This is a genomic window from Streptomyces sp. NPDC051907 (assembly GCF_040681075.1).
GTDB lineage: Bacteria > Actinomycetota > Actinomycetes > Streptomycetales > Streptomycetaceae > Streptomyces.
On record NZ_JBFAYB010000001.1, the window covers coordinates 1 to 115,343 of the forward strand.

Annotated in this window: 92 protein-coding genes, 1 pseudogene and 1 riboswitch (1 of these 94 running past the window's edge); of the genes and pseudogenes, 25 read left to right on the forward strand and 68 right to left on the reverse strand. The window is 71.3% G+C overall.

Annotation, left to right across the window (positions count from 1 at the left end):
* Window positions 1-269: 269 nt before the first annotated feature.
* From AB0M39_RS00005 to AB0M39_RS00045, 9 genes are all read right to left on the reverse strand, one after another.
* Entirely contained in the window at window positions 270-836 is a 567-nt protein-coding gene (locus AB0M39_RS00005) for a TetR/AcrR family transcriptional regulator (protein ID WP_365358791.1), read from the reverse strand.
* A gap of 49 nt (window positions 837-885) precedes the next feature.
* Window positions 886-1,419, reverse strand: coding sequence for a hypothetical protein (locus AB0M39_RS00010; RefSeq protein WP_365358350.1), 534 nt, complete (start codon window positions 1,417-1,419; stop codon window positions 886-888).
* Window positions 1,420-1,441: 22 nt separating this feature from the next.
* On the reverse strand, window positions 1,442-2,473 hold the full coding sequence (locus AB0M39_RS00015; RefSeq protein WP_365358352.1) for an agmatine deiminase family protein: 1,032 nt from the start codon (window positions 2,471-2,473) through the stop codon (window positions 1,442-1,444).
* Between the two features lie 8 nt (window positions 2,474-2,481).
* Window positions 2,482-4,164 (reverse strand): urease subunit alpha, encoded by a 1,683-nt coding sequence (locus AB0M39_RS00020; protein WP_365358354.1) that lies wholly within the window; start codon window positions 4,162-4,164, stop codon window positions 2,482-2,484.
* The gene (ureA, locus tag AB0M39_RS00025; protein WP_365358356.1) at window positions 4,164-4,874 is read right to left on the reverse strand and encodes an urease subunit gamma; all 711 of its coding nucleotides are present in this window, start codon (window positions 4,872-4,874) and stop codon (window positions 4,164-4,166) included. Before ureA ends, AB0M39_RS00020 begins: the two co-directional genes overlap by 1 nt.
* Window positions 4,875-5,342: 468 nt before the next feature.
* Window positions 5,343-6,431: a branched-chain amino acid aminotransferase gene (locus AB0M39_RS00030; RefSeq protein WP_365358358.1), complete on the reverse strand. Its 1,089-nt coding sequence runs from the start codon at window positions 6,429-6,431 to the stop codon at window positions 5,343-5,345.
* Between the two features lie 231 nt (window positions 6,432-6,662).
* Window positions 6,663-7,706, reverse strand: coding sequence for a 3-isopropylmalate dehydrogenase (locus AB0M39_RS00035; RefSeq protein ID WP_365358360.1), 1,044 nt, complete (start codon window positions 7,704-7,706; stop codon window positions 6,663-6,665).
* Between the two features lie 161 nt (window positions 7,707-7,867).
* A complete protein-coding gene (locus tag AB0M39_RS00040) occupies window positions 7,868-7,996 on the reverse strand; it encodes a hypothetical protein (RefSeq protein WP_365358362.1) in 129 nt (42 codons plus the stop codon).
* 226 nt (window positions 7,997-8,222) lie between these two features.
* Entirely contained in the window at window positions 8,223-8,765 is a 543-nt protein-coding gene (locus AB0M39_RS00045; RefSeq protein ID WP_365358364.1) for a GNAT family N-acetyltransferase, read from the reverse strand.
* Between the two features lie 159 nt (window positions 8,766-8,924).
* On the opposite strand from AB0M39_RS00045, the gene AB0M39_RS00050 reads away from it, so the two are divergent.
* The gene (locus AB0M39_RS00050) at window positions 8,925-9,383 is read left to right on the forward strand and encodes an SRPBCC family protein (RefSeq protein WP_365358366.1); all 459 of its coding nucleotides are present in this window, start codon (window positions 8,925-8,927) and stop codon (window positions 9,381-9,383) included.
* Window positions 9,380-9,811 carry a metalloregulator ArsR/SmtB family transcription factor gene (locus AB0M39_RS00055; protein WP_365358368.1) on the forward strand — a complete coding sequence of 144 codons (432 nt, stop codon included), beginning with the start codon at window positions 9,380-9,382 and terminating at the stop codon, window positions 9,809-9,811. Before AB0M39_RS00050 ends, AB0M39_RS00055 begins: the two co-directional genes overlap by 4 nt.
* On the opposite strand, the gene AB0M39_RS00060 is transcribed toward AB0M39_RS00055, so the two are convergent.
* Window positions 9,766-10,890 carry an alkene reductase gene (locus tag AB0M39_RS00060; RefSeq protein WP_365358370.1) on the reverse strand — a complete coding sequence of 375 codons (1,125 nt, stop codon included), beginning with the start codon at window positions 10,888-10,890 and terminating at the stop codon, window positions 9,766-9,768. The genes AB0M39_RS00055 and AB0M39_RS00060 overlap by 46 nt on opposite strands.
* Before the next feature lie 140 nt (window positions 10,891-11,030).
* Between AB0M39_RS00060 and AB0M39_RS00065 the strand changes: the two genes are divergently transcribed.
* Window positions 11,031-12,026 carry an alpha/beta hydrolase gene (locus tag AB0M39_RS00065; RefSeq protein ID WP_365358372.1) on the forward strand — a complete coding sequence of 332 codons (996 nt, stop codon included), beginning with the start codon at window positions 11,031-11,033 and terminating at the stop codon, window positions 12,024-12,026.
* On the opposite strand, the gene AB0M39_RS00070 is transcribed toward AB0M39_RS00065, so the two are convergent.
* The 3 genes from AB0M39_RS00070 to AB0M39_RS00080 form a co-directional block, all read right to left on the reverse strand.
* Window positions 12,010-12,249, reverse strand: a complete 240-nt coding sequence (locus AB0M39_RS00070) for a hypothetical protein (RefSeq protein WP_365358374.1) — start codon at window positions 12,247-12,249, stop codon at window positions 12,010-12,012. The genes AB0M39_RS00065 and AB0M39_RS00070 overlap by 17 nt on opposite strands.
* Before the next feature lie 113 nt (window positions 12,250-12,362).
* Window positions 12,363-13,994 carry an L-glutamate gamma-semialdehyde dehydrogenase gene (gene pruA / locus AB0M39_RS00075; protein ID WP_365358376.1) on the reverse strand — a complete coding sequence of 544 codons (1,632 nt, stop codon included), beginning with the start codon at window positions 13,992-13,994 and terminating at the stop codon, window positions 12,363-12,365.
* A gap of 114 nt (window positions 13,995-14,108) precedes the next feature.
* On the reverse strand, window positions 14,109-15,035 hold the full coding sequence (locus AB0M39_RS00080; RefSeq protein ID WP_365358793.1) for a proline dehydrogenase family protein: 927 nt from the start codon (window positions 15,033-15,035) through the stop codon (window positions 14,109-14,111).
* A 189-nt stretch (window positions 15,036-15,224) separates the two neighbouring features.
* Between AB0M39_RS00080 and AB0M39_RS00085 the strand changes: the two genes are divergently transcribed.
* On the forward strand, window positions 15,225-16,445 hold the full coding sequence (locus AB0M39_RS00085; RefSeq protein ID WP_365358378.1) for a helix-turn-helix domain-containing protein: 1,221 nt from the start codon (window positions 15,225-15,227) through the stop codon (window positions 16,443-16,445).
* A 150-nt stretch (window positions 16,446-16,595) separates the two neighbouring features.
* Here the strand turns inward: AB0M39_RS00085 and AB0M39_RS00090 are convergent, their stop codons facing one another.
* The 7 genes from AB0M39_RS00090 to AB0M39_RS00120 all read right to left on the reverse strand — a co-directional run bounded on the left by AB0M39_RS00090 (window position 16,596) and on the right by AB0M39_RS00120 (window position 27,535).
* On the reverse strand, window positions 16,596-17,174 hold the full coding sequence (locus AB0M39_RS00090; protein ID WP_365358380.1) for a TetR/AcrR family transcriptional regulator: 579 nt from the start codon (window positions 17,172-17,174) through the stop codon (window positions 16,596-16,598).
* Window positions 17,175-17,255: 81 nt separating this feature from the next.
* Window positions 17,256-18,848 (reverse strand): phosphoglycerate dehydrogenase, encoded by a 1,593-nt coding sequence (serA, locus tag AB0M39_RS00095; protein WP_365358382.1) that lies wholly within the window; start codon window positions 18,846-18,848, stop codon window positions 17,256-17,258.
* 243 nt (window positions 18,849-19,091) lie between these two features.
* The gene (ilvC, locus tag AB0M39_RS00100; RefSeq protein ID WP_365358384.1) at window positions 19,092-20,093 is read right to left on the reverse strand and encodes a ketol-acid reductoisomerase; all 1,002 of its coding nucleotides are present in this window, start codon (window positions 20,091-20,093) and stop codon (window positions 19,092-19,094) included.
* A gap of 146 nt (window positions 20,094-20,239) precedes the next feature.
* Window positions 20,240-20,764, reverse strand: a complete 525-nt coding sequence (gene ilvN, locus AB0M39_RS00105) for an acetolactate synthase small subunit (RefSeq protein WP_365358386.1) — start codon at window positions 20,762-20,764, stop codon at window positions 20,240-20,242.
* A 25-nt stretch (window positions 20,765-20,789) separates the two neighbouring features.
* The gene (locus AB0M39_RS00110; RefSeq protein ID WP_365358388.1) at window positions 20,790-22,649 is read right to left on the reverse strand and encodes an acetolactate synthase large subunit; all 1,860 of its coding nucleotides are present in this window, start codon (window positions 22,647-22,649) and stop codon (window positions 20,790-20,792) included.
* Between the two features lie 204 nt (window positions 22,650-22,853).
* A complete protein-coding gene (locus AB0M39_RS00115; RefSeq protein ID WP_365358390.1) occupies window positions 22,854-25,679 on the reverse strand; it encodes an EAL domain-containing protein in 2,826 nt (941 codons plus the stop codon).
* A gap of 893 nt (window positions 25,680-26,572) precedes the next feature.
* Entirely contained in the window at window positions 26,573-27,535 is a 963-nt protein-coding gene (locus AB0M39_RS00120) for a 2-hydroxyacid dehydrogenase (RefSeq protein WP_365358392.1), read from the reverse strand.
* A gap of 74 nt (window positions 27,536-27,609) precedes the next feature.
* On the opposite strand from AB0M39_RS00120, the gene AB0M39_RS00125 reads away from it, so the two are divergent.
* The 3 genes from AB0M39_RS00125 to AB0M39_RS00135 all read left to right on the forward strand — a co-directional run bounded on the left by AB0M39_RS00125 (window position 27,610) and on the right by AB0M39_RS00135 (window position 30,236).
* Complete coding sequence (locus AB0M39_RS00125; RefSeq protein WP_365358394.1) at window positions 27,610-28,608, forward strand: aldo/keto reductase; 999 nt, start codon at window positions 27,610-27,612, stop codon at window positions 28,606-28,608.
* Between the two features lie 273 nt (window positions 28,609-28,881).
* The gene (locus tag AB0M39_RS00130) at window positions 28,882-30,027 is read left to right on the forward strand and encodes a PQQ-dependent sugar dehydrogenase (RefSeq protein WP_365358396.1); all 1,146 of its coding nucleotides are present in this window, start codon (window positions 28,882-28,884) and stop codon (window positions 30,025-30,027) included.
* Window positions 30,028-30,041: 14 nt separating this feature from the next.
* Complete coding sequence (locus tag AB0M39_RS00135) at window positions 30,042-30,236, forward strand: DUF6191 domain-containing protein (protein ID WP_365358398.1); 195 nt, start codon at window positions 30,042-30,044, stop codon at window positions 30,234-30,236.
* Between the two features lie 517 nt (window positions 30,237-30,753).
* Here the strand turns inward: AB0M39_RS00135 and AB0M39_RS00140 are convergent.
* The 7 genes from AB0M39_RS00140 to AB0M39_RS00170 form a co-directional block, all read right to left on the reverse strand.
* Window positions 30,754-33,816, reverse strand: coding sequence for an AAA family ATPase (locus AB0M39_RS00140; protein ID WP_365358795.1), 3,063 nt, complete (start codon window positions 33,814-33,816; stop codon window positions 30,754-30,756).
* 68 nt (window positions 33,817-33,884) lie between these two features.
* Entirely contained in the window at window positions 33,885-34,061 is a 177-nt protein-coding gene (locus AB0M39_RS00145) for a hypothetical protein (RefSeq protein WP_365358400.1), read from the reverse strand.
* A gap of 184 nt (window positions 34,062-34,245) precedes the next feature.
* Complete coding sequence (locus AB0M39_RS00150; RefSeq protein WP_365358402.1) at window positions 34,246-35,010, reverse strand: GNAT family N-acetyltransferase; 765 nt, start codon at window positions 35,008-35,010, stop codon at window positions 34,246-34,248.
* Window positions 35,011-35,053: 43 nt separating this feature from the next.
* Window positions 35,054-35,713: a hypothetical protein gene (locus tag AB0M39_RS00155; protein WP_365358404.1), complete on the reverse strand. Its 660-nt coding sequence runs from the start codon at window positions 35,711-35,713 to the stop codon at window positions 35,054-35,056.
* A 58-nt stretch (window positions 35,714-35,771) separates the two neighbouring features.
* Window positions 35,772-36,338 (reverse strand): GNAT family protein, encoded by a 567-nt coding sequence (locus AB0M39_RS00160; RefSeq protein ID WP_365358406.1) that lies wholly within the window; start codon window positions 36,336-36,338, stop codon window positions 35,772-35,774.
* A gap of 18 nt (window positions 36,339-36,356) precedes the next feature.
* A complete protein-coding gene (locus AB0M39_RS00165; protein ID WP_365358408.1) occupies window positions 36,357-38,561 on the reverse strand; it encodes an MMPL family transporter in 2,205 nt (734 codons plus the stop codon).
* A 229-nt stretch (window positions 38,562-38,790) separates the two neighbouring features.
* On the reverse strand, window positions 38,791-40,890 hold the full coding sequence (locus AB0M39_RS00170) for a phosphocholine-specific phospholipase C (protein WP_365358410.1): 2,100 nt from the start codon (window positions 40,888-40,890) through the stop codon (window positions 38,791-38,793).
* A 338-nt stretch (window positions 40,891-41,228) separates the two neighbouring features.
* Between AB0M39_RS00170 and AB0M39_RS00175 the strand changes: the two genes are divergently transcribed.
* Window positions 41,229-42,164 carry a hypothetical protein gene (locus AB0M39_RS00175; protein ID WP_365358411.1) on the forward strand — a complete coding sequence of 312 codons (936 nt, stop codon included), beginning with the start codon at window positions 41,229-41,231 and terminating at the stop codon, window positions 42,162-42,164.
* A 335-nt stretch (window positions 42,165-42,499) separates the two neighbouring features.
* Here the strand turns inward: AB0M39_RS00175 and gatB are convergent, their stop codons facing one another.
* The 9 genes from gatB to AB0M39_RS00220 form a co-directional block, all read right to left on the reverse strand.
* Complete coding sequence (gene gatB / locus AB0M39_RS00180; protein ID WP_365358413.1) at window positions 42,500-44,008, reverse strand: Asp-tRNA(Asn)/Glu-tRNA(Gln) amidotransferase subunit GatB; 1,509 nt, start codon at window positions 44,006-44,008, stop codon at window positions 42,500-42,502.
* A gap of 16 nt (window positions 44,009-44,024) precedes the next feature.
* On the reverse strand, window positions 44,025-44,258 hold the full coding sequence (locus tag AB0M39_RS00185) for a hypothetical protein (RefSeq protein WP_365358415.1): 234 nt from the start codon (window positions 44,256-44,258) through the stop codon (window positions 44,025-44,027).
* Window positions 44,259-44,263: 5 nt separating this feature from the next.
* The gene (gatA, locus tag AB0M39_RS00190; RefSeq protein WP_365358417.1) at window positions 44,264-45,763 is read right to left on the reverse strand and encodes an Asp-tRNA(Asn)/Glu-tRNA(Gln) amidotransferase subunit GatA; all 1,500 of its coding nucleotides are present in this window, start codon (window positions 45,761-45,763) and stop codon (window positions 44,264-44,266) included.
* A 6-nt stretch (window positions 45,764-45,769) separates the two neighbouring features.
* Window positions 45,770-46,066 (reverse strand): Asp-tRNA(Asn)/Glu-tRNA(Gln) amidotransferase subunit GatC, encoded by a 297-nt coding sequence (gatC, locus tag AB0M39_RS00195; RefSeq protein WP_365358419.1) that lies wholly within the window; start codon window positions 46,064-46,066, stop codon window positions 45,770-45,772.
* A 549-nt stretch (window positions 46,067-46,615) separates the two neighbouring features.
* Entirely contained in the window at window positions 46,616-48,670 is a 2,055-nt protein-coding gene (locus AB0M39_RS00200) for a bifunctional diguanylate cyclase/phosphodiesterase (protein ID WP_365358421.1), read from the reverse strand.
* Window positions 48,671-49,049: 379 nt separating this feature from the next.
* Window positions 49,050-51,233 (reverse strand): NAD-dependent DNA ligase LigA, encoded by a 2,184-nt coding sequence (gene ligA, locus AB0M39_RS00205; RefSeq protein ID WP_365358423.1) that lies wholly within the window; start codon window positions 51,231-51,233, stop codon window positions 49,050-49,052.
* A 43-nt stretch (window positions 51,234-51,276) separates the two neighbouring features.
* The gene (locus AB0M39_RS00210) at window positions 51,277-52,272 is read right to left on the reverse strand and encodes a methionine synthase (protein ID WP_365358425.1); all 996 of its coding nucleotides are present in this window, start codon (window positions 52,270-52,272) and stop codon (window positions 51,277-51,279) included.
* A complete protein-coding gene (locus tag AB0M39_RS00215) occupies window positions 52,269-52,958 on the reverse strand; it encodes an SDR family oxidoreductase (protein WP_365358427.1) in 690 nt (229 codons plus the stop codon). The genes AB0M39_RS00210 and AB0M39_RS00215 overlap by 4 nt, the downstream gene beginning before the upstream one ends.
* A 16-nt stretch (window positions 52,959-52,974) precedes the next feature.
* A complete protein-coding gene (locus AB0M39_RS00220; RefSeq protein WP_365358429.1) occupies window positions 52,975-53,514 on the reverse strand; it encodes a TIGR00730 family Rossman fold protein in 540 nt (179 codons plus the stop codon).
* Window positions 53,515-53,658: 144 nt separating this feature from the next.
* Here AB0M39_RS00220 and AB0M39_RS00225 point away from each other — a divergent pair, with 144 nt between their 5' ends.
* Window positions 53,659-53,997, forward strand: a complete 339-nt coding sequence (locus AB0M39_RS00225) for a DUF427 domain-containing protein (RefSeq protein WP_365358431.1) — start codon at window positions 53,659-53,661, stop codon at window positions 53,995-53,997.
* Between the two features lie 96 nt (window positions 53,998-54,093).
* Window positions 54,094-54,900, forward strand: coding sequence for an alpha/beta hydrolase (locus AB0M39_RS00230; RefSeq protein ID WP_365358433.1), 807 nt, complete (start codon window positions 54,094-54,096; stop codon window positions 54,898-54,900).
* 146 nt (window positions 54,901-55,046) lie between these two features.
* On the opposite strand, the gene mnmA is transcribed toward AB0M39_RS00230, so the two are convergent.
* Window positions 55,047-56,171, reverse strand: coding sequence for a tRNA 2-thiouridine(34) synthase MnmA (gene mnmA / locus AB0M39_RS00235; RefSeq protein ID WP_365358435.1), 1,125 nt, complete (start codon window positions 56,169-56,171; stop codon window positions 55,047-55,049).
* Window positions 56,172-56,232: 61 nt separating this feature from the next.
* On the opposite strand from mnmA, the gene AB0M39_RS00240 reads away from it, so the two are divergent.
* Window positions 56,233-56,952, forward strand: a complete 720-nt coding sequence (locus AB0M39_RS00240; protein ID WP_365358437.1) for an N-acetylmuramoyl-L-alanine amidase — start codon at window positions 56,233-56,235, stop codon at window positions 56,950-56,952.
* Between the two features lie 139 nt (window positions 56,953-57,091).
* Here the strand turns inward: AB0M39_RS00240 and AB0M39_RS00245 are convergent, their stop codons facing one another.
* The 3 genes from AB0M39_RS00245 to AB0M39_RS00255 all read right to left on the reverse strand — a co-directional run bounded on the left by AB0M39_RS00245 (window position 57,092) and on the right by AB0M39_RS00255 (window position 58,955).
* The gene (locus AB0M39_RS00245) at window positions 57,092-58,255 is read right to left on the reverse strand and encodes a cysteine desulfurase family protein (RefSeq protein ID WP_365358439.1); all 1,164 of its coding nucleotides are present in this window, start codon (window positions 58,253-58,255) and stop codon (window positions 57,092-57,094) included.
* Window positions 58,256-58,368: 113 nt separating this feature from the next.
* Complete coding sequence (locus AB0M39_RS00250) at window positions 58,369-58,803, reverse strand: hypothetical protein (RefSeq protein ID WP_365358441.1); 435 nt, start codon at window positions 58,801-58,803, stop codon at window positions 58,369-58,371.
* Between the two features lie 8 nt (window positions 58,804-58,811).
* On the reverse strand, window positions 58,812-58,955 hold the full coding sequence (locus AB0M39_RS00255) for a hypothetical protein (protein ID WP_365358443.1): 144 nt from the start codon (window positions 58,953-58,955) through the stop codon (window positions 58,812-58,814).
* Window positions 58,956-59,058: 103 nt separating this feature from the next.
* Between AB0M39_RS00255 and AB0M39_RS00260 the strand changes: the two genes are divergently transcribed.
* A complete protein-coding gene (locus AB0M39_RS00260) occupies window positions 59,059-59,673 on the forward strand; it encodes a TetR family transcriptional regulator (RefSeq protein WP_365358445.1) in 615 nt (204 codons plus the stop codon).
* Window positions 59,674-60,154: 481 nt separating this feature from the next.
* Here AB0M39_RS00260 and AB0M39_RS00265 read toward each other — a convergent pair whose 3' ends face one another.
* The 10 genes from AB0M39_RS00265 to AB0M39_RS00310 all read right to left on the reverse strand — a co-directional run bounded on the left by AB0M39_RS00265 (window position 60,155) and on the right by AB0M39_RS00310 (window position 71,730).
* Complete coding sequence (locus AB0M39_RS00265; protein WP_365358447.1) at window positions 60,155-61,000, reverse strand: thioesterase family protein; 846 nt, start codon at window positions 60,998-61,000, stop codon at window positions 60,155-60,157.
* An 86-nt stretch (window positions 61,001-61,086) separates the two neighbouring features.
* A complete protein-coding gene (locus AB0M39_RS00270; RefSeq protein WP_365358449.1) occupies window positions 61,087-61,743 on the reverse strand; it encodes a trimeric intracellular cation channel family protein in 657 nt (218 codons plus the stop codon).
* A gap of 18 nt (window positions 61,744-61,761) precedes the next feature.
* On the reverse strand, window positions 61,762-63,057 hold the full coding sequence (locus tag AB0M39_RS00275; RefSeq protein WP_365358797.1) for a dipeptide ABC transporter ATP-binding protein: 1,296 nt from the start codon (window positions 63,055-63,057) through the stop codon (window positions 61,762-61,764).
* Between the two features lie 8 nt (window positions 63,058-63,065).
* Window positions 63,066-64,190: an ABC transporter ATP-binding protein gene (locus AB0M39_RS00280; RefSeq protein WP_365358450.1), complete on the reverse strand. Its 1,125-nt coding sequence runs from the start codon at window positions 64,188-64,190 to the stop codon at window positions 63,066-63,068.
* Entirely contained in the window at window positions 64,187-65,185 is a 999-nt protein-coding gene (locus tag AB0M39_RS00285) for an ABC transporter permease (protein WP_365358452.1), read from the reverse strand. The genes AB0M39_RS00280 and AB0M39_RS00285 overlap by 4 nt, the downstream gene beginning before the upstream one ends.
* Window positions 65,186-65,340: 155 nt before the next feature.
* Window positions 65,341-67,113 (reverse strand): ABC transporter substrate-binding protein, encoded by a 1,773-nt coding sequence (locus tag AB0M39_RS00290; RefSeq protein WP_365358454.1) that lies wholly within the window; start codon window positions 67,111-67,113, stop codon window positions 65,341-65,343.
* 131 nt (window positions 67,114-67,244) lie between these two features.
* Entirely contained in the window at window positions 67,245-68,249 is a 1,005-nt protein-coding gene (locus AB0M39_RS00295; protein ID WP_365358456.1) for an ABC transporter permease, read from the reverse strand.
* A gap of 639 nt (window positions 68,250-68,888) precedes the next feature.
* Window positions 68,889-69,683: an enhanced serine sensitivity protein SseB C-terminal domain-containing protein gene (locus tag AB0M39_RS00300; protein WP_365358458.1), complete on the reverse strand. Its 795-nt coding sequence runs from the start codon at window positions 69,681-69,683 to the stop codon at window positions 68,889-68,891.
* A 67-nt stretch (window positions 69,684-69,750) separates the two neighbouring features.
* Window positions 69,751-70,521, reverse strand: coding sequence for an enhanced serine sensitivity protein SseB (locus tag AB0M39_RS00305; RefSeq protein ID WP_365358460.1), 771 nt, complete (start codon window positions 70,519-70,521; stop codon window positions 69,751-69,753).
* A gap of 543 nt (window positions 70,522-71,064) precedes the next feature.
* Complete coding sequence (locus AB0M39_RS00310) at window positions 71,065-71,730, reverse strand: AAA family ATPase (RefSeq protein WP_365358462.1); 666 nt, start codon at window positions 71,728-71,730, stop codon at window positions 71,065-71,067.
* A 182-nt stretch (window positions 71,731-71,912) separates the two neighbouring features.
* Window positions 71,913-72,010, forward strand: a riboswitch (glycine riboswitch).
* Between the two features lie 150 nt (window positions 72,011-72,160).
* Here AB0M39_RS00310 and gcvT point away from each other — a divergent pair.
* The 4 genes from gcvT (at window position 72,161) to AB0M39_RS00330 (ending at window position 76,940) form a co-directional block, all read left to right on the forward strand.
* Window positions 72,161-73,276, forward strand: coding sequence for a glycine cleavage system aminomethyltransferase GcvT (gcvT, locus tag AB0M39_RS00315; RefSeq protein WP_365358464.1), 1,116 nt, complete (start codon window positions 72,161-72,163; stop codon window positions 73,274-73,276).
* Window positions 73,277-73,337: 61 nt separating this feature from the next.
* The gene (gene gcvH, locus AB0M39_RS00320; RefSeq protein ID WP_365358466.1) at window positions 73,338-73,715 is read left to right on the forward strand and encodes a glycine cleavage system protein GcvH; all 378 of its coding nucleotides are present in this window, start codon (window positions 73,338-73,340) and stop codon (window positions 73,713-73,715) included.
* Between the two features lie 12 nt (window positions 73,716-73,727).
* Window positions 73,728-74,987, forward strand: coding sequence for a serine hydroxymethyltransferase (glyA, locus tag AB0M39_RS00325; RefSeq protein ID WP_365358468.1), 1,260 nt, complete (start codon window positions 73,728-73,730; stop codon window positions 74,985-74,987).
* A gap of 570 nt (window positions 74,988-75,557) precedes the next feature.
* Complete coding sequence (locus tag AB0M39_RS00330; RefSeq protein WP_365358470.1) at window positions 75,558-76,940, forward strand: L-serine ammonia-lyase; 1,383 nt, start codon at window positions 75,558-75,560, stop codon at window positions 76,938-76,940.
* Here the strand turns inward: AB0M39_RS00330 and AB0M39_RS00335 are convergent.
* The gene (locus AB0M39_RS00335) at window positions 76,927-77,826 is read right to left on the reverse strand and encodes a CopD family protein (protein ID WP_365358799.1); all 900 of its coding nucleotides are present in this window, start codon (window positions 77,824-77,826) and stop codon (window positions 76,927-76,929) included. The two genes, AB0M39_RS00330 and AB0M39_RS00335, sit on opposite strands and share 14 nt — an antisense overlap.
* A 291-nt stretch (window positions 77,827-78,117) precedes the next feature.
* Here AB0M39_RS00335 and AB0M39_RS00340 point away from each other — a divergent pair, with 291 nt between their 5' ends.
* Window positions 78,118-78,501 (forward strand): STAS domain-containing protein, encoded by a 384-nt coding sequence (locus tag AB0M39_RS00340; protein ID WP_365358472.1) that lies wholly within the window; start codon window positions 78,118-78,120, stop codon window positions 78,499-78,501.
* 30 nt (window positions 78,502-78,531) lie between these two features.
* Here the strand turns inward: AB0M39_RS00340 and AB0M39_RS00345 are convergent, their stop codons facing one another.
* Together AB0M39_RS00345 and AB0M39_RS00350 are read right to left on the reverse strand one after the other, a co-directional pair.
* On the reverse strand, window positions 78,532-79,224 hold the full coding sequence (locus tag AB0M39_RS00345) for an ANTAR domain-containing protein (protein ID WP_365358474.1): 693 nt from the start codon (window positions 79,222-79,224) through the stop codon (window positions 78,532-78,534).
* Window positions 79,225-79,375: 151 nt separating this feature from the next.
* Window positions 79,376-79,591, reverse strand: coding sequence for an EF-hand domain-containing protein (locus AB0M39_RS00350; protein ID WP_365358476.1), 216 nt, complete (start codon window positions 79,589-79,591; stop codon window positions 79,376-79,378).
* Window positions 79,592-79,765: 174 nt separating this feature from the next.
* Here AB0M39_RS00350 and AB0M39_RS00355 point away from each other — a divergent pair, with 174 nt between their 5' ends.
* Window positions 79,766-80,407 carry a GNAT family N-acetyltransferase gene (locus tag AB0M39_RS00355; RefSeq protein ID WP_365358478.1) on the forward strand — a complete coding sequence of 214 codons (642 nt, stop codon included), beginning with the start codon at window positions 79,766-79,768 and terminating at the stop codon, window positions 80,405-80,407.
* Between the two features lie 68 nt (window positions 80,408-80,475).
* Here the strand turns inward: AB0M39_RS00355 and AB0M39_RS00360 are convergent, their stop codons facing one another.
* From AB0M39_RS00360 to AB0M39_RS00385, 6 genes are all read right to left on the reverse strand, one after another.
* Window positions 80,476-81,681: a YncE family protein gene (locus AB0M39_RS00360; RefSeq protein ID WP_365358801.1), complete on the reverse strand. Its 1,206-nt coding sequence runs from the start codon at window positions 81,679-81,681 to the stop codon at window positions 80,476-80,478.
* Entirely contained in the window at window positions 81,681-82,487 is an 807-nt protein-coding gene (locus tag AB0M39_RS00365; RefSeq protein ID WP_365358480.1) for a polysaccharide deacetylase family protein, read from the reverse strand. The genes AB0M39_RS00360 and AB0M39_RS00365 overlap by 1 nt, the downstream gene beginning before the upstream one ends.
* Before the next feature lie 402 nt (window positions 82,488-82,889).
* Entirely contained in the window at window positions 82,890-83,393 is a 504-nt protein-coding gene (locus AB0M39_RS00370; protein WP_365358482.1) for an ATP-binding protein, read from the reverse strand.
* Window positions 83,394-83,654: 261 nt separating this feature from the next.
* Complete coding sequence (locus AB0M39_RS00375; protein WP_365358484.1) at window positions 83,655-84,422, reverse strand: enoyl-CoA hydratase-related protein; 768 nt, start codon at window positions 84,420-84,422, stop codon at window positions 83,655-83,657.
* Window positions 84,423-84,543: 121 nt separating this feature from the next.
* On the reverse strand, window positions 84,544-85,800 hold the full coding sequence (locus AB0M39_RS00380) for an Ig-like domain-containing protein (RefSeq protein WP_365358486.1): 1,257 nt from the start codon (window positions 85,798-85,800) through the stop codon (window positions 84,544-84,546).
* Between the two features lie 350 nt (window positions 85,801-86,150).
* Window positions 86,151-87,374, reverse strand: a complete 1,224-nt coding sequence (locus AB0M39_RS00385; protein WP_365358488.1) for an Ig-like domain-containing protein — start codon at window positions 87,372-87,374, stop codon at window positions 86,151-86,153.
* A 285-nt stretch (window positions 87,375-87,659) separates the two neighbouring features.
* On the opposite strand from AB0M39_RS00385, the gene glgX reads away from it, so the two are divergent.
* On the forward strand, window positions 87,660-89,813 hold the full coding sequence (gene glgX, locus AB0M39_RS00390; protein ID WP_365358803.1) for a glycogen debranching protein GlgX: 2,154 nt from the start codon (window positions 87,660-87,662) through the stop codon (window positions 89,811-89,813).
* Window positions 89,814-89,890: 77 nt separating this feature from the next.
* On the opposite strand, the gene AB0M39_RS00395 is transcribed toward glgX, so the two are convergent.
* The 4 genes from AB0M39_RS00395 to AB0M39_RS00410 form a co-directional block, all read right to left on the reverse strand.
* Window positions 89,891-90,532 carry a response regulator transcription factor gene (locus AB0M39_RS00395; protein WP_365358490.1) on the reverse strand — a complete coding sequence of 214 codons (642 nt, stop codon included), beginning with the start codon at window positions 90,530-90,532 and terminating at the stop codon, window positions 89,891-89,893.
* The gene (locus AB0M39_RS00400; RefSeq protein ID WP_365358492.1) at window positions 90,525-91,796 is read right to left on the reverse strand and encodes a sensor histidine kinase; all 1,272 of its coding nucleotides are present in this window, start codon (window positions 91,794-91,796) and stop codon (window positions 90,525-90,527) included. The genes AB0M39_RS00395 and AB0M39_RS00400 overlap by 8 nt, the downstream gene beginning before the upstream one ends.
* A gap of 105 nt (window positions 91,797-91,901) precedes the next feature.
* Complete coding sequence (locus tag AB0M39_RS00405) at window positions 91,902-92,642, reverse strand: ABC transporter permease (RefSeq protein WP_365358494.1); 741 nt, start codon at window positions 92,640-92,642, stop codon at window positions 91,902-91,904.
* Entirely contained in the window at window positions 92,639-93,541 is a 903-nt protein-coding gene (locus AB0M39_RS00410; RefSeq protein ID WP_365358496.1) for an ABC transporter ATP-binding protein, read from the reverse strand. Before AB0M39_RS00410 ends, AB0M39_RS00405 begins: the two co-directional genes overlap by 4 nt.
* 172 nt (window positions 93,542-93,713) lie before the next feature.
* Between AB0M39_RS00410 and AB0M39_RS00415 the strand changes: the two genes are divergently transcribed.
* Both AB0M39_RS00415 and AB0M39_RS00420 read left to right on the forward strand, forming a co-directional pair.
* On the forward strand, window positions 93,714-95,552 hold the full coding sequence (locus tag AB0M39_RS00415) for an ABC transporter ATP-binding protein (RefSeq protein ID WP_365358498.1): 1,839 nt from the start codon (window positions 93,714-93,716) through the stop codon (window positions 95,550-95,552).
* A 71-nt stretch (window positions 95,553-95,623) separates the two neighbouring features.
* Entirely contained in the window at window positions 95,624-97,459 is a 1,836-nt protein-coding gene (locus AB0M39_RS00420) for an ABC transporter ATP-binding protein (protein WP_365358805.1), read from the forward strand.
* Here the strand turns inward: AB0M39_RS00420 and AB0M39_RS00425 are convergent.
* On the reverse strand, window positions 97,456-99,147 hold the full coding sequence (locus tag AB0M39_RS00425) for an alpha/beta fold hydrolase (RefSeq protein WP_365358500.1): 1,692 nt from the start codon (window positions 99,145-99,147) through the stop codon (window positions 97,456-97,458). The genes AB0M39_RS00420 and AB0M39_RS00425 overlap by 4 nt on opposite strands.
* 110 nt (window positions 99,148-99,257) lie before the next feature.
* Between AB0M39_RS00425 and AB0M39_RS00430 the strand changes: the two genes are divergently transcribed.
* The gene (locus AB0M39_RS00430; RefSeq protein WP_365358502.1) at window positions 99,258-100,196 is read left to right on the forward strand and encodes a MerR family transcriptional regulator; all 939 of its coding nucleotides are present in this window, start codon (window positions 99,258-99,260) and stop codon (window positions 100,194-100,196) included.
* A gap of 75 nt (window positions 100,197-100,271) precedes the next feature.
* Here the strand turns inward: AB0M39_RS00430 and AB0M39_RS00435 are convergent, their stop codons facing one another.
* The gene (locus AB0M39_RS00435; protein ID WP_365358807.1) at window positions 100,272-101,684 is read right to left on the reverse strand and encodes an MFS transporter; all 1,413 of its coding nucleotides are present in this window, start codon (window positions 101,682-101,684) and stop codon (window positions 100,272-100,274) included.
* Window positions 101,685-101,967: 283 nt separating this feature from the next.
* On the opposite strand from AB0M39_RS00435, the gene AB0M39_RS00440 reads away from it, so the two are divergent.
* The 3 genes from AB0M39_RS00440 to AB0M39_RS00450 all read left to right on the forward strand — a co-directional run bounded on the left by AB0M39_RS00440 (window position 101,968) and on the right by AB0M39_RS00450 (window position 105,886).
* The gene (locus AB0M39_RS00440; RefSeq protein ID WP_365358504.1) at window positions 101,968-102,882 is read left to right on the forward strand and encodes a TetR/AcrR family transcriptional regulator C-terminal domain-containing protein; all 915 of its coding nucleotides are present in this window, start codon (window positions 101,968-101,970) and stop codon (window positions 102,880-102,882) included.
* A 234-nt stretch (window positions 102,883-103,116) separates the two neighbouring features.
* Window positions 103,117-105,153 carry a M4 family metallopeptidase gene (locus AB0M39_RS00445; protein WP_365358506.1) on the forward strand — a complete coding sequence of 679 codons (2,037 nt, stop codon included), beginning with the start codon at window positions 103,117-103,119 and terminating at the stop codon, window positions 105,151-105,153.
* Between the two features lie 70 nt (window positions 105,154-105,223).
* The gene (locus AB0M39_RS00450; protein WP_365358508.1) at window positions 105,224-105,886 is read left to right on the forward strand and encodes a response regulator transcription factor; all 663 of its coding nucleotides are present in this window, start codon (window positions 105,224-105,226) and stop codon (window positions 105,884-105,886) included.
* 229 nt (window positions 105,887-106,115) lie between these two features.
* Here AB0M39_RS00450 and AB0M39_RS00455 read toward each other — a convergent pair whose 3' ends face one another.
* The 3 genes and pseudogenes from AB0M39_RS00455 to AB0M39_RS00465 all read right to left on the reverse strand — a co-directional run.
* Window positions 106,116-106,520, reverse strand: coding sequence for a hypothetical protein (locus AB0M39_RS00455; protein ID WP_365358510.1), 405 nt, complete (start codon window positions 106,518-106,520; stop codon window positions 106,116-106,118).
* A gap of 324 nt (window positions 106,521-106,844) precedes the next feature.
* Window positions 106,845-113,460, reverse strand: a pseudogene (locus tag AB0M39_RS00460) (polymorphic toxin-type HINT domain-containing protein); the annotation flags it as partial.
* A gap of 114 nt (window positions 113,461-113,574) precedes the next feature.
* Window positions 113,575-115,343 carry the 3' portion of a LamG domain-containing protein gene (locus AB0M39_RS00465; protein ID WP_365358512.1) on the reverse strand. It continues 1,915 nt past the right edge of the window, so only the last 1,769 of its 3,684 coding nucleotides appear in the window; its start codon lies beyond the right edge, outside the window; its stop codon occupies window positions 113,575-113,577.

The window sequence follows — 115,343 nt, forward strand, 5'->3', positions numbered from 1 at the left end:
AGCGGGTCTGTCTCGAAGCTGCCTGTGGTGTACGCGTCGTATCCGACGTACCCGGCGTGGGCGTGCTGGTCGTTCACCAACTTCTCTCTCGGCCCCGAACCCCGCGCCTCAATCGCCGGCGGGGCTGGATCTTCAGCCCGTCCGGCGATTGAGGACACGGCCGAAGGCCGTACGGGGTCTGGGGCAGCGCCCCAGGCCTCAGCCCCGGGGGCGGGCAATCTGAGCCCCGCCGGCGATTGAGGCGCGCGCCGCGGCGAGGGCGGGGCGCGTCAGCTTCGCGCAGCGGAGAGGAGAGACTCCGCCAGGAACTCCCGTACATGCACCAGCACCCTCCCCCGATCCGTCCCCGGTATCCCCACCGCCACGTGGACGCTGAAGCCGTCCAGCACCGCCCGCAGCCTCGTCGCGAAGCGGTCCGCGTCGACGGGGCGGAAGTCGCCGCGGGAGATGCCTTCCGCGAGGAGGGCGACCAGGTCGCGGTGCCAGGCGCCTTCGATTGCCGCTTGGCGGGCGCGGGCGTCGTCGGGGGCGGTCTGGGAGCGGTTCCAGACTTCGAGCCAGAGCGTCCAGTGGGGGTCGCGGGGGCCGTCGGGGACGTACAGCTCGACGTACGCGTCGAGACGTTCGGCTGCGGGGGCCTGGCGGGAGAGGAGTGCGCTGCGCTCCGCGCCGAGGCGGTTCTCGCTCCATTCGAGGGTCTGGAGCAGGAGTTCGTCCTTGGTACGGAAGTAATAGAGCAGATGCCCGCTGCTCATCCCCACCTCGCGGCCGAGCCCGGCCATGGTCAGTCCGTCGAGCCCCCGTTCGGCGATGGTGGCCATGGCCGCGGCGAGCAGGGACTCTCGGGGCGGGGCGATGTTGCGGCGGCGGGCGCCGGAGGAGCCTTTACTGGTCACTCGTACGTTCTACCGGATCCGTCCAGCCCCACTCGGCCATCCGGGCACGAAGGCCGCGTATCTGCTCTCCCGTCGGCTCGCCGAGCTCGTCGAAGTCGGCGATCGGGGCCTCGAAGGCCGCTTCGAGGACCACGTCGAGGTCCGCCGGCGGGACGGTCTCGCGCAGGAGCGCGACGAGCGCCGGCAGGCCGTCCTCGACGACGCCGTCCAGCCGGAGCTCGCGCAACCGGCGGATGAGCGCGACCAGTTCGGGCCGCAGCTCCATCCAGCCGCGCGAGGAGCGGATCTCCGCGTCGACGTGGTCCATGAACCAGCGGATCACGTCGTACGGGACAGCCCGGCGCCCGGCAGGCTCGTAGAAGGAGACGGTCGGCTCCCGCTCCGGGTCCTCGTCGGGCACGATCGCCAGGGCGAGCATGGTCTCCTTGGCCCCTTCGTACAGCTCGACGTACCAGGCGTCGTCCGGCACCGCGTACATGAGCAGGATCGCGTAGTCGCGGGTTTCATGGCTGATCAGGGGCATGACCGAACACTGTCACAAGCTGTCACACGGCGGACTGGCGGACCTTCGGCTGCTGCTGGGTGATGCAGTGGATGCCGCCGCCGCCCGCGAAGATCGCGCGGGCGTCGACCAGGGTGACCGTGCGGTCCGGGAAGAGGCGGCGGAAGATGCCCGCCGCCGTCTCGTCGTTGGGGTCGCCGAAGCCGCACAGGACGACACCGCCGTTGCAGAGATAGTGGTTGATGTACGAGTAGTCGACCCAGTCGCCGTCCTCGTCCTTGAGGACCGTCGGCGCCGGGATCTCGACGACCTCCAGCGCACGGCCCTTGGCGTCGGTCTCGGCGCTCAGGATCTCGACGTACGTCCGCGAGCGCTCGTAGTCCGGGTGGGCCGGGTCCTGCTGGCTGTGGACCACGACCGTGCCCGGCCGGGCGAACGCGGCGACGATGTCGACATGTCCCTGCGTGCCGTAGAGGCCGTAGTCGCCGGACAGGCCGTGCGGGAGCCAGATCGCCTTGACCGTGCCGAGCTTGGCGTGGATCTCGGCCTCGACCTGCTCGCGGGTCCACTGCGGGTTGCGGTCCGCGCCGAGCTGCACGGTGTCCGTCAGCAGGACCGTGCCCTCGCCGTCGACGTGGATCGCGCCGCCCTCGTTGACCAGTCGGCTGCTCAGCACCGGCGCGCCCGCGAGGGCGGCGACATGGCGGGCGACCTGGGAGTCGTGCTCCCAGCGCGCCCAGTCCTGGCCGCCCCAGCCGTTGAAGACCCAGTCCACGGCGGCGAGCCGGTCGCCGTCGACGACGAAGGTCGGGCCGATGTCCCGCATCCAGGCGTCGTCCAGATCCCGCTCGACGAGGTCGACGTCCGGTCCCAGCAGGGCCCGCGCGGACTCCCCCTGTCCGGGCCCGTGGACCACGGTCACCGGCTCGAAGCGGCGGACGGCGCGGGCGACGGCCGCCCACGCCTCGCGGGCCTCGGCGAGCTCCTCGGCGTCGGCGAAGGTGGGGTTGGGGCCCGGCCAGGCCATCCAGGTGCGCTCGTGGGGCGCCCACTCGGGCGGCATACGGAAGGTCATGTCGGTCCTCAGAGGAAGTAGAGGCGGTTGAGCGAGATGGACTCGGCCGGCTCGGAGCGGATCGGGTCGCCGTCGAGGCTGACCAGTCCGGTCCTGGCGTCGACGGCGACGTCTCCGATACGGGAGTTGAGCCGCAGGTCGCCGGGGCCGATGCCGCGCGTTCCCCGTACGGCAACCCGGCGCCGGCGCGTCGGCATCAGGTCGGAGCCGAGGTCGACGGCCGCCTGGGCGACGAACGCGACGGAGATCTCCGCCGGGGTCGCGCCGTGCGCGCCGAACTGCGGGCCGAGGACGAGCGGTTCGCAGGTGTCGGTGGCGGCGTTGGGGTCGCCGACGACTCCGTACGCCGGGAAGCCCGACTTCAGGACCAGCTGCGGCTTCGCCCCGAAGTACTGCGGGCTCCACAGCACGATGTCGGCGAGCTTGCCGACCTCGATGGAGCCGATCTCGTGGCTGAGGCCGTGGGCGATGGCGGGGTTGACGGTCAGCTTGGCGATGTAGCGCAGCACGCGCGCGTTGTCGTCGTGCGGGCCGTCGCCCTCCATGGGGCCGAGCTCGGCCTTCATCTTCCCGGCCATGGCGAAGGTGCGGCGCACGGTCTCGCCCGCGCGCCCCATCCCCTGCGCGTCGGACGAGGTGATGCCGATCGCGCCGAGGTCGTGCAGCACGTCCTCGGCGCCCATCGTCCCGGCCCTGATCCGGTCGCGAGCCATGGCCGCGTCGCCGGGCAGGTCGGTCTTGAGGTCGTGGACGGAGACGATCATGCCGTAGTGCTCGGCGACGGCGTCCCGGCCGAAGGGGAGGGTCGGGTTGGTGGAGGACCCGATGACGTTCGGGACGCCGGCCATCTTCAGCACGTTCGGCACGTGTCCGCCGCCGCAGCCCTCGATGTGGAAGGCGTGGATCGTCCGGCCGTCCAGCACGCTGAGGGTGTCCTCGACGGAGAGGCACTCGTTGAGGCCGTCGCTGTGCAGGGCGACCTGGACGTCGTGCTCCTCGGCGACGCGCAGGGCTGTGTCCAGGGCGCGGGTGTGGGCGCCCATGTCCTCGTGGACCTTGAAGCCGGAGGCGCCGCCCTCGGCGAGGGCCTCGACCAGGGGCGCGGGGTCGGAGGAGGAGCCGCGCGCGAGGAAGCCGATGTTGACGGGCCAGGCGTCGAACGCGTTGAACGCGTGGCGCAGCGCCCAGGGCGAGTTGACGCCGACGCCCCAGACCGGGCCGAACTCCTGGCCGATGACCGTGGTGACGCCGGAGGCGAGCGAGGCCTCCATGATGCGCGGCGACAGCAGGTGGACGTGGGTGTCGACGGCGCCGGCGGTCGCGATCATGCCCTCGCCGGAGACGATCGACGTGCCGGTGCCGACGACGACGTCCACGCCGTCGAGGGTGTCGGGGTTCCCGGCCCGGCCGATGGCGTGGATGCGGCCTTCGCGGATGCCGATGGAGACCTTGCGGATGCCCTGGACGGCGTCGACGACCAGCACATTGCTGATGACGACGTCGCAGGTCTCGCGTACGGCGGCGGCCTTGAGGTGCAGTCCGTCGCGGGCGGTCTTGCCGAAGCCGGCGAGGAACTCCTCGCCCGGCTGCTGGGCGTCGGACTCCACGCGCACGACGAGGCCGGTGTCGCCGAGGACGACGCGGTCGCCGGCGCGGGGGCCGTGGACGGAGGCGTACTCGTACGGGTCCATCAGCCGTCCTCCTTCGGGGGTTCGGCCGGGGCCGGTGTCCCCAGGTAGCCGCACGCCGCCGCGCGGCGCAGGGCCTCCTCCTTCGCGCCGGGGGCGTCGAGCGGGCCGTCGACCAGCCCGGCGAAGCCGATCGCGATCCGGCCGCCGCCGATGGGGACGAGCCCGACCTCGGCCTCGGCGCCCGGGTCGAAGCGGACGGAGGAGCCGGCGGGGACGCAGAGGCGCATGCCGTAGGCGGCGGCGCGGTCGAAGTCGAGGCGGGGGTTCGACTCGAAGAAGTGGAAGTGAGAGGTGACGCTGACGGGGACGGCGGCGGTGTTGCGCACGGTCAGCGTCAGGGCGGGGGCGGGGTCCTCGTCGGCGGGTCCGGGGCGCAGCGCGCCCGGGGCGTCCGCGCCCAGTCCGCCGCGGCCGATCGGCTCGGGGACGACGGCGAGGCGCGAGCCGTCCTCGAAGACGGCCTCCACATGGACCTCGGTGACCACGTCGGCGACGCCGGGCAGGACGTCGTCGGGGCCGAGGACGTCCTGGGCGGCGGCGACGGCCTCGCCCAGCCGCCGCCCGTCCCGCGCCGCCTCGCACACGGTGTCCGCGATGAGGGCGGTCGCCTCGGGAACGTTGAGCCTCAGCCCCCGGGCCCGGCGGGCCCGCGCCAGCTCGGCGGCGCTGAAGATCAGCAGGCGGTCGCGCTCGGTCGGGGTCAGTCGCACTTCACCACACCTCCTGTTTGAACGCCACTCTAATGGGTGGGGTGGGGAGATGGAAGCATTGGCTGTGCGGCGTGGCAGGGGTTGTATTGAGCGTCACTCAAATAGATCCAGCCCTGTGGGCGGGCCGACCTTCGTGCGGGACCACGCGTTTTCAGCCTCGCCGGCGTTTGAGGCGCGGGGTCCGGGGCGGAGCCCCGCGGGGGCGGGCCACCGTTCCAGCGGGACCTCCCGGGCGAGGTCCGTCCTCAAACGCCGGACGGGCTGGAGTGGCGGGCCTCCCCCAGGCGCGGGTCCGTCCTCAATCGCCGGACGGGCTGGAGTGGCGGGCCTCCCCCAGGCGCGGGTCCGTCCTCAATCGCCGGACGGGCTGAAAATGCCGCCCCCGCGCCTCGGAACGAACTGGACGGCCGGGCCAATCCAGCCCCGCCGGCGATTGAGGCGCGGGGGGACCCCAACGGGCTGGAAGGGCTATGCCAGGCGGTGGGTCCAGCCGTGGACGTCCTCCGACTTGCCCGTCTGGATGTCCAGCAACGCCGTCCTCAGCTTCAGCGTCACCTCACCCGGCTTCCCGTCCGACTGGTTCCACTCCCCCGACGCCGACTTGACCGTGCCCACCGGAGTGATCACCGCCGCCGTGCCGCAGGCGAAGACCTCGGTCAGGGAGCCGTTCTTCGCGTCCTCGCGCCACTGGTCGATCGAGACGCGGCCCTCCTCGGCGCTGTAGCCGAGGTCCTTCGCAAGGGTGAGGAGGGAGTCGCGGGTGATGCCCGCGAGGAGTGAGCCCGTCAGCTCAGGGGTGACGATGCGGTCCCCGTACACGAAGTACAGGTTCATGCCGCCGAGTTCCTCGACCCACTTGTGCTCGACCGCGTCGAGGTACGCGACCTGGTCGCAGCCCTTGGACGCCGCCTCCGCCTGCGCGAGGAGCGACGCCGCGTAGTTGCCGCCCGTCTTCGCGTCGCCCATACCGCCGGGGACCGCGCGCACGCGGTCCTCGGAGAGCCAGATGGAGACCGGCTTCACGCCGCCGGGGAAGTACGCCCCCGCCGGGGAGGCGATGACGATGAAGAGGTACTCGTTCGCCGGCCGCACCCCCAGACCGACCTCCGCCGCGATCATGAAGGGGCGCAGGTAGAGGGAGGACTCCCCGCCGTGCGCGGGAACCCAGCCCTCGTCCTGCTGGACGAGCGCGTCGCACGCGGCGATGAACGTCTCGACCGGCAGCTCGGGCATCGCCAGGCGCCGCGCCGAGGCCTGGAAGCGCCGGGCGTTCGCGTCGGGGCGGAAGGTCGCCACCGAGCCGTCGGGACGGCGGTACGCCTTGAGACCCTCGAAGATCTCCTGCGCGTAGTGCAGCGTCATATTGGCCGGGTCGATCGACAGCGGCGCGTACGGGACGAGCTCCGCGTCGTGCCAGCCGCGCCCCTCCGTCCACTTGATCGTCACCATGTGATCGGTGAAGTGGCGGCCGAATCCGGGGTTGGCCAGGATCGCCTCCCGCTCCGCGTCCGACAGCGGGTGCGAAGAAGGCTTGAGCTCGATCGTGGGCGTCGTCATGAGTGCAGTGTCCTTCACCGGTTGTTTGTGACGGACCGCGCTCACGCCGCTGCGACTGCTAGGACGTCCGAGCTTTCCCGCATGCCACGGCCCACGTTCGATTATCGCTCGCGCGGGACGGTGCAGAAAACGGGGTGAGTACGGTCCAGGGATGATGGTGGCGCCCGGGGCCGCACAGGAGAAGCCGCCGGGTGCGATACGCGACCCGGCGGCTGAAGTGGAACCGTCAGGTCAGTCGGCTACTCGTACCGCGAGCGCGTCGCCGATCTGGTCCGTCGTACGGACCGTCGAGCCGTCGCGCGCGGCGAGGTCGGCGGCGACCGCCTCCTCGATGCGGATCGCCTCGGCGTCGAAGCCGAGGTGGCGCAGCAGCAGGGCGACGGACAGGATCGTGGCGGTCGGGTCGGCCTTGCCCTGGCCCGCGATGTCGGGCGCGGAGCCGTGGACGGGCTCGAACATCGACGGGAACGCGCCCGTCGGGTTGATGTTGCCGGACGCCGCCAGGCCGATGCCGCCGGTCACGGCGGCGGCCAGGTCGGTCAGGATGTCGCCGAAGAGGTTGTCGGTGACGATGACGTCGAAGCGCTCGGGCTGGGTGACGAAGAAGATCGTCGCCGCGTCGACGTGCAGATAGTCGGTGGTGACCTCGGGGTACTCCTGGCCGACCTTGTCGAAGATGTTCTTCCACATGTGGCCGGCGTAGACGAGGACGTTGTTCTTGTGGACCAGCGTCAGCTTCTTGCGGGAGCGCGCGTTCGCCCGCTCGTACGCGTCGCGGACGACGCGCTCCACTCCGTACGCCGTGTTGAGGCTGACCTCGGTGGCGACCTCGGCGGGCGTGCCGGTGCGCAGGGAGCCGCCGTTGCCGGTGTACGGGCCCTCGGTGCCCTCGCGGACGACGACGAAGTCGATGTCGGGGCGGCCGGCCAGCGGGGTGGCGGTGTTCGGGAAGAGCTTCGACGGACGCAGATTGACGTAGTGGTCGAAGGCGAACCGCAGCTTGAGCAGCAGCCCGCGCTCCAGCACGCCGGAGGGCACGGAGGGGTCGCCGATCGCGCCGAGCAGGATCGCGTCGTGGTTCTTCAGGGAGTCGAGCTCCGCGTCCGGAAGGGTCTCTCCGGTGCGGTGCCAGCGCTGAGCGCCGAGGTCGTACTCCTTGGTCTCCAGCTTCACGTCCTGGGGGAGGACGGCCGCAAGGACCTTCAGGCCCTGGGCCACGACCTCCTGGCCGATGCCGTCACCGGGAATTACTGCGAGATTGATGCTGCGAGACATGTCGGCACCCTACTCTCCGTCCCATTGCATGACACGCGCCGTCCACCATTCGGACGACCGGCGGCGGGCCGGGGGCATGGCAGCGCGACCTGGCGACGGGAAGTCGGCGACGGGCGACGGGTCGGTGCGACCCGTCGCGGATCGACGTATTCGACGGGGACTCAGTGGCCGGTGGCTCCGCCGTTGTCCCTGCGGTCGAGGGCGCGCTGCAGAGCGGCCGCCGCGTTCTTGCGGTCGGACTCGCTGGTGCGGGGGGTGTGACGGACTCGGCGGGCGGTCACAGCGGTCATGATGATCGACTCCTTGAGATCAGAAGAGATTTCGAGGCGCCGGAAGGGGCGGGGAGCGGTGCCGCAGGGATTGCCTGCCGGGGGCACTGACTCACGACCGCCATTCGCTGGATCGAGCGAGACGTTCGGCTTCTACAAAGCTAGGACAGGTACGCGCTCCTGTCTCCACAATTACTCGGACTTCCTACTATCTGAGACGGCGAGGACGGAGGGAGTCCCGGCGCCGCTACAGCACGTCGCCGTCGCGCCAGTCGAAGAGCAGCGCTGCGGACGGGTCCGGAAGCCTGCGACCTGCGGCGGGCCGCAGATAGGTGGAGTCCTCCTCGTCCGGCAGGTGGACGGTCCCCTCGGGAGTCATGGCCTCGATCCGGCCGCGCCACAGCTGCCAGCCCCGCGCGGCGTACAGCTGCGCGCCCGCGTCCGACGCGGACAGCGCGCCGAGGTCGTACGCCCCGTCGATCACCCGCTCGAGCGCCTCCATCACCCGGTCGCCGAGACCGCGCCGGCGCAGATCGGAGCGGACCGCCACGCCCTCGACGTAGCCGGTGCGCAGCGAGCGGCCCGCGTGCGCCACCCGGCGCTGGATCACCGCGCCGTGGGCGACCGGAACCCCGTCCTCGTACAGCAGGGCGTGGACGCCGCCGAGGGTGTGGCCCCAGTCCTCGTCGCCGAAGTCGCCGTCGAAGGCGTCCGTCAAGAGGCTGCGGATGTCGGCGAGTTCGGCCTGGGTCAGCTCGAAGGTGTGGGCGAGGCGGGGCTGCTCGGTCATGCCCGCCATCCTGCGCGCTCGCGGGGCGTCTGTCCCGTGAATTTCGCCCACCCCGGGGCGCTTGCGCAACCTACTGGTTGCACTTCCCGAGGGAGACGTGCAACCATTGGGTAGCACATCAGACAGGGCAGGATGCAGAGCGAGCAGGAGGATGGAGCCATGACCAGCAAGGACCGGATCGAACGCGAGATCACCATCGCCGCACCCGTCGAGCGCGTGTGGGCGGTGCTCACCGAGCCCGAGCACGTCGGATCGTGGTTCGGGCAGGGCGAGCCGACCCCGGTCGACCTGCGGCCGGGCGGCACGATGCAGCTGGACCACGGGCAGTACGGACAGTTCCCGACGACCATCGTGAAGGTCGACCCGCCGCACTTCTTCTCCTACCGCTGGGCCAGCGCCTTCCCCGGCGAGCAGGCGGTCGAGGGCAACTCCACCCTCGTGGAGTTCACCCTCGCCGAGGAGGGCGACGGCACCCGGCTGCGCGTGGTGGAGACGGGCTTCGCCGGCCTGGCGATCCCTCAGGAGCGGATCGACACCGCCGGGTACGACAGCCACTCGAGCGGCTGGACCGAGCAGGCGCAGAACATCAAGCAGTACGCGGAGAAACTGGCGGCATGACGACGGAAGCAGGCCAGGACCGGGGGGCCGGCACGGACCAGGACGCCGTGACCGAGGTCCTGTCCGCGCTGGCGGACCCCACCCGCCGCCGGCTGCTCGACGCCCTCGCCGCGCACGGCGAGGCCACCGCCACCGTCCTGGCTACGGAGCTGCCGGTCAGCCGGCAGGCGATCGTCAAGCACCTCGCGGTCCTGACCCGGGCCGGCCTCGTCGTCGGCCACCGGGAGGGCCGCGAGGCGCGCTACCGGGTGCTGCCCGGCCGTCTGAACACGACGGCCCGCTGGATGGACCGGGTCGCCTCCGAGTGGGACGCCCGCCTGTCGGCGATCAAACGCCTGGCAGAGGCGGGGGCGGGGACGCAGACGGAGGCGGGGGCGGCCGGTCAGACGGACGCGGGCTCCAAGGCCGACGCGGACTCCGACGGGTAGGACCCGGACGCCGGCGGATAGTCGGAGTAGCCCTGCGCGCCATGGGTGTAGAGGTGCTTCTCGTCGAACGCGCTGAGTGGGGCGCCCGTTGCGAACCGGTCCACCAGATCGGGGTTGGCGAGGAAGGACCTGCCGTACGAGACGAGGTCGGCGACCCCGGAGGCGAGCACCGCCTCGCCCGCCTCGCGCGTGGTGGGGTCGCCGTTCTCTCCGACGTTGGCGACCAGGGGGCCGCGCCAGCGGGGGCGCAGATCGGCGAGCGCCGGATAGCGGTCGTTGTCGGTGAGGTGGAGATAGGCGAGCGGGGTCCCGTCGAGGGCGTCGAGGAGCGCGCGGTAGACGGGGGCGGGGTCGTGCTCGACCATGCCGAACTGCGGGTTGCCCGGCGAGAGCCGCAGCCCGGTCCGCTCGGGGCCGACGGCCTCGACGACCGCGGCGACGACCTCCAGCGCGAAGCGGATACGGCCCTCGACCGAGCCGCCGTACTCGTCGGTGCGGTGGTTGGTGTTGTCGGCGAGGAACTGGTGGATCAAGTAGCTGTTCGCGCCGTGCAGTTCGACGCCGTCGAAGCCCGCCTCGACGGCGTTGCGGGCCGCCTGGGCGTAGTCGGCGACGGCCTGCCGGATGTCCTGGACCGTCATCGCCAGCGGGACCACCGCGTCCGCCTTGCCTCCGTCCCGTATGTGCACCGGACTCGGCTCCGGCACGGCGGAGGGGCCGCGCGGCACGTCCCCGTCGATCCGGGAGAGCGGGTGGCCCTGACGGCCGCCGTGCATCAGCTGGGCGTAGATCCGCCCGCCGGCGGCGTGCACGGCCTCGGTGACGGCCCGCCAGCCCTCGATGTGGGCGGCGGTCTCCAGACCGGGGATGCGCCAGCCGCTCTGGCCGCGACTGCTGGGCCAGATGCCCTCGGTGACGATGAGTCCGGCGCCGGCGCGCTGGGCGTAGTAGTCGGCGACATGCGGCAGCGGGGTGCCGTCCTCGGCCGCGCGGTAGCGGGTCATGGGGGCCATGACCACGCGGTTCGGAAGGTCGAGGACGCTCAGGGAGTAGGGGCTGAGAAGTGTCGTCTCGGTCATGACGGGACCGTAAGACCTGACACCGGTGTCAGGTTCAACCGATCACCTTGGATTCTAACCCCCTAAAGCGTGTTGACAGGTTAACCAAGGCGTGGTTCGCTCCTACCTATAACCGGTCAGCCACACATTGGGGGTTAGTCATGGATGCGCTTCAGGTCGACCACCGCCAGATCCACCACCGCGAGATCCACCACCGCCAGGTCCACCACCGCACGGTCCTCGTCCGCGGGCACGAGATCTTCTACCGGGAGGCGGGCGCGCCCGACGCGCCCGTCCTTCTGCTGCTGCACGGCTTCCCGACGAGCTCGCGCATGTTCCGCGACCTGATCCCGCTGCTCGCCGACCGCTACCGGCTGATCGCCCCCGACCATCTCGGCTTCGGCCGCTCGGCGACCCCATCCGCCGACGACTTCCCGTACAGCTTCGCCGAACTGGCTTCTCTGACCAGCGAGTTCACCGAGCAGCTCGGCCTCACCCGCTTCGCCCTCTACATCCAGGACTACGGCGCCCCGATCGGCCTGCGCCTCGCCCTCGCCCACCCCGAGCGCATCACGGCCATCGTCACCCAGAACGGCAACGCCTACCGCGAGGGCCTCGGCGCCGACGCCTGGGCGCCCGTCCTCGCGATGATCGCGGACCGCACCCCGCTCACCGAGGCGCCCGTGCGCGCCATCAGCTCGCTGGAGGGGATCAGGTGGCAGTACGAGACGGGCGTCCCGGACGCGTACCGCTCGCTGCTCGACCCCGACGCCTGGACCCAGGACGCGGCCCTGATGGCGCGCGAGGGCATGGACCGCGTCCAGCTCGACCTGATCGGCGACTACGGCGCCAACATCGAGCTCTACCCGGCCTTCCACGAGTACTTCCGCGCCAGTCGGGTACCGCTCCTCGCGGTCTGGGGCGCCCACGACGAGATCTTCCTGCCCGCGGGCGCGGAGGCGTTCCGCCGCGACCTGCCGGACGCGCGCGTCCATCTTCTGCCGACGGGCCATTTCGCCCTGGAGACCCACGCGCCCCAGATCGCCGCGCTGATCGACGACTTCCTCGGGCAGACGCTCCCGGCGAGCGCGTATCCGGCGAGCGCGCTTCCGACAAGCGCGCTTCCGAAGAGCGCGAACGCTACGAGGACGCCTTGAGAGAAAGCTCCTTCGCCACCCGCGCGACCCAGTCGCCGAACTCCTGACGGTGGTGGACCTGTCCCCCGCACAAGGCGCTGACCTGTGCGTCGGTCAGCCGGTTGGGACCGTCCATCGTCAGCAGCGCGCTCATCTCCCGCAGCACGGAGGCGAGCCGCACAGCGTCGGTGTGCTCGATCGCGTCGGATCCGTGGCCGGCGCTCAAGGTGGTGGAACCTGGCATCGCGTCCTCCTTCCGACCGCCCCTTCCAGCAGCCTAGACCCGCTGAACGTGGACCGCCCCCGGCCGGCTGGGGGGCCGGGCGGGGGCGGGGTCTACGGGGTGCTCGGAGCAGGTCAGCCCATGTGCGGGTAGCCGTACTCCGTCGGCGCCACCAGCGTCTCCTTGATCGCGCGGGTCAGCGTCCAGCGCATCAGGTTCTGCGGGGCGCCCGCCTTGTCGTTGGTGCCGGAGGCGCGGCCGCCGCCGAAGGGCTGCTGGCCGACCACGGCGCCGGTCGACTTGTCGTTGATGTAGAAGTTGCCCGCCGCGTAGCGGAGCTTCTCCATCGCGTCGGCGGCGGCGGCGCGGTCGCCGGCGATGATCGAGCCGGTCAGCGCGTACGCCGACACCGACTCCATCTGCTCCAGCATCTCCTCGTACTTGTCGTCCTCGTAGACGTGCACGGCGAGGATCGGGCCGAAGTACTCGGTCGTGAAGACCTCGTTCTCGGCGTCGGAGCACTCGACGACGGTCGGGCGCACGAAGTAGCCGACCGAGTCGTCGCAGACGCCGCCCGCCACGATCGTGCAGCTCGGGTCCTGCTTCGCGCGGTCGATCGCGGCCTTGTTCTTGGCGAAGGCACGCTCGTCGATGACGGCGCCGACGAAGTTCGTCAGGTCGGTGACGTCGCCCATCTTGATGCCGTCGACCTCAGCCGCGAACTCCTCCTTGAAGCCCGAGTTCCAGATGGACGCCGGAACGTACGCACGCGAGGACGCGGAGCACTTCTGGCCCTGGAACTCGAAGGAGCCGCGGGTCAGCGCGGTCTTCAGGACGGCGCGGTCGGCGCTCGGGTGGGCGACGACGAAGTCCTTGCCGCCCGTCTCGCCGACGATGCGCGGGTAGGAGCGGTACTTCTCGATGTTGTTGCCGACCGTCTTCCACAGGTGCTGGAAGGTCTTGGTCGAGCCGGTGAAGTGGATGCCGGCGAGCATCGGGTGGTTCAGCGCCACCTCGGAGACGGCGATGCCGTCGCCCGTCACCAGGTTGATGACGCCCTTGGGCAGGCCCGCCTCCTCCAGCAGCTGCATGAGCAGCACGGCGGCGTGGGTCTGGGTGGGGGACGGCTTCCAGACCACCACGTTGCCCATGAGGGCGGGGGCGGTGGGCAGGTTGCCGGCGATGGCGGTGAAGTTGAACGGCGTGATCGCGTAGACGAAGCCCTCGAGCGGGCGGTGGTCCATGCGGTTCCACACGCCGGGCGAGTTGGCCGGGGGCTGCTCGGCCAGGATGTCGCGGGCGTACTTGACGTTGAAGCGCCAGAAGTCGACGAGCTCGCAGGGCGTGTCGATCTCCGCCTGCTGCGCGGTCTTCGACTGGCCGAGCATGGTGGAGGCGGCCAGCGTCTCGCGCCAAGGGCCGGCCAGCAGCTCGGCGGCGCGCAGGATGATCGCGGCGCGGTCGTCGAAGGACATCGCGCGCCACGCCGGGGCAGCGGCCAGGGCCGCGTCGACGGCGTCCTGGGCGTCCTGCTCCGTGGCGCCGGCGAAGGTGCCGATGACGGCGCCGTGGTTGTGCGGCTGGACGACGTCCACACGCTCGCCGCCGCCCATGCGCCGGACGCCGCCGATGGTCATCGGCAGCTCGATGGGGTTCTCGGCCAGCTCCTTGAGCTTCGCCTCGAGACGGGCGCGCTCGGGAGAGCCGGGGGCGTAGCCGTGCACCGGCTCGTTGACCGGGGCCGGGACCTGAGTGACAGCGTCCATGAGTTCCGTGACTCCTTGTGAGGGGGTGGGAGGGCTCAGCCCTGGGGCGAGTCTCTGGCGGGTGGGGGGGGTTCTGGCGGTCGGTGGGGTTCTGGCGGGTCGGGGGGCTGGCGGTCAGTTCTTCGTGATCATCGAGCGCACGAAGAACAGCAGGTTGGCCGGCTTCTCGGCGAGGCGGCGCATGAAGTAGCCGTACCAGTCGGTGCCGTACGCCGTGTAGACGCGCATGCGGTGGCCCTCGGCCGCGAGCCGGACGTGCTCGTCGCTGCGGATGCCGTACAGCATCTGGAACTCGTACTCATCCAGTTTGCGCCCGCTGCTGCGCGCGAGCTCCTGTGTGATGGCGATGAGTCGCGGGTCGTGGGACCCGATCATCGGGTAGCCCTCGCCCTCCATCAGGATCTTCAGGACGCGGACGTACGCCTTGTCGATCTCGGGCTTCTCCTGGATCGCGACGGCGGCCGGCTCCTTGTAGGCGCCCTTCACGATGCGGACGCGGCTGCCGTTCGCGGCGAGGCGCCGGGCGTCGTCCTCGGTGCGGTAGAGGTACGCCTGGATGACGCAGCCCGTCTCCGGGAAGTCCTTCCGCAGCTCCTCGTGGATGGCGAACATCGAGTCGAGGGTGGTGTGGTCCTCGGCGTCCAGGGTGACCGTGGTGCCGATGCGGGCCGCGGCCTCGACGACCGGGCGGACGTTGGCGAGCGCCAGCTCGTGGCCGCCCTCCAGGGCCTGGCCGAACATCGACAGCTTGACGGACATCTCGGCCTTGGTCCCGAGGCCGAGGCCCTCGAGGTGCTGGATCAGCTCCAGATAGGCGTCGCGGGCGGCCTCGGCCTGGGCGCGGGTGGTGATGTCCTCGCCCACCACGTCGAGGGTGACCTCGAGGCCCTTGCCGATGGTGTCCTTGACGATCGGGACGACCTGCTCGACCGTCTCGCCGGCGATGAACCGGCCGACGACCTGCTTGGTGCCCGGGGCCGCCGAGACGAAACGGCGCATCTTGTCGCTGCGCGACGCGGCGAGGATCACGGGACCCAGCACGGGCACCTCCACGGAGAGTACGGACAGGGCGAACCAGATCAGAGGGGAACAGAACACAACGGATCCGGAACGACACGAAGAACCACCGTGAAACCTAAGGATCACTCTCTTGGTCTGCCATCGACAGCTGTCACGCATCCGTGTCCCGGATCTCAGACATCTGTCTGAAGTGGGTGCGAGAATGTCCGGATGAAGGACGATTACCAAGAGCTCGTCGACGAGATCTCGGCGCTGCTGGCCGTCCCGGCGACGCTGGAGAACCGCGACTTCGGCCTGATCGCCTTCGGCGCGCACGACAGCGAGGACGACAGCGCGATGGACCCGGTCAGGACCCGCTCGATCCTGACCAGGAAGTCCTCGCCGGCGGTCCGCGCCTGGTTCGAGGGCTTCGGCATCGCCCGCGCCACCGGCCCGGTCCGCATCCCGGCCGCCCCGGACGCGGGGGTCTTCCGCGACCGGATCTGCCTTCCCGTACGGCACCGGGGCGTCGTGCTCGGCTACGTATGGCTGCTCGACGCGGCGCCGGGGCCGACGCCGGCCAAGCTGGCGGCGGCCATGGAGGTCACCGCGCGGATCGGCACGCTGCTGGCCGACGAGGAGCGGGCGGGCGCCGACCTGTCCCGCGAGTTCCGCGCGGTGCTCGCGGCGGAGAGCGGCTGGCAGTACGACATGGCGGAGGCGGCGCTGCGCACGGCGCTGGGCGGAGCGTCGGCGGACGGGCTGCACGCGGTGGTGTGCGTGACGCCGTGGCCGTCGGACGAGGCGCCGTCGGCCCGCTCGCTGCCGGGGACGGCGGCGCTGTGCACGGTGGAGACGGGGGCGGGGCCGGGTCCGACGGAGGGGCCGGGGCCAGGGCCGGGCGGCGAGGTCGCGCTGGCCGCGCTCGTACGGCTCCGGTCCGCCGACGCCCTCTCCCCCGCGCTCACGGCCGCCGACCGGCTGCTCGCGTCGGCGGAAGACGCCGCCGCCGGGGTCGCCGACCCGCGCCGAGGGCTGACCTCCCTCAACACCGCCTGGCAGGAGGCGTCCTCGGCCGCCCGCGCGGCCCGCGCCGAGCCCGCGCTCGGCCCGGTCGCCGAGTGGTCGGCCATCGGCCCGTACCGCCTGCTGACGGCGCTCCCCCCAACCCCGGCGCACGACCCCGTGGTACGCGCCCTCCTGGAGCCCTCGCACACCGAACTGGCTCGCACCGCCGAGGCCTACCTCGACTGCGCCGGCCAGGCGGGCCGCACGGCGGCGGCGCTGGGCATCCACCGCCAGACCCTCTACTACCGCCTCTCCCGCGTCGAGCAGCTCACAGGCCTCGACCTGACGAACGGCGAGGCCCGCCTGCTGCTCCACATGGCCTTGAAGGCCGCCCGCCTCCAAGACCGCGGGAACGAGCCGAACCCGCCGCGGCCACGGGCGTAAAGCAGCCAACCGACGAATCATCACATCGCGGGCCGGGCATGCTAGTTCACCATCGCAGGAGGATCGGCCGTGGTGTGCCGCTCGGCCGTCCTGGGCATCCAAGCGCGCGCCGCGGCCTTCCGGTTCGTTCGGCCGGGGTGAGGCCGCAGCTCAGCTCTTGTTCTCGAGGATCGCCCGCAGCCCGTCCGTGAGGTCCTTCGCCGAGGGGGCCGTCTCCGGGTCGACCATCCACTGGATCATCACGCCCGCCACCAGCGCCTGGTAGAAGAGGCCCGCCGCCCTCGCCTTCTCCGGGTCGGCCTCCGGGTCCATGCCGAGGAACGCCTCGGCCATGCCCGCGCGGCCCTCCTTCTGGGGCTCCTTGATGGCCTCGCGCAGCTGCTCGTCGTCGTCCAGCCGCGTCACGACCTCCAGTTGGAGCTTCCAGACCTGGCGGCTGGCGTCGAAGGCGGCGATGACCTGCTCCCAGGTCTGCTCGAACCGCTCCAGCGGATCCGCGGGCGCCTCCCCCGCGTCCTTCTTGCCCGCGGGGCCGACCGCGCTGCCCCATTCCTCGGTCACCGCCAGGAAGGCCTGGTTGAGCAGCGCCTCCTTGGAGCCGTAGTGGTAGCCGATGGAGGCGAGATTGGCGCCGGACGCGGCGACGATGTCCCGCGCGGTGGTACGGGCGTAGCCCTTGTCCAGCAGGCAGCGCTTCGCGCCTTCGAGCAGGTCCTCACGGTGTCCCATGACAGCAGCGTACCCGGTTTACAGACGCTTGTGTAAGACGCGCGTCTATAAACCGGGTACGTCGAGACGACCCTCGGTGGATCAGTCGGTGAGGTTGACCGTCCGCGCGGACCTCGCGCCGATCTCCGCCGAGATCTCCGCGAGCACGGGCACCGGGACGGTGTCGTCCACGGTCAGCACGACGAGCGCCTCGCCGCCCTCCTCGGCGCGCGAGACCTGCATGCCCGCGATGTTGAGCCCGGCCTCGCCGAGGATCCGGCCCACCGTGCCGACGACGCCGGGACGGTCCTCGTACCGCAGGACGACCATGTGGTCGGCGAGCGCCAGGTCGATGTCGTAGTCGCCGACCGCGACGATCTTCTGGAGGTGCTTCGGGCCGGCCAGCGTGCCGGAGACCGCGACCTCCTCGCCGCCCGAGAGCGTGCCGCGCACGGTGACGACGTTGCGGTGGTCCGGGGACTCCGAGCTGGTGGTCAGCCGCACCTCGACGCCGCGCTCCTGCGCGAACAGCGGGGCGTTGACGTACGACACGGTCTCGTCGACCACGTCCTCGAACACGCCCTTGAGCGCGGACAGCTCGAGCACCTTCACATCGTGCTGGGTGATCTCGCCGTACACCTCGACGTCGAGACGGACCGCGACCTCGCCCGCGAGCGCGGTGAAGATCCGGCCGAGCTTCTCGGCGAGCGGCAGACCGGGGCGCACGTCCTCGGCGATCACGCCGCCCTGGACGTTGACCGCGTCGGGCACCAGCTCGCCGGCGAGCGCGAGACGCACGGAGCGCGCGACGGAGATGCCGGCCTTCTCCTGCGCCTCGTCCGTGGACGCGCCCAGGTGCGGGGTGCAGACGACCTGGTCGAGCTCGAACAGCGGGGAGTCCGTGCAGGGCTCCTTCGCGTACACGTCGAGGCCGGCGCCGGCGACCCGGCCCTCCTTGAGCGCGGAGTACAGCGCCTCCTCGTCGACGATCCCGCCGCGCGCGGCGTTGACGATCCGCACCGCGGGCTTCACCTTGTGCAGCGCCTCGTCGCCGATCAGGCCGAGCGTCTCGGGGGTCTTGGGGAGGTGGACCGTGATGAAGTCGGAGACCTCCAGCAGCTCGTCGAGCGAGAGCAGCTTGACGCCCATCTGCGCGGCGCGCGCGGGCTGTACGTAGGGGTCGTAGGCGACGATCTTCATGCCGAACGCGGACATGCGCTGCGCGACCAGCACGCCGATACGGCCGAGGCCGACGACGCCCAGAATCTTCTCGCTCAGCTCCACGCCGGTGTACTTCGAGCGCTTCCACTCGCCGTTCTTCAGGGCGGTGTTGGCCTGCGGGATGTTCCGCGCGGTGGCGACCAGCAGACCGCAGGCGAGCTCGGCGGCGGTGACGATGTTGGACGTCGGCGCGTTGACGACCATCACGCCGGCCTTGGTGGCGGCGGAGACGTCCACATTGTCCAGGCCGACGCCGGCGCGGGCGACGACGCGCAGCTTCTTGGCGGCGGCGATGGCCTCCGCGTCGACCTTGGTCGCGGAGCGCACGAGAATCGCGTCGACGTCCGCGATGGCGGGGATCAGCTCGGCGCGGTCGGCGCCGTTGCAGTGCCGGATGTCGAAGTCCGGGCCCAGCGCGTCGACGGTGGCAGGCGACAGCTCTTCAGCGATGAGTACGACAGGTTTCGAGCTCACGTGAGTCCTCACTAGTCCAGTGCGGACGGCCGTCCCGACGGCCGCAGGCGGTGGAGGGGGCTAGCCGCGTGGAAGACGCACGACACTGTGGGCCTGACGCGTATGTATCGACGAGTGTAGTGGTGCCCCGGGGTGCGTCTTGCGCCTCGTTGGCAGGATCACTCTTCCGTGGCTGGACAGAGTGGAGAAGCGGTGGAGCGGGCGAGGGGGGACCGCTCCCGGGCCCCCCTCGCCGGCGGCGGCTCACGCCTCTTCGTTGTCCACCCAGCTCATGAGCTTGCGCAGCTCCTTGCCGGTGGTCTCCAGCAGGTGGTTCTCGTCCTGCGTCTTGTACTCGTTGTACTTCTTCAGACCGCCGTGGTACTCGTCCATCCAGTTCTTGGCGAACGTGCCGTCCTGGATCTCGGCGAGGACCTTCTTCATCTCGGCCTTGGTCTGGTCCGTGATGATGCGGGGGCCGGTGACGTAGTCGCCCCACTCGGCGGTCTCGGAGACCGACCAGCGCATCTTCTCCAGGCCGCCCTCGTACATCAGGTCCACGATCAGCTTCAGCTCGTGGAGGCACTCGAAGTACGCGATCTCCGGCTGGTAGCCGGCCTCGGTCAGGGTCTCGAAGCCCGCCTTGACCAGCGCCGCCGTGCCACCGCACAGAACGGCCTGCTCGCCGAAGAGGTCGGTCTCGGTCTCCTCGGTGAAGGTCGTCTTGATGACGCCCGCGCGGGTGCCGCCGATGGCCTTGGCGTACGAGAGCGCCAGCTCGAAGCCCTTGCCGGTGGCGTCCTGCTCGACGGCGGCGATGCAGGGAACGCCGCGGCCCTCCTCGTACTGACGGCGGACGAGGTGGCCCGGGCCCTTCGGGGCGACCATGGCGACGTCGACGCCGGCCGGCGGCTTGATGAAGCCGAACCGGATGTTCAGGCCGTGGCCGAAGAACAGCGCGTCGCCGTCCTTCAGGTTGCCCTTGATCGACTCCTCGTAGACCTGCGCCTGGATCGGGTCCGGCACCAGGATCATGATGACGTCGGCCTCGGCGGCGGCCTCGGCGGGAGTCACCACGCGCAGACCCTGCTCCTCGGCCTTGGCCTTGGACTTGGAGCCCTCGTGCAGACCGACGCGGACGTCGACACCCGAGTCACGGAGCGACAGCGCGTGGGCGTGGCCCTGGCTGCCGTAGCCGATGACCGCGACCTTGCGGTTCTGGATGATGGACAGGTCGGCGTCGTCGTCGTAGAACAGCTCGGCCACTGGGATATCTCCTTGGTGTGCACGTCTTGGAATGACGCTGTATGCATCCCACCGTACGGCGGGCGGGGGTGGGTGGGTCTGTCGGTCTCGCTATGCGGGCTGGACCGGCGCGCCGCGCGCGGCGCGCCGTCTCTGGCGCGCCGTCCTTATGCGCTGCGGTCCAGGGCCCGCAGGGAGCGGTCCGTGATGGAGCGGGCGCCGCGCCCTATGGCGATCGTGCCGGACTGCACGAGCTCCTTGATGCCGAACTGCTCCAGCATCTTGAGCATCGCCTCGAGCTTGTCACTCGAACCGGTGGCCTCGATCGTGACGGCGTCGGGCGAGACGTCGACGGTCTTGGCGCGGAACAGCTGGACGATCTCGACGATCTGGGAGCGGGTCTCGTTGTCGGCGCGGACCTTCACCAGCACGAGCTCGCGCTGGATCGCGGCGCCGGGCTCGAGCTCGACGATCTTCAGAACGTTGACCAGCTTGTTGAGCTGCTTGGTCACCTGCTCCAGGGGCAGGTCCTCGACATTGACCACGATCGTGATGCGGGAGATGTCGGGGTGCTCCGTGACGCCGACCGCGAGGGAGTCGATGTTGAAGCCGCGGCGGGAGAAGAGCGCGGCGATCCTCGCGAGGATGCCGGGCGTGTTCTCGACCAGGACGGAGAGCGTGTGCTTGGACATGTTCGTCATACCTCTTCTACGGCTCTCAGTCGTCTTCGTTGTCGCCGAAGTCGGGGCGGACGCCGCGCGCCGCCATGACCTCGTCGTTGGAGGTGCCCGCGGCGACCATCGGCCAGACCTGCGCGTCCTCGTGGACGATGAAGTCGATCACGACGGGGCGGTCGTTGATCGCGTTGGCCTCGGCGATGACCTTGTCCAGGTCGTCCGGGGACTCGCAGCGCATCGCGACGCAGCCCATCGCCTCGGAGAGCTTGACGAAGTCCGGGACGCGGGTGCCCGCGCTGGGCTCCTTGCCGGAGGCGTCCGGGCCGGAGTGCAGCACGGTGTTGGAGTAGCGCTGGTTGTAGAAGAGGGTCTGCCACTGGCGGACCATCCCGAGCGCGCCGTTGTTGATGATCGCGACCTTGATCGGGATGTTGTTCAGCGCGCAGGTGACCAGCTCCTGGTTGGTCATCTGGAAGCAGCCGTCGCCGTCGATCGCCCAGACCGTGCGGTCCGGCATGCCGGCCTTGGCGCCCATGGCGGCCGGGACCGCGTACCCCATCGTCCCGGCGCCGCCGGAGTTCAGCCAGGTGGCGGGACGCTCGTAGTCGATGAAGTGGGCGGCCCACATCTGGTGCTGGCCGACGCCCGCCGCGTAGATCGTGCCCTCGGGCGCGAGCTGGCCGATGCGCTGGATGACCTGCTGCGGGGAGAGGCTGCCGTCCTCCGGCTGGCTGTAGCCGAGGGGGTAGGTGTCCCGCCACCGGTCGAGGTCCTTCCACCAGGCGCTGTAGTCGCCGGTGTGGCCCTCGCTGTGCTCGGCCTGGACGGCCTGGACCAGATCGGCGATGACCTCGCGGGCGTCGCCGACGATCGGGACGTCGGCGGCGCGGTTCTTGCCGATCTCGGCCGGGTCGATGTCGGCGTGGACGATCTTGGCGTACGGAGCGAAGCTGTCCAGCTTGCCGGTGACGCGGTCGTCGAAGCGGGCTCCGAGGGCGACGATCAGGTCGGCCTTCTGCAGCGCGGTGACGGCGGTGACCGCACCGTGCATGCCCGGCATTCCCACGTGCAGCGGGTGGCTGTCGGGGAACGCGCCCAGCGCCATCAGGGTGGTGGTGACGGGGGCGTTGGTGAGTTCGGCGAGGACCTTCAGCTCGGCGGTGGCGCCGGCCTTCAGGACGCCGCCGCCGACGTACAGGACGGGCCGCTTGGCGTTGGTGATCAGCTTCGCGGCCTCGCGGATCTGCTTGGCGTGCGGCTTGGTCACCGGGCGGTAGCCGGGCAGGTCCTGCTGCGGCGGCCAGCTGAAGGTGGTCTGCGCCTGGAGCGCGTCCTTGGCGATGTCGACCAGGACCGGTCCCGGGCGCCCGGTCGAGGCGATGTGGAACGCCTCGGCGATGGTGCGCGGGATGTCGGCGGCCTTGGTGACCAGGAAGTTGTGCTTGGTGATCGGCATCGTGATGCCGCAGATGTCCGCCTCCTGGAAGGCGTCCGTGCCGATCGCCTTGGACGCGACCTGACCGGTGATCGCGACCAGCGGCACGGAGTCCATGTGCGCGTCGGCGATCGGGGTGACCAGGTTGGTCGCGCCGGGCCCCGAGGTGGCCATGCAGACGCCGACCTTGCCGGTGGCCTGGGCGTAGCCGGTGGCGGCGTGGCCGGCCCCCTGCTCATGGCGGACCAGAACGTGACGGACCTTGGTGGAGTCCATCATCGGGTCGTACGCGGGGAGGATGGCGCCTCCCGGAATGCCGAATACCGTCTCGGCCCCGACTTCCTCGAGCGAGCGAATGAGGGACTGCGCACCCGTGACGTGCTCAACGGTGGCGGGGGTCGATCCGCCGTTACGGGCCCGCGGCTGCGGATGGTGGGCCCCGGTGGCCTGCTCGGTCATCGGCATTCTCTTCTCGAAGCTGAGGGTTTTTGCGAGGGTTTGGGACGATCCAGTGCAACAAAAAACCCCTCGTGCCGTGAGGCAAGCGAGGGGAGCGCGTCGGGAGGTGTCTGCAGGGCCTTCAAACGGCCCTGCTCAGCCGACGCGCTTTTCAAGTACGAGAATTCGGGTGCGCATGGCAATGACCCTCCCCCTCGTGCGCTATCACTGTCAAGTGGGTGGGACGCGCGTCTCATTATTTGAGCCATTGTGGGCAGGGAACGCGCCACCGGTCAGCACGGGCAGAGCGACCCCGCCGGGCACCGGGAACTCCTCGCGCACGAGGGCGCGCCGCAGCCGGTACTCGTCCAGCGGCCCCGAGAACGCCATGCCCTGGCCGTGCGTGCACCCCATGGCGCGCAGGGCCAGCACCTGCTCGGGCAGGTCCACTCCGTCGGCCACGGACTGCATGCCCAGGTCGCAGGCGATCCGCAGCAGTCCCGCGGTGATCTTGTGCAGTCTCGCCGACTCTACGACGCCCTCGACCAGACCTCTGTCCAGTTTCAGTACGTCCACCGGAAGGCGGCGCAGCGCGTTGATCGCGGCGTACCCGCTGCCGAAGCCGTCCAGGGCGATGTGCACGCCGAGTCTGCGCAGCGCGACCAGCCGCTGCTCCAGCTCGTCGAAGGAGATCCGCGGATCGCTGTCGGCGAGCTCGATCACCAGCGCCCCGGAGGCCAGCCCGTGCCGGGTCAGCAGGGCCTCGACGGAGCCCAGCGGCAGGGACTCGTCGAGCAGCCGACGGGCCGAGATGCGCACCGACACGGGCACCCGGTGGCCGGCCCTGCCGCGGTCGGCGGCCTGCTCCACGGCCTCTTCGAGCATCCAGCGCCCGAGCTCGGCGGTGCGGTCGCTGTCCTCGGCGACCCGCAGGAACTCGGCCGGGGTGAACAGGATGCCCTGCGCGGAGCGCCAGCGGGCCTGCGCGGCGACGGAGGCGATCCGGCCGGTGGCGAGGCTCACCACGGGCTGGTGGAGCAGCGCGAACTCGCCTTCGTGCAGGGCGCTGCGCAGCCGCGCGGCCAGTTCCGTGCGCCGGACGACCTCGGCCTGCATCTGCGGGGCGTACAGCTCGACGCGGTCCTTGCCCGCGGCCTTGGCGCGGTACATGGCGAGGTCGGCGTTGCGCATGAGGTCGGTGGGGCTGATCGCGGGCTCGGCGAAGGCGACGCCGATGGAGGCGGCCACACGGACGTCGTTCCCGTCGATCCGGTAGGGCTGGGAGAGGGTCAGGCGCAGCCGGTCGGCGATCTCCTGGACCTGGTACTCGCGGGCGGACCGGTCGCGGGAGCCGTCGCCGACGATGAGGGCGGAGAACTCGTCGCCGCCGAGGCGGGCGGCGGTGTCCCCGGCCCGTACGGAGTCCTGGAGGCGGCGGGCCGCCTGGATCAGCAGCTCGTCGCCGGCCTGGTGGCCGAGCCGGTCGTTGACCCCCTTGAAGCCGTCGAGGTCGATGAAGAGCACGGCGGTGCCGGAGTCGCCCGCGCGGCGGCCGGTGAGGGCCTGGCGGACGCGCTCGGTGAACAGGGCGCGGTTGGGCAGGTCGGTGAGCGGGTCGTGCTCGGCGTTGTGCTGGAGCTGCGCCTGGAGGCGCACCCGTTCGGTGACGTCCCTGCTGTTGAAGATCAGGCCGCCCTGGTGGCGGTTGACGGTGGACTCGACGTTGAGCCAGTCGCCCGTGCCCGACTTGAAGCGGCACTCGATCCTGGTCGTGGGCTCGTCGGCGGGAGGAGCGGCCAGAAACCGGCGCACCTCGTGCACCACGCGCCCCAGGTCCTCCGGGTGGATGAGCGAGGCCAGCTCGGAGCCGATCAGCTCGTCGGCGTCGCGTCCATAGACGCCGGTCGCGGCGGGGCTGACATAGCGCAGCACTCCGGTGGGCGCGGCGATCATGATGACGTCGCTGGAGCCCTGGACGAGCGAGCGGAAGTGGTTCTCCTTCTGCGCCAGCTCATGGGTGAGGGCGATGTTGTCGAGGAGCATGATGCCCTGCCGTACGACCAGGGCGAGCACGACCGTGCAGCCGGTGAGGACGACGACGCGGTCGACGCGGCGGCCCTCGATGACGTTGTAGAGGATCCCGAGGGTGCAGACGGCGGCGGCGAGGTACGGCGTGAGGGCGGCCAGCGAGCCCGCGACGGGGCGGCTGGGGTGACGCGGTCCGCGCGGCGGCCGCGCGGCCTCCTGTGTGCGGCGCGCGCCCCAGGGCGCGTACGCGAGCAGCAGCGACCCGGCGAACCAGCCGGCGTCCAGGAGCTGGCCCGAGCGGTAGTTCTCGCGCAGCAGCGGCGAGGTGAACAGGGCGTCGCAGAGCACGGTCAGGGCGAGCGCGGCGATGGCGGTGTTGATCGCGGAGCGATTGGCGGCCGAGCGCCGGAAGTGCAGCGCGAGAACCATGCTGACGAGAACGATGTCAAGCAGCGGATAGGCGAGGGAGAGGGCCGCGGGGGCCACGCTCTCGCCCTGGACCCGCGCGGTGTGCGCGAGCGCCAGGCTCCAGGACAGCGTCAGCAGCGACCCGCCGATCAGCCAGGCGTCCAGGGCGAGGCAGACCCAGCCCGCCCTGGTGACGGGCCGCTTGGCGAGGACCAGCAGGCCGACGATGGCCGGCGGCGCGAAGCAGAGGAAGAACAGGTCGGCGACGGACGGGCTGGGCACTTCGCGGTCCAGCACGACCTCGTACCACCCCCAGACCGCGTTCCCGCCGGCGGCCATGGCCGAGGAGAGCGCGAACAGCAGCCACGCCGGCCGGAAACGGCTCTCTCTGGCGCGGGCGTAGACGAAGCAGGAGCCGGCGGCGACCAGAGCGGCGGCGCTCAGGCCGAAGTCGCCCATGATCAGGGCGAGTCCGCGCGAGCCCCAGCCGAACGCGGCGCCCACGCCATAGCCGGCGCAGAGGAAGGCGAGGACGAGCTGCGGCATGATGCTCGATCCGCCGCCTGCCTTGTCGCCGCCGGAGACGGTACGCCGGGCCATGAGAACCCCCGGGGCGCTCACCGGGCCGCCCCGTCGCACACTGCGCCCGGCGGGACGGCGGAAGGCCGGGGGCCGGGGGGCGGGAGGATGCCCGTGGGCGGGAGGACGGCCATGGGCGGGATGGTGGACGCCGGGAGGGTGGACGCTAGGAGGGTGGCGTACGGGGTGGTCGGCGCCGGGACGGTCGAGGTCAGGGCGGTCGGCACCGGGAGGGTGAGCCCCGGGACGGTCGGTGCCGGGACGGTTGACGTCAGGGCGGTCGGTGCCAGGACGGTGGCGTACGGGATCGTCGGCACCGGGAGGGTGAGCCCCAGGACGGTCGGTGCCGGGACGGTCGGCGTCGGGAGGGTCGAGAGCGGGACGAGCGGCCCTCGGAGAGGCCGTGCGTCCGCGGTCGTCCGGCGAGCGGCCCTCGGCGCCGTTGCCGACCCCGTGGGCTTCGTCGACGTCGTCGACCCTCTCGACTTCCTCTTCCTCAGGTCGGTCCGCGCGGTCGCATCCGTCGGCGCGGTCGCATCCACCGGCAGCGCTGTCGACGCAGTCGACGCGGTCGGCCGAGAATGCTCCGCGGCCGCCGCCGCGAGAGCGGGCGTCCGCAGGACCGCCGTCGGATCGGGTCTGCGCTGCGGAGCGCGCGCGGGTCGCTGTCGGCGGCCCCGCAGCGTCGGATCGTTGGTCCATTGGCCGTGCATCGCCCGTCGCCCCCCTCGAAGTCTGATCGGCAGTCAGGTCGCGTGCCGGCACCGCCCCTTGTCTCGGTGCAGCCCCCAGGTCGGGACGATACACCAGTCTCGTCACTCAGGGACATAGTTCCTCTACTCTCTGTGACGATCAGTGGCATCGTCGGCACGCGGCGCATTCGGGTGACTTCATAGAGTGCCGGAAGCGCGCCGGAGCGTGCGGAAGCGGCCGCGCTACCCGGTCGTCAGCACCACGTTGCGCACCGGCTCCCCCGCCGCGAACCGGGTCAGCTGACCGGCCAGCAGCCGCTTGGCGCGCGGCATGAACGCCGAGGTCGAGCCGCCCACATGGGGGCTGATGAGGACGCCGGGCGCATGCCATAGCGGATGCCCCGGGGGCAGCGGCTCCGGGTCGGTGACGTCCAGGGCCGCCGTGATCCTTCCGCTCTCCACCTCCGCGAGCAGGGCCTTCGTGTCGACGACTGGGCCGCGCGCGACGTTCACGAGCAGCGCCCCGTCCCTCATCCGCGCCAGGAAACTGGCGTTGACCAGGCCTTTCGTCTGCTCGGTGAGCGGCGTGGAGACGATCACGACGTCCGCTTCGGGGAGCAGGGCGGGCAAATCGGTGAGTGCGCGCACTTCGCCGCGCGCCGTTGCGCGTCCGGAGCGCGCGACGCGCGCCACTCGCGCGCACTCGAAGGGCGCGAGCCGGTCCTCGATGGCCGCGCCGATCGATCCGTAGCCGACGATGAGCACCGACTTGTCGGCGAGCGCCGGGTAGAAGCCCCCTCGCCACTCCTCCTTGTCCTGGCCGCGCACGAAGCCGGGGATTCCGCGCAGGGAGGCGAGGATCAGGGCGAGCGTCAGCTCCGCTGTGGACGCCTCGTGCACCCCCCTGGCGTTGCAAAGCTGTACGCCGGGGCGGAGCGAGCCGAGCCCCGGCTGGACGTGGTCGATCCCGGCGGAGAGGGTCTGCACGACGCACACCGAGGTCATGGCGGCCAGCGGAGGCACGACGATCCCGCTGGGCTTCATGTAGGGGACCGCGTAGAAGACGCAGTCGGCGGGGTCGCCGGGGTAGTCCGGACCGCCGTTCCAGTACAGGTAGTTGAGACCCTTCCGGGAGCCCGTCGCCGAGGGGTCGGGGAGGCCGTCGATCTCGTCTGCCGCGATGGGGAGCCATACATCGTCTGTCATGGTCAGGAGGCTATGCGAAGGGTTCCGGTCCGCATTGGCTAGTTTGGGGAGCGGCCAAGGGAGGGGTACGGCAGTTGGAGCGCAGGACTATCGGTGCGGCGGCCCTCGAAGTGGGCGCCGTCGGGCTCGGCTGTATGCCGATGAGCTGGGCCTACACCGGCTCGCAGCAGCGCGGCGACCGATCGCTGCGCACGGTGCACGCCGCGCTCGACGCCGGTTCCAGCCTGCTGGACACGGCCGACATGTACGGCCCCTTCACCAATGAGCTGCTGGTCGGCCGGGTGCTCAAGGAGCGGCGACGGGACGCCTTCGTGTCGACGAAGGTCGGGTTGCTGGTGGGCGACCAGCACGTGGTGGCCAATGGGCGGCCCGGCTATGTGAGGCGGGCGTGCGACGCCTCGCTGCGCCGGCTGGGGACCGATGTGATCGACCTCTATCAGCTGCACCGGGCCGATCCGGAGATCCCGGTCGAGGAGACCTGGGGCGCGATGGCGGAGCTGGTGAGCGCGGGGAAGGTACGGGCGCTCGGGATGTGCGCGGTGGGGGCGCGGGCCTCGCGCCGGGGCGGGTCGCATCTGCATGACGGAACGATTCGCCAGCTGGAGCGGGTGCAGCAGGTCTTCCCGGTGAGCGCGGTACAGGCGGAGCTGTCGGTGTGGTCGCCGGACGCGCTGGAGCGGCTGCTGCCGTGGTGCGAGGCGCGGGGCGTGGGCTTTCTGGCGGCGATGCCGCTGGGGAACGGCTTTCTGACCGGCACGCTCAAGCCAGGCCAGGGCTTCGAGCCGGACGACGTACGGGCCAGGCACCCCCGTTTCACGGCGGAGATGATGGCGTCGAACCAGCCGGTGGTGGCGGGGCTGCGACGGGTCGCGGAGCGGCACGGTCCGGGTACGACTCCGGCGCAGGTGGCGCTGGCCTGGGTGCTGGGGCAGGGGCGCAAGGTGGTGCCGGTGCCGGGCGCGAAGCGGGCGGAGTGGGCGGTGCAGAACGCGGGCGCGGCGGAGCTGGAGCTGACGGACGACGACCGGGCTGAGCTGGCGGGACTGCCGCCGGCGCGGGGATCCTGGGACTGAAGGGGGCGGTGGGGCGGGGTCCCCGGCGGCTCGGCTCCGGGCTGGTCGGCTGCTCGACTCCCTGCCCGCTGGGCTCCGGGCTGGTCGGCTCCCGGCTCCCTGCCCGCTCGGCTCCCGGGCCGCCCGGCTCGCGTGGGAGGTTCGGCGCCATCGCCTCGGATTCGTCTTCGAAGATCGGGAACCTGTGGGGCGGCTGCGGTGTAAGAACAGTAGTCAGGCAGCTCGCATGGGCAAGCCGCCGTCGAAGGGATCAGAACTGTGCAACGTCCTGCTGTGACGGCCGTGTTGGCCGCTGCCGTGCTGCTGCTCGCGTCCGGGTGCTCGTCCGGCGACACGAAGGATCCGGTGGGCCAGAAGACCACCACCGCGCCGGCCGCCTCCCCCGACGCTCCGGAGAGCTCGCCAAGCCCGAAGGGGCCGCCGGCGAAGGGCTCCGTGAAGGTGGCGTCGACGCTGACCGAGGACCTCAAGTCGCCATGGGGGCTGGCGCCGCTGCCCGAGGGGGATCTGCTGGTCGGCTCGCGCGACGAGGGCACGATCAGCCGGATCGACGGGGAGAGCGGAAAGCAGACGGTGATCGGCTCGGTGCCGGGCGTCTCGCCGGCGGGCGAGGGCGGTCTGCTGGGCCTGGCCGTGTCGCCGTCGTTCGCCTCGGACCACCAGGTGTACGCGTACTTCACGACGGAGTCGGACAACCGCATCGCCCGCATGCTGTACGACGAGGCGAAGCCCGCAGGCCAGCAACTGGGCGCGCCGGACACGATCTTGAGAGGCATCCCCAAGGGCGTCGTCCACAACGGCGGGCGGATCGCGTTCGGCCCGGACAAGATGCTGTACGCGGGCACGGGCGAGACCGGCGAGACGGGGCTCGCGCAGGACAAGGAGTCGCTGGGCGGCAAGATCCTGCGGATGACGCCGGACGGCCAGCCGGTCCACGGCAATCCGGAGGCCGACTCGGTGGTCTATTCGTACGGCCACCGCAATGTGCAGGGGATCGCCTGGGACTCCGAGAAGCGCCTGTGGGCAGCGGAGTTCGGGCAGAACACCTGGGACGAGCTGAATCTCATCGAGCCCGGCAAGAACTACGGCTGGCCGGAGGTGGAGGGCAAGGGAGGCAAGGCGGGCTTCGTCGACCCGGTGGCGGTGTGGAAGACCAGCGAGGCATCCCCCAGCGGCATCGCGTACGCGCAGGGCTCGATCTGGATGGCGGCGCTCCAGGGCAAGCGGCTCTGGCGGATCCCGTTGGCGGGGACGGAACTCTCCGCGGAGCCACAGGCGTTCCTGGAGGAGGAGCACGGCCGCCTGCGCACGGTCCAGTCGGCGGGCGGCGACAAGCTCTGGCTCGTCACCAGCGAGACGGACACCCGGGGCACGCCCGAGCCGGGAGACGACAAGATCCTCCGCTTGGAGGTGAAGTAAGGGGTGGACAGCTTGTGTTGAACCTCATGGATGAGCTCTTCGCACCGGCCCGCAAGCACGAGGAGGACGAACGCAACCGTCTGGCGCTGACGAGGGTGGACATAGGCGACAGCGACCCGAGCCGAGGCCCGATAGACCTCGCCTCGGGGAAGGTGACCGTTCGCGCCGGCGGGTCGGAGCGAGACGACACGGGCTCGTCGGACGCCTGAGGCGCTGCTGGGGGCGGTGCCGGGGCGAGCGGGGCCCCGGGCCGAGGGCCGTGAGCTTGGGCCGCCTGGGAAGCGGCCGCCCTGCGAGCGCTCGCGCCCGCGTGCGGCCCGGTCCGGCGTCCAGCCGAGGCCGGGGTCCGGGCCGGAGGCCGGGGCTGGGCGGAGAGCCAGGGGCTGGGCTGCAGGTTCGGGGGCTGGGTCCGGACCCTGCGCTGGGGTCCGCGCCGAGGGCCGAGAGCTGGGCTGCGGGTTCGGGGACTGGGTCCTGGCCATGTGCTGCGGTCCAGGGCCGGGGCTAGGGTCCGGGCCGTGAGCTTGGGCCGCCTGGCAGGCGGCCACCCTGCGAGCGTTCGCGCCCTCGTGCGGCCCGGTACCGCGTCCGGGCCGGGGGCTGGGCTGCGGGTCCGGGGGCTGGGGTCCCTGCCCTGCGCCGGGGTCCGGGCGCAGGGCCGCGGGCTGGGCGCAGGGCCGCGGGCTGGGCAGCGCGCCCGGGGCGCCCCGACGCGCCTCCCCCGCTCTACGCCGAGCTCGCCTGCGGAGGGAACATCCGCAGGCGGTGGGCCAGTGCGGCCGCCTCGCCGCGGGTGGCTACGGAGAGCTTGGACAGGATGTTGGAGACGTGGACGCTCGCCGTCTTCGGGGAGATGTAGAGCTCCTCGGCGATCTGGCGGTTGCTGCGGCCCGCGGCGACCAGGCGCAGGACGTCCTGTTCACGGCGGGTCAGGCCGAGGACCGGTGCCGGGGCGGTCGCTGCGGGGGCGGGGGCGTCCGTCAGGGCGATGCGGGCGCGCTGGGCCAGCAGCGCGACGTCCTCGGCCAGGGGCCGCGCGCCCAGGCGCTCGGCCGTGGCCTGGGCCTGGCGCAGCAGGTCGGTGGCCTGCGCGCGGGTCCCGTCGACCGCCGACGACGACTGGAGCAGGGCCTGCGCCCACCGGAAGCGGACGTTCGCCAGGTCGTAGGGACGCCCCACCAGCTCGAACGCGGCCGCCGCCTCCGCCCAGTCGGACGCCGTGTCCTCGCCCTCGGCGCGGCGCAGCTCCGCACGGACCCACTGCTCGTGGGCCGTCCACACCGGCACCGCGGTGACCAGGCCCCTGGCCGCCTTGCGGATACGGTCCAGCGCCTGGGCGCGGCCCTCCTCCGCGGCGGGCAGGCCGCGGGTGTCCGCCTCGAGCGTGGCGGCCGCGCGCAGGAGCGGCCACGCGTACCGCTGGGTGCCCGGCGGGAAGCCCGCCTTCGCGGCGCGCTCGAACTCCTCCCGGGCGTCGGCGATCCGCCCCTGTGCCGCGGCCACCCGCAGCGCCAGGGTGTTCAGCGGCAGGGACGACTGCGGCATCGGGTCGTGCGGGCCGAAGTGGGCGACCGCGGCCTCCAGGCACTCCGCCGCCTTCGCCGCGTCGCCCCTGGCCAGCGCCAGCCAGGCCGTCCAGGTCGCCGCGTACCCGCGCGGCTTCGGGCTCAGGGCGATCCGCAGCCCCCGCTCCGCCTTCTGGGCTGCCTCGTCCCAGCGCCCGAGCGAGGCGAGCGACTCCGCGAGATTGGTGCAGACCCAGGCCTCGTTGTCCAACAGGCCGTACTCACGGGAGAGTCTGACACCCTCCTCGGAGACGTCGACCGCCTCCTGGGAGCGCCCCGCGCCCTCCAGCACAGAGGGCAGGTTCACATGGACGAGCGCCACCTGGCTGGTGAGCTCGAGGGCGCCGGCCCGGTCGTTGACGGCGCGCATCTCCGCGAGCCCGCCCTCGACGTCGCCCGCGTCGACCATGAGGCTGCCGAGCGTGAGCCGGGCGCGCAGTTCGGTGGCCTCCTCGCCGACCATGCGCGCGTACTCGATCGCGCGCTCGGCCGTCGCCAGGCTCTCCGGCCCGGGGTCGTGCAGAGTCCCCCATGAGGCCGCCTCCGCCAGCACCTCCGCGTGCACGGCGGACGGCGGCAGTCCGCGTACGAGCTCCTGCGCCTTGCCCAGCTCGGCCCAGCCGTCGCCGCGGCCCAGCTGCGAGACCAGCCGCGAGCGCTGCACCGAGAACCAGGCCGCGCGCAGATTGTCGTCGTCGCCCTCGGCCAGCCGCTGGGCCCGCCTGGCTATCTTCAGCGCGCGCTCCCGCTCCCCGCTGAGCCGTCCCGCGACGCACGCCTCCGCCATGAGGTCGAGGAAGCACAGCGGAGCGCTGGCCTCGTCGCAGCCGCACGGCGGGTAGATCTCCGCGTGGTCGGCGGGCCGCAGCTCGTCGCGGAGCCCGTCGGGGACGCTGTCCCAGAGCTCCATCGCCCGTTCCAGGAGGATCAGTTGCTCGGCGTAGGCATGCCGGCGCCGGGCCTCGACCGAGGCGCTGAGCACGGCGGGGAGCGCCTTGGCCGGGTCGTGGGCGTGGTACCAGTACGTGGCGAGCCGCATCGCGCGCTCGTCCTGCCGTACGAGTGAGGGGTCCGCTTCCAGGACCTCGGCGAAACGGCGGTTGAGCCGGGAGCGCTCGCCGGGCAGCAGGTCGTCGCTGACGGCCTCGCGGGCGAGCGAGTGGCGGAAGCGGTAGCCGTCGCCGTCCGGGGTGGCCAGCAGGATGTTCGCGCCGACGGCCGAGCGCAGCGCCTCGATGAGGTCGTCCTCGGACAGCTGGGCGACGGCGTGCAGCAGCCCGTACTCCACGGTCGAGCCGCCCTCCGCGACGATCCGCGCGACCCGCTGTGCGTCCTCGGGCAGCGCCTCGACGCGGACGAGCAGGATGTCGCGGAGCGAGTCGGGCAGGCCGTTGGGGCAGCACTCGTCGATGCTGGCGGCGAGCTCCTCGACGAAGAAGGCGTTGCCGTCGGAGCGCTCGAAGACCCGGTCCACCAGGGCCGGTTCGGGCTCGGCGGCGAGGATGCCGGCCATCTGGCGCTGGACCTCGCCGCGGTTGAAGCGGGTCAGCTCGACGCGCTGGACCGTGCGCATCCGGTCGAGCTCGGCGAGGAAGGGCCGCAGCGGGTGGCGCCGGTGGACGTCGTCGGAGCGGTAGGTGGCGATCAGCAGGAGCCGGCCGCGGCGCAGGGTGCGGAAGAGGTAGCCGAGCAGATGGCGGGTGGAGGCGTCCGCCCAGTGCAGGTCCTCCAGGACCACGACGATGGTGCGGTCGGCGGCGATCCGCTCCAGCAGCCGGGCGGTGAGCTCGAAGAGACGGGCCATGCTCTCCTCGTCGTGCCGGCCGTGCTCGCCGCGCGAGGTCTCCCCCAGCTCGGGCAACAGCCGTGCCAGCTCGTCCTCCTGGCCCGCCGCCGCGGCGGCGAGCTCCTTGGGGAGCCGCCGGTGCAGGGCGCGCAGAGCCGTGGAGAAAGGCGCGAACGGCAGTCCGTCCGCGCCTATCTCCACACAGCCGCCGACCGCGACGACGGCCTCATGGCGGCACGCCTCGGCGAGCAGCTCCTCGACGAGCCGGGTCTTGCCCACCCCGGCCTCGCCGCCGACGAGCAGCGCCTGCGGCTCGCCCGCGGGGCCGCTGTCGATCGTGCCGGCGGCGCGGGCGAGCGCTTCGGTGAGCTGGGCCAGTTCGCCGGCTCGGCCGACGAACACCGGGCTGACGGTCCTAGTCTCCACGCTGCCGAGCATCGCACAGGCATCCGGCGATACGGCACTCATGATCGGAATGACGGTCATCACGCCGGCTCCTGCGCCGGTTACGCGGCGCGGGTGAAGCGGTGGGCCGGGTCCGAACTCACCCGGCCCTCCCTTGTGTTCTTGGCAGTCCGTCTGGCCGCCCGGCGGGCCTGGCGGAGCTGGTGGGCCAGGCGCTGGTCCTCGGCCTCCTTGATGAGGTCGGCCCGGCGCATCTGCTGGATCTCGTACTCGAACATGTCGTGCTCCCTTGGTGCGAGGTTCTTCGCCGCATCGCTCTCTGCGATGCCTCAACTCTCGCTTCCCAGGGGGGTCCGCCACATCGGGAGAGTGACGCATGTTCGCCGGGACGGGGGGCCTTAGACGCACACGGGGCGCCTAGGGCTGCGGCCTAAGGCGCCCCTAGGGCGCGGCTTGGAGCGCCTAGGGCTCGTAGACGTACGGCGTCGTCGTGCTCAGCGGGGCGAAGCCGAGCCGCTGGAGGATCGGCCTGCTCTGGTCCGAGGCGTCGACCTGGAGGTAGCGGACGCCCTGTTCGGCGGCGATGCGGGCTCTATGGGCGACCAGCGCTCTATAGACGCCTCGGCCGCGCCACGCCTCGACGGTGCCGCCGCCCCACAGGCTCGCGAAGTCCGCTCCGGGGTACAGCTCGATGCGGGCCGAGGACACCGGCGTCGAGCCCGCCGTGGCGACGACGACCTCAAGGAGGTGCGGAGTCCTCTCCAGCTGGGCGACCAGCTGCTCCCTGAGCCGGGCGCTGCTCGCGCCGAACGCGTCCTGATGCACCTCGGCCATCAGGTCCAGGCCCGCCGCGTCGGTCGCCGTGCGCAGCTCGACGCCCTGAGGCAGCTCGACGTCGGTGGGCAGCGAGGCGACCTCGGCGACCATCAGGGTCTCCATGGGCTCCGGGACGAAGCCCGCGGCGCTCAGCCGGGCGCCGAGGTCGTCGGGGCGGTCGTAGGAGTACAGCTTCCACTCGAACGCGCGGCCGAGGCCGGCGAAGTACCGCACCTGCTCGGCGATCGCCTCGTCGGCCGTGGCCGGGTCCAGGTCGGACCAGAGGATGCCGCTCCAGTCGCCTCCGACGCCGACCTGCCGTACGACGTCGCCGACTCGTTCGACCCCCTCGGGCCGGGTGCTCCGGCGCATCTGCCGATCGAAGAGGGCGCGTGCTTCGTCATGATCCATGCGCCCATGGGACATCGGCCGCGGCGCCGGCCGCCACCGGGTTTCAGGGGCCGGTGGGAGCGCCGGCGCTGGGCACGTCGAGGAAGAGGTCGAAGTACATGCCGGTGGAGACGATCAGGCCCAGGACGCCGAGGACGACTCCGGCCACGGCGAAGGCCCTGACCCAGCCGGCCCGCTGGGGCCAGGCGAGCACGAGCACGCCGACGATCAGGGCGAGGAGCGCGAAGATCCCGTTGACCAGGGCGGTGGTGTGCCAGGCGTCGCTGTAGATGGCGGCGATCTGCTCGGCGGGGTTGCCGCCCTGCGAGGTCTCGATCTGGCCGACCAGGGTCTGCCGCTCGGCGGCGATCCTGCCGACCCAGCTGCCGCTGAGGGCGATGACGCCGAGCGCGGCGGACACGATGCCGCTCGCGGCGGCGCCGATGCCGGCGGCGCGCTTCGACGGACCGAGGTCATCCCCCGTGTCGTCCTGCGCGCCGCCCTCGGCGCGGTGCGGCTGCTCTATGGCGTCGTCGGCCGCTATAGCGTCCTCCGCCTCGGCGGCGGGCGCCCCGGCGGGCTTCGCCGTGTCCACCGGCGTCGTGGCCTTCGTGGTCGCTGTGGCCTGTGCCGGCTGCTCTGCGGTCTTGCCCTTTGCTGCTCCGGCCGCGGTGCCGGCCGCGTCGGTCGTGTCTGTGGTCTCGTCGGTCTCGCTGCGGTTCATGAACCGCACGCTAGGCCGCCTGTCTGAGAGTCCCCTTAACGCGCTTGCCCGAAGCCCGCTAGCGGGTCTGGGCCGAGCGCGCCGCCCGCCACTCCGAGGCCAGCACCGACCAGATCTCCGAGTCGTGCCGCTTGCCGCGGTAGGGGTAGCTCTCCCGCAGGACCCCGTCCCGCGTCATCCCGAGCCGCTCGGCGACCTTGATGCTCGCCGTGTTGCCCGAGGACGCCACCCACTCGATCCGGTGCATCCCGCGCTCTTCGACCGCCCAGTCGATCAGCACCCGGGCGGCGCGCGTGACCAGGCCCCTGCCCGCCGCGGACGGCTCCAGCCAGCAGCCGACCTCGCAGGACTCCCGTACGGCGTCGAAGACCCGGAAGAGCACCCCGCCGACCAGCTTGCCGTCCAGCCAGATGCCGTAGATCCGGCCGGCGTCCGCCGCCTGCTTGTCGGCGTACGACTGCAGGAAGGCGCGCGCCGAGTCGACGTCGACGGCCAACGCGGCCAGCGGGATGTACTGGCCGATGAACTCCCGCCCGCGGTCCATGTGGGCCAGGTACTCCTCGGCCTGCCAGGGCTCCAGCGGACGCAGCTGCGCCCCGTCGTCGCCCAGCGATATCGCGAACACTCTTGGTCCTCCCCGTGCTTACGGCACGAGCTGCCCGTTCTCGCTCGCGCGCTGCCCAGGGATCTTCGCATGCGGGCCGCGGTCGGGCGGCTCGATGCTGATGCGCGGCAGCCGGCGGTCCAGCCAGCCGGGCAGCCACCAGTTCGCGCCGCCGAGCATGTGCATGAGCGCGGGCACCAGGAGCGTGCGCAGCACGAACGCGTCCAGCGCGACCGCCGCGGCCAGGGCGATGCCGAACATCGCGATGACGCGGTCGCCGCTGAGGACGAAGGCGAGGAACACCGAGATCATGATCACAGCAGCGGAGTTGATCACTCGGCTGGTCTCGGCGAGGCCCACGCGCACGGCCCGCCGGTTGTCGCGGGTCTCCAGCCACTCCTCGTACATCCGGCTCACCAGGAACACCTGGTAGTCCATAGAGAGCCCGAAGAGCACGGAGACCATGATGACCGGCAGGAACGGCTCGATCGGCCCGGCCCGGCCCAGTCCCAGCAGCTCGCTGCCCCAGCCCCACTGGAAGATCGCCACGACGATCCCGAAGGACGAGGCGACGGCGGCGACGTTCATGGCCGCCGCCTTGAGCGGGATCCCGATCGAGCGGAAGGCGAACAGCAGGAGCAGACAGCCGAGCGCGATGACGACGCCGACGAAGAGCGGCAGCTTGCCGACGATGATCTCGGCGAAGTCGTCGTAGCCGGCGGTCACGCCGCCGACCTGGACGTCCAGGGAGGTGCCGTCCTCGGCGGCCGGCAGGACGTCCTGCCTCAGCCGGTCGACGAGGTCGCTGGTGGACTGCGACTGGGGCGCGGACCGAGGCACGACGACGAGCGCCGCCGTGTCGCCGCTGCTGTTGTACGCGACCGGGCCGACGGACGCGACGCCCTCCGCGCCCCTGAGGGCGCCCGGCAGCTTCTCCAGGGCGAGGCGCTCGTCGGCGCCGTCGAGGTGGGCGACGAGGGTCAGCGGCCCGTTGACGCCCGGTCCGAAGCCCTCGGCGAGCAGGTCGTACGCCTGGCGGGTGGTGGCGGAGGCGGGGCCGTTGCCCTGGTCGGAAGTGCCGAGGTGGAGCGAGAACGTGGGAAGGGCCAGCACCAGCATGACCGCGGCGGCGACGCCGCCCAGCAGCTTGGGGCGCCGCTCCACGAACGCGGACCAGCGGGCGGCGAAGCCGGTCGGCAGCTCGGGCTGCGGACCGTGCTCGGCCAGGCGCCGGCGCTCGCGCCGGCTGAGCGCCTTCATGCCGATGAAGGACAGCAGGGCGGGCAGCAGGGTCACCGAGGCGGCGACGGTGAGGACGACGGTGAGCGAGGCAGCTATGGCGACGCCGTTGAGGAAGCTCAGGCGCAGGATGAGCATGCCGAGCAGCGCGATGCAGACGGTCGCGCCCGCGAAGACGACGGCGCGGCCGGTGGTGGCGACGGCGTTGCGGGCCGCCTCGCCCACGGGCAGGCCGCGTTTGAGGCCCTTGCGGTGTCTGGTGACGATGAACAGGGCGTAGTCGATCCCGACGCCGAGCCCGATGAGCAGGCCGAGCATCGGCGCGAAGTCGGCGACGGTCATCACATGGCCGAGCAGCACGATGCCCGCGTAGGCGGTCCCGACGGACACCAGGGCGGTGGCGATGGGGAGCAGGCTGGCGGCGAGCGATCCGAAGGCGAGGAAGAGCACGACGGCGGCGACGGCCACTCCGACGATCTCGGCCGTATGTCCGCCGGGCGCCTCGGTGAGCGCTATAGCGCTTCCGCCGAGCGCCACCTGGACGCCTTCGTCCTCGGCGGCGAGCGCTCTGTCGACGACGGCGTCGATCTGCGCGGTGGGTATGTCCTCGGCCTGCTCGTCGAAGGTGACGCCGGCGTAGGCGGTGCGTCCGTCGGCGCTGATCTGCGCGCCGCCCTCGCTTGTGTACGGGCCGACGACGGCGGCTATCCCGTCGAGCCGAGCGACGTCCTCGAGCATCTGGGACATGCGCTGCTCGACGCCGGCGGCGCGGACGCTGCCCCGGTCGGTGTGCCAGACGATCGTGTCGGCGTCGCCGGCCTTGCCGTGGAAGCCCTCCTCGATGAGGGCCGCGGCCCGGCCGGACTCGGCGCCCGGCACCTCGTAGTCGTTCGAGTACGCGGATCCCGCCGTCCCCGCGGCCGCCGCGACCCCTGCGAACGCCAGCAGCCACAGCAGTACGGCGACGAGCCGGTGCTGGACGCACCACCGGGCGATAGCTGCCAACGGATCGCTCCCTGGGGGTTCGTGGATCTTTGATCGGGAACGGCCCGCAAAGAACGAAGTCCTAACAAAGAGCAACTCTGACAGCCAATAGTGATCCTTTGCCCCTTTCGTGGCCATACTCACAGAGGTGCGGGGGCCCTGGACCAGCGGTCCCGGGCCCCCGCGCACGACCTTGCTCGTTCGCCCCGGGCGCGCGCCGCGCTATGGCGGGCGCCGAGCGCCGCCCGGCTCAGCCCGAGACGCTCGCGCGCCCGTTCTCGATGTGGCCCATCAGGCGGCGGCGGAACCCCGCTCCGGCGTCGCCCTCGGCGCTCACCTCGACGTCGTACCAGCCGTGCGCGTCCGCGGCCGAGTGGACGACGGTGCGGCTGCGGCCCGGCTTGACGGTGATCGTGCGGGTCCAGTCGCCGAGATCGGCCTCGTCGACGTAGCCGAGGGGGCGGACGGTGAAGACGATCGCCTCGTCGCCGTCGTTGCGCAGGATCAGATGCAGATCACGGTCGTGGTGGTCGATGGACGAGGAGAGCTGGGCGCCGCCGGTCACGCGCCCGGCGAACTCGCGGCGGAAGCCGTTCGGCCCGGTGACCGTGAAGCGGTAGGCGTCCTTGGTAAGGGGCACCGACCACTGCGCCCTGCCCCTTACGTCCTTGTGCTGCGGAACGGGGAACTCGCCCGCGTACGGATAGAGCGCGAAGTGCGCGCTCGCCTTTCCGCTGTTGCTCAGCGCCAGCCGGAAGACCCCGTCCACGACCTTGCCGTGCGCGTCCGGCTGGTACGGCAGCGGACGCGCGGGACGGACGCCCTCCTCCTGCACGGGCATCTGCTGCACGGCCGGCGGAACGGGCCGCCAGCGCCCGGTGAAGGGCGGAGCCTGTCCCGGCTGCCGCACGTCCGGCTGTGGCCGGCCGCGCCGGAAGTCGAAGGCGGAGGTGAGATCGCCGACGACGGCGCGCCGCCAGGGCGTGATGTTCGGCTCCGCGACGCCCGTCCACTTCTCCAGCAGCCGTATCACCGAGGTGTGGTCGAAGACCTCGGAGCAGACATAGCCGCCGACCGACCAGGGGGAGATCACCAGCATCGGGACCCGCACGCCGAGCCCGACGGGCAGGCCCTGCCACCGCTCGTCCTCGTTCTCGGCGGGCGGCACGGGCGGCGGGACATGGTCGAAGAAGCCGTCGTTCTCGTCGTAGTTGATCAGCACGACGGTGTGCCGCCATACCTCCGGATGCGAGCCGAGCGCGTCGAGCACCTGGTAGACGAGGGACGCGGACGCTATGGGCGACGAGGAGCCGGGGTGCTCGGAGTCCAGCGCGGACGGCACCAGGTAGGAGACCTCGGGCAGCTCGCCCGCGGCGACGTCGGCCCGGAACCGCTCGGCGAGGCTGCCGGTCTCCCCGCGCCGCAGCCCCCGCTCGAAGAGGGACCGCTCCGCCGCCGTGAGGGTGGCGACGCCCTCCTCCAGGGCGGCGAGCAGCCTCGCGCGCTCGGCGGCGTCCTGGCTCTCGCGCACCTTCGCGTAGAACGCCTCCATGAAGGTGTGGCCGCCGGTCTTGGCGAGGGCCTTGCGCGCGATCTTCTTGAAGGCGGTGAAGAACTCGATGTTGTTGTCGGTGAAGTTCTCCCACTCCTGGTACGTCTTCCAGCTGCGGCCGGCCGCTTCCAGCCGCTCCGCGTAGGTGGGCCACGGGTAGCCGGGATGGACGCCCTCGGCGTACGCGGCGTTGGTCACCGCCCGGGAGCCGTCGGCCTCGTACCCGGTCCAGCCGCTCCATAGGTGGTTGCGGTTGGGGCTGGTGGAGGTGTGGGTCGAGGAGTGGTAGGCGTCGCAGATGGTGAAGGTGTCGGCGAGCTCGTAGTGCAGGGGCAGGTCGCGCCGGTCGTAGTACGCCATGGTGGCGGCGGTCTTCGCGGAGACCCAGCCGTCCATCCAGCCGTCGTGCCAGGCCTTGGCGCCACCGCTCCAGGAGTGGTCGAGGTCGCCGATGTACTGCAGGTCCTTCTTCTGCGCCTCGGCGGCCTCGCGCACAGGGAAGGGCAGCACCGTGCGCTCCGGTCCCGGCTGCTCGAAGACCGTGGCGCCGGAGGGCAGTTCGACGGCGTTGCGGTCGCCGAAGCCGCGCACTCCGCGCAGGGCGCCGAAGTAGTGGTCGAAGGACCGGTTCTCCTGCATCAGGACGACCACGTGCCTGACCGCGTGCAGTCCGCCGCGCGGCGGCTCGGCGGCCAGCGCGGCCCGCAGTGAGGGCGGCAGCAGCGAGCCGGCCGACGCCGCGCCGACGGCGCCCCCGCCGAGTGCGAGCAGCCGCCTCCGTGAGATGTCCGTGGTCACGTCGTCCTCCCGATTCCCTTGTTACGGCCGGGAACGTAATCGCGCCGGATGACAGAGGGAAGGCCCATGAACGGCGTGACGGTGAACGTCCAACAGCCCGTGCGAAGAGTCCAACTCAGGCCGCCTACGGACTCGATCGTTCCGCCGAGACGGCGGGTGTCCAGAATGTGGACCTCTTGTTTCAGCCGCTCCGGCGGGCCGCCGCGCCCCGATACGGCCTGATCGTCCTGCGCACGGGCAGGCAAGCGGGCGGCGCCGGGCCGCCCGGCGTCGAGATTGCGTCTTGGTCCCCCATTACTCGGCGTCAGTTGTCAGTGACTGCTGGCACGATGACGGATATGGACTACAGGGGGACAGACCACACGGGGACCTACTATCCATCGGCGACCGGGTACGAGCCGGTCCTCACGCCAGGCGAGGCGGCGGAGTTCGCGCGCTCGCTCCACGACGCACCGGACCGGCACTTCGGCCAGGATCCGGTCCCGGTGCTCTTGTACGAACCGGGGGCCTCGCTGCGGGAGCGGCGCGAGGCGTTCCAGGAGGTGTACGACACGGTCGTGGCCCGGATCGGAGAGCCGACGCTGTACGGCGGCTCGGCGGAGGGCCCGAACGTCCGCTGGCGCGACGGCGACAGGGTCGTGCTGCTCGCGGGGAACCGGACCCGGGCGCAGCTCTCGGTCCACGGCACGGACGCGCTGGAGAGCGAGGAGCGCAGGACGTTCGAGTGGGGCGGCCCCTGTTCGGCGGACGAGCCGCACGACTTCGAGTATCTGCCGTACACCTGGCAGCTGGACCGCAGCGGCCCGGGCGAGCGCCCCACGGAGCGCCCCGGCGCGCGCATGGCCTCGGGTCTCGAGCACTTCGAGAGCGCGCTGGAGCTGCTGCTCGCCGCCTGGGTGGAGCAGCTTCCGGTGCAGGTCGGCACGGACTGGGCCAGCTTCTGCCTGACCAGCGGAGTGGACCGGGGGCGCCAGCTGCTCGTGTCGTACAGCCTGGCGGACGGCCTGCACGCCTCGATCGACGACCGCGACGGCGAGGACAGCCCGGAGCGGGCGCATCAGATGGTGGCGCGCGGCTGGCAGTCGCGCGATCGGGGCTGGTGGCAGACGGACATCGAGGACCCGGACCGCGCGTCCGCGGCGGCGGTGGCCCGCCTGGCGCTCACGGAGCTGCGCGCCCGCGGCACCCGGGAGCCGGAGGAGCTGCGCGCGCGGGACGCCAGCTGCAAGGACCGCGGCGAGCTGTGGCTTCCGGGCCTGGGCATACGTCACTGAGGCCGGCTTGGCGGTACGGGGGAGACGAGGGGCGACCCCGCCCTCGCGCGCGCCGGCGAAGGGGAGCGCCCCGACGCCTGACCGGACCCGTGCGCGGACGCGGATCCGTAGACGCGGTCCCCTGCGCAAACACGGACCCGCAGACACAGGCCGGCAGACGCAGACCCGTGTGCAGACGCGGACCCGCGGACACAGACCCGCGGACACAGACCGGTAGACGCCAGACCCGTAGACACGGCCCCGTAGACGCCGACCGGTAGGCACCGCCCGTAGACGCGGAAAGAGGCGACCCGCACCCGAGGTGCGAGCCGCCCCTGTGCGCGGCGGAGCCGGTGTCAGCCCTCGACGCCCAGCTTCTCCAGGATCAGTTCCTTCACACGGGCCGCGTCCGCCTGGCCGCGGGTGGTCTTCATGACTGCTCCGACCAGTGCGCCGACCGCCGCGACCTTGCCGCCGCGGATCTTGTCGGCGATGGCCGCGTTGCCCGCGATGGCCTCGTCGACGGCCGCGCCGAGCGCGCCCTCGTCCGAGACGACCTTCAGACCGCGCTTGTCGACGACCGCGTCCGGGTCGCCCTCGCCGGTGAGCACGCCCTCGATGACCTGGCGGGCCAGCTTGTCGTTGAGGTCGCCGGAGGACACCATCGCGGCCACCCGGGCCACCTGGGCCGGGGTGATCGGCAGCGACGACAGCTCGACGCCGTCCTCGTTGGAGCGGCGGGCCAGCTCGCCCATCCACCACTTGCGCGCCGCGGACGCGTCCGCGCCCGCCTCGATGGTGGCGACGATCAGGTCGACCGCGCCCGCGTTGAGGATCGACTGCATGTCGTGCTCGGAGACGCCCCACTCCTCGCGCAGCCGGTTACGTCGTACGCGCGGCAGCTCGGGCAGACCCGCGCGCAGCTCCTCGACCCACTCACGGGACGGGGCCACGGGCACCAGGTCGGGCTCGGGGAAGTACCGGTAGTCCTCGGCCTCCTCCTTGACCCGGCCCGACGTCGTGGAGCCGTCGTCCTCGTGGAAGTGACGGGTCTCCTGGATGATCGTGCCGCCCGAGGAGAGCACCGCGGCGTGCCGCTGGACCTCGTAGCGGGCGGCCCTCTCCACGCTCCGCAGCGAGTTGACGTTCTTCGTCTCCGAGCGCGTGCCGAACTTCTCGACCCCGTGGGGCCGCAGCGAGAGGTTCACATCGCACCGCATCTGGCCCTGCTCCATGCGGGCCTCGGAGACGCCGAGCGCCTTGATGAGCTCGCGCAGCTCGGCGACGTACGCCTTGGCGACCTCGGGGGCGCGCTCGCCCGCTCCCTCGATCGGCTTGGTGACGATCTCGATCAGCGGGATGCCGGCGCGGTTGTAGTCGAGCAGGGAGTGGGACGCGCCGTGGATACGGCCGGTGGCGCCGCCGACGTGCGTCGACTTGCCGGTGTCCTCCTCCATGTGGGCGCGCTCGATCTCCACGCGGAAGACCTCGCCGTCCTCCAGCTGGACGTCCAGATAGCCGTTGAAGGCGATCGGCTCGTCGTACTGCGAGGTCTGGAAGTTCTTCGGCATGTCCGGATAGAAGTAGTTCTTCCGGGCGAAACGGCACCACTCGGCGATCTCGCAGTGCAGCGCGAGACCGATCTTGACGGCGGACTCGACGCCGATCGCGTTGACGACCGGCAGGGAGCCGGGCATGCCGAGGCAGATCGGGCAGGTCTGCGAGTTGGGCTCGGCGCCCAGCTCGGTCGAGCAGCCGCAGAACATCTTGGTCTTGGTGCCGAGTTCGACGTGGACCTCGAGGCCCATGACGGGGTCATAGGCGGCGAGGGCGTCCTCGTACGACACCAGTTCAGTGACGGTCACGGTGAAACTTTCCCTCTCAGCCCAGCAGAACGTCGTCGTCGCCGAGCCGCTTCAGCTCGCGATAGAGGATGGCCAGGCCCGTGACGATGGCGGCCGCGGAGACGGCGGCGTCGACCAGCCGCAGCATGTCCCCGTCGTTGCGGGCGAGCTTCGCCTGCTTGGCGACGCTGATCGCGCCGAACGCGGTGCTGCCGAGCGACACGTACAGCCCAGTCTTGGACTTCTTGAAGTTCTTGGCTTTCTTGGCCATGGCACTCACAGCGACGGAGCCTCCTCAAGCAGCGGGTGACCCCACTTTTCCACGAAGGCGGCCTCGACGGCAGCGCCGACCTTGTACAGCCGGTCGTCCTTCATGGCGGGGGCGATGATCTGCAGTCCGACCGGCAGGCCGTCCTCCGGCGCGAGACCACAGGGCAGCGACATGGCGGCGTTGCCGGCCAGGTTGGTCGGGATGGTGCACAGGTCGGCGAGGTACATCGCCATCGGGTCGTCGGCGCGCTCGCCGATCGGGAAGGCGGTGGTGGGCGTGGTCGGCGAGACGATCACGTCGACCTGCTCGAAGGCCTTCTCGAAGTCCCGGGTGATGAGCGTGCGGACCTTCTGCGCGGAGCCGTAGTACGCGTCGTAGTAGCCGGAGCTGAGCGCGTACGTGCCGAGCATGATGCGGCGCTTGACCTCGTCGCCGAAGCCGGCCTCGCGGGTCAGCGCGGTGACGTCCTCGGCGGACTTCGTGCCGTCGTCGCCGACCCGCAGGCCATAGCGCATGGCGTCGAAGCGGGCCAGGTTGGAGGAGCACTCGGACGGCGCGATCAGGTAGTACGCCGACAGGGCCAGGTCGAACGACGGGCAGTCCAGCTCGACGATCGTCGCGCCGAGCGACTTCAGCAGCTCGACCGACTCGTTGAAGCGCTGGACGACGCCGGCCTGGTAGCCCTCGCCGGAGAACTGCTTGACGACGCCGACGCGCATGCCCTCGACGCTGCCGTTGCGGGCGGCGTCGACGACCGGCGGGACCGGGGCGTCGATGGAGGTCGAGTCGAGCGGGTCGTGCCCGGCGATGATCTCGTGGAGCAGCGCCGCGTCCAGGACCGTGCGGGCGCAGGGGCCGCCCTGGTCGAGGGACGACGAGAAGGCGACCATGCCGTAGCGGGAGACGCCGCCGTAGGTGGGCTTCACGCCGACCGTGCCGGTGACGGCGGCGGGCTGGCGGATGGAGCCGCCGGTGTCCGTGCCGATGGCGAGCGGGGCCTCGTACGAGGCGAGGGCCGCGCTGGAGCCGCCGCCGGAGCCGCCGGGGATCCGGGTCAGGTCCCAGGGGTTGCCGGTGGGGCCGTACGCGCTGTTCTCGGTGGAGGACCCCATGGCGAACTCGTCCATGTTGGTCTTGCCGAGGATGACGACGTCGGCTGCCTTGAGGCGCTTGGTCAGCGTCGCGTCGTACGGCGGGATCCAGCCCTCGAGGATCTTGGAGCCGACCGTGGTCGGAATGCCCTCGGTGGTGAAGATGTCCTTCAGCGCGAGCGGGACGCCGGCCAGCGGGCCGAGCTTCTCGCCCGCGGCGCGCTTGGCGTCCACGGCGCGAGCCTGGGCCAGCGCGCCCTCGCGGTCGACGTGCAGGAAGGCGTGCACCTTCTCGTCGACGGCGTCGATGCGGGCCAGGTGGGCCTCGGTGACCTGGACGGCCGTGAGGTCGCCGGCGGCGATCTTCTCGGCGATCTGGGCGGCGGTGAGCTTGATGATGTTGCTGTCCGTCATGGTGGGTTAGTCCTCCCCCAGGATCTGTGGCACCTTGAAACGCTGCTGCTCCTGGGCCGGGGCGCCGGAGAGCGCCTGCTCGGGGGTGAGCGACGGACGGACCTCGTCCGCGCGCATGACATTGGTCAGCGGCAGCGGGTGGGAGGTCGGGGGTACGTCTTGGTCGGCGACCTCGGATACGCGGGCGACCGCGCCGATGATGTCGTCGAGCTGAACGGCGAAGTGGTCGAGCTCTTCGGCCTTCAGCTCCAGACGCGCCAGCCGGGCGAGGTGGGCGACCTCCTCGCGCGTAATGCCAGGCATGCAGCGATCCTCAGGGGTGAGTGCGTGTGGTTTGGGGCCAATCCTATGGGGCGGGGGCGGGTGGCCACGAAACGGTTTGGCGGGGCGGGGGGTCCTCAGGTGCCGGACGGGCTGTTTTCCGCGGGGCGGGGCGGTTTCCTGGCGGGGAGGCGCGGCCAGACCAGCCTGGGACTCCGGTGTCCTCAAACGCCGGACGGGCTGAGTTTCCCCGGACGGGAGGTGCGTCCAGACAGCCTGGGGCTCCGGCGTCCTCAAACGCCGGACGGGCTGAGTTTCCCCGGGCGGGCTAGGAGTCCCCGGGCGGGGCGGATGCCCGGGGGCAGGCGCTGCCGAGACAGGCGGGGACTCCAGCGTCCTCAAGCGCCGGACGGGCTGGGATTCCCCGGACGGGCTGGGTTGCCCCGGACGGGCTGGGTTTGCCCGGACGGGGCGGTTGCCCGGGGGCGGGTGCCGCCGAGACAGGCGGGGACTCCAGCGTCCTCAAACGCCGGACGGGCTGGGTTGCCCCGGGCGGGCTGGGTGGCCCGGGTGGGCGGGCTGGAAGCGTCGTTAGGGGACTACCTGGGTGGAGGGCTCGTCCGCGTCTGTGGGGGATGCGGGGAGTTCCGCGGGGCGGTGCCAGCCGTGTTCGCCCCTGGCGCGCAGCCAGGCCGTCGTCTCCTGGGGTGGCATCGCCGCCGCGACCAGCCAGCCCTGGACCGCGTCGCAGCCCAGGTCGCGCAGCCGTTCCCAGGTCTCGTCGTCCTCGACTCCCTCGGCGACCACCAGCAGGCCCAGGGAGTGGGCGAGGTCGACGGTGCAGCGGACGATCTCCGCGTCCTCGTTGTCGACGGCGAGGCGTGCCACGAACGAGCGGTCGATCTTGAGCTCGCTCACCGGGAGCCTGCGCAGGTGGACGAGGGAGGAGTAGCCGGTGCCGAAGTCGTCCAGGGACATCTTGACGCCGTGGTCCGTCAGCCCGGCCAGGGTGTCCGCGGCGCGCTGCGGGTCCTCCAGCAGGACGTGCTCCGTTATCTCCAGCTGGAGCGCGCCCGGGGGCACCCCGTGGCGGGCGAGGCGGGCGGCGACGGAGCCGGCGAAGCCGGGGGTGTGGACGTCGCGCGGGGAGACGTTGACCGCGACGGGGACCTCCAGTCCCTGCGCGCGCCAGACGGCGACCTGGGCGAGGGCGGTGTCGAGGACGTACTCCGTCAGGTGCGGCATCAGCCCGGAGGACTCGGCGATCGCGATGAACTCGTCCGGAGGGACCCGGCCCCGGTCGGGGTGGACCCAGCGCACCAGGGCCTCGAGGCCGGCGACATGGCCGTCGAAGCGGACCTTGGGCTGGTAGTGGAGCTCGACCTCGCCGGCGTCGAGCGCCCGGCGCAGATCGCCCAGCAGGCCGAGGCGGTCGGGGGTGTTGCTGTCGCGCTTGGACTCGTACACCTCGACGCCCGTACGGTCCCGCTTGGCCTGGTACATCGCCACGTCCGCGCGGCGCAGCAGGCCCTCCGCGTCGAGCGCGTGGTCGGGGAAGACGGCGACGCCCGCGCTCGCCTCCAGGACGAGGGTGAGGCCGTCGAGGTCGAGCGGCGAGGACAGCTCGGCGACCAGATGGCGGGCGACGCGCTGGGCGCTGGTGGTGGAGTCGGCGGTCGGGAGCAGCACGGCGAACTCGTCGCCGCCCAGCCGCGCGGCCTCCGCCCCGCGCGGCAGCGCCAGCCGGAGCCGGTCGGCTATCTGCAGCAGCAGCCGGTCTCCCGCCAGGTGGCCGAGGGTGTCGTTGACCGAGCGGAAGCGGTCCAGGTCGATCAGTACGAGAGCGGATCGGGCGCCGCTGCCCTCGGCGTCCTCCAGGGCGGACCAGGTCCGCTCCAGCAGCCACTGGCGGTTGGGCAGTCCGGTCAGCGGGTCTCGCAGCTGCTCCTCGGCTCGGGCGCGGGCGATCCACAGCGTGGAGTCGAGGGCGATCAGCGGCACGGAGAACAGCGGCAGCAGCAGGGGCATGGCGACGGCGACGACGCAGATCAGCGGGGCGATGCCGAGCAGGGCGACCGCGACGAGGCCCTGCCGCAGCAGGGCCGTACGGGCGGCTGTGGGCAGTCCGCCGCCCTGTGGGGCCAGGACGTGCCAGAGCAGCAGCCGGGTGACGCTCAGATAGGCGGTGGCCGCCACCGCCACTTCCGGTGCGGCGGCGATCCCCCAGTCGAGCGGTTCCCAGGGCTGTTCGACGGAGGGGTTGACGCCGAACACGGCGAGGACGAGCGCGGCGGCGCCGATGCCGAGGATGTCGACGGAGCCGTGCACGACGCCTTGTCGCCAGCGGTGTCTGCGGGCCGCGCCGACCAGGACGACGACGGCCAGGCTGACCAGTCCGGCGGGCACCCAGCCGAACAGCAGGAGCACGGCGAGGGTGAGGGCGGCGCCGGAGCCGGTGCCGCCCCACCAGCGGTCGCGGCCGAGCGCGACCAGATGCCCGACGATGATCCCGGTGAGGACGGCCAGCGACCAGCCGACGGTCGAGGTGGGGAAGAGCGCGTGGCCCTCCCGCACGGTGCGGAAGATCCCGGTCGCCAGGACGGCGGCCGCGCCGACCACGACGGCGACGGGCAGTTGCGAGGTCATGCCCGCAAGGGCCGCGACTCCACCCGGCCGTGAGACCGGGGCGGCGCTCTCGGTCGGTTTCATTCCCGTCCCTCTCACAGCCGGCGGTGCCGTTGGCTCGCGATGGCTCCCGTTGTCATGCCACCACGACTGAATTCCCACCACGCAGCCGTGCACGACAAGCGCACGTCTCAACAGTAGGCCGCAGGAGGCTCGGACGGGCAGCGCTCTACAGCTCTTGCCCGAATGCGACCCGGCCACCCTTATCCATCTGGTATGCGCTGAACGGGTGACCTGTACTGGGTGTTCCGCGGCGGTTCCGGCCGTCTGATTCCGGCCCGTACGCGCCCCCTTAGAGCCCCACGCGAGCCCCTCCCGAGCCCCGCGCAAGCCCCCTCCGTCACGCCTCTGCAGGCACAGCGGCCTCACGGGCCGCCTCCGGTCCCTGTTCGAGGAGCACCGTGAAGCCGTCCTCGTCCAACACGGGCACTTTCAGCTGCATGGCCTTGTCGTACTTGGAACCGGGGTTGTCGCCGACCACGACGAAGGCCGTCTTCTTGGAAACGGAACCGGCCACTTTCGCTCCGAGGCTCTGGAGGGCCTCTTTTGCGCCATCCCTGGTGTGGTTCTCCAGGGTGCCGGTGACGACGACGGTGAGTCCCGCCAGCGGTCGGGGCCCTTCGTCCTCCCCCGCGCCCTCCTCCTCCAGCCGGACGCCCGCCTCCCGCCACTTGCGGACGATCTCGCGGTGCCAGTCCTCCTCGAACCACTGCTTGACGGAGGCCGCGATGGTGTCGGCGACTCCGTCGACCGCCGCCAGCTCCTCCTGGCTCGCCTGCTCGATGCGGTCGATCGACCGGAACTCACGGGCCAGGGCGGCCGCGGCGACCGGGCCGACGTGGCGGATGGAGAGGCCGTTGAGGAACCGGGCGAGCGGGCGCTCCTTGGCCGCCGCGATGTTCTCCAGCATCGCCAGGGCGTTCTTCCTCGGCTCGCCCTTCTGGTTGGCGAAGACGGTGACGACCTTCTCCTCGCCGGTCTTGGGGTCGCGCTTGGGCAGCCCGCTGTCCGGGTCGAGGACGTACGCCTTGATGGGCAGCAGCTGCTCGATGGTGAGGTCGAACAGGTCGCCCTCGTCCTTGAGGGCCGGCTCGGCCGGCTCCAGCGGTCTGGTCAGGGCGGCCGCGGCCACCTCGCCGAAGTTCTCGATGTCCAGGCACTCGCGGCCGGCGAGATAGGAGACCCGCTCGCGCAACTGGGCGGGGCAGGACCGGGCGTTGGGACAGCGGAGGTCGATGTCGCCCTCCTTCATGGCCCGCAGCGCCGTCCCGCAGTCGGGGCACTCGGCCGGCATGACGAACTCGCGCTCGCTGCCGTCCCGCAGGTCCACCACCGGGCCGAGGATCTCCGGGATGACGTCGCCCGCCTTGCGGATCACCACGGTGTCGCCGATGAGCACGCCCTTGGCCTTGACGACCTCCTGGTTGTGCAGGGTGGCGAACTCGACCTCGGAGCCGGCCACCGTCACCGGCTCCACCTGGGCGTACGGAGTGACCCGGCCGGTCCGCCCGACGCCCACCCGGATCTCGATCAGCTTGGTGTTGACCTCCTCCGGCGGGTACTTCCAGGCGATGGCCCAGCGCGGCGCCCGCGCGGTGGAGCCGAGCCGCCCCTGGAGCGGGATCTCGTCCAGCTTGACGACGACCCCGTCGATCTCGTGCTCCACGGAGTGGCGGTTCTCGCCGAAGTACGCGATGAACTCCCGTACGTCGTCGAGGGAGTCGACCACCTTGTTGTGCCCGGCGGTGGGCATGCCCCATTCGCGCAGCAGGTCGTACGCGTGCGACAGACGGTCGATGTCGAAGCCCTCGCGCGCGCCGATGCCGTGCACGACCATGCGCAGCGGGCGGGTCGCCGTGACCTTCGGGTCCTTCTGGCGCAGCGAGCCCGCCGCCGCGTTGCGCGGGTTGGCGAAGGGCTTGTCGCCGGCCGCCACCAGGCGGGCGTTGAGGTCCTGGAACTTCTCCATCGGGAAGTAGACCTCGCCGCGGATCTCGACGAGGGGCGGGACGCGGTCGCCCTTCAGCCGGTGGGGGACGTCGGCGATGGTGCGGACATTGGGGGTGATGTCCTCGCCGGTGCGCCCGTCGCCGCGGGTGGCGGCCCGCGTCAGCCGTCCGTGCTCGTACGTCAGGTTGACGGCGAGGCCGTCGACCTTCAGCTCGCACAGCAGGTGGTAGTCCCCGGTGTTGACCTCGCGGGCGACGCGCTCCGCCCAGCCGGCCAGCTCGGCGTCGTCGAAGGCGTTGTCCAGCGAGAGCATGCGCTCGCGGTGCTCGACGGCCGTGAACTCCGTCTCGTACTGCCCGGCGACCTTCTGGGTCGGGGAGTCGGGCGTGCGCAGCTCCGGATGCTGCTCCTCCAGGGCCTCCAGGGAGCGCAGCAGCTTGTCGAACTCGCCGTCGCTGACGACCGGCTGGTCCCTCACGTAGTACCGGAAGCGGTGCTCCTCGACCTGCTCGGCCAGCTGGGCATGCTTCTCCCGAGCCTCGGCGGGCACTGCCCCGTGCTGTTCGACAGCCACCGTCTCATCCTCCCGTTACCTGGGCCCTGGACACCCCGGGCCGCTACTCAGGGTTGTCAGCGAGCGATCTCGCCGCCTTGACGCAGTGGGCGAGAGCCGCCCGGGCATACGCGGGCGAAGCACCCGCGAGACCGCACGACGGGGTGATCGCCACGGACTCGCTGAGAGTCCCCGGATTCAGCCCCAGCCTGCGCCACAGCGTCCTGACACCCATGACGCTACCGGCAGGGTCTGACAATGCGGCGTCAGTGGACGGCACGACGCCCGCGAACAGCTGCGTACCCCCTTCCACCGCCTCGCCGATCGACTCCTCGTCACGTTCGGTGAGCAGAGAGAAATCGAACGAGACGCCTGCCGCGCCGGCCCGGCGCAGCAGCGCGAACGGCACGTCCGGCGCGCAGGAGTGCACGACGACGGGCCCCTCGGCGACGCCGACGACGTCCCGCAGCGTGGACTCGACGATCTGGCGGTCCACCGCGCGGTGGGTGCGGTACCCGCTGGCGGTCCTGATCTGTCCGCGCAGCACGGCGGTCAGCGACGGCTCGTCCAGCTGGAGGACCACCTGCGCGCCGGGCGCCCGGCGGCGCACCTCCGCCAGATGCGTGCGCAGCCCCTCCGCGAGCGAGCCCGCCAGGTCGCGCACGGCGCCGGGGTCGCCGAGCGCCGCCTCGCCGTTGCGCAGCTCCAGCGCGGCGGCGAGCGTCCAGGGCCCCACCGCCTGCACCTTCAGCGGCCCCTCGAACCCCTGGGTGAACTCCTCCAGCGCGTCCAGGTCCTCGCCGAGCCAGGAGCGGGCGCGCCGGGTGTCGCGTCCCGGCCGGTCGCTGACCCGCCAGCCGCTGGGCTCCACATGGCCGTACAACTCGACGAGCAGGCCGATGGTCCGCCCGATCATGTCGGCGCCGGGTCCGCGCGCCGGCAGCTCGGGCAGGTGCGGAAACTCCTCGAACGCCCCCACGGCCGTCTTGGCGGCCTCGCGCGCGTCGCCGCCGGGCATCGAGCCGACGCCGGTGGCGGGTCCCCACTGCACGGCGCTCACCGGCCCGGCCGCACCGTCAGGTCGTTGATCTCCGCGTCGCGCGGCAGATCGATCGCCGTGACGATCGCCGTCGCGACCGACTCCGGGCTGATCCAGCGGGAGGCGTCGTACTCCTTGCCCTCCTGCGAGTGCACCTTGGCCTGCATGGGGCTGGCGGTGCGGCCCGGGTAGACGGAGGTCACGCGGACGCCGTTGCCGTGCTCCTCGTTGCGCAGGGAATCGGCGAGCGCCTTCAGGCCGTGCTTGGAGGCGGCGTACGCGCCCCACTCGGCGTGGGCGTTGAGCCCCGCGCCCGAGTTGACGAAGAGCACATGGCCCTTGGCGGCGCGGAGTTGGGGCAGGAACAGCCGGGTGAGCTCGGCCGGGGAGATCAGGTTGGCGTTGAGCTGCTGGTGCCAGGTCTTGGGGCGCAGCTCGGCGATCGGACCGAGGTCGACGACGCCCGCGATGTGCAGCAGCGAGTCGAGCCGGTCGGGCATCGGCTGCATGCCCAGGGACCGGGAGATGCGGTCGGGGTCGGCGAGGTCGGCGACGAGCGTGCGCGCGCCTTCGTAGTGGGTGGCGAGCTCCTTGGCGCGTCCGGCGTCGCGCGCCAGGAGGATCAGCTCGTCGCCTCGCTCGTGCAGCCGGCGGGTCACGGCCGCGCCGATGCCGGAGCCCGCCCCGGTGATCAGGTGTGTTGCCATACGGGACATGCTCGCATTACTGCACGCCTGCGGACTCCTCCAGGTAGGCGAGAGCACCGACGCCGTCCTCGGCGAAGAAGACCAGCTCCGTCAGGGGCAGCGGCAGGAAGCCCTCCTCGTCCATCCGCCGGAACTGCTCCTTCAGCCCGTCGTAGAAGCCCGCGGTGTTCAGCAGGACGACCGGCTTGGCGTGCTTGCCGTGCTTCTTCAGCTCCAGGATCTCGGTGGCCTCGTCCAGCGTTCCCGCGCCGCCGACCATGATCACGATCGCGTCGGACTTGGCGAGCAGCAGCGCCTTGCGCTCGGCGAGGTCCTCGGCGATCACCAGCTCGTCGGCGTCGGCGCGGGCGGTCGCCGCGAGGAACTCCACGGAGACGCCGACCAGCCGCCCGCCGGCGCTCCGCACGCCGTCCGCGACGACCTTCATCAGCCCGCTCTCGGACCCGCCCCACACCAGGGTGTGCCCGCCCTTGCCTATGAGCTCGGCGAACTCACGGGCCGGGCCGGTATAGCGCTCGTCGAGGTCGGCGGCGGAGAGGAAGACGCAGATGTTCATGGAGCCAACCGTACGGGCCGGCTCTGACAGCCCCCGCGGACGGCCTCGGGGCGCCGCGGAGAACGCACTCCCTCGGGGCGCCGGGAACGCGCGGCCCTCGGGGCGCCGGGAAGAAACGCGCGCCCTCCTAGCGCTGCAACCGCCATGACACAGACGCGCAGAGGACACCTCATCACCGTCGAGCAGGTCGCGGACCATGTACGCGTCGTGCACGACGGCCAGCTGATCGCGGAGAGCCGGCGGCCGCTGCTGCTGCGCGAGACGGGCCTGCCGGTCCGCTACTACCTCCCGCCCGAGGACGTGCGCACCGATGTGCTCACCGCCTCCCCCACCCGGACGCACTGCCCCTTCAAGGGCGAGGCCGCCTACTGGTCGCGGCCAGGGGCGCCCGATCTGGCGTGGGCGTACCTCGAGCCGATCGACGAAGTCGCCGCGATCAAGGGCCACTTCTGCTTCTACGACACCGAGGTCGTCCAGGACTGACGAGAGGAGCGTCGGGGAGCCTTCGGGAGAGTTGCCTTCGGGAGAATCCTCCCCGTCCGCCGATGAGTTCCGCTCCGCGCTCCGGTCACGACTTCTATGGACGACACCAACAAGACGCCCAGCAGGGCGAAATCGGCGGACGGCACGCTCATAGCGTACGAACAGCGGGGCGAGGGACCGCCGGTGGTGCTGGTCGGCGGCGCGCTGTGCACGGCGGCGTCGGACGCGCCGCTGGCCTCCCTCCTGGCGTCGCGGTTCTCCGTGTTCACCTATGACCGGCGCGGACGGGGCGCGAGCGGCGACACCGCTCCGTACGCCGTCGAGCGCGAGGTCGAGGATCTCGCGGCCGTCATCGCGCAGGCAGGCGGCGAGGCGTCCGTGCACGGCATGTCCTCGGGCGGGGCGCTGGCGCTGCGAGCGGCCTGCGACGGGCTGCCGATCGAGCGGCTGTCCGTCTACGAGCCGCCGTTCGAGACGAGTCCGGCGGTTCCGGCGGCCGACGGCGAGTGGGCCGCGTACGGCGTCCGGCTGCGCGAGCTGGTGGCCGAGGGACGGCTCGCCGACGCGCTCGCGCTGTTCCTTCGGACCGCCGGGATGCCCGCGCAGACGCTCGCCGAGATGCGCCTCGCGCCGATGTGGTCCGACCTGGAAGCGGTGGCGCACACCCTCGTCTACGACCGCGAGGTGCTGGGCGACGGTCGGGCGCCGCTGGAGCGGCTGCGCTCGGTCGACCAGCGGGTGATGGTCGTGGACGGCGGCGCGAGCCCCGGCTGGCTGCGGGAGACGGCGCGCACGGTGTCCGACTCCCTGCCGCGCGGCCGCCACTGCACGCTGACGGGCCAGACGCACGAGGTGGCGCCGCATGTGCTGGCGCCGGTGCTGGAGGAGTTCCTCGCCGGCTAGCGGCCGCCCCGGAGGCCGCAGGCAAGGAGCCCAGGGCAAAGGACCCACAGGGCACGGCGACGGACGCTCTCAGACGGACAGGGACGGACAGCGGGAACAGGCAGCGGGACAGGCAGCAGGGACAGACTCCCGGGACAGACCGCTGGTCAGGCGACCGACGCGGCTGCCCGCTCCGTCGTCGCGATCGTCGCCGAGCCCACCACGCGCGTGCCGTCGTACAGCACGATCGCCTGGCCGGGCGCCACGCCCCGCACCGGCTCGGCGAAGGAGACCCGGAGCTCGTCGTCGACCAGCTCCGCGGTCACCGGCGTCTCGCCGCCGTGCGCGCGCAGCTGCGCGGTGTACGTCCCCTGGCCCGCCGGCGCCGTCCCGCACCAGCGGGGCTTGATCGCACTCAGCCCGGTGACGTCGAGAGCCTCGACCGGGCCGACCGTCACCGTGTTGTTCACCGGCGAGATGTCCAGGACGTACCGCGGCTTCCCGTCGGGGGCGGGGTGGCCGATCCGCAGGCCCTTGCGCTGGCCGATCGTGAAGCCGAAGGCGCCCTCGTGGGTGCCCACCTTCGCGCCCGCCTCGTCGACGATGTCGCCCTCTGCCTTGCCGAGGCGGTTCGCGAGGAAGCCCTGGGTGTCGCCGTCCGCGATGAAGCAGATGTCATGGCTGTCGGGCTTCTTCGCCACGGCCAGACCGCGGCGCTCGGCCTCGGCGCGGATCTCGTCCTTGGTGGTGAGGGTGTCGCCGAGCGGGAACATGGCGTGGGCCAGCTGGCGCTCGTCGAGGACCCCGAGGACGTACGACTGGTCCTTGGCCATGTCGGAGGCGCGGTGCAGCTCGCGCGTGCCGTCCTCGTTGAGCACGACGGTCGCGTAGTGGCCGGTGCACACGGCGTCGAAGCCGAGCGCCAGCGCCTTGTCGAGCAGCGCGGCGAACTTGATCTTCTCGTTGCAGCGCAGGCACGGGTTGGGGGTGCGGCCGGCCTCGTACTCCGCGATGAAGTCCTCCACGACGTCCTCGCGGAAGCGCTCGGCGAGGTCCCAGACGTAGAAGGGGATGCCGATGACGTCCGCGGCTCGGCGGGCGTCGCGGGAGTCCTCGATGGTGCAGCAGCCGCGCGCGCCCGTGCGGAAGGACTGCGGGTTGGCGGAGAGCGCCAGGTGCACGCCGGTGACGTCGTGCCCGGCCTCGGCGGCGCGGGCGGCGGCGACGGCGGAGTCGACACCGCCCGACATGGCGGCGAGGACGCGGAGGGGGCGCTGGGAAGTCTGAGTCATAGCCATACCAGGGTAAGGGGCTCGGGGAACCTAAAGCTCGCGAGTAGGCGTTGTTGATCGCATGGGGAGCGAATCGAAGAGCGGCGCCGGGGGCGACGGGGCCCAGGGCGGCCAGCAGGCGGGGCCGGGCGGGCGGGGCGGCAGGCGCGGCGTGAGCCGTCGTGCCGTGCTGATCGGGGGCGGGGCCGCGCTGGTGGGCGGCGGCGTGCTCTGGCGGGACGACCTGCGCCGGCTGTGGTGGCGGCTGCCGGGGATGGCCAAGCCGCGCAAGGAGGGCGAGCTCGACCACGTGGGCGCGGAGTGGACGGCGGCCTCCCGGGCGAACTGGCGGCTCGCGGACCGCCCGGACGACTACCGCATCGACCGGGTGGTCATCCATGTCGTCCAGGGCAGCTATCCCACCGCGCTGAGGGTCTTCAAGAACCCGGGGCACGGGGCGGCGACGCACTATGTCGTCCGCAAGGACGGGCACGTGGCGCAGATGGTCCGCGAGCTGGACGTTGCCTTCCACTCCGGGAACCGCTCGTACAACGAACGCAGCGTCGGCATCGAGCACGAGGGGTTCGTGGACCGGCCGACCGACTTCACGGACGCGATGTACAGCTCGTCGGCGAAGCTGACGGCCGGGATCTGCGCGCGGTACGAGATACCGGTGGACCGGGAGCACATCATCGGGCACGTGGAGGTGCCGGGCACCGACCATACGGACCCGGGGCCGCACTGGGACTGGAACCGCTATATGGCGCTGGTCGCGAAGGCGAGGGAGAGGGCGGGGGGCTAAGGCCCCGGTCGGCCGGGGCGGACGGCTTGTCGCGGGTCGCACGTGGCCGGGTCGCCGGTCGCACGTCGCCGGCCGCCTGTCGCCGGTGTGGCCTCGGCGGGCGGCAGCCGCTCCTTCGCGCCCTGTCCGCTGGGTGAGACTAGGTGAGACCGGCTGTCCGCGCCCGCTCCACGGCCGGGCCGATCGCCTCGGCGACCGCGTCCACGTCCGCCTTGGTGGAGGTGTGGCCCAGGCTGAAGCGCAGCGTCCCGCGCGCCAGGTCCGGGTCCGCGCCGGCTGCCAGGAGTACGTGGCTGGGCTGGGCGACTCCGGCGGTGCAGGCCGAGCCGGTCGAGCACTGGATGCCCTGCGCGTCCAGGAGCAGCAGAAGGGAGTCGCCCTCGCAGCCGGGGAAGCTGAAGTGGGCGTTGGCGGGCAGCCGGCCGACCGGGTCGCCGCCGAGGATCGCGTCCGGGACGGCGCTCCGCACGGCGCGTACGAGGTCGTCGCGGAGGGAGCCGATTTCCCGGGCGAAGTCCGCGCGGCGCTCGGCGGCGATGCGGCCGGCTGCGGCGAAGGAGGCGATGGCGGGCGCGTCGAGGGTGCCGGAGCGCACGTGGCGCTCCTGGCCGCCGCCGTGCAGCACGGGGACGGGGCTGTACTCCCGGCCCAGGAGCAGTGCGCCGATGCCGTACGGACCGCCTATCTTGTGGCCCGAGACGGTCATGGCGGCGAGGCCGGACGCGGCGAAGTCGACGTCGAGCTGGCCGAAGGCCTGCACCGCGTCGGCGTGCAGCGGGACGTCGAACTCCTTCGCCACGGCGGAGAGTTCGGCGACGGGCATGACGGTGCCGATCTCGTTGTTGGCCCACATCACGGTGGCCAGCGCGACGTCGTCGGGGTTGCGCTCGACGGCCTCGCGCAGGGCGTCGGGGTGCACGCGTCCATAGGCGTCGACCGGCAGGAACTCGATGGTCGCGCCCTCGTGCTCACCGAGCCAGTCCACGGCGTCGAGGACGGCGTGGTGCTCGACGGGACTGGCGAGGACGCGGGTTCGGGCCGGGTCGGCGGCGCGTCTCGACCAGTACAGACCCTTGACGGCGAGGTTGTCGGCCTCGGTGCCGCCGGAGGTGAAGACGACCTCGCTCGGCCGTGCGCCGAGGGCGTCGGCCAGCGTCTCGCGGGCCTCCTCGACGGCGCGGCGGGCCCGGCGGCCGGCGGCGTGCAGCGCGGAGGCGTTGCCGGTGACGGTGAGCTGGGCGGTCATCGCCTCGACCGCCTCCGGCAGCATCGGAGTGGTCGCGGCGTGGTCGAGGTAAGCCATGGTGGCCACGATTCTACGAGGCGTGGCGGGGGCGCGGACGCGGCGCAGGGGTGCACGGCCGTGCGGGGGCGCATTCCCTGGCGCGTTCCGCGCTGGTCCGGACCGCGCTCTCGTCAGCCGCCGAAGCCCCAGACGACGTTTCCGTTGACGGTGACGAGCACGGCGAGCACCGCCAGATCAGCGAGGCCGAGGGCCAGGCCGAGCCAGGCGCGGAAGCGGCGTGCGGTGCCGCGCCACAGGGCGAGGGCGGCGAGTACGACCGCGATCGGGCCGAGCACGATGTTCATGACGAGCAGTCCGACGAGCCCGAGGACGAAGGCGGCGACGGCCATGCCGTCGGCGTCGTTCCGCCCGCGCGGGGCCGCTGCGGGCGCGGCGCCTGCCGAGGACTGCCCGGAGGAGGACTGGCTGGAAGGAGTGAGCCGGCCGGACGAGGCGCCGTCGGAGGCGGCGCGCTCGGATGCGGCGCGCTCGGACGGGTTGTTCGCTTCGGTGGCGCGGTCGCCGACGACTCGGTCGACGACGGCGCGGACAGAGGTGAGTTGCATGGTTGCGTTCAGCTCCTTCGCTCGCGCACGGCGAAGACGAGCAGCCATACGCCGATGAGGGCGGCGGCCACGACGGACACGGGCAAGGGGAGTTGAGTTACGGCGCCCAGCATGATCCCCAGAAGAAGGAGCACTGCGACGAGGGCGATCATCGTCTTCCTCTCGAATGTTGGGTGAACACTTGTGAGTACATCTGTTCACTGACTGACGAGTCTACTCTTCCTTTTCTGGGAGAACGGTTGTTTACTGAATGGCATGAGTCACACCGTCGGGATCCGTCAGGCCCAGAAACAGAAGACCCGCCAGGCCCTCATGGACGCGGCGCTCGCCCTGCTCGAGGAGCAGAGCCTGAGCAGCCTCGGCTTGCGCGAGGTGACGCGGGCGGTGGGCGTGGCCCCGACGGCGTTCTACCGGCACTTCCGGGACACGGCGGATCTCGGGGTGGCGCTCGTCGAGGAGGCGCTCGGCAGCCTCCACGCGCTGATCCGCGAGGCGCTCGCGGAGACCGGCGACGACGTGCGGATCGAGCGGACGGTCGCGCTCATCGCCGACCTGGTGCGCACCTCCCCGGCGCACGTCCGCTTCGTCGCGCGCGAGCAGCACGGCGGCGTCCAGCCGGTGCGGGAGGCGATACGCGCGCAACTGCGGCTGTTCGGGGACGAGGTGGCGGCGGCGTTCGCGGGCGAGCCGGAGACGCGGGGGTGGAGCGAGGAGGATCTGCGGATGCTGGCCGGGGTGTACGTCGACCACATGGTGATGACGGCGTCGGCGTTCCTGGAGGCGGGGCCCGAGGGGGAGGAGAGGGTCAGCTCGGTGGCCCGGCGTCAGCTGCGGCTGGTGAGTTTGGGGCGGCGTCACTGGCTGGACTGAGGTTGCGGCGGATGGCCCGGGGACCCCGGGCGGAGGCCCGTCCTCAAACGCCGGACCGGCTGGAACAGACCCCCGGGCCCAGGGCCGTCCTCAAACGCCGGACCGGCTGAAGCGGGTTCACGCGGATAGCCCGGGGACCCCCGGCCAAGGTGCGTCCTCAAACGCCGGACCGGCTGAAACGGGTTCACGCGGATAGCCCGGGCACCCCGGGCCGAGGTGCGTCCTCAAACGCCGGACCGGCTGGAACAGGCACCCCGGGCCCAGGGCCGTCCTCAGACGCCGGCACCCGCCGAAGTGCGCCCGCGCGGATAGCCCGGGGACCCCCCGCCGAGGTGCGTCCTCAAACGCCGGACCGGCTGGAACAGGCACCCCCGGGCGGAGAGCCGTCCTCAAACGCCGGACCGGCTGGAACAGGGACCCCCCGCCGAGGCCCGTCCTCAAACGCCGGACCGGCTGACGCACGCCCCCCCAACCAAGGGCCTCAGCCCTTTGACGTCTTCGCGAGTTGGCGGGACTGGGCCACCAGGCGGTTGGAGGAGTCCCAGACTTCTGCGTCCTCCTCCAGGAAGCCGCCCGCCAGGTTGCGGGTGGTGATGGAGACGCGGAGGGGGCCCGGGGCCGGGCGGCAGCGGATGTGGGTGGTCAGTTCGACCGTCGGGGTCCAGCCCTGCAGGCCCATCTCGAACGCCGTGGGGGGCAGCGCGTCCACCGTCAGGAGCAGCGAGAGCGGGTCCGCGTCCCGGCCGTCCGCCAGGCCGAACCATGCGCGCATCTCGCCCTTGCCCGACGGCGCGCCGAGCGCCCAGCCGATCGTCGCCGGGTCGAGCTTGATCATCAGGCGCTCGGTGATCGCCGAGCTCCCCGGGATGGGGGTCGGGCTGTCGGAGGGGCCGAGGCAGTGCTCGATGGGCGGGATGGCCGGGGGCTGAGCCGTCGTGCGGACCTCGTCCGGCAGTGCGTCCAGGTCTCCGTAGGTGGCCAGCACGCGGATGCGCTCGACCTCGGCACCGTCCTCGCCGTACTGGAACAGCGACGCCTGCCCGGTCGAGAGGGTCCGCCCGGTGCGGACGACCTCGGTCCGGATCACCGCGGGGCCCGGCTGCGACGCGGTGAGGTAGTGGGCCGAGACCGTGAAGGGGTCCGGGTGCGGCAGGGCCTCGCCGAGCGCCCGGCCGAGCAGCGCCAGCAGATAGCCGCCGTTGACGGCCTGGATGATCGTCCAGCCCGCGGAGAGCTCCGCGTCGTAGACGCCCGGTTCGCGCAAGGTGACAGCGGTGTCCCGGTCGAACTCGCTGTCCCCGATCAATGCCTGTGTCGCCTGTGCCATAGCGGCACGGTACAACAGGAAACTACTAAGCGGTAGCTTTTTCTGAGCGGTCGCAAGCACCCCGCAGCGCCCCGCCAGCACTCACCTCACTCCTCGACCGCCGACGACCGCCGGTTCCAGGCCCTCGGCGCCCGCCAGTGGTACTTCATCGCGAGCAGCCTCAGTGCGAACGCCGTCACCACCGCCAGCACGCTCGTCACCGCGTTCAGCACGTCGAAGCGGATGCACAGCACGATCATCGTCGCGCCGACGATCGCCGGCACCGCGTACAGATCCCGGTCCCAGCGCAGCAGCGACGGAACCTCGTTCGCCAGCACGTCGCGCAGCACACCGCCGCCGACCGCCGTGGCCAGGCCCAGCACGGCCGAGGCGGTGAGGCCGAGGCCGTACTCGTACGCCTTCATCGTGCCCGTCACACAGAACAGCCCGAGCCCGGCGGCGTCGAAGACGTTGACGCCGGCCTGGATGCGCTCGACCTGCGGATGCAGGAAGAACACCAGGCCGGCCGCCACCAGCGGCATCGTGAAGTACCCGAGGTCGGTGAAGGCCGCGGGCGGCACGGCGCCGATGATCAGGTCACGGAGAAGCCCTCCGCCCAGCGCGGTGACCTCTGCGAGCACCGCGATGCCGAACACGTCGAAGTTCTTGCGTACGGCGAGCAGTGCGCCGGAGATCGCGAAGACGAAGATCCCGACGAGGTCGAGCGCATGCTGGACGGAGGGCGTGAACAGTTCTTGGAGCACCGCACGATTGTGCCGTCTCTACTCCTTGACGACGTCCTTCGAGGTCGGGTCGGCATCCTTCGCGTCGGATGCCCCGGTTTCGGCAGACGCCTCGGTTTCGGCGGACACCTCGGTTTCGGCGGACACCTCGGCATCGGACGACGCCTCGACGCCCTCCGCGCCCTTCTCAGCCGCCGTGCCCTCCGCAGCCTCCTCGGCCGCCGCGACCTCGCTCGCCGGCGCCACCGAGACGATCTCGATCGCCTCCCTCGCCGACGCCAGCACCGGCCCCTCCCCCGGCGCCTGGTCCGCCGCGTTCTCCGGGTGGTGGCAGGCCACCTGCTGGCCCGGCTTGAGCGCGATCAGCGGCGGCTCCTGCGTCTTGCAGATCTCCGTCGCCTTCCAGCACCGGGTGTGGAAGCGGCAGCCCGCCGGCGGCGCGATCGGCGAGGGCACGTCTCCCTTGAGGAGGATCCGCTCACTCTTCACGCCCCGACGCCGCGGGTCCGGCACCGGGACGGCCGACATCAGCGCCTTCGTGTACGGGTGCATCGGCGCCTCGTACAGCGACTTGCGGTCCGCCAGCTCCACGATCTTGCCGAGGTACATGACCGCGATCCGGTCCGACACATGCCGGATGACCGACAGGTCGTGCGCGACGATCACATAGGTGAGGCCCAGCTCGGACTGGAGGTCGTCCAGCAGGTTCACGACCTGCGCCTGGATGGAGACGTCCAGCGCCGACACCGGCTCGTCCGCCACGACCAGCTTCGGCTTGAGCGCGAGAGCGCGCGCGATGCCGATGCGCTGGCGCTGGCCGCCGGAGAATTCGTGCGGATAGCGGTTGTAGTGCTCGGGGTTGAGGCCCACCAGCTCGAGCAGCCGCTGGACCTCCTTCTTGACCCCGCCCTCGGGCTTGACGCCCTGGAGCTTGAACGGCGCGGAGACGATCGTGCCGATCGTGTGCCGCGGGTTCAGCGAGGAGTACGGGTCCTGGAAGATCATCTGGACGTCTCGCCGCAGCGGGCGCATCTTGGCGACGCCCAGGTGCGTGATGTCATGACCCTGGAACTCGATCTTCCCGGCGGTCGGCTCGAGCAGCCGCGTGATCAGCCGGCCCATCGTCGACTTGCCGCAGCCCGACTCGCCGACCACGCCCAGGGTCTCGCCGGGACGGACGTCGAAGGTCAGCCCGTCGACCGCCTGGACGGCCCCGGCCTGCCGCTGGAGCAGCCCCTTGCGGATGGGGAAGTGCTTGACCAGGCCCTCGACCTTCAGCAGCGCCTCGGGCTCGGCCGCCGACGTGCCGACGGCCGGCTGCTGGGGGATCTTCACGTTTTCGCTCACAGCTTGGGCGCAATCTCTTCGGTCCAGATCCGCGTCCGCTCGTCCTGCGACATATGGCAGGCGGAGAAGTGCCGGCTGCCGACCTGGCGGAGCTCGGGGCGCACGGTGCGCGTCAGGTTGTCCTTGGGCACGTCGGCATACGGGCAACGCGGGTTGAAGGCACAGCCGTCGGGGATGTTGATCAGGCTGGGCGGCGAGCCCTTGACCGGGATGAGGCGCTCGGTCTGGTCCCGGTCGATGCGGGGCATCGAGCCCAGCAGGCCCCAGGTGTAGGGGTGCTGCGGCTCGTAGAAGACCTGCTCGGCCGGACCGCGCTCCACGCACCGGCCGCCGTACATCACCAGGATGTCGTCGGCCAGCTCGGCGACGACGCCGAGGTCGTGGGTGATGACGATGACCGCGGAGCCGAACTCCTTCTGCAGATCCCGGATCAGGTCGAGGATCTGCGCCTGGACCGTGACGTCCAGCGCGGTCGTCGGCTCGTCGGCGATCAGCAGCTCGGGGTTGTTGACCAGCGACATGGCGATCATCGCGCGCTGGCGCATACCGCCGGAGAACTCGTGCGGGTAGTTGTCCACCCGCTTGTCCGGCTGCGGGATGCCCACCCGGTCGAGCATCTCGACGGCCCGCTTGCGCGCGACCTTCTTGTCGACGTCGTGGTGGACCTGGTACGCCTCGGTGATCTGGCGGCCGATCGTGTAGTACGGGTGCAGCGCGGAGAGCGGATCCTGGAAGATCATCGCCATGTTGCGGCCGCGCAGATCGCGCACCTCGTCCTGGTCAGCGCCGAGCAGCTCCTTGCCGTCCAGCCAGACCTCGCCGGAGATCCGCGCCTTGCGCCGGCCGTACTGGCCCGCGGTGTGCAGTCCCATGATGCCGAGCGAGGTGACGGACTTCCCGGAGCCGGACTCGCCGACGATGCCGAGGGTCTTGCCCTTCTCCAGCTGGAAGCTGAGTCCGTCGACGGACTTGACCAGGCCGTCGTCGGTGGGGAAGTGGATCTTGAGGTCGCGTACTTCAAGGAACGCGGTGGGGGCGGGCGAGCCGACCGCGGCCGGCTCCCCCAGTGCGGTGCCGGTCACGGCGAGATCCTCGGTGCTGGGCTTGTCGAGAGGGGTCATCCGATCCTCACTCGCGGGTCGATGACGGCGTACAGCAGGTCGACCAGCAGGCTCGCGACAGAGATGAACAGTGCCGCGAACAGGGTGACGCCGAGGATCAGCGGAAGGTCCTTGGAGTTGATCGAGTCGATCGCGAGCCGGCCGAGGCCCGGCAGGTTGTACGTGGACTCGGTGAGCACCGCTCCGCCCAGCAGCGCGCCCAGGTCCAGACCAAGCAGGGTCAGCACCGGAGTCCAGGTCGAGCGCATCGCGTGCCGCCCGATGACGACCCGCTCCGTCAGCCCCTTGGCGCGGGCCGTGCGGATGTAGTCCTCGCCCATGATCTCCAGCATGGTGGCCCGGGTGAGGCGGGCGTACATCGCCGCGTACAGGAACGCGAGGGTGATCCACGGCAGGATCAGCGTCTGGAACCACTGCGCCGGGTCCTCGCCGAGCGGCGCGAACTCACCGCTGACCCAGCCCAGCTGGTAGCTGAAGACGGCGAGCGAGAGCAGACCGGTGAAGTAGATGGGGAGCGAGACGCCGGCCAGCGCGACGGTCATCGCGGCCCGGTCCCACAGGGTGCCCCGGCGCAGCGCGGAGACGACTCCGGCGGCGACGCCGCCGACGACCCAGAGCAGGACGGCGCCGGCCGCGAGGGACATGGTGACCGGGATCGCCTCGGTCAGCTGCGGCCACACCTCCTGCTCGGTGCGGAAGGAGTAGCCGAAGCAGGGGGCCGGACAGTGCGTGACATCCGTGCCGTTGGCGTAGTCCCTACCGACGAACAGGGCCTGGACGAAGTGCCAGAACTGCACCAGCACAGGGTCGGAGAGGCCCAGCTTCTGCCGGATTCCCTCGATGGAGGCGGGGTCGGTCTGCTTGCCGGCGAAGAGATACGCCGGGTCGGAGCCGGCCCACTTCGGGAGCACGAAGAAGATGACGAAGGTCGTCAGAGTGACGACCATCAGCATCATGGCGACGGCGAACAAGCGCCGGATGACGTAAGCAAGCACTGTGCGCGGCCCGGCGGCGGCCCGGAGATCCCGGATTACGGGTTCCCCGGACCGCCGCCCGAGGCCATCACCTGCCCTTCGGGACTGGCGGGTTGGGCGATGGTGGGTGGTGACTCGTCACGAGGGACGGATGTTCGCGGTGGAGCGAACGGCTTCTACTTGACGACGCCCAGGGAGACGTAGTCGTAGCGGCCGTTGTACGCCGCGGTGGAGTAGGCGTTCGTCAGCCGCGAGCTGCGCCAGGTGAAGTTCTTCTCGTAGATGAACGGCATCTGGACGGCGAGGTCCGCGACCGCGTGGTTCATCTCCTTGTAGATCTCGGCGGCCTTCGCCGGGTCGGTCTCCTTCAGAGCGTCGTCGAAGAGCTTGTTGATCTTCGGGTCGTTCGTCTCGGAGACGTTGTAGTTGCCGTTGGCGACGATGAAGCGGCCGTCGACCAGCGGCTGGGAGAAGCCCTGGCCGGTCGGGAAGTCCGGGCCCCAGCCGGTCATGACCAGACCGAGACCGCGCTTCTTCACCACGGCCGGCGAGCCGGTGATGCTGGAGGACTCGGCGCCGTCGATCGGGTCGACCTCGGCCTTGATGCCGACGGCCTGCAGGGACTGCTGCAGCGCCTCGGCGGTCTGGACCTCGCCCGGGTTGTTGGTGCGCGCGCTGATGTTGGTGCTGAAGCCCTCGGGCTTGCCGCACTTCTTCAGGGCTTCCTTGGCCTTGGCGACGTCCGGCTTGCCCTCACGGGCGAGGATGCCGTACGGGTCGTAGTCGTCCGAGCCCTTGATGGACTTGGGCAGCATGTTCGTGGCGATCTCGCCGCCGGCGGTCGGGCCGCCGCGGACCGTCTGCATCGACTTGTAGTCGGCCGCGTAGATCACGGCCTTGCGGCACTCGACGTTGTCGAACGGCGGGACCTTGGTGGCGATGTCGACGTACCGGATGAAGCTGGTCTCGATGTTGTCGACGTTGCCCTTGTGCTGCTTGAGCGCAGAGGTACGGCCCGACTGGGACATGCCGGTGGCGTTCAGGTCGAGGTCGTACTCGCCCTTGATGAGCAGCTGGTCGATCGCCTCGATGTTGGAGTTGATCGTGACCGTGATCTTGTCCGGCAGCGCGGCGCGGATCGGGTCGGAGGCCTTCTGCCACTTGTCGTTGCGGACGAGGACGGCGCCCTTCTTCGGGGTGTACGACTCGAACTTGTACGGGCCCGAGGAGAACGGCTTCAGCTGGTACTTCGCCGCGGTGTCCTTCTCCTTCTTCACCGGGGAGCCGGCCGGCATCGCGAGCATCTGCTCGAAGTCGCCGTTCGGGGTCGCCAGGTTGAAGACGATGGTCTTGTCGTTCGGCGTCTCGATCGCCTTCAGGCCGAGCTTGTCGGCGGAGGTGTCCTTGTAGGGACCCTTGTACTCGTTCTTGGGGTCGAGGACCTGGCGCAGGTAGGCCGGGCCGCCGGTGATGACGTCCGTGGCCCAGATGCGCTCGATGCCGTACTTGATGTCCTTGGAGGTGATCGGCGTGCCGTCCTCCCAGGTGATCCCGTCGCGCAGCTCGTAGGTGTAGGTCTTGCCGTCGTTGGAGACGACGCCCTTCGCCTTGGCGAGGTCGGGGACGAGCTCGGCGCCGCCCTGGCCCGGCTTGGGCGCGTAGGAGACCAGCTGGCGCGCGTAGAACCGGGAGAAGTCCCAGGCCATGCCGTAGTACTGGCGCTGCGGGTCGGTGGAGTCGAAGTCCTGCTTGCCGATGAACTTCAGCGTGCCGCCCGTCTTGGTGGACGCGTTGGCGACGCCCTTGACTCCGGCGTTGTAGCCGGCGGCCTTGCCGTCGCCGTTGTTCTTGGAACCGCCGCCACCGCACGCCGCGGTGGTCGTGAGCGCGGCCACGACCAGCGCCGCACCGGCGATCTGCCTGCTCCTCGACGAACGTAGGGGTTTCATTGTTGCTGCAACCTCCGGAGTAGCGCGGTTCTTGGCAGGGCGCCGGGGAACCATCGGGGAGCCGCCTGACCGAAGTGGCAGGGGCGCGTTCAGTTGTCTGCGGCCGGACGGCGCCGCTGGGGGTGACGCCGTCAACGGGTTCCCTTGGGGTCGAGCGCATCGCGCACACCGTCGCCGAAGAGGTTGAAGGCCAGTACCGTCACGAAGATCGCCAGGCCCGGGACGACCATGAAGGTCGGGTCGGACTGATAGGTGTCCACCGCCGTGTCGAGCATCTGACCCCACGAGGCGGTCGGCGGCTTCACACCCGCCCCGAGGAAGCTGAGCGCGGCCTCGGTGAGGATGTTGGTGGGGATCATCAGGGTCGTGTAGACGGTGATCGGCGCGGCCAGGTTGGGCAGCAGCTCCTTGAAGAGCACGTACCGCTGGCCGGCGCCGAGGCTGCGGGCGGCCTCGACGTACTCCTTCTCGCGCAGCGAGAGCGTCTGGCCTCGGACGATGCGACCCACATACGGCCAGCCGAAGAAGCCGATGACCGCGACCAGGACCGCGATGCGGACATTTGATCCGGTCAGTCCCAACAGCTCGTTGGGGAGCACCGACACCAGGGAGATGATGAAGAGCAGCTGCGGGAAGGCGAGCAGCATGTCCATCACTCGGCTGATGATCGAGTCCACCCAGCCGCCGAAGTAGCCGGCGACGATGCCGAAGACCGTGCCGAGCAGCACGGCCACCAGCGCCGCGAGGAACGCCACGAGCAGCGAGATCCGGGCGCCGTAGACGACGCGGCTGAACACGTCGCGGCCGTTGCCGGGCTCGACGCCGAGGAGGAACTCGGAGCTGATGCCGCCGAACGCCTCCTTCGGGGTGCCGAACAGCGGGTCGATCTCGTCCTGGTGGAACTCGTTGGGCGGGTGGCCGAGGAGGCTCACGATGAGCGGCGCGAAGATCGCCACGAGGATGAGGAAGATGACGACGACGCCGCCGGCGAGCGCGAGCTTGTCCCGCTTGAGGCGAGTCCAGGCGATCTGCCGCAGCGACCGCCCCTCGACGGACTTCTTGACTACGTCCGCCGCGACCTCGCCGGCTGCGGTCTTCTCCGCGTCCGCGCTCGTGTCGTGCATTGGTGCCGTCATCGTGGTGGGAACCCCTCTCGGCCGGAGGTGACCGGCCCGTACCCGCCGCTGTAGCGGCTTGGTTCACAACAGGTGGTGCACGTGGAGCTTTCGGTACGAGACGTACGTGTTAAGCGCGCCGTACACGGGGGCGAATCTCCCCTTGCTGCGGGAGTCTTCAATGGCGCTGCGATCAGCCGCCAGACCCGGCGGGGAATGGTTGCTCAAACGTGATGCGTGGTGAGGGGTTCCGTTATACGGACGCAACCGGTGGCTGAGCGGAACGCCATCTACCGTGTATGGGACGAAAGTTGACCGACGTATCGCCATGCGGACAACGGGGGTCTAACGGCGTAATGGGAGGTTACTGGTCTATACGAGGGGGGTGGGCGGGGCGAGTGCTGTCTCCCCGGTACGGCCTCCGGCCGTGTCCTCAATCGCCGGACGGGCTGGATTCTCCACCCCACCCGGCGATTTGAGGCGCATGTTCAGTCCCTGGGGGTCCCCCCGGACGACACCAAGCCCCGCCGGTGTTTCAGGCGCACACTCAGCCCCGTGGGGGTCCCCCCGGACGGAGTCTGGGGGAGATTGAGGCGCGGGGTCCGGGGCAGCGCCCCGCAAGGGCCCGCACCGCGTCAACTGGCCCCGCAAGCAACCCGACTAGCGACCCTGCGGCGGCGGGAACCCGTAGCCCCCGCCCCCCGGCGCCCCCTGCGCCCCATGCGAGTCCCGGTCGTAGAACGGCCTCGCGTTCGCCCGCAGCCACATCGTCACCGGGTCGTACTCGTCCGACATCGCCACCGTCGACACCGGCAGCCCGTCCGGCACCGCCGTGATCGACTGCTGCATCATCGCGCGCGCCGCGTCGACCGACGGCCGGCCCGTGTCGTACAGATCCAGCCCGATCGCCAGATACGGCGCCCCCAGCGCCGGCTGCACCCACGCGCGCCGCAGGGAGCGGATCGCCGAGGTCCGGTGGGCGTTCTGGGAGAGCAGGGCGTAGAAGTGCGGGATCTCGACGGCCGGTTCGGACAGCCGCAGCGGGCCCGCCGGCATCCGGTCGAGGCCCGTCGCGATGCGGCGCAGGTCGAGCCAGGGGATGCCCACGCCGCCTCCCGGCGCATGGGGGTTGAGCCAGATGCCCCAGCGGTCCGGATAGAGCGTCCGTGCGATGTCGAGTCCGCTGACCACCTCGTGCGCCCGGTTCCAGCCGGAGACGGAGAGCTCCTGGGCGGAGGTGACGCAGGGCGCGTAGCCGACCCCGTCGACCTCCATGTTTCCGTACTGCGCGTCGGGCGAGCCCGCCTGGCCGTGCCAGAGCAGCATCCAGACCTGGCCGCTCGACGGGTCGGCGATGGCGTGCAGGAGTGCCTCGTACGCGTCATAGCGTCCGGGAGTCACCTGGCGCAGCATGTGTTCGACCTGCCCGGCCGCCGCGGTGCCTGACGCGCTCACCCTGGGTCCCGCCCCTCTTCGATCGACTGCTCCAGCTTAGACGGCAGTCCTGACACCGACTTGACGACTACGCGGGCTGTCGCTGATAGAAGGGCCGGACCCGCTCAAGCATCCACTCTCCGACGGGGTCCTGCGCGACGTCCAGAAGGACGAGATTCACGGGCCAGCCCACCTGTACGCGGCCCAGCGCCCGGCCGAGCGCGTCCATGGGCGCGTTGCGGTCCGCGGCCTCCCAGGAGGACAGCTGGACGCCGATGAACAGGGTCGGGGCGTCGCCCTCGATCGAGGCCAGCGCCCGCCGGGCGCTCAGCACCACGCCCGACGCCGCGAACTCGTCGGCCGCCGCCGCGAGGAAGTCGACGGGCTCCTGCTGCCAGTCCGGCTCGAAGAGCCGCACCCGGCCGCCGCTCGCGGGCCCGTCCAGGGGGGTGCGCCCGACCCGGCACAGCTCCGCCACCGCGGGCGGCGGCAGCGGCACGCCCACGGCGCCGCCGGGGTTGACCGCGATGCCGAGCTGCGGCGGCAGTCCCCGCGCGAACTCGCGCGCAGGCGCGACGGTGAAGGACATATGGCTGCCGACGCACTGGAGGAACTGCTGCTCGGAGCTGTAGACCGGTACGTACGCCGCTCCCTCGAGCTCCATGGTCGGCAGGTCCAGATCGCGGCTGTCGGGCGAGCCGCCGTTGGGCAGAGGCACCCATACATGGCTGCGCCCGAGTACCTCGATCAGCCGTCCGCCGGCCGCGGGGCTGCCGACCGAGGCGGCCATGGTCTCTTCGAGCTCGTTCCCAGGCCAGCCGCCATAGGGATGCGGATGGGCTTGCTCCGGTGTGTGCATGTGCGGTCCTTCTCCCCCGGCCTTCCATGGATCGGCGCCACCGGCACTGGCGCCATCCGACCCTAGCGCCGTACGAACGCCGGGCGACGGCAGGCCCGCCCATAGGACGGCTCAGAGGCAGCTCCAGGCCGTCGGGAGAGGATCTCCAGGCCGACGCGTAAGCCGCTCCATGCCAGCTCAGGGCTCTGCCCAGCGGCGCCTCAGCCGCTCAGGCGCCGTAAAGCCGCCGTAGCCGCTCAGGGCTTGCCAGCACCACCCTCGGCGCCGCAAAGCCGCCATAGCCGCTCGGGGCTCCTCGGCACTGTCCCCAGCACCGCAAAGCCGCTATAGCCGCTCTGTGCCTCTCAGCACCACCCTCGGCACCTCATAGCCGCCATAGCCGCTCGGGACTCCTCAGCACTGTCCCCAGCACCGCATCGCCGCCATAGCCACTCGGGGCATCTCAGCACTGCCCGTGGCGCCCCACAACCGCCACAGCCGCCCGGAACTCCTCCGCACCGCCCCCGGCGCCCCAGCCCCAGGCGCCCCGCCCCCAGGCCGTTCCTACGGCGCGTCGAAGCCGATTCGTCCCAGCGTCGCCGCCGCGTCCCGGTCCAGCAGCACCGCCGAGGCGCACCCCTGCGGGAGCCTGCCCCGCTCGGCGTCGGAGATCAGCCGGCCGACCGCGCGGCGGTGCCGGGCGAAGGCGTAGCCGGAGACGCCCCGGCCGCGCTCCCGCTGGCCCGCGCGGGCCACGGCCGGCGACACGTCCAGCAGCACCAGATGCAGCGCGCTCCCCCGCCTGCGCGCCTCGCGCGCGAGCCAGCGGCGCACCCAGGTCTGCGTCCCGCAGTCGTGGACGACGACGCTCTCGCCCGACCGCAGCGCCCGCCGCAGCCCGGCGTAGTGCGCGATCCGCACGAGCGGGCGGTAGACGGCGTACGGCAGCATGCGGGGCATCCGGGCGTCCCACCGGTCCCGGGCGTCCTGGGAGTCGATGCCCAGGCCGCGGGCGGCGCGCCGGATCAGCGTCGACTTCCCGCTGCCGGGCAGGCCGGAGACGACCACCACGTCGCCCGGCGCGAAGTCCAGGGCGCGCGGGCTGCGCCCGACGCGGTCCCGCAGGTCGCGCAGGACCGGCGCAGCCGTTCCGAGCAGTCGGGCGGGCATACCCGGCCGAGCGGGCACCCCCGCGGTCGTCGCATAAGCCTCGGGCCCCTGCAACGTCATCAGCCTCCCCCAAGTTCGGGTCACCCCACCCTTGCCCATGAAGTGTAAAGAAACGGTAATGCGACACAACCGTTTTGCCGTCGGTCGCCCACTTCGCCGCCCCGCGATCACATTCCGGGCCGGACACCCCACTACCCCGGGATGCGTGCAATGATGTGCGCGCCAACTGCATACAGGCCGCTTGAATCCGCGCGGGAGAGTCCTGGCCACTGTGTGTGCCGGGCGCCGAAGGAGCAAGTTCCTCCCTTGAATCTCTCAGGCCCCGTACCGCGTGCGATGAGGCAGATCTGAAAAGCGAGCCGCCGTCGAGCGGCTCCACCCAAGGTGCAAGTCACGACCACCGGTACGCGTGGTCGGGACGAACCTCTCAGGTTCCGATGACAGATGGGGAGGATCGTCCTCGCCTGGCCATGCCCTGGGAGCCACATCTATGAGCACTGCCCCCCGTCTGACCGCCCTCGACGCCCTGCACCGCTCGCTGGGCGCGACCATGACCGACTTCGCGGGCTGGGACATGCCGCTTCGGTACGCCAGCGAGCGCGACGAGCACAACGCCGTCCGCACCAAGGCCGGCCTCTTCGACCTCTCGCACATGGGCGAGATCACCGTCACCGGCCCGCAGGCCGTCGCCCTGCTGGACTACGCGCTGGTCGGCAACATCAGCACGGTCGGCACGGGCCGCGCGCGCTACACGCACATCTGTCAGGAGGACGGCGGGATCGTCGACGACCTGATCGTCTACCGCCTGGGCGAGACCGAATACATGGTCGTCGCCAACGCGGGCAACGCGCAGATCGTGCTGGACGCTCTCACCGCCCGCGCCGCCGGCTTCGACGCCGAGGTCCGCGACGACCGGGACGCGTACGCCCTGATCGCCGTCCAGGGGCCCGAGTCCCCCGGCATCCTGAAGTCGCTGACGGACGCCGACCTGGACAATCTGAAGTACTACGCGGGCCTGCCGGGCACGGTCGCCGGGGTTCCCGCCCTGATCGCCCGCACCGGCTACACCGGCGAGGACGGCTTCGAGCTCTTCGTCGAGCCGCAGCACGCCGAGAAGCTGTGGCAGGCGCTGACCGAGGCCGGCGCGCCGGCCGGGCTGATCCCCTGCGGCCTCTCCTGCCGCGACACGCTGCGCCTGGAGGCCGGCATGCCGCTGTACGGGCATGAGCTGACCACCTCGCTGACCCCGTTCGACGCGGGGCTCGGCCGGGTCGTGAAGTTCGAGAAGGAGGGCGACTTCGTGGGGCGCACGGCGCTCGAGGCCGCCGCCGAGCGCGCCGAGTCGAACCCGCCGCGCAAGCTGGTCGGCCTGATCGCCGAGGGCCGCAGGGTGCCGCGCGCCGGCATGTCCGTCGTCGTGGGCGGCGAGGTCGTCGGCGAGGTCACCTCCGGCGCGCCGTCGCCGACGCTCGGCAAGCCGATCGCCATGGCGTACGTGGACGCCGCGCACGCGGCCCCCGGCAGCGCGGGCGTCGGCGTCGACGTCCGCGGCGCGCACGAGCCGTACGAGGTCGTGGCGCTGCCGTTCTACAAGCGCCAGAAGTGACGCGCTCCACACTCCCCAGCCCGTTCACCAGCACTCCCCCGCGTACAGGAGAATTCAGCTCATGAGCAACCCCCAGCAGCTGCGCTACAGCAAGGAGCACGAGTGGCTGTCGACCGCCGAGGACGGCGTGTCGACGGTCGGCATCACGGAGCACGCGGCCAACGCGCTCGGCGACGTGGTGTACGTCCAGCTCCCGGAGGTCGGCGCCACGGTGACCGCGGGCGAGACCTGCGGTGAGCTGGAGTCGACCAAGTCGGTCAGCGACCTCTACTCGCCGGTCTCCGGCGAGGTCGTCGAAGCCAACCAGCACGTCGTGGAGGACCCGTCGCTGGTGAACTCCGCGCCCTTCGAGGGCGGCTGGCTCTTCAAGGTGCGCGTCACGGACGAGCCGGGCGACCTGCTCTCCGCGAACGAGTACACCGAGTTCTCCGGCGCCTAAGGACGGATGGCCATGTCTCTTCTCAACACCTCTCTCCACGAGCTGGACCCGGACGTCGCCGCTGCTGTCGACGCCGAGCTCCACCGTCAGCAGTCCACCCTCGAGATGATCGCGTCGGAGAACTTCGCTCCGGTCGCGGTCATGGAGGCCCAGGGCTCGGTCCTCACCAACAAGTACGCCGAGGGCTACCCCGGCCGCCGCTACTACGGCGGCTGCGAGCACGTCGACGTCGTCGAGCAGATCGCGATCGACCGGATCAAGGCGCTGTTCGGCGCCGAGGCCGCGAACGTGCAGCCCCACTCGGGCGCGCAGGCCAACGCGGCCGCGATGTTCGCGCTGCTCAAGCCCGGCGACACGATCATGGGCCTGAACCTCGCGCACGGCGGGCACCTGACCCACGGCATGAAGATCAACTTCTCCGGCAAGCTCTACAACGTCGTCCCCTACCACGTCGACGACGCCACCGGCCAGGTCGACATGGCCGAGGTCGAGCGGCTCGCCAAGGAGTCCAAGCCGAAGCTGATCGTCGCCGGCTGGTCCGCCTACCCCCGCCAGCTGGACTTCGCCGCGTTCCGCCGGATCGCCGACGAGGTCGGCGCGTACCTGATGGTCGACATGGCGCACTTCGCCGGCCTGGTCGCCGCGGGCCTGCACCCCAACCCGGTGCCGCACGCCCACGTCGTGACCACCACCACGCACAAGACCCTCGGCGGTCCGCGCGGCGGCGTGATCCTCTCGACGCAGGAGCTCGCCAAGAAGATCAACTCCGCGGTCTTCCCCGGCCAGCAGGGCGGCCCCCTCGAGCACGTCATCGCGGCCAAGGCGGTCTCCTTCAAGGTCGCGGCCTCCGAGGACTTCAAGGAGCGCCAGCAGCGCACCCTGGACGGCGCGCGCATCCTGGCCGAGCGCCTGGTGCAGGCCGACGTCGGCGAGCACGGCGTCTCGGTCCTGTCCGGCGGCACGGACGTGCACCTGGTCCTGGTGGACCTGCGCAACTCCGAGCTGGACGGCCAGCAGGCCGAGGACCGCCTCCACGAGCTCGGCATCACGGTCAACCGCAACGCCATCCCCAACGACCCGCGGCCGCCGATGGTGACCTCGGGCCTGCGGATCGGCACCCCGGCGCTGGCCACCCGCGGCTTCCAGGACGAGGACTTCCGCGAGGTCGCGGACATCATCGCCGAGGCGCTGAAGCCGTCCTACGACGCCGATTCGCTGAAGGCGCGCGTGAGCGCCCTGGCCGCGAAGCACCCGCTGTACCCGACGCTCTGACACTCGGGTCCACGGCACAGGACGGGCCCGCACCCCGCACGACCGGGTGCGGGCCCGTCCCATGCGGGAGGTCTGCGGTGCGCGGGAACGGGTAGCAGCCTCACGAGGCGAAACGATTCTGTGCAGCGTGCGCCATACTGGCCGACGCGCACCGCGCCGGGAGGCCGGCCGCCTCACGGGCGGAGCCCCGGCTCCGGCCGGGCACCGCGTCCCGCTCCCCGGCGGGCGCACAGAGCCCGATCCGCCGTCCATCGGATCCGTCGTCCGCGAGGGTCCGTCGTCCATACGATCCGCCGTCCACACGGTCCGTCGTCCGCGAGGGTCCGCCGATCGCAGGTCCGGGCACGCTCGGGGGCCTCGCCCCCATCCGTCCGCCCGGGAGCGGCGCAGGCCGTGTGCCGCGCGTGTGAGACACGCCACCCGGCCCTCGCGACTGTTCCCCGCCTGCAATCTCCAGGAGCCGATGCCGTCACTCGATCGAGTTACGCTCGTCTTCTACAAATACTCCTTAACTTCGCAAAAAGTCTCTTCCGCACCGCCCACCACGAGCAGACAAGGGAGTCCGCCACCGTGGCCATCTCCGTCTTCGACCTCTTCTCCATCGGCATCGGCCCGTCGTCCTCCCACACCGTCGGCCCGATGCGCGCCGCCCGGATGTTCGTCGGCCGGCTCAAGAAGGACGGACTCCTCGCCCAGACCGCCTCCGTGCGCGCCGAGCTGTTCGGCTCGCTGGGGGCCACCGGGCACGGCCACGGCACGCCCAAGGCCGTGCTGCTGGGCCTGGAGGGCCACTCCCCCCGCACCGTCGACGTCGAGGGCGCCGACGACCAGGTGGAGCGCATCCGGCAGAGCGGCAGGCTGCGGCTGATGGGCGCGGAGATAGGGACCGCCCACGAGATCGACTTCGACGAGCCGAGCCAGCTGATCCTGCACCGCCGCCGCGCCCTGCCCTACCACGCCAACGGCATGACCCTCTTCGCCTACGACGCCTCCGGCGCCCCGCTGCTGGAGAAGACGTACTACTCGGTCGGCGGCGGCTTCGTCGTCGACGAGGACGCCGTCGGCGAGGACCGGATCAAGCTCGACGACACCGTCCTGAAGTACCCCTTCCGCACCGGCGACGAGCTGCTGCGCCTCGCGAGCGACACCGGCCTGTCCATCTCCGCGCTGATGCTGGAGAACGAGAAGGCCTGGCGCACCGAGGAGGAGATCCGCGAGGGCCTGCTGGAGATCTGGCGCGTCATGCAGGGCTGCGTCACGCGCGGCATGTCCCGCGAGGGGATCCTGCCCGGCGGCCTCAAGGTCCGCCGCCGCGCCGCGAACTCCGCCCGCAAGCTCCGCTCCGAGGGCGACCCGCTGGCCCACGCCATGGAGTGGATCACCCTCTACGCCATGGCGGTCAACGAGGAGAACGCCGCCGGCGGCCGCGTCGTCACCGCCCCGACCAACGGCGCCGCCGGCATCATCCCGGCGGTCCTGCACTACTACATGAACTTCGTGCCCGGCGCCGACGAGGACGGCGTGGTCCGCTTCCTCCTGTCCGCCGGCGCGATCGGCATGCTCTTCAAGGAGAACGCCTCGATCTCCGGCGCGGAGGTCGGCTGCCAGGGCGAGGTCGGCTCCGCCTGCTCCATGGCCGCCGGCGCGCTCGCCGAGGTCCTCGGCGGCAGCCCCGCCCAGGTCGAGAACGCCGCCGAGATCGGCATGGAGCACAACCTCGGCCTGACCTGCGACCCCGTCGGCGGCCTCGTCCAGATCCCCTGCATCGAGCGCAACGGCATGGCCGCCGTCAAGGCCGTCACCGCCGCCAAGATGGCCATGCGCGGCGACGGCAGCCACAAGGTCTCCCTCGACAAGGTCATCAAGACCATGAAGGAGACCGGCGCGGACATGTCCGTCAAGTACAAGGAGACCGCCCGCGGCGGCCTCGCGGTGAACATCATCGAATGCTGAGCCAGTGGGGGTCGGGCACCGCTGTCAAGATCGCCGACAGCAGCACGACCCCCGCCAGCACGCCCAGCTCGAGGCGGGCGGGCGGCCGGGCGTCCTTGCCGCGGGTCAGTCTGCGGCGCGCGACGAGTGCCAGCGCGCACGCGAGCGCCACCAGGACGAGCTTGGCGATCAGCACCCTGCCGTACGCCGTCGTGAACACCACGTCCGCAGGCAGTCTGCGCAGCGTGGAGGCCGTGCCGGTCGCGGCGAGCACGACGAAGAGCCAGGCGGCGAGCCGGGCGTAGCGCACGAACGCCTCCCGGCCGCCGCGGCGCAGCCACGCGGTGCGCAGGACGTACAGCAGTCCGCCCGCCCACAGCGAGGCCGCCGTCAGATGCAGGGCGGTGAGCGCGGCGCCGATCTCGGGGCTGTACGGCTCGGGGTGCGCGCGCAGCGCCTCCGCGCCGACGACGACGGCCAGCGGGCCGGCCGCCCAGCCCTCCCGCTTCAGGAAGACGCACCCCGCCGCCGCGAGGAAGCCGTTGGCCATCAGGAGCAGCAGCTGGCCTTCCCTGGTGCCGTAGGCCGAGGCGAGGTCGAGGCCGCTGACCTGGGCCAGCCGCAGGATCTGACCGCCTGAGGCCAGCGCGCCCGCCAGGGCGGCCGACAGCGCCCAGCTCCGCGGCAGCGGGCCCGCGCCGACCAGCCGGGCTCCGGCCAGCTCCCCGAGGTGCACCGCGAGCGCGGCGCAGACGGCGGCGCGCAGCACGGTGACGGTTCCGGCGGCCGGTATGCGCAGTTCGCCGGTGCCGCGCCCGGCGACGTCGACGCCGAGCAGCGCGAGCGCCAGGGCGGCGAGCGCGCCGCCGACGAGCAGCCAGGGCACCGCCCCCGAGCGCCGCCGGATCGCCGTCGCGGCCGGCGCCGCCAAGGGCGGCTCCGCCTCGCGGCTGCCGGGTATCTTGGGCTCGTCGCCGCGATCGGGGTGTCCGGAGAGCGTCACGTCGCGATCGTCCCTGGACGACCAAGCTCGCAGCAAGTCAAGGATGTTCACCAGACTTCACCCAGACGGGTGAGTTTTCCGAGGTCCGAACGTTTCTTCTCCTCCGCGCCGCCAGCACCGCGCATTAATCTCACAAACCTGCTCACCCAAGCCCCCGGTGGCCAGATCTCGACCGACGCACCGAGGAGACTCACCATGACCGAGGGGCTCACATCGAGGCCGTCCGGATTACACGCTCCGCTCCCCGGCCCGTACGGCCGGGTGTACCGCAGCGGCGAGCGCACCGTCGTCGAGCTCCACGGCGAGATCGACATCGCCGCGACCACGGTGATCGGCGCGTATCTCGACGTGGTCAGCGCGATACACGCGCATGAGGTCGTCGTCGATCTGACGCGCGTGGAGTTCTTCGACTGCTCGGGACTGGCGCTGCTGTGCCGCACGCGGCGACGGATCGCCGAGAGCGACGGCCGACTGTGGGTGGTGTGCGAACGGCCCGCGGTGCTGCGCGTCTTCCGGGCGGGCGGGGTGCTCGCGCTGTTCGGCCCGGTGGCGACGCTCGACGAGGCGCTGCGGCAGTAGCCGGCCCTGCCGGGCCGGTCGGCGCCAGGCCTACGAACGGCCGCCCGAGCGCGCGTCGACGCCCGCCTCCAGCAGCAGCGTGCCGTCCACGACGCTCGCCGCCACGTCCCGCAGCTTCATCCGGTGCGTCCTGGCGTGCGCACGCAGCACCCGGAACGCCTCGGTCGGGGTGACTCGCCAGCGCTCGGCGAGCATCCCCTTCGCCTGCTCGATCAGGACCCGGCTGTCCAGGGCCCCGCTGAGCTGGTCGACGGTCCGCCGGGTCTCGCGCAGCGTGCGCGCGTGCCCGAGGAGCAGCGCGAAGAGATCGCCGAGCTCCTGCACCGGCTGGAGCCCGGCCAGGCCGGCCTCGGACAACGCGGCGTCGGAGCTGAGCAGTTGCAGTACGCCGACGGGGCCCTCGCCCCCGCGTCCCAGCGGCAGCACGGCGGCCGCGACGTAGCCCTCCGCGAGGGCGCGCGCGGCGAACTCGGGCCAGGGGCCCTTCTGCCGTAGATCGATGCCGGCCAGCGGCCGGCCGGTGCGCAGGCACTCGAAGGCGGGGCCGTCGCAGCCAGGACCGTCGAAGGCGCCTTCGCCGACGAGCAGGACGCTCGCCGAGTCGACCGGCAGCAGTTCCCGGGCGCACGAGCCAAGGCGGCGCGGCAGATCGGCCTCGGACCCGTCGCGGAGCACGGCGGCCAGCCCGACGGCGCTCTTGAGCCATGCGGACGCTCGCTCCACGGACCTCACCCCACCCCGTATCCCGGCGGACTCCCAGGCATCCCGGCCGACTCCCCAGCGCCCGATCGTACTTGAGTGAACGGCACGCGGCCCCCGGCTCAATTCCAAGAGTCCTAGGGGCCGCGGAAGGCGCGTCGGCGGATCAGCCGGGTCAGCTCTTGTTCAGAGAGGCCCAGAACTCGTCGAAGGTCAGCAGGCCGTCGCCGTTGCCGTCCTTGGTCTTGATCACTGCCTCGGCGACCGTCTCGGTGACGTTGAAGTCGCCCAGCTGCGCCATCGCGCTCTTGTACTCGGCCGCCGTGATCCTGCCGTCGCCGTCCAGGTCGATGCGCTCGAACGCCCTGCGCGCCTCTTCGATGTCCGCCACTGGTTCCGCCCCTTCTTGGTGCATTGCTGACGGCAGTCAGATTAGCCGCATGGGCGGGGCTCTGATTCTGGGGGCAGTCGCCGATCATGGAGGGGGGCGACGAGGCGAGGCCGACGAGGAGAGCCCCGGGACACTTCGGCCGGACCCGGGACACTTCGACCAGAGGGGCATGAGATGAGCGACGACGCGTTGGAGCGGATCATGGCGGCCGCGGCCCGCGGGCAGTTCCCGCCGCCGGACGGGTCGACGACCGTGATCGGGCAGCCCAACGCCCGCGACGCCGGGGTGCTCGCCTTCACCGCCCACTCGGTGGTCTTCCTCGACGAGGACCCGCGGTGGGTGCGGGCCGAGCTCGCCGCCGCCGCGTCCGACCCTCTGGCCGCCACCATGAACCCCGGGTTCCTGGCCGCCCTGATGGCGCGCACCGGCCGCACGATGAACACCGTCGACCTGCTGACGGTCGCCGCGGCGCTGCCGGGCGAGCCGGAGGTCGAGCTGCGCGAGATCGCGGACCCCGAGCACCCGAGGGCGGCGCGTGCGCTGGCGTTCCGCGACGACGTACGGGTCTGGGCGGCGGACCGCGGGGTGCTGGTGCTGGGCCGGGGCGTGGCGGGCCGCTGGGAGACCGCGATCGAGGTGGACGAGCAGGCGCGGGGCCGGGGGCTCGGCCTCGCGCTGGCCCGTGCGGCCCGCTGCCTCGTGCCCGACGCGGTGGTCTGGGCCCAGCAGTCTCCGGGGAACGCCCGCAGCGTGCGGACGTTCCAGGCGGCGGGCTTCCGCCCGGTGGGCTCGGAGGCGCTGCTCATCGCCGGCTGAGCCGGCCGAAGACGGGGTTCCCGCGCGCGCCGCGCCTTGCCGTCTGGCCGTCTCGCCGTCTGGCCGTCCTACCGGAACACGCCCGTGTGGCCCAGGGAGTAGCGGCCGGGCTGCGGGTAGACGGCGAGGCCGTGGGGGCCGCTGCCCACCGGGATGCGGGCCAGCTGCTCGCCCGACTTGGTGTCGATCGCGTACACCTCGGAGTCGTACCGCCCGGACAGCCACAGCACCTTGCCGTCCGCCGAGACCCCGCCCATGTCCGGGCTGCCGCCGTCCGGCAGCCACCACTTCTTGGTCAGCTTGTTCTTCGCGAAGTCGAAGACGGAGATGGAGCCCTCGCCGCGGTTGGGGATGTACATCTCCTTGGAGTCGCGGCTGATGTAGAGGCCGTGGCAGCCCTTCCCGGTCGGCAGCAGCTTGGGCGCGGTGAACTTCGCCCCGTCCAGCACCCACACCCCGTGCGCCATCATGTCGGCGATGTAGAAGGTCTTTCCGTCCGGCGAGATCTTCACGTCCTGCGGCATCGCGCCCTGGAAGGGGAGCTTCTGCTGGCCGACGACCTTCATGGTCTCCGTGTCGACCTTCAGCAGCTCGGCGGAGAACTCGCAGGAGACGATGAAGTACCGGCCGTCCGCCGAGAAGTCGGCGTGGTTGACGCCGTAGCAGGACACCGGCACGGTCTTGACCGGCTCCATGGTGTGCGGGTCGCGGAAGACGAGCTCGCGGTCGAGGGAGGCCATGACGACGGCGTACTTGCCGTTGGGCGTGAAGTAGAGGTTGTACGGATCGTGCACCTCGACGGCCTTGCCGGCGACGCCGGTGGCCGGGTCGATCGGGGTGAGCGTATGGCCGCGGTTGTTGTTGACCCAGAGGGTCTTCAGGTCCCAGGAGGGCACGACGTGCTGCGGCTGGTTGCCCACCGGGATCGTCTCGACGACCTTGTACGTCGTGGGGTCGATGACCGAGACGGTGTTGGAGTTGGTGTTGGGGACGTAGACCCGGGACGGGAAGCCCTTGACCACCGGCGAGAGATTGCCCGGACGGTCGGCCGCGTAGACGTCGTCCGGGTCGAGCACCGGCGGCATGCCGGGCAGTCCCGGCGGAGCGACCTTGCGGGGCTTGACGGGCGGTACGGCGGCGGCGTCGGCGGGCGCCTTGGTGCCCTGCGCCTCGGTGGTCTTCTCCGCGGGCGAGCCGCAGCCCGCGAGCAGGGCGAGCAGCGCGCCGCCGAGGAGGGCCGTGGTCCGCTTGGCGCGGGGGAGGGTCGGTTGCATCACGTCAGCAGCTCCGTGGTCGTCACCGCGCGCAGGCCGCGGCGGTCGAGGTCGTCGAGGAGGGCGGGCAGTGCGGCGACCGTGTCCGCATAGCCGAAGTGCAGGCTCACCACGGATCCGCGCTGGATCTGTCCGGCGACGTTGCCGACGACGGCCGAGGCGCCGGGCGAGGTGAAGTCGAGGGAGTCGACGTCGTACGAGAGGACGTGGGGGTATCCGGCCCGGTGGGCGAGCCGGGTGACCAAGGGGGTCGACAGCCGGGTGCGGGAGGGGCGGAACCAGGCGCCGATCGAGCCGGTCGTCTTCCGCAGCCGCTGGGCGCATTCGGCGATCTCGGCGTACGCCTGCGCCTCGGGCAGCTCGGCGATGCTCAGATGGCGCTGGGTGTGGTTGCCGAGCTCGTGGCCGCCGTCGAGGATCCGCAGGGCGAGGGCGGGGTGCTCGTCGAGCCAGTCGCCGACGGCGAGGACGGTGAGGCGCGCGCCGGCCCGCTCGGCCTCGGCCAGCAGGGCCTTCGCGGTGGCGGGGTCGCCGTGGCCGTGGAAGGTGAGGGCGACCTTGTCCGCGTCGCGCGGGCCGTGGACGATCTCGGCGGGCTGGCCGGCGAAGCTGCGGGGGCCTGGCGCGGGGCGGGAGGGGGCGGCGGACGGGGCGCTCTGCTCCGGCGCGTGCTCCTGGGCCGCGTGCCGCTCCGCCGGGTGTTCCTCCGTCGCGCGACCGCCGTCGGTGCAGCTGGTGGCGAGGGCGCCGGCGAGGGCCGCCCCCGCTCCTGCGCGCAGGGCGCTGCGGCGGTCGATGGAGGTCACGAAAGTGCACAGTAGGGGCGAAGCAACCAGAAGGTAACGATTGACCCAATTAACGACATTCTCGGGTCGCGCCTCCCGAGAAGCCCCCCTAGGCGAGTCGATCAATGAATCACACGATGAATCCCGTACCTATTCAGTGATTATTAGGTCGGTGGTCGATGTCACCTACGATTCACTTTTTATACGTCACTCTTTAGGGCGTTATGTCCGAGTAAGGACTTTTGGCAGGAGGGCCCTCGTCTGCCATAGTCGTTGCCACGACCCCCATTGACCCGGGCCAGGTCGATGTAAGCGCCGGCGGACACACCCCTCCCGTCCACGGCGCTCCATGGAAGCCCCCGCTCAGGGGGCTTTCGTGCGTCCGCGCCCCCAAAGGGGGCACAGCCCTCGCGGGCGCGCCGCTCAGCGGTCGGCGACCCGCATCTCGAACCAGGTGGTCTTGCCGCGCGGCAGCAGATCCACGCCCCAGCGGTCGGAGAGCTTGTCGACGAGGAAGAGCCCCCGGCCGCTGACGTCCATCTCCTGGACCGGCATCAGACAGGGCAGACCGCGCGAGGGGTCGCGGACCTCGATCCGGATCCAGCCGCGCCGGCGCAGCATCCGCAGCCCGAAGACCCGCGCGCCGGTATGGCGGACCGCGTTGCCGACGAGCTCCGAGACGAGCAGCACCGCGTGCTCGGAGGTCTGCGCGGAGAGCGCCCACTGACGGAGCACCACACACTGGGTCAGTCGGCGCGCGGTGGCGGCGGACTCGGGACGGGAGGGAAGCCGGATCTCCTCGTCCGTCGGATTGCCGAACAACTCCAGCGCCTTGAGCGCCTGTTCGTCCTCGACGGCCGGCATCCAGCGCGCGGTGGTCGCACTGCTGCGCGGCCGCGGTTGTTCCACACCCTCCAGGCCCGCCATGCCCCCATCATGGCCGTAACGCACGTCTTGCGGGGGCGTTCCAAAGGAATAGGGCCCCCGGAACCCATCATTCCGGGGGGTGGGCAAGGCATATGACCGTGGCAGCACAAAGGCACCCATACCCATTCTGAGCTGCGTTAACGCCTTGCTTATGAATGATCGCCAAGCGCAGCGACCCGGTTCGCCTTAAGGCTGCTTTAAGACTCCCCTAAGCTCTGCAAAGGGTTGACGCACCTTTGGGAGTGCCCAACTGACCTGCGATCAGAGGAACTTGGCCTTGCCCGGGCCCTCCTCGACGAAGCTGCGCATACCGCGCTCGCGGTCCTCCGTCGCGAACAGACCGGCGAACCAGTTGCGTTCGATGGCCAGGCCCGTCTCGATGTCCGTCTCCAGCCCCGCGTCGACGCACTCCTTCGCCGCGCGCAGCGCGAGCGCCGGCCCCTGGGCGAGCTTGGCGGCCCAGGCGTGCGCCTGCTCGTACACCTCGGCCGCCGGCACGACCCGGTCCACCAGACCGAGCCGCAGCGCCTCGTCCGCCTTCACCATGCGGCCGGTGAAGATCAGGTCCTTGGCCTTGGACGGGCCGACCAGCCGGGAGAGCCGCTGGGTGCCGCCGGCGCCGGGGATCAGGCCGAGCAGGATCTCCGGCTGGCCGAGCCTGGCGTCGTCCGCCGCGATGCGGAAGTCGGCGCACAGGGCGAGCTCGCAGCCGCCGCCGAGGGCGTAGCCGGTGACGGCCGCGACGACGGGCTTGGGGATGCGGGCGACGGCGGTGAACGACTCCTGGAGCGCCCGGGACCGCAGGACCATCGCCGTATGGTCCATGGCCTGCATCTCCTTGATGTCCGCGCCGGCCGCGAACACCTTCTCGCCGCCGTACAGGATCACGGCCCGTACGTCCTCGCGGCGGCCCGCCTCCTCGGCGAGCGTGTGCAGCCGGTCCTGGACGGCGACGTCCAGCGCGTTCATCGGCGGGCGGTCCAGACGGATGGTGCCGACGCCTTCGGAGACCTCGAGAGTGACTGTCATGGACGGAAGGTTAGCGGCGGGTCCTGCCGAGGCGACCTGCCGGAGGGCGCGGCACGACGACGGGCCCAGTGCTGTCGGTCACAGCACTGGGCCCGGCTACGCGGTGCGGGTGGGAGAGGTCCTACTTGCTCCAGTCCGCCCAGGACATGTTCCAGCCGTTCAGCCCGTTCTCCGGGGCGATCTGCTTGTCCTTGGAGTTCTTCACGACGACCACGTCGCCGACGATCGAGTTGTCGTAGAGCCAGGCGGCCGGGGTGCCGTTGTCGTGCGCCCCGCGCACGTCCCGCAGGCCCACGCAGCCGTGGCTGACGTTGGACGAGCCGAAGGTGCCGGCCGGGGCCCAGTAGTTGCCGTGGATGAAGGTGCCGGAGGTGGACAGGCGCATCGCGTGCGGCACGTCCTTGATGTCGTACTCGCCGCCGAAGCCGACGGTCGCGCCGTTCATCCGGGTCACCTTGTACTTCTCGCTGATGACCATCTGACCGTTGTACGTCGTGGTGGACGGCGCGCCCGCGGTGATCGGGATGTTCTTGATCTGCTTGCCGTCGCGCACGACCTTCATGGTGTGCTCGCTCGCGTCCACGGTGGAGACCTGGCTGCGGCCGATGGTGAACTTCACCGTCTTGCTCTGCTTGCCGTACACGCCCGGGCGGCCCTCGACGCCGTCCAGGTTGAGCTGCACGGTCACCTTGGTGCCCGCGGCCCAGTACTTCTCCGGGCGGAAGTCGAGGCGGTCGTTGCCGAACCAGTGGCCCTCGATCGGGACCGACGGCTCGGCGGTGACCTTGACGGCCCGCTCGACGGCCTCGGGGTTGGTGATGCCGCGCGTGAAGTTGATCGAGACCGGCATGCCGACGCCGACCGTGGAGCCGTCCTCCGGCGTGTACTGGCCGATGAAGGTGTTCTTCGGCACCAGCGTGGTGAAGGTGGTGTCCTTCGCCGACTCGCGGCCCTCGGAGTCCTTGGCGATGGCGTGCACCTTGTACTTGGTGGCGCCGGCCAGGTGCTGCAGCGGCTGCCAGCTCGCGCCGTCCCCGGCGAGCTTGCCCTCGACCTTGGCGCCCTTGTCGTCCTGGACCGTGACCGTGGTCAGCTTGCCCTGGTCTGCGGTGACCTTCAGGGCGCCGCTGGTGGCGACCGCCTCGGCGCCGTCCTTGGGCGCGATGGTCACCACGGCCTGGGAGGCCGAGTTGCCGACCTTCCCGTCGTCCTTCTTGGTCTTGCTGCCGTCGCTCTTGTCGGAGCCCCCGCCCCCGCATGCCGTCACCAGCACCAGCAACGCCCCCAGCGCCAGGGCCGGCAGAGCCGCTCCCCCACGCCTGCGCCTGCGTCCGCCCGCGGTCTCGGCCGATGCCCCGGATATCGGCTGCCCGTTCAAAATGGTCGTCTCCCCTCGCACGGCCTGGCCCCGCCACGGCCCGCACCCCCGCGCACCTCACGCACGCACGGCGATAGATAATCACACCGCACGTCATGGGAACTCCCCTCGGATGTCACCGTTCAGTCCCAACTTGTCCGGCGGGCTCAGTTGAGACGGCACGAGGTCACAGGGCGAGGCCACAGGTCAGAGGCGGGGCTGTGCGGCGCGCGGCGAAGGGCCCGGGCGGGCGGGGGTCCGGAGGCGACGAGAAGGGGCCGGGGGCGAGGGGCGTCCGGCGCTGGGGGCGACCGGCGGCGGGGTCAGCCGACGTCGAGGGCGGCCGGCAGCGGGGTCAGCCGACGGCGGGGTCAGCGCAGGGCCGAGCCCTTCTTCCACTCCTTCCAGCTCATGTTCCAGCCGCCGAGCCCGTTGTCCGGGGCGACCTCCTTGTCGCGCGAGTTGACCACCTCGACGACGTCGCCGATCAGGGTACGGTCGAAGAACCAGCCGGCCGGGGTGTCCCCGCTGCCGCCCTTGACGTCGCGCAGCCCGACGCAGCCATGGCTGACGTTCGTGGCGCCGAAGGTCTCCGGGGCGGCCCAGTAGTTGCCGTGCAGGAACGTCCCCGAGCTGGTCAGCCGGATCGCGTGCGGCACGTCCTTGATGTCGTACTCGCCCTTGCCGTCCTTCAGGAAGCCGACCGTCGCGCCGTTCATCCGGGTCACGTCGAACATCTCGGTGACGACCATCTTCCCGTTGTACGTCGTCGTCTTCGGCGCCCCCGCGGTGATCGGCACGGTCGACAGGAGCTCGCCGTCGCGCCGCACGACCATGGTGTGCTCCTCCGCGTCGACCAGGGAGGTCTGGGAGCGGCCGACCGTGAAGGCGACGGTCTTGTGCTGGATGCCGAAGACGTCCGGGGCCGCCTCGACGTCCCGCAGCCGCATGTCGACGGTGACCTGGGTCCCCGGTTTCCAGTAGTCCCGCGGTCTGAAGTCCAGGCGGTCCTTGCCGAACCAGTGGCCCTTCACCTCGACCGGCGGCGACGAGGTGATCCGGATGGCGCGCTCGACGGCCGCCCGGTTCTCGATCTCCCGGCTGAAGGTGAAGGAGACGATCATGCCGGTGCCCACGGTGGAACGGTTCTCCGGCTTGAAGTAGCCGATGAACCTGCTCTCGGGGACGTCGGTGGTGAAGGTGGTGTGGCGGGCCGAGCGGCGGCCGTGGCCGTCGAGCGCCACCACGTCCACGCTGTACTTGGCGGCCAGCTGAAGCCTCGCCCCCGGCGCCGGCCGCCAGCGCAGCCCGTCGTCGGTGATCGTGCCGGGGAGCTCGGTGGGCTGGGCGTCCTCGACCTGCCTGACCGTGACGCGCTCCAGCCGCCCGCTGGGCAGCCGCACCTCGAACCTGCTGTCCGGCTTGACCCCCTTCGCTCCGTCCTCGGGAATGACCCGGATGGCCTCCTCGGGCGCGCGCGGCTTGCTCGCGATGTCGAGGGCGCCGCCGGTGCATCCGGTCAGCCCCGCCGCCAGTCCAGCCCATGTCAGGGCGACGGCCATGCCTTGTCCTGCACGCTTCAGTACATGTCTCACGTACCGCCCAACGACCACCCCCCTCCAGGGGAAACGTGTGTGCGGGGCCGTGTTGGGATGAGAGCGGTACGGGCAGAACAGGTGGGAGGACCACGCGTGGGGCTGCCCGCGGCCGGGACGCCGCGGCCGCCCCACGGCTGCGGGGCCCGACGAGCCGTGGGAGGCCGACACGTGTCGAGCTCAGCCGAGCAGGAGACGGTGCAGGAGGGGGTGCGGGGCGAGCGGCCCGCCCCGCCTGCGGCGACAGCGGCCAACGGCCGCCACAGGCAGGCCCCGGAGGCGGCCGTGCGCAGGCCCCTGGTCTGGCCGGGGGCGCCGACGCCGCTCGGGGCGCGGTTCCGGGTCGGGCCCGACGGTGTCGCGGGGACGAACTTCGCGCTGTGGGCGGGCGGGGCGGAGGCCGTCGAGCTGTGCCTGTTCGACGAGCAGGGCGTCGAGTCGCGGCTGCCGCTGACCGAGCTGACGCACGAGATCTGGCACGGCTTCGTGCCCGGGATCCGGCCGGGGCAGCGGTACGGCTACCGGGTGCACGGCCGCTGGGACCCGTGGACGGGGGCGCGCTGGAACCCGGCGAAGCTGCTGCTCGATCCGTACGCCCGGGCGGTGGACGGGGACTTCGTCCTTCCGGCCGAGGTGTACGGCCATATGAGGGACTGGCCCCAGCAGCATGTCGCCGACACCGTCCGCGACGACCGGGACTCCGCGCCGTACGTCCCCAAGGGCGTCGTCGTCCATGACGACGACGACTGGGCCGACGATCGCAGGCCCAAGACGCCGTGGGCCGATTCGGTCATCTACGAGCTGCACGTGCGCGGCTTCACCAAGCTGCATCCGGCGATCCCTGAGGAGCTGCGGGGCACCTACGCGGGGCTCGCCCACCCGGCGGCGATCGACCATCTGCTGCGGCTGGGCGTGACGGCGGTCGAGCTGCTGCCGGTGCATCAGTACGCCCACGAGGACCATCTGCTGCGGCGCGGGCTGAAGAACTACTGGGGCTACAACTCCATCGGCTACTTCGCGCCGCACGCCGCGTACTCCGCCAGCGGGACCCGGGGCGAGCAGGTCGGCGAGTTCAAGCGGATGGTGAAGGCGCTGCACGCCGCCGGGGTCGAGGTCATCCTCGACGTCGTCTACAACCACACGGCGGAGGCGGGCGAGCTGGGCCCCACGCTCTCCCTCAAGGGCATCGACAACCGCGGCTACTACCGCCTCCAGTCCGACGCCAGGACGTACGCCGACTACACCGGGTGCGGCAACACCCTGCACGTGGTCCAGCCGCATGTGCTGCGGCTGATCACCGACTCGCTGCGCTACTGGGTGACCGAGATGGGGGTGGACGGCTTCCGCTTCGACCTGGCGGCGGCGCTGGCGCGCTCCATGCACGACGTCGACATGCTCTCCCCCTTTCTCGCGGTGATCGCCCAGGACCCGGTGCTGCGGCGGGTCAAGCTGATCGCCGAACCGTGGGACGTGGGGGACGGCGGCTACCAGGTCGGGGCGTTCCCGCCGCTGTGGACCGAGTGGAACGACCGCTACCGCGACGCCGTACGCGACTACTGGCGCGGCGCGCTGCCCGACGTACGGGATCTCGGCTACCGGCTGTCGGGCTCCAGCGACCTCTACGCCTGGGGCGGGCGGCGGCCGTACGCCTCCATCAACTTCGTCACCGCCCACGACGGCTTCACCCTGCGCGACCTGGTCAGCTACGACCGCAAGCACAACGAGGCCAACGGCGAGGGCAACCGCGACGGCACGGAGGACAACCGGTCCTGGAACTGCGGCGCGGAGGGCGAGACCGACGACGAGCAGGTCAACGCGCTGCGCCGGCGGCAGGTGCGCAACCTGCTCACCACGCTGCTGCTGTCGACGGGCGTGCCGATGCTGGTCGCGGGCGACGAGATGGGCCGCACGCAGGGCGGCAGCAACAACGCCTACTGCCAGGACAACGAGGTCAGCTGGGTGGACTGGTCGCTGCTGGAGCAGCCAGGACCCGGCGGCGTGCTGGAGCTGACCGCCCGGCTGCTCGCGCTGCGCCACGCCCACCCGGTGCTGCGTCGCCGCGCGTTCTTCTCGGGACGGCCGCAGGCGGCCGACGGGCTGCGGGACCTCGCCTGGTTCACGCCGAAGGGCGCGGAGATGACGGAGTCGGACTGGTACGCCCCGGCCGCCACGCTCGCCCTCTATCTCTCCGGGCGCGACATCCCCGGACGCGACGCGCGTGGAGCGGCGGTGACGGACGACAGCTTTCTGACGGTGCTGCACGCCGCCCACCGCCCGACGAGCTTCCGGCTGCCGGGCCCGCCGTGGGCGCGGGAGTACGAGCTGGTCCTCGACACGTCCCTGGAGGACCAGGCGGCGGCGCCGGGGACGGTGCACCGGGGCGGCGAGACGCTGACCGTGCCCCCGCGGTCGGTGCTGCTGCTGCGGGTCAGGGAGTGAGGGGGCGGAGAGCACTGCGGGCGCGCCCACGGCGGTCAGCACTCAGCACTCAGCACTCAGCACTCAGCACTCAGCACTCAGCCGAGGATCTTCCGGTCGTACGCCACCGCCACCGCCGCCGCCCGGTCCTTGGCTCCCAGCTTGCCGAAGATATGGGTGAGATGGGTCTTCACCGTGGCCTCGCTGATGAACAGCTCCGCCGCGATGGCCCGGTTCGAGGTTCCCTTGGCGACCAGTTCCAGGACCTCGCGCTCGCGCGCCGACAGCTGCTCGCTGCCGGGCGCGGCCGGAGTGCGGACGCGGGAGACCAGGCGGGAGGCGACCGCGGGCGAGAGGACCGTGCGGCCCTCGGCGGCGGCGCGGACGGCGGTGAAGAGCTCGTCGCGGGGCGCGTCCTTGAGGAGGTAGCCCGTCGCGCCCGCCTCGATCGCCGGGAGGGTGTTGGAGTCGGTGTCGTACGTGGTGAGCACCAGGACCTTGGAACGCGCGCCGCGCCGGGTGAGCTCGGCGATGGCCGCCACTCCGCCGCCGCCGGGCATCCGCAGGTCCATGAGGACGACGTCGGGGTCGAGCCGGGCGGCGAGCTCGACGCCCTCCTCGCCGTTCGCGGCCTCGCCGAGCACCTCGAATCCGGGCGACGACGCGAACATGCCGCGGAGTCCGTCCCGTACGACGGGGTGGTCGTCGACGACGATCAGTGTGATGGTCTGCTCAGCCATGGCGGACCAACGGTACGCGAGCGGAGACGGCGGTGCCGTTGCCGGGCTCGGACTCCACGGACGCGGCGCCCGCGATGCGTTCGGCCCGGGCGCGCATGCCGTCCAGCCCGAAGCCGCCGGCGACCGAGCCCGCGGGCACGGCGAGCGGATCGAAGCCGCGGCCGTCGTCGCGGACGTCGAGGGTGATCTCGTCGTCCATATAGGAGAGCGTGACGCCGGCCCGGGTCGCCCCGGCGTGCCGGGCGGTGTTGGCGAGGGCCTCCTGGGCGATGCGGAGCAGGGTCGCCGCGACCTCCTCGTGGAGCGGCTCCTCGGTTCCGGTGACCGTGAACTGTGCGCGTACGCCGCTGCGTTCGGACCACTCTGCGACCGTCTTCTTCAATGCCTCGGGCAGCGTGTCGTGCTGGAGGGCGACCGGGCTCAGATTGTGCACCGAGCGGCGGGCCTCCCCCAGGCTGTGCCGGGCGAGGGCGGCGGCGCTGGCGAGGTGCTCGCGGGCGACCTCGGGGTCGGCGGTGGCGGCGACCGCCTGGAGCTGGGCGATGATGCCGGTCAGGCCCTGCGCGATGGTGTCGTGGATCTCGGCGGCCAGCCGGCGGCGCTCGTCGGCGACGCCCGCCTCCCGCGCCTGGACCAGCAGCTGGGCGTGGAGCGCGGCGTTCTCGGCGAGGGCCTTCTCCAGCGCGGTGATGGTCTCGGCCTTCTGCCGCGCGTTCTCGGCCTCCTTCGCGCCGAGCTGGCTGAAGACGATGGCGAGGCCGGCGTTGAGGGCGAACAGGCCGCCGAAGGCGATCCAGTTGACCGGGGCAGCGGGCGGCAGCCCGCCGGACTGGGAGCCCGCCATGATGACGGCGACGACGAGCAGGGCGGGGCGCATCAGGCGCGGCGGGAGAAGGTAGACGACGTCGAAGTAGCCCAGCGCGGCGTACACCGCGAAGAACGGGTTGAGCCAGGTGAGGGCGAAGGCGACGGCGGTGCGCAGGCCGTAGTACAGCGTGCCGTGGGCGGACGGCTCCGGCAGGCCGGGGCCCGCTGTCCTGCCCCGCCACAGCTGGAGGACGAGCGCCGCCACGACCAGGGCGCCGGCGGCGCCCATCTCCTCGGGGCTCATCAGCGCGTCGGCGGCCGCGCCCCCGAGCACGGTCGCGGTGCCCAGCAGGGCGTAGGGGCCGTAGCGGAAGAACTGCGCCCAGCGCTCCTCGACCGTCGTCGTGATCGCTTCCCCGCCCGGCCCGTCGGCGCAGTCGCCGCCGTCTCCGCCCACCTCTAGTGCCTCCTTACTGCCACTTGAACCAGCGCCCGACACTCCCTACTGCCACTTGACTACTGCCACTTGAACCAGCGCCCGACACTCCCTACTGCCACGTGACTACTGCCACTTGAACCAGCGCCCGGCCGCGGCGATCAGCAGGGCCGCCCAGGCCGCGGTCACCGCGAGGTGCGACCAGCCCGGCCAGCCGCCCGCCGCGGCCTGGTCGAGCGCCTGCGCCGCCGCGCCGAGCGGGGTGAGGCCCACGATGCTCTGGAGGGTGTCGGGCATGGCCGCGACCGGCAGCCAGACCCCCGAGGTGAACATCGCGGGGAAGAATACCGCCGAGCCGACCGCCTGAGTGATCTTGGTCGTACGGCTGATCGCGGAGACGACCGCGCCCAGCGCGAGGGCGGAGAGCGTGGCGAGCAGCAGGGCGACCACATACCCGGCGAACTGCCGGGGCAGCGCGACGTCGAAGACGATCCAGCCGACCGCCACGGCGACGAGCGCGGAGACCACCACGGCCGCGCCGTGCAGCGCGATCTGCGCGCCGATGAGGGATCCGGGCTTCATCGGCGTGGTGGACATACGGCGCAGGATGCCGCGCTCGCGGTAGCCGGTCAGGACCGGCGGCATGGACTGGACACCCGCCGTGATCATCGAGAGGAGCACGACGACGGGGACGTAGAGGTCGATGACGCGCCGGCCGCCGAGGTCGTCGGAAGGCTCCCGGAACGACGGGATGAGCCCGAGGATCACAAGGAGCAGCGTCGGGAAGGCGAGGATCCAGAACAGGGCGGCGGGCTCCCGGGAGAAGAGCCGGGCCTCTGTCTTCAGTACGGCGGCGCTGCTGCTCACTCGTCGGCTCCCGTCAGGTCGAGGAAGGCGTCGTCCAAGGTGGCCTCGGAGACGCGCAGTTGGTGTGCGGTGATGTGGCGGCCGGCCAGCAGGGAGAGCAGGGCGTTGACGCTCTCGTCCGCGCCGTTGATCACGATCCGGCCGCCCGACTCCTCGACGGAGGCGACCGCCGGCAGCGCGGCCAGCTCGCGCAGGTCCAGCGGGGCGGAGGGCGTGAAGGAGACGACCGTGCTGCTCGCGGACCGGCTGATCAGCCCGGACGGGGTGTCGAGGGCGGCGACGCGGCCCTTGTCGATCACGGCGATACGGTCGCAGAGGCGCTGGGCCTCCTCCATGAAGTGCGTGACCAGCAGGACGGTGACGCCGCTGTCGCGTACGTCCTCGATGAGCTGCCAGGTGTCGCGGCGGGCCCGCGGGTCCAGTCCGGTGGTGAGCTCGTCGAGCACGACGACCCGCGGGCTGCCGACGAGGGCGAGCGCGATGGACAGCCGCTGCTTCTGGCCGCCGGAGAGCTTGGCGAAGCGGGTGGAGAGCTTGTCCTGGAGGCCGAGGCGCTCGGCGAGCGAACGCCAGTCGGCGGGCGCCGGGTAGAACGCTGCGTACAGCTCCAGCGCCTCCGCCACGGTGAGCTTGGGCTGGAGCTCGCTCTCCTGGAGCTGGGCGCCGAGGATCCGCGTCACCTGGTCGTGGTCGGCGATGGGGTCGTGCCCGGCGACCCGGACGGCGCCGGCGTCGGGGACCCGCAGCCCCTCGACGCACTCCACGGTGGTGGTCTTGCCGGCGCCGTTGGGGCCGAGGATCCCGAAGATCTCGCCCTCTTCGACGGCGAAGCTCACGCCGTCGACGGCGGGGCGTCCGCCATAGGCCTTGTGCAGGCCGTTCACCTCGATAATCGCCATAGGACGAGGGTGTCTTGGGGCAGAGCAGCCGGGCATCGCCCATCACGCTCGAAGCGGCATCAGCCGATCGGTTGATACGGGTGTACGACCTCGCCGGGCGCCCCCAGGGCGGGAGCGGCGCGGAGAAAAATGACGTGAGCTCTGTCAGTGGTGAACCGTACGCTCGGTCCTGATGCCCGATTCACATGCAGCTGCCGAGGACCGGTCCACCGTACGTTCGCTGCTGCGGCTGTGGCCGTATGTGCGCCCCGTACGAACTCGCCTGTTCAGCGCGGCAGTCGTCGCCATAGTCGCCTCCTGTCTCTCCCTGGTCATCCCGCTCGTCCTCAAGTGGATGGTGGACGGCCCGGTCGCCGAGCGCGACCCGGGCGGGGTGTGGCTGGGCGCGCTGGCGCTGCTGTTGCTGGGGATAGCGGAGGCGGTGCTCTTCGGGTTCCGCAGATGGCTGGTGGCGAGACCGCTGGCGGGGGTCGAGGCGGCCATGCGGGCCGACCTCTACCGCCGCCTTCAGCGGATGCCGGTCGCCTTCCACGACCGCTGGCCCTCGGGCCAGCTGCTCTCGCGCGGCACCACGGATCTGATGCTGCTGCGCATGTTCCTCGCCTTCCCGCTGACGTTCCTTCTGGTCAACGGGATCACGATCGTGGTCGGCTTCGCGATCCTGCTCGCCCAGGAGTGGACGCTCGGGCTGGTGCTGCTCGCGCCCGTCGCGCCGCTGGTCGTCGTCTGCGCGCTCTTCGAGACGCGGTACGCGCTCGTCGCACGGCGCGCCCAGGACCAGGTCGGCGATCTGACGACGGTCGTCGAGGAGAGCGTCCTGGGAATCCGCGTCGTCAAGGGGTTCGGCCGCCACCGCAGCCAGGCCCTCGCCTTCCGCGCGCTCTCGGGGCGGCTGCGCGACACCGAGCTGGGCAAGGCGCGGCTGCTGGCGGGCATCTGGGCCGTGATCACGGCCGTGCCGGAGCTGGCCATCGGCGCCGCGCTGGTGCTCGGCACCGTCCAGGTCGCCGACGGCGGCCTGTCGGCCGGGACGCTGGTGGCGTTCTTGTCGACGGCGCTGGCGCTGCGGTGGCCGGTGGAGTCGATCGGCTTCCTGCTGGCGATGAGCCAGGAGGCGGCGACGGCGACGGAGCGGTACTTCGAGGTGATGGACGCGGAGGAGGAGCAGGAGACGGGTGAGGGGCAGGGGGCGGCGCCCGCTCAGAAGAGTCTCTCTGGGCCGGGCTCGGCATCGGGCTCGGGCTCGGGCTCGGGCGACGGACTGAGCTTCGAGGGCGTGGAGTTCCGCTACCCGGACGCGCCCGACGACGCCCGGCCCGTCCTCGCCCGGATCGATCTGCGCGTACGGCACGGAGAGACCATGGCGCTCGTCGGCGGCACCGGCTGCGGCAAGACCACGCTCACCGCGCTCGTACCACGCCTGCACGAGGTGACCGCGGGCCGTATCACCCTCGACGGCGAGGACATCGCCGCGATGCCCCGGCAGCGGCTGCGCGAACTGGTCTCCGTCGCCTTCGAGGAGCCCACCCTCTTCTCCGCGAGCGTCGCCGAGAACGTCCTGATGGGCGCGCCTGACGGCGCGTTGGAGGAGGATCTCCGGCGGGCCCTGGACGTGGCGCAGGCGGGCTTCGTGGACGATCTGCCCCACGGCGTCGACACCCAGGTCGGCGAGCAGGGCCTGAGCCTGTCGGGCGGCCAGCGCCAACGCCTGGCCCTGGCGCGCGCCGTGGTGGGCCGCCCCCGTTTCCTGGTGCTCGACGACCCGCTCTCGGCGCTGGACGTCCACACCGAGGCGCTCGTGGAGGCCGCGCTGCGCAGGGTCCTTCAGGGCACGACGGCCCTGGTGGTGGCGCACCGCCCGTCGACGGTGATGCTGGCCGACAGGGTGGCGCTGCTGTCCGAGGGCCGGATCGCGGCCGTGGGCACGCACCAGGAGCTGCTGCGCACCAACGCCGAGTACGCCTGGCTGATGTCGGGCACGGCCAGCCGTGCCGAAGGGAGCGCACGATGACCTCGCCCGCCCAGCCCCCGCACACGACGGCCTCGCCCGCCCAGCCCCAGACCGACCAGCCCCAGCACACGATGACCTCGCCCGACCATCCCCAGACCGCCCAGCCCCAGGTCGGCGGCGACCCCTTCGACCAGGACGCGCTGCCCGCGCCCCCCGGAGCCACCCGGGCGCTGCTGCGGTCCCTGCTGGGGCCCCGGCGCGCCCGCGTCGGCCTCGCCGCGCTGCTTCTGCTGCTCCAGCAGGCCGCGGTGCAGGCGGGTCCGCTGCTCGTCGCGTACGCCATCGACCGCGGGGTGCCCGCCTTCCGCGCGCACGACTACGGTCCGCTCGTCGCCGTCGCCGTCGGATACGCGCTGTGCGGGATCGGCGCGGGGGCCTTCCAGTACGCCTTCATCCGCGTCGCCGCCCACGTCAACCAGGACGTGCTCCTGGACCTGCGCGGCCGGATCTTCCGCCACGCGCAGGCGCTGAGCGTCGACTTCCACGAGCGCTACACCTCGGGCCGGCTGATCTCCCGCTCGACCACCGACGTCGAGTCGCTGCGGGAGCTGCTCAGCGAAGGGCTCCAGGAGCTGATCGGAGTCGTGCTGGCCTTCGCCTACATCTCGGCGATGCTGCTCTGGCTGGACCTGGGCCTCGGCGGGCTGGCGGTGGCCTCCTTCGTACCGCTCTATCTGCTCGTACGGCTCTACCAGCGCCGGGCCAAGGCCGTCTTCAGCACGCGCTCGACGGCGATCGCCGCGGTCATCGTGAAGTTCGCGGAGACGATGAACGGCATCCGCCCGGTGCGCGCCTTTCGGCGCGAGCCGGTGAACGACGCGGAGTTCGGCGTGCTCAACCACCGCCATGAGCGCACCAACGGCGACGCGATGCTGGAGATGGCCCGCTATGTCGTCGGCTCCCGGCTGGTCGCCAACACGGCGGTCGCGGGGATGGTGCTGTGGGGCGCCTACCGGGTCGCCTCCGGCACGCTGGCGCTGGGCGTGCTGGCGGCGGCAGCGCTGTATCTGCGCCGGCTGTACGACCCGATCGACCGGCTGGGGATGTTCCTCAACTCCTACCAGTCCGCGGCCGCCTCGCTGGAGAAGATCGCAGGCCTGCTCGCCCAGACGCCGTCCGTGCCCGAGTCGCGGGAGCCGCGGGAGCTGCCCGCGCGGGTCGGCGGGCAGCCCGGCCGCGAGGTCGTCTTCGACGGCGTCCGCTTCGCGTACCGCACCGGCGGCGAGGTGCTGCCCCGCTTCGATCTGACGATCCCGGCGGGCCAGACGGTCGCGGTCGTCGGCGCCACCGGCGCGGGCAAGTCCACGCTCGCCAAGCTGCTGGCCCGCTTCTACGACCCCACCGAGGGCCGGGTCCTCCTCGACGGCGTCGAGCTGCGCGACCTCTCCTTCGCCGAACTGCGGCGCGGGGTGGTCATGGTGACGCAGGAGGCGTTCCTCTTCTCCGGAACGGTCGCCGAGAACATCGCGATCGGCCGCCCGGACGCGACCCGCGAGGAGATCGAGCGGGCGGCGAAGGCGATCGGCGCGCACGACTTCATCGCCGGCCTGCCGGACGGCTACGACACGGACGTACGGAAGCGGGGCGGCCGTATCTCCGCCGGCCAGCGGCAGCTCGTCGCCTTCGCCCGGGCGCTGCTGGCGGACCCGGCGGTGCTGATCCTGGACGAGGCGACGTCGTCGCTGGACGTGCCGGGCGAACGGGCGGTGCAGCGGGCGATGGACACGGTGCTGCACGGCCGTACGGCGGTGGTGATCGCGCACCGGCTGTCCACGGTGGAGATCGCGGACCGGGTGCTGGTGATGGAGGGCGGCCGGATCGTGGAGGACGGCGCGCCGCGGGAGCTGACCGGGGGCCAGGGGCGGTTCGCGTCCTTGCACAAGGCGTGGCGGGAGAGCCTGGTCTAGCTCCCGAGGCTCCCGACGCTCCCGAGGCCTCCGTGGTGCTCGACGCCCGCGACATTCCTGGGGCGCTCGAGGCGCTCGATCACGGATCGCATCGCGCGCTCGACGGCGTGGCGCGCCTGGTCGGTGTGGTCGATCGTCTCGAAGCCGTGGCGGCCGAGGGGCACGTCGATCACCTCGACGTCGGCGGCGCGGTCCCCGGCACGGTCCTCGGCGCGGTCCTCGGCGCGGTCCTCGGCGCGGTCCTCGGCGGCGGCCAGGAACTCCTGGACCGTCGCCGCGATCTCGGCGCGCTCCTTCTCCACCCGGGTCAGCACGATCGGCAGGGCCCCGGCCGCACGCACCGCGGTCGCGGGCCGGAACCGGGAGTCGACGAGGCCCCAGTTCGGCATCGGCGCGAGGATCGGGTACGTCGCCGCGACGCACCGCAGCCACGGCGGGGGCGCCGCGAGCCAGTCCGCCGACAGCAGCCCGCCGACGGAGAAGAACCACAGCGCGACGCGTTCGGCGTCGACGCGCGGATCGGCTCGTACGAGCTCCACCGCCTCGGCTACGTCCTGGGCGGCGCGCTCGAAGTCGGCGAGGCTGTGCAGCCCGTGGTCCAGCGTCACGCCGACCGCTCCCAGGCTCGCCGCGTACCGGCCGTAGCCGACGAAGCCCGGCCAGTCGCGCGGCGTGGGGTGGACGCCGGGGGCCACCGGGCCGCCGTGGACGAAGACGACCGCCGGGCGGGGCCGGTCGGGATCGGCGTCGGGCAGGTAGAGGTCGACGTTCCCCACCCGCTCGCGACGGCTCTCCGGTACGTCGAGGAGGAACGGCCGGAGATGACCGGGCTGCTCGTCCGTCTTCTCGATCCGGTGGCCTTCTCCCGCGGCGGCCCGGATCAGCACCTCGGCGAGCTCGTCGGGGCGGGAGAGCATCGGCCAGTGGCCGGTGTCGAGTTCGAAGAAGCTCACCCGGGGGTCGGCGAGCGCCTGGAGGCGGGGGTCCCCGAGTGCCACCAGGCCCTCGACCATGGCGATGCTCGACCCGTTGGCGGTGCACAGGACGCCGGTCGTCGGCAGCTCGAAGACCGCCTCGGACAGGCGGAGCGGCTGGGTGAGCGTGCCCTGCGGCTGCGGTGCGGCGAGCCGGTCCAGCCGTGCGAGGGCCTGGGCGGGGACGCCGGCGGTGCTGCCCCAGCGATGCCAGGCGTGCAGCGGCGGTGGAACCAGCCAGTCGCGCCCGGCCTGGTCGGTGTGGTCTGTGCGTACGACCTGTTCGGTCGGCTCGGCCTGCTCGTGTTGTTCGGACCGTACGGTCGGGCTGGCCCGGCGCCGTAGCCAGTCGTGCACGGCCGGGTCGGCCACGAGGGCGAGGGCCGGGTCGCCGTCCTGGGGCAGGCCCGCGTCCAGGTAGACGACGCGGGCGATCCGCTCCGGGCACCGGTCGGCGGCGCCGAGGGCCGGGTGAATGCCGTAGCAGTGGCCGACGATCACCACCTGCGGCTCGTCGACATGGTCGATCAGCCGCACCAGATCCTCGATGTGCGTGTCCATGTCCGTCTCGGGCCCCGCCAGATGGCGGCGGTCGCCCAGGCCGGTGAGCGTCGCCGCGAACACCTCGGCCCCCGACTCCCGCAGCCGCGCGGCCGTCTCCCGCCATATCCAGCCGCCGGTGTGGGCACCCGGCACCAGCACGAACGCCGTCATGAAAGCCTCCTCGCATACCTCGGTCCGCAGGTCCGGTCCGCAGGTCCGGCCCGCTGGGCCGGCCGTGCTCACGGGTACCGTAGGAACTCCCCCTGAGGGAGGTTCAACCCTTGTCCGACGACGCCCTGTTGAGCATCGGGGAGCTCGCCGAACGCGCGGGCGTCACCGTCAAGACCGTCCGCTTCTACTCGGACCGCGGCCTGCTGCCCGAAGCCGCACGCAGCTCCGGCGGCCACCGCCGGTACGGGCCCGAGGCGTTGGACCGCCTGCGGCTGATCCGCTCGCTGCGGACCCTCGACCTGCCGGTCCCCGAGGTCGGCCGGGTCCTGGAACGCCAGGACGCGCTCGAGGACGTCGTCGCGGGCCGGCTGCGGGAGCTCGGCTCGCAGCTGACCGCCCTGCGCTGGCGGGAGGCGGCCCTGCGGCTGCTCCAGGACTGCTCCCCCGACGAGCGCGTCGACCGGCTGCGCCTGATCGGGGCCATGGCCGCCCCGCCCAGCACGGCCGCGCTGGCGCGCTTCTGGCGCCGCTGGCTGCCCCCGCGGCTCCCGGCCCAGCTGGTCTCCTCGATCCTCGAACAGGCCGTGCCGCAGCCGCCCGCGGACCCGACCCCGGCCCAGGCGCTGGCCTTCGCCCGGCTGCACGACTTCGTCTCCGGCCCCTGCGACGGCACCGCCGACGCTGGGGCCGGCGTCGGCACCGGTCAGCCCGAGGCGCACCGGCGCATCGAGGGCTACCGCCCTGCCGTGCTCTACGAGGGTCTCAGCGAGGCCCACGCGCTGGCGGCGGCGGACCTGCGGGCCCGGCGGGCGCCGCGCGAGGGCGAGGCGCTCGACTGCTTCGTCTCCGCCCACGCCTGCGCACGCGGTACCCGGGACACACCCGCCTTCCGCCGCCTGCTCAGCGGCTGGCTGGCCGCGGATCCGCGGATCGACCGCTACTGGCAGCTCGCCGCCGAGCTGTCCGGCCCGTCGGCGCCGACCCCGGGCGCAGCCCACGACTGGCTCCGCGCGGCCCTGGACGACCAGATCGCGCGTACGGCCGCCTGAGGGCAGAAGCCTCACGGCCGGGGGCCCGCACCGGGAGTCTGGTCCAGCTGTCTCAGGGACTTGAGGCCCCAGGGCCTACGCCTTCCGCCGCAGCGACCAGGACACCGCCGCCGCGCCCGCCGCCAGCAGCGCCGCTCCCGCCGCCGCCCAGGTCATGCCGTGCGTGAACGCCGACTGCGCGGTCGCGAGCAGCTCGTCTCCCGGCCGCGACAGCGCCACCGCGGCCCCCAGCGTCTCCTTGGCCGCCTCCGACGCCCCCGTCGTCGACATGTCGTCGCTGTAGACCGCGGCGCCTATGGAGCCCAGGAGCGCCATGCCGAGCGCCCCGCCCAGCTCCTGGCCCGATTCCAGGACCGCCGCCGAGGCGCCCGCCCGCTCCGGCGGGGCCGCGCCCAGCGCCAGCTCGTTGGCCAGGGTCATCGCCGTGACCAGGCCCGCCGCGTAGACCGCGCACGCCGTCAGGACGTACCAGAGCGCCGAGTCCGCTCTCGCCTGCGTCAGCCACGCGAACCCCGCCGCCGAGACGGCGAACCCGCCGCCCATCACGTACGCCCGGTCGATCCGGCTCGCGAGCAGCCCGCCCGCCGGCGCCGCCACGATCACCCCCGCCGAGGGGACCAGGCTCCACAGCGCCGCCTCGAAGGGGCTCATGCCGCGCACCGCCTGGAGGTACTGGGTGAGGAAGACGGCGAAGCCGACCGTCGCCGCCATAGCGAGCAGGTTCACCAGCACCGAGCCCCCGTACGCCCGGCTGCGCACGAGCGTCAGATCGACCATCGGGTGCGCCAGCGTCGCCTGGCGGTGGACGAACGCGGCGCCCAGGGCGAGGCCGACGCCGATGCCGAGCGCCGGAAGCGGTGCGTAGCCGTCCTTCGCCAGCTCCTTCACGCCATGGATCACCGGCAGCAGCGCGCCCAGCGAGAGAACCGCGCTCAGCACGTCGAACCTGCCCCGCGCCTCCCCCTTGGACTCCGGCAGCAGCAGCGGCGCGAGGACCAGCAGCAGCGCCATGGCGGGGAGGTTGATCAGGAAGACGGAGCCCCACCAGTAGTACTCGAGCAGCGCGCCGCTGACGACCGGGCCGAAGGAGATGCCCGTCGCCATCACGGTCGTCCACAGCGTGATCGCCTTGGCGCGCTGTCTCTCGTCCCAGAACAGGTTCCGGATGAGCGCGAGCGTGGACGGCATCAGGCACGCCCCGCCGACGCCGAGCAGCGCCCGCGCTCCGATCAGCGCCGGGGCGGTGTGCGCGTACGCCGCCGCGACCGACCCGGCGCCGAACAGCGCCGCGCCCGCCAGCAGCAGTCTGCGCCGGCCGATCCGGTCGCCCAACGCTCCCATGACGAGGAGGAGTCCGGCGAGCACGAACCCGTACATGTCGAGGATCCACAGCTGCTGCGTCGAGCCGGGCCGCAGGTCCTCGCTGATGGACGGGATCGCGAAGTAGAGGACGGAGACGTCCATCGAGACCAGCAGCAGGGGCAGCATGAGCACGCCGAGCGCGGTCCATTCGCGGCGGCCCGCACGGGGGCTCGCGGTGTGCGCGGGAGCGGTGTGCGCGGGAGCAGTGTGTCCAGGAGCGGTGTGCGCGGGACCGGTCGGTGGAGGAGAGGTCGGTGGAGGAGATGTCATGAGGGGAGCGAAACAGCCGCTTCGCGTACACCGCAAACAACCTCCTAGCACACCCTAGTGCACTACACCGGCGGGGAGTTGATACTCCCAGCTCATCGGGGCGTACGACGTCATCCGCGTACTAGTACACTCGCGCCGCATGCAGACCGAGCCGCCCTACCTCCGCATCGCCTCCGAGCTCCGCCTGCGCATCGCCGACGGCGAGCTGTCCCCCGGCGACCGCGTCCCCTCCACACGGGCCATCACCCAGCAGTGGGGCGTCGCCATGGCCACCGCCACCAAAGCGCTCGCGGTCCTGCGCCGGGAGGGGCTCGTGCGCGCCGTCCCCGGCGTGGGCACGGTCGTCGTCGGGACGCGCGCTCAGCCGCGGCGGACCGCCTCCCCCGCGCCGGGCCTCACGCGCGAGCGCATCGTCCGCGCCGCCGTGGAGATCGCGGACGCCGAGGGCCTTGCCGCCCTCTCCATGCGCCGCATCGCGACCGCTCTGTCCACCTCCACCATGGCGCTGTACCGCCATGTCCCCGGCAAGGCGGAGCTGATCCGGCTGATGACCGACGCCGCATGCGGCGAGAAGCCGCTGGGTCCGGTTCCGGCCGACTGGCGCACCGGGCTGGAGCAGGCCGCGCGGTGGCTGCGGGATGTGTGCACCCGCCATCCGTGGCTCGCCATGGCGATGGCCTCGATCACGCGCCCGGTCTACTCGCCGAACGCGATGCGGTACACCGAGTGGGTGCTGTGCGCCCTCCGGGGCACCGGTCTGACGCCTTTTCAGTTGATCCACGTCCATCTCACGCTCTTCGCGTACGTCCAGGCGATCGCGATGGCAGCCGAGCTGGAGACCCAGGCGGAGCAGGACACCGGCATCTCGGACGACGAGTGGATGGCGCGGAACGAGCCACACTTCGAGGCGATCGTCGGGGGCGGCAATCTACCCCTCCTCAGTACGCTGTTCACCGAGGGCGGGTTCGATCTGGACCTCGAAACGCTCTTCGAGTTCGGGCTCAGACGAACTCTCGACGGCGTCGCGGTGATGATCGACGAAACGTCCGCTTAACGAACACGACCATTCGGGCAGCGGACGAATTCCGGCCAACTTATTGACGCGCTCCTGACAGATGGCACTGAGTGCTGCCACTCTTCCCCCGATCCACGCTCACACGCTCGGGCATCGCTCACACGCTCGAAGCGTGCTGCTCCAACAAGCTCCGCATGCACTGACTCGCTCCGCATGCTCTGCCCGGCCGGCCCCACCCAGCCGACCGGTACCCCCCTCGCAGAAGGAGTTCGCGTGAGACCCACGCCTCGCCGGCGCACCACCGCGACCGGAGCTCTTATAGCCACCGCTGCACTCATCGCGGTCGGATTCCAGACGGGCACTTCCGCAGCCGAGACGACGGCGGCCCCGGGCGCGGCCTCCGCCGCGTCGGCCGCGGCGCAGGGCGCCGACCCCGGCGCGCTGCCGAAGTCCCTCAGCCCCGCCCAGCGCGCCGAGCTGATCCGCAAGGCCACCGCCACCACCGCCGCCACGGCCAAGGAACTGGGCCTCACCGCCCAGGAGAAGCTCGTCGTCCGCGATGTCACGCAGGACCGCGACGGCACCACGCACACCCGCTACGAGCGCACCTACGACGGCCTGCCCGTCCTGGGCGGCGACCTCGTGGTCGCCGAGAGCACGTCGGGCGCGACCGAGTCGGTCGTCAAGGCGGCCGCCGCGACGCTGAAGAACATCGACACCTCCGCCGAGGTCGCCCCCTCCGTCGCCGAGAAGCAGGCGCTGGGCGCGGCGAAGGCCGAGGGGTCCACCAAGTCCAAGGCCGACCGCGCGCCGCGCAAGGTGGTCTGGCTGGGCACGGGCACGCCGACGCTCGCGTACGAGACCGTCGTCGGCGGACTCCAGCACGACGGCACGCCGAACGAGCTGCACGTCATCACCGACGCGGCCACCGGCAAGAAGCTCTTCGAGCGCCAGGCGGTCGAGACCGGCACCGGCAACACGCAGTACAGCGGGCAGGTCACGCTCGGCACGGCCCCCTCGTACACGCTGACCGACACCGCCCGCGGCAACCACAAGACGAACAACCTCAACCGCGGCACCTCGGGCTCCGGCACCCTCTTCTCGGGCCCGGACGACACCTGGGGCGACGGCACTCCGCAGAACGCCGAGACCGCCGGCGCGGACGCGCACTACGGCGCCGCTCTGACGTGGGACTACTACAAGAACGTGCACGGCCGCAGCGGCATCCGCGGCGACGGCGTGGGCGCGTACTCCCGGGTCCACTACGGCAACAACTACGTCAACGCGTTCTGGCAGGACAGCTGCTTCTGCATGACGTACGGCGACGGCGCGGGCAACGCCAAGCCGCTCACCTCGATCGACGTCGCGGCGCACGAGATGACGCACGGCGTCACCGCCAACACCGCGGGTCTGATCTACAGCGGCGAGTCCGGCGGCCTGAACGAGGCGACCTCCGACATCTTCGCGGCGGCCGTCGAGTTCCACGCCAACAACGCCCAGGACGTCGGCGACTACCTGGTCGGCGAGAAGATCGACATCCGCGGCAACGGCACCCCGCTGCGCTACATGGACAAGCCGAGCAAGGACGGCTCGTCCAAGGACGCGTGGTACGCGGGCATCGGCAACATCGACGTCCACTACTCCTCCGGCCCGGCGAACCACTGGTTCTACCTGGCCTCCGAGGGCAGCGGCGCCAAGACGGTCAACGGGGTCAACTACGACTCGCCGACCTCCGACGGTCTGCCGGTGACCGGCATCGGCCGTGAGAAGGCCGCGCTGATCTGGTTCAAGGCGCTGACCACGAAGTTCAACTCCCGTACCGACTACGCCGGAGCGCGCGCGGGCACGATCGCGGTCGCGACGGAGCTGTACGGAGCGAACAGCACCGAGGTCAAGAACGTGACCCACGCCTGGGCCGGCATCAACGTCGGCGCCCGTCCCGGCGGCGGCGACCCCGACCCCGGCGGCGTGTTCGAGAACACGACGGACGTCGCCATCCCGGACAACGGCGCGTCGGTCACCTCCTCGATCAACGTCACCGGCCGCCCGGGCAACGCGTCCGCGGCTCTCAAGGTCGGCGTGGACATCATCCACACCTGGCGCGGCGACCTGGTCATCGACCTGCTGGCGCCGGACGGGACCGCGTACCGCCTGAAGAGCGCGAGCGGCAGCGACTCCGCGGACAACGTCCAGACGACGTACACCGTCAACGCCTCCAGCGAGGTGGCGAACGGCACGTGGAAGCTGAAGGTCACGGATGTGGCGGCGTATGACGTCGGCTACATCAACAGCTTCAAGCTCACCTTCTGATCGCACACAGTGAGCCAGGAGCCGCCCGGGCGCGCCATGCGCCCGGGCGGCTCCGCCGTATCGTGACGGCATGATCAGGGTGCTGCTGGCCGACGACGAAGCCATGATCCGTGCGGGAGTGCGGGCGATCCTCTCCGCCGACCCGGACGTCGAGGTCGTCGCCGAGGCGGGCGACGGACGCGAGGCGGTCGACCTGTCCCTGAGGCACCGCCCGGACGTGGCGCTGCTCGACATCCGGATGCCCCGCCTCGACGGACTCGGCGCCGCGGAGGAACTGCGCACGGCCGCCCCCGGGACGGCGGTCGCCATCCTCACCACCTTCTCCGAGGACGCGTACATCGCCCGCGCACTGGGCTCCGGCGCCACCGGCTTCCTGCTCAAGTCCGGCGACCCGCACGAACTGCTCGCGGGGGTACGGGCGGTGTCGCAGGGCGCGGCGTTCCTCTCCCCCGTGATCGCCCGCCGCGTGATCGCACAGCTGGGCACGGGCCGGCTGTCACGCTCCGCCGAGGCGACGGACCGACTCCAGCCGCTGACCGCCCGCGAGCGCGAGGTGGTCTCCCTGGTCGGCACGGGCCTGTCGAACGCGGAGATCGCGGCGGAGCTGTTCGTCGTCGAGGGCACGGTAAAGGCCCACGTCAGCACGGTCCTGGCCCGCCTGGGCCTCAAGAACCGGGTCCAACTGGCGATCCTGGCGTACGAGGCGGGGCTGGTGGGGCGGGGAGAGGAGTGAGAGGGCGGGCCGGTTGACGGGCTCGATCAAGCGAGCGAGTCCGTGGGCGACGTGCCTCCTAGGGTCTTGCTCGATCTTCTTCGCCAACCGGCGCGTGACGGGCATCCAAGCCCGCTGACGCTGGCGTCAACTACTGCCGCCGGCGATCCGTCGGCCCCACCGGAGAAAAATCCTCTGGGGTCGACGAATAAGACGACTTCGCTTCAGCACCAGTCGCACCCAAGCTGTTTCATGACCTCGGGTTCGCATCGCTATCGATGGCTACAACCAGCGATCCCGACCCTTTAGCCAGATAATCATGCCCTGGAAAGTAGTCCACATGAAAGTGGTCATCCTGACTCGCTTGCAGGGCAAATCCTTCGATATTCTCAGAAAGGAGAGAAAGAAGTTCCAGACCACCTTGAATCTCTAGAGATTCACTGTCTCCGGATGAAGAAATCATGATCTTCCCGCTCGCTTGCCGATATTTGATCCGCGACAGGGACCGACTGTACGGAGATGGATTTGAGACTCTCTCCAGGAGAACTTCCCCCTCCCCGATCCTGAGCTCCCGCGCCAAGGCCACCAGATCAGACCGAGTCCCCGACAACTCCATTTCCCCGGTCGCATCACCGCGCAAGACCTTCAACATCACGCCTCCGAAAATGGCCTACGGCCAGTAGTCGCCGGGCCGAATCGTGGATGGATCGACAGCAGTGTGCGGATCCTTGAGTGGGCCACTTGTAACCGTCTTCCCGTTGACCTGGGTTTCCAGGTTCAAGTGCGGACTCAGTTTCTGCACGTGAGGGCTGTTGGGGTTCACATCGAACCTTGCGATCTTCCTGACCACATTACCGGCCTCATCCGTCGTAGCGCTCATGAACTGGACTCCACCACTACCGGATCGCACCACCGTTGCGTTGTCGCCAACGTGTGCAACAGCACGGTTAACGGCCTCTTCCATCGAGATACCACAGTTGCTGTTGTGAACGAGTATCGGAGTCGCACCAGCGAGCACATAGTACGTGTGCAATTCATCGACGGTGAAGTTGTATGTCCTCGCCCGCTTGGTGAATGCATGATTACCCGACACGATCACGGTGTCGCCGTCATCCGTGCGGAGGGTCATACCCGGTTCGAGGTCGCCCGCTTCTACCCAGCGTCGTTCTGAAGGCGACCAGAACGGATGCTCGTAGGTTGCTGTGAGCTCTTCAATGCCCTCATTCGTGGCGATGGACAGCGTGTTGAAGCGCTTGTCGTCCTCCGTGACGATGAGGCGGGTGACCTCCCGCGGGCCGGTCTCACCTGTCTCCGGATCTGTTGCCAAGACTCTGTCGCCGAGTTTGACGTCCTCGATGTCCTTGGTCGTACCGTCCCCCATGAGGACATCGGTACCTGCTAGGAAGCACTTCCCACAGCCTCCCGGCCGACCTCCGCGTACTCCGTAGGCAGCCGCAATGAGGCCCGGAAGGGCGTCAAGGATTTCTTGAGTTGTTTCGTATCCGCCCGCTTCATCTGCGCAGCGTTCCGCATGAGTGAGGCAGTAGGTTGCGGCAATCTCCTTGGCCTCAGCAACGTCTCCTGTTTCTAGCAGGTGTCGGTACGCCTCACGACATCCCGCACGCCCGTAGCACGCCAGGGCCGTCCTGTCTCCGTCGCCGACACTGGCTTCCCAATAGGAGCCTCCATCGACCCTGTAGTAAGACATCCACATCTGAGTCAAGCGAGATTCGTCATTGGTCCGCGGGAGGAGGCCGAGCAGCGTGTCCGCATACGTCTTACCGCCACCGCCACCGCCGCCCCCTCCGGAGGCAGTCCCGCCGCTGCTCCGCTTATCGACATACTTGGAGCTGTAGTGGTTCTCGGGCTGCGCCTTCTTCCCCGCGTCCCCGCCATTCGTCGGCATGCAGCGGCCGTTGCCCGGGTCGACGCAGAGTCCCGTGGGGTCAGATGCCGACGTGGGATTCTGGTTCGCGTAGCTGTAGCCGTTCATCGACTGGTGCTGCCCAGGCATCAGGACCGGGTCGACGCTGATGAACTGGCCGATGACGGGGTCGTACTCACGTGCGCCGATGTGAGTGAGACCCGTGGTCTCGTCCTTCGTCTTGCCGAGGAAGCCCTTGTCGTCCGGCCAGGCGCCGGGCGGCGTGCCGCGCTCGGCGCCGAAGGGGCTCATGTGGCGCTTGGCGAGGGTCTGTGCGCTGTCCGCGGTGATGGCGAGGCTCTGCGTGCCGTGGTGGTCGCCCGCGAGGAAGGAGATCTTCGTCGTGCCGGTCTCGGTGCTTCGCACGGCCACCGTCAGGTCGCCCGCGCCATAGGTGCGCTGACCCCACGTCGATCCGTCGGTGCGGCGATGCAGTTCGGTCGTTCCCGTGTACAGGACGCGCTCGCCGTCGGCTCTGTTCCGGATCAGCAGGGCGCCGTCGGCGTCGTACACATAGTCGGTCGACTTGCCGGACTCGGTGAGCTTGGACAGCTGGCCCTCCGCAGACCAGGCCAGGTCCTGTGCCGCGCTCTTGCCGGGGCGCTTGGTGGTGTTGCCGGTCTTGTCGTAGCCGTAGTCGCGCTTGGGATCCGCCGTGGTGCACTCGGCGTTGACTCGGGTCCCCGTCAGGGTGTGCGGCTGGCTGTCCTTGTAGCAGTAGTCCGTCTTGGTGTCGCCGCCGGCCTTGTGGGTCGTCTCGCTGGTGCGCTGGCCCGCCGTGTTGTAGCTGTACGACGTCCAGTACGGGGCCGGACCGGACAGGCTCTCCCCGCTGCGGGCGTCCCCGCACTTCTGGGAGGCAGGGGTCCAGGCTTCGGTCAGACGGCGGTGGCCGTCGTAGGCGAAGCACTGGGTCTCCGGGCTGCTCGTGCCCCCGAGGTTCGTGGGGTCGGCGATGGAGGTGACGTTGCCCGCCTGGTCGAAGGCGTAGTTGAGGTCTTGCAGCATGTACGGGTGGGTGTCGTCCGTGACCGAGCTGCGGGCGAGGCGGCCGGTGCCCTCCTCATAGCGGTTGGTGACGTAGCTCCTCTTGAATTCCGCGCCGCTGCTCGTGCCCAGAGTGAGTTGCAGGGCCTGGCCGAGCGCGGAGTAGTCCGTGTCGAGGAGGTAGCCGGTGGAGCCGCCGATCGAGGTGACCAGGCCTTGTCCGTTGTACTCGTACTCGACGACTTCGGACGGGAGGCCGCCGACGGCCGGTTCCTTGACGTTCTGCAGGGTGCCGTCGACGTTGTAGTAGCTGGTGTACTCCAGCGTCGAGGGCGTGCCGGCCTGGACCAGAGGGTCGTTGGCGGGAAGCTCGAGCTTCGTGGCGACGGGGCGGGAGAGGCTGTCGTACGCGGTGACTGCCTTGGTGTAGGCCTGGCCGGACTTGCCGCCTGCATAGCGCGTCGAAGCGGCGGGCAGCCCCTTGAGCACGGTGTCGTACGTGCGCGCGGTGAGCAGGTTGGCGTCGGTCTGGGCGCCTGCCCAGGTCTCCGTGGGCCGCCCCAGCTTGTCGTACGCCATGAGGACGGACTGTCCGCGTTCGTCGGTCGCCTTGACCGCCTGGTCGAGCGCGTTGAACTCGGTCGTGGACTTGCCCCTGTCCGGATCGGTCGCCGTCGTCCTGCGGCCGAACAGGTCGTAGCCGTAGGTCCACTTCGTCTTGTCGGGCCCGGTGATCGACGTCTGCCGGTCGTCGAGCCTGTAGGCGTACTGCGTGGAGGTGTACGGCGAGCCCAGGCCGCCGCCGAAGTCGGCGTCGGCAGGGCTGGCGCCGGCATACTCTCGGGCCTCGATCGTGCGGCCTCGGGCGTCGACGACGGCGCGCGTCGCCGAGCCGCCCTCGAGTGCGGTGCTGGCCGTGGAGTCGCCGGTGTAGGTCGAGCTGGTGGACCACTTCTTGACGCCGCCCACGAAGAGAGTGCTCGACGTCGGGCGTCCAGCGCCGTCGAAGACGGTCGTCGTCTCCTTGGGCGCCGTGCCGTTCTCGACACGGGCGTAGGCGCCCTTCGGCGCCGTTCTGGCGTCGAAGATGTCCGCGTGCGTCTCGTAGGCGAGGCCGCGGGTGTCGTACCGGGTGTCGGTGAGCAGCCGGCCGCCCTGCGGGGTGGGCGATTGAGTCTGCAGGGGCCGCAGCAGCGCGTCGTAGAGGGCGTAGGTGGTGTTGTAGGTGGCGCCGTCCTTCTTGAGGGTCGACGCGGCGACCGAGGACGGCTCCGTGTTCCTCAAGTCATAGGCGAACGTGCTGTTGGGGCTCTGGCTGCCGCGGGTGCGGTTGGGGAGCCACACATCGGTCATGCGTCCGAGCGCGTCATAGGCGAGCTCGGTCTTCTTCGTGTTGACGTCGTAGACGCGCAGCGGCTGGCCGCGCCGCGGGTCGAGGAAGCGAGTGGTCTTGTAGGCCTTGGCGTCGGTGGTCACCGTCTTCGTCAGCGGGCCCGCGTCGGCCGGGGTGTAGGCGGTGGACGCGGTGTTGCCGCCGGCGTCGGTGACGCTGCGAGGACGACCGAGGGCGTCGTAGTCGTTCGTGGTGAGCCTCTGCCAGGTGACGGCGCCGTCGGCGCCGTACGCCTTGGCGCGCCCGGTCCAGGTCGCCAGGCCCGCCTTCGGCGTCATCCCCGGCGACCAGGTCGCTCCGTCGTACGCGATGGCGGTGTCGGAGAGCACGTCTCCGCCGCGTGAGGAGTCGGCCGGCAGGTCGAGCTGGGCATCGCTCACCGAGCAGGGCTTGGCGACCGTACGGGTGCGGGAGGACAGGCTGGTGATCCCCGCTCCGGGGTCGCGGGCGTACCAGTTGACCGTGCAGGTCTCGTCGCCGTTTTTCGCCTTGTCGCCCTGGTCCTCAACCGTCCGCGGCATGCCGAAGTCGTCGAACGCGGTGTCCACCACCCTCGACCGCCAGGACTTGGCAGCGGTCAGGTAGGTGTAGGTGGCGGACTTCTCGGTACGGACGAAGCGGGCGACGTGGTCTCCCGCGTCCGGGGCGCTCTGGCGGCCGGTCTCCTTCGACCACGGGTCGTGCGCGGTGACGGTGATCGGCGTGGATCCGTTGTACGTGACCTTCTGGCGCAGCTGACCGCTGTTCTGGTCGCTGTCGGTGATGGGGGCTATGCCGACGTCCGGTTCGGACAGCGGCGCCAGGGTCACCGAACGGGTGCTGCCGTCCTTCTTCTTGTCGCCGTCCAGGCCCTGCGAGTAGAGGGAGACGCTCTTGGAGCGTGTCCTGTCCTTGGCGCCGCTGTAGACGGTGACCTGCCGATAGCCGCGCCAGTCGGACCAGGTCCGCTCGTCCTTCGGCGTGAAGGCGTCGTCGCTGTAGTGCCAGCCCGCGCCGCTGTACGCGTACTCGTGCTCGACCCCCTCGTTGTGCCCAGCGGGATCGGATGCGAGGACGGCGAGCACCCGGTACTTGTGGAACCAGTCGACGGAGGCGTTCTCACTGCCGTTGACGTGCCAGTACTGCGGGTAGCAGGAGCGGGTGTTGGAATCCTCCGGCGCGCCTATGACCTCGCTGCGGACGCACTCCGGAGAGGACATCGTCACCGTGGTGATGGCGCCGGTCTCCGAGGTGACCTTGGAGATGCGGGGTCGCGTCAGCGGGAGGATGTCGTCGGTGCCGTCCACCCGGTTCGGGCGCATCTGGTAGGTGAACGAGACCGGGTTCAGCGTCACCTGCGGACTGGCCGTCTTGCCCCAGCGCTTGATCGACTTCAGGGCCAGCACCTGGTCGGAGGTGTCTCGGATGTCGCCGCCGTCCAGGTACTCCTGCCCCAGCTCCCAGGCGTCGACCTGGTCGTAGGCGCTGCTCGTGGCGTTGTAGGAGGAGGTGTCGAGGTGGGTGAGCCGCTTACGGGAGAAGAACGCCGGGCCGACCGCGTCGCACTCCTTGTCGCCGTCAGAGCAGATGGCGTCGAAGGGGACGTCCGGCCACCTCTCGGCGGTGTCCTTGGTCAGCGACGAGCAGTCCGAGACCGTGCAGCGCTCGGCGTACCCGAAGGTGACCTTCGCGTCGGCGGCATCGGTGAACAACGCACCCTTGCGCAGTCCGTACTTGATCTCCTTCAGATGGCCGCCGCGGGTGTACGACGCGTTGGCCGTCTCGGACTTGTTCTTCTTGTAGTGGTTCGTCTCCTTGGCGTACCAGTACGTGGCGGCGTTGCCGGAGGTGTCCTCGACGTAGTCGACGTTCCACCGCCACGCCTGCGTCTTCGATCGCTCCGCGAACGATTCGCCTGCGGAGTATCCCGGCTCACCTGAGTCGTCGCCGAAGACCGGCACCGTCCAGGTGGAGTTGGTCCGCTGGTCCTTGGCGCCGTCGAGCTTGTCCAGACCGAAGACGTACTTGGAGCCGTCGCTGGTCACGACGGTCCAGTGCTCGCCGTCGTCGTCGCCGTTGTCCGCGTCCTTCGACCGCGTCACGAGCGTGGCGTCGTCCGTCGCCAGCTTCCAGCGGTTCTCCCCGACCTTCACCAGCTGGTTCGACTTGCCGTTCAGGACCAGACGCGCGTTGTCGTACTTCCAGCACTGGTCGAAGACGTCCTTGTGCCCGTCCTCGTCACACGGCCCGTAGGCGCGCTCGATGTACGACTCGGACAGGGAGAAGCCCTCGCCCACCGCGGTGCCCTGGTTGTTCGTGGTGGCGGTACGGCCGTCGACGCTCCCCGAGTCGTACGACAACGAGAGACTCGGCTCCGGGCCGGCTGCCGCGGGCGGCACGGAGAAGCCGTAGGACCAGGTGAAGGCGCCGGAGCTGCCGCCCGCCTCCCACGACGAGGACTCCGACAGCTCGGTCGCCGAGTAGTCGCCCGCGCCCTTGGGCGACTGGCCGGATCCCGCGCCGGCTGCCGTGACTGCCACAACCGTGGCGCTGGCAGCAGTGCCGCTGTCGGCCAGCTGCGCGGACACGCCGCCCTCGGCCTGGGCCAGCGTCACCTGAGCGGAGACGGAATGCCCTGCGAGGTCGTTGGCGGACTTCAGCGGAGTCTGCCGACGGCACTCGGCCTTCTGTGGCGTTGTCAGTACGCAGGCAGGCAGCTGCACCATGCGCAGCCGCTGGGACCAGCCGCCGCCGACGGCCGAGGCGAAGCCGCTGTAGTCGACGCTGACCGCGGCCGCGCCGGGAGCGTCCGCCTCGGCGGTCAGCAGCACGCCTGTCAGACCGGCCCTGTCCGCGGCCTTCTGGTCCAGCACGGTGATCCGGGCCCCCGTGCCGGCCGCCTTGGTCTGCTTCGTCGCACGCGTTGCTGACCGTCACCGGAAGGCCGCCCGGCGATGCCTTGCCGGTCTTCCCTTCGGGGAGCTTCACCGTCGCCGTGCCCGGCTTGGGCCAGGCGCCCTTCTGCTCCGCCCTGGCCCGCCGGGCCTGGGCCGCGTTGACTGCGGCGTCTCTGGCGACCTCCGCCCTGGCCTTGTCCGCGCCCAGCCCTTCGACGGTCTTGACCTTGCTCACGGGCTGCTGGGGCAGATCAGGGCGGCCGAGCCCGCCGGGCTCGTCCGCCGCCTCTGCCACCGGCGCCACCGCGAGCGACGCGATCAAGGCCAATGCCAGTGACTGCAGGAGCAGTCGGCTGTCCAAGCGCCGGGCCACGTCCCGTCGCCGTCGTCTTGAGGTGCCTCTGCCAAAAGCCATCTGCTCCGCCCCACCCAGTTCCGCAAAGAGAGAAGTCCACGAAGGTCATATGTGCCGCCGCGCGCGACGGCGGTGCAGGCGGCGACGCCCGGCCGCCGCCCGCACTCAGGGCTGTCAGTCGCCCACGCTGGTCTCGATCTGCGCCCCGCCGGCCATGGCGCCCGCCCACAGCCGCACATCGGAGATCCGGGCCGGCAGGTAGTGCTTCCAGCTCCCCGAGGTGAGGCCCCGGCCGATGGCGAAGTCCCCCGAGCCCGCCTTGGCGGTGAACGCTCGAGCATCGCCGTTCTGGTTCTGGCCCAGATACAGGCTGATCGTCCCGGCCTGGGCGTCGAAGACGCCGCTCAGGCGGACCGGGCTGTCCAGCGCCGCCACTTCGTCCGAGGCGACGGAGGAGAACGTTCCGTCGGCGTTCAGCCGGCCGAAGTGCCAGAGCCCCACCGGCACCGTTCTCTCTTCGCCCGTGTCCTCGTCCAGCACCGTGTTCTTGCCCGTGAGCTGGAACCAGAGTCCCCAGGCGGAGCCGTCGGCCGTGCGCTGGCCGAGCACCTGCCCGGTGTAGCCGACGTCCTTGCTCAGGAGCTTGGCGCCGTCCAACGCGACCAGCGTGGTCGCGGTGAACGAGCCCGTGTCGTCCACCAGAGGACCGGCGACCGCGGCCACGTCGTCGACGCCGTCCAGGACGATGTCCTCGCCGTTCAGCGAGGCGCCGCCGACGAGCGTCAGGCTCTTGCCGTATCCGGACGTGGTGTCGGCGACGGTCGTGCCGCTTCCACGTGATGCGGACCAGTCCGCCACCAGCTCCGTGCCCGCGAAGTTCTTCGACGTCATCAGCCGCGCCTCGTCCGCGATCTCCTTCTCCGTCAGCGCGCGCTGCCACACCGCCGCCTCGTCGACCGAGCCGTGCATGTAGTCCCTGTAGCCGTCGGCGTGCATCACCCGGCCGATCTGCAACGGCCCGCTCGCGGACCACGGCGTACCCCAGTCGGCCGCTGCCTGGAACTGGCCGTTGAGGTAGAAGCTGACCTTCTTCTGCGTCGCGTCGTGAACGCCTGCCACGTGAGTCCAGACACCGCGCGGCGAGGGCTGCTTGGCCTTGGCCTCATGGAAGGCGCCCTCGGCGGTGAGCATCCGCATACTCCAGGTATTGGAGCCTCTGCCGTCGTAGGAGAGGTACAGCGGGCTGTACTGCTGGGAGAAGGGGCTGGTCGCTCCGGCCGTCTGACTCAGTACCGTCAGCGTCTGCGTCGCGTTCGGATCGACTCGCACCCATGCCGAGACGGTGTAAGACGACTTCGTCTCCAGCACGGGGCCGCTGGTGGCGGCGTACGCGGTGCTGCCGTCGAGTGAGAGGCCCTTGTCGGTCACCGGCGTTTCGAGGATGTCGTCTTCGGCGTCGCGCGTTATCAGGCCACGGCGCCCGCGGTCGTCGCGGACGGCGTTCCCGGCGAGGGCGCCGTCGTGCCGGGTGGTTCCGGCGGTGGCGGAGTCGACCGCAGCCCCCTCGGCCTCGTTGAAGTGCCACCTGGCGATCGGGCCGTCGCCCGCTGCGACCAGGAAGTGCACCGCCGCCTCTTGGCCCGGTCGCCCCAGACTGTCGTAGGCCCGTACGTGCACGCTCTGCGTCCCAGAACGCTGGGGAGTGATGGGCGCCGACACCTTCGATCCGCTGACGGCGGCCGACCAGGCGCCCCCGGTCAGCCTGTACTGGTACGAGACGACATTGCTGTCGCCCGCTGCCGGAGCGAAGGAGAAGGTCGCCTTCTGACCGGGGCCGCCGTGCGGGACGCAGTCGTTGGCCGTGCACGCGGTGTACGGGGCGCCGATGGCGATCTGGGGCGGGTTGGGTCGCGTCGGGTCGACCTTGAAGTAGCACCAGCCGG

Excerpts from the sequence above, each read along its gene's own strand:
- AB0M39_RS00010 (WP_365358350.1), bottom strand. The coding sequence starts at position 1,419 with ATGCCCCTGATCAGCCATGAAACCCGCGACTACGCGATCCTGCTCATG.
- AB0M39_RS00015 (WP_365358352.1), bottom strand. The coding sequence starts at position 2,473 with ATGACCTTCCGTATGCCGCCCGAGTGGGCGCCCCACGAGCGCACCTGG.
- AB0M39_RS00020 (WP_365358354.1), bottom strand. The coding sequence starts at position 4,164 with ATGGACCCGTACGAGTACGCCTCCGTCCACGGCCCCCGCGCCGGCGAC.
- AB0M39_RS00030 (WP_365358358.1), bottom strand. The coding sequence starts at position 6,431 with ATGACGACGCCCACGATCGAGCTCAAGCCTTCTTCGCACCCGCTGTCG.
- AB0M39_RS00035 (WP_365358360.1), bottom strand. The coding sequence starts at position 7,706 with ATGTCTCGCAGCATCAATCTCGCAGTAATTCCCGGTGACGGCATCGGC.
- AB0M39_RS00040 (WP_365358362.1), bottom strand. The coding sequence starts at position 7,996 with ATGACCGCTGTGACCGCCCGCCGAGTCCGTCACACCCCCCGCACCAGC.
- AB0M39_RS00045 (WP_365358364.1), bottom strand. The coding sequence starts at position 8,765 with ATGACCGAGCAGCCCCGCCTCGCCCACACCTTCGAGCTGACCCAGGCC.
- AB0M39_RS00050 (WP_365358366.1), top strand. The coding sequence starts at position 8,925 with ATGACCAGCAAGGACCGGATCGAACGCGAGATCACCATCGCCGCACCC.
- AB0M39_RS00055 (WP_365358368.1), top strand. The coding sequence starts at position 9,380 with ATGACGACGGAAGCAGGCCAGGACCGGGGGGCCGGCACGGACCAGGAC.
- AB0M39_RS00060 (WP_365358370.1), bottom strand. The coding sequence starts at position 10,890 with ATGACCGAGACGACACTTCTCAGCCCCTACTCCCTGAGCGTCCTCGAC.
- AB0M39_RS00065 (WP_365358372.1), top strand. The coding sequence starts at position 11,031 with ATGGATGCGCTTCAGGTCGACCACCGCCAGATCCACCACCGCGAGATC.
- AB0M39_RS00070 (WP_365358374.1), bottom strand. The coding sequence starts at position 12,249 with ATGCCAGGTTCCACCACCTTGAGCGCCGGCCACGGATCCGACGCGATC.
- pruA (WP_365358376.1), bottom strand. The coding sequence starts at position 13,994 with ATGGACGCTGTCACTCAGGTCCCGGCCCCGGTCAACGAGCCGGTGCAC.
- AB0M39_RS00085 (WP_365358378.1), top strand. The coding sequence starts at position 15,225 with ATGAAGGACGATTACCAAGAGCTCGTCGACGAGATCTCGGCGCTGCTG.
- AB0M39_RS00090 (WP_365358380.1), bottom strand. The coding sequence starts at position 17,174 with ATGGGACACCGTGAGGACCTGCTCGAAGGCGCGAAGCGCTGCCTGCTG.
- ilvN (WP_365358386.1), bottom strand. The coding sequence starts at position 20,764 with ATGTCCAAGCACACGCTCTCCGTCCTGGTCGAGAACACGCCCGGCATC.
- AB0M39_RS00110 (WP_365358388.1), bottom strand. The coding sequence starts at position 22,649 with ATGCCGATGACCGAGCAGGCCACCGGGGCCCACCATCCGCAGCCGCGG.
- AB0M39_RS00120 (WP_365358392.1), bottom strand. The coding sequence starts at position 27,535 with ATGACAGACGATGTATGGCTCCCCATCGCGGCAGACGAGATCGACGGC.
- AB0M39_RS00140 (WP_365358795.1), bottom strand. The coding sequence starts at position 33,816 with ATGCTCGGCAGCGTGGAGACTAGGACCGTCAGCCCGGTGTTCGTCGGC.
- AB0M39_RS00145 (WP_365358400.1), bottom strand. The coding sequence starts at position 34,061 with ATGTTCGAGTACGAGATCCAGCAGATGCGCCGGGCCGACCTCATCAAG.
- AB0M39_RS00150 (WP_365358402.1), bottom strand. The coding sequence starts at position 35,010 with ATGGATCATGACGAAGCACGCGCCCTCTTCGATCGGCAGATGCGCCGG.
- AB0M39_RS00155 (WP_365358404.1), bottom strand. The coding sequence starts at position 35,713 with ATGAACCGCAGCGAGACCGACGAGACCACAGACACGACCGACGCGGCC.
- AB0M39_RS00175 (WP_365358411.1), top strand. The coding sequence starts at position 41,229 with ATGGACTACAGGGGGACAGACCACACGGGGACCTACTATCCATCGGCG.
- AB0M39_RS00185 (WP_365358415.1), bottom strand. The coding sequence starts at position 44,258 with ATGGCCAAGAAAGCCAAGAACTTCAAGAAGTCCAAGACTGGGCTGTAC.
- gatA (WP_365358417.1), bottom strand. The coding sequence starts at position 45,763 with ATGACGGACAGCAACATCATCAAGCTCACCGCCGCCCAGATCGCCGAG.
- gatC (WP_365358419.1), bottom strand. The coding sequence starts at position 46,066 with ATGCCTGGCATTACGCGCGAGGAGGTCGCCCACCTCGCCCGGCTGGCG.
- AB0M39_RS00200 (WP_365358421.1), bottom strand. The coding sequence starts at position 48,670 with ATGACCTCGCAACTGCCCGTCGCCGTCGTGGTCGGCGCGGCCGCCGTC.
- AB0M39_RS00215 (WP_365358427.1), bottom strand. The coding sequence starts at position 52,958 with ATGGCAACACACCTGATCACCGGGGCGGGCTCCGGCATCGGCGCGGCC.
- AB0M39_RS00220 (WP_365358429.1), bottom strand. The coding sequence starts at position 53,514 with ATGAACATCTGCGTCTTCCTCTCCGCCGCCGACCTCGACGAGCGCTAT.
- AB0M39_RS00225 (WP_365358431.1), top strand. The coding sequence starts at position 53,659 with ATGACACAGACGCGCAGAGGACACCTCATCACCGTCGAGCAGGTCGCG.
- AB0M39_RS00230 (WP_365358433.1), top strand. The coding sequence starts at position 54,094 with ATGGACGACACCAACAAGACGCCCAGCAGGGCGAAATCGGCGGACGGC.
- mnmA (WP_365358435.1), bottom strand. The coding sequence starts at position 56,171 with ATGACTCAGACTTCCCAGCGCCCCCTCCGCGTCCTCGCCGCCATGTCG.
- AB0M39_RS00240 (WP_365358437.1), top strand. The coding sequence starts at position 56,233 with ATGGGGAGCGAATCGAAGAGCGGCGCCGGGGGCGACGGGGCCCAGGGC.
- AB0M39_RS00245 (WP_365358439.1), bottom strand. The coding sequence starts at position 58,255 with ATGGCTTACCTCGACCACGCCGCGACCACTCCGATGCTGCCGGAGGCG.
- AB0M39_RS00250 (WP_365358441.1), bottom strand. The coding sequence starts at position 58,803 with ATGCAACTCACCTCTGTCCGCGCCGTCGTCGACCGAGTCGTCGGCGAC.
- AB0M39_RS00255 (WP_365358443.1), bottom strand. The coding sequence starts at position 58,955 with ATGATCGCCCTCGTCGCAGTGCTCCTTCTTCTGGGGATCATGCTGGGC.
- AB0M39_RS00260 (WP_365358445.1), top strand. The coding sequence starts at position 59,059 with ATGAGTCACACCGTCGGGATCCGTCAGGCCCAGAAACAGAAGACCCGC.
- AB0M39_RS00265 (WP_365358447.1), bottom strand. The coding sequence starts at position 61,000 with ATGGCACAGGCGACACAGGCATTGATCGGGGACAGCGAGTTCGACCGG.
- AB0M39_RS00280 (WP_365358450.1), bottom strand. The coding sequence starts at position 64,190 with ATGACCCCTCTCGACAAGCCCAGCACCGAGGATCTCGCCGTGACCGGC.
- AB0M39_RS00290 (WP_365358454.1), bottom strand. The coding sequence starts at position 67,113 with ATGAAACCCCTACGTTCGTCGAGGAGCAGGCAGATCGCCGGTGCGGCG.
- AB0M39_RS00295 (WP_365358456.1), bottom strand. The coding sequence starts at position 68,249 with ATGACGGCACCAATGCACGACACGAGCGCGGACGCGGAGAAGACCGCA.
- AB0M39_RS00305 (WP_365358460.1), bottom strand. The coding sequence starts at position 70,521 with ATGCACACACCGGAGCAAGCCCATCCGCATCCCTATGGCGGCTGGCCT.
- AB0M39_RS00310 (WP_365358462.1), bottom strand. The coding sequence starts at position 71,730 with ATGACGTTGCAGGGGCCCGAGGCTTATGCGACGACCGCGGGGGTGCCC.
- gcvT (WP_365358464.1), top strand. The coding sequence starts at position 72,161 with ATGAGCACTGCCCCCCGTCTGACCGCCCTCGACGCCCTGCACCGCTCG.
- gcvH (WP_365358466.1), top strand. The coding sequence starts at position 73,338 with ATGAGCAACCCCCAGCAGCTGCGCTACAGCAAGGAGCACGAGTGGCTG.
- glyA (WP_365358468.1), top strand. The coding sequence starts at position 73,728 with ATGTCTCTTCTCAACACCTCTCTCCACGAGCTGGACCCGGACGTCGCC.
- AB0M39_RS00340 (WP_365358472.1), top strand. The coding sequence starts at position 78,118 with ATGACCGAGGGGCTCACATCGAGGCCGTCCGGATTACACGCTCCGCTC.
- AB0M39_RS00355 (WP_365358478.1), top strand. The coding sequence starts at position 79,766 with ATGAGCGACGACGCGTTGGAGCGGATCATGGCGGCCGCGGCCCGCGGG.
- AB0M39_RS00360 (WP_365358801.1), bottom strand. The coding sequence starts at position 81,681 with ATGCAACCGACCCTCCCCCGCGCCAAGCGGACCACGGCCCTCCTCGGC.
- AB0M39_RS00370 (WP_365358482.1), bottom strand. The coding sequence starts at position 83,393 with ATGGCGGGCCTGGAGGGTGTGGAACAACCGCGGCCGCGCAGCAGTGCG.
- AB0M39_RS00375 (WP_365358484.1), bottom strand. The coding sequence starts at position 84,422 with ATGACAGTCACTCTCGAGGTCTCCGAAGGCGTCGGCACCATCCGTCTG.
- AB0M39_RS00395 (WP_365358490.1), bottom strand. The coding sequence starts at position 90,532 with ATGGCTGAGCAGACCATCACACTGATCGTCGTCGACGACCACCCCGTC.
- AB0M39_RS00410 (WP_365358496.1), bottom strand. The coding sequence starts at position 93,541 with ATGGCGATTATCGAGGTGAACGGCCTGCACAAGGCCTATGGCGGACGC.
- AB0M39_RS00415 (WP_365358498.1), top strand. The coding sequence starts at position 93,714 with ATGCCCGATTCACATGCAGCTGCCGAGGACCGGTCCACCGTACGTTCG.
- AB0M39_RS00420 (WP_365358805.1), top strand. The coding sequence starts at position 95,624 with ATGACCTCGCCCGACCATCCCCAGACCGCCCAGCCCCAGGTCGGCGGC.
- AB0M39_RS00425 (WP_365358500.1), bottom strand. The coding sequence starts at position 99,147 with ATGACGGCGTTCGTGCTGGTGCCGGGTGCCCACACCGGCGGCTGGATA.
- AB0M39_RS00435 (WP_365358807.1), bottom strand. The coding sequence starts at position 101,684 with ATGCTGCCCCTGCTGCTGGTCTCGATGGACGTCTCCGTCCTCTACTTC.
- AB0M39_RS00440 (WP_365358504.1), top strand. The coding sequence starts at position 101,968 with ATGCAGACCGAGCCGCCCTACCTCCGCATCGCCTCCGAGCTCCGCCTG.
- AB0M39_RS00450 (WP_365358508.1), top strand. The coding sequence starts at position 105,224 with ATGATCAGGGTGCTGCTGGCCGACGACGAAGCCATGATCCGTGCGGGA.